The 112608-nt window shown below is 72.7% G+C and carries 109 protein-coding genes, 2 tRNA genes and 3 pseudogenes (2 of these 114 running past the window's edge); 66 read left to right on the plus strand and 48 right to left on the minus strand.

Going from position 1 to position 112608, the window contains the following annotated elements:
• The 9 genes from ACTWM8_RS03570 to ACTWM8_RS03610 form a co-directional block, all read left to right on the plus strand.
• Window positions 1-353, plus strand: partial view of a TrmH family RNA methyltransferase gene (locus ACTWM8_RS03570; RefSeq protein ID WP_280839222.1) — the 3' portion only. It extends 271 nt beyond the left edge of the window; the window shows 353 of its 624 coding nt (coding positions 272-624); its start codon lies off the left edge, out of view; its stop codon occupies window positions 351-353.
• A gap of 86 nt (window positions 354-439) precedes the next feature.
• Window positions 440-1129 carry a DUF6758 family protein gene (locus ACTWM8_RS03575; protein ID WP_446212542.1) on the plus strand — a complete coding sequence of 230 codons (690 nt, stop codon included), beginning with the start codon at window positions 440-442 and terminating at the stop codon, window positions 1127-1129.
• Between the two features lie 117 nt (window positions 1130-1246).
• Window positions 1247-1405 (plus strand): hypothetical protein, encoded by a 159-nt coding sequence (locus ACTWM8_RS03580; RefSeq protein WP_170285364.1) that lies wholly within the window; start codon window positions 1247-1249, stop codon window positions 1403-1405.
• A 6-nt stretch (window positions 1406-1411) separates the two neighbouring features.
• Window positions 1412-2293 carry a PH domain-containing protein gene (locus ACTWM8_RS03585; RefSeq protein ID WP_446212543.1) on the plus strand — a complete coding sequence of 294 codons (882 nt, stop codon included), beginning with the start codon at window positions 1412-1414 and terminating at the stop codon, window positions 2291-2293.
• Window positions 2294-2396: 103 nt separating this feature from the next.
• Window positions 2397-3170 carry a SigE family RNA polymerase sigma factor gene (locus ACTWM8_RS03590; RefSeq protein WP_446212544.1) on the plus strand — a complete coding sequence of 258 codons (774 nt, stop codon included), beginning with the start codon at window positions 2397-2399 and terminating at the stop codon, window positions 3168-3170.
• A gap of 50 nt (window positions 3171-3220) precedes the next feature.
• Entirely contained in the window at window positions 3221-4423 is a 1203-nt protein-coding gene (locus ACTWM8_RS03595; protein WP_446212545.1) for a hypothetical protein, read from the plus strand.
• Between the two features lie 26 nt (window positions 4424-4449).
• Window positions 4450-5313 carry a PHP domain-containing protein gene (locus tag ACTWM8_RS03600; RefSeq protein WP_377605107.1) on the plus strand — a complete coding sequence of 288 codons (864 nt, stop codon included), beginning with the start codon at window positions 4450-4452 and terminating at the stop codon, window positions 5311-5313.
• A gap of 40 nt (window positions 5314-5353) precedes the next feature.
• Window positions 5354-5968 carry a MarC family protein gene (locus tag ACTWM8_RS03605; RefSeq protein WP_154939817.1) on the plus strand — a complete coding sequence of 205 codons (615 nt, stop codon included), beginning with the start codon at window positions 5354-5356 and terminating at the stop codon, window positions 5966-5968.
• Window positions 5969-6117: 149 nt separating this feature from the next.
• Window positions 6118-6981: a RecB family exonuclease gene (locus tag ACTWM8_RS03610; RefSeq protein ID WP_446214454.1), complete on the plus strand. Its 864-nt coding sequence runs from the start codon at window positions 6118-6120 to the stop codon at window positions 6979-6981.
• A 376-nt stretch (window positions 6982-7357) separates the two neighbouring features.
• Here the strand turns inward: ACTWM8_RS03610 and ACTWM8_RS03615 are convergent, their stop codons facing one another.
• Both ACTWM8_RS03615 and ACTWM8_RS03620 read right to left on the minus strand, forming a co-directional pair.
• Window positions 7358-8215 carry an oxygenase MpaB family protein gene (locus tag ACTWM8_RS03615; protein WP_446212546.1) on the minus strand — a complete coding sequence of 286 codons (858 nt, stop codon included), beginning with the start codon at window positions 8213-8215 and terminating at the stop codon, window positions 7358-7360.
• Window positions 8216-8315: 100 nt separating this feature from the next.
• Window positions 8316-8744 carry a Fur family transcriptional regulator gene (locus tag ACTWM8_RS03620; RefSeq protein ID WP_357616145.1) on the minus strand — a complete coding sequence of 143 codons (429 nt, stop codon included), beginning with the start codon at window positions 8742-8744 and terminating at the stop codon, window positions 8316-8318.
• Window positions 8745-8939: 195 nt separating this feature from the next.
• Between ACTWM8_RS03620 and ACTWM8_RS03625 the strand changes: the two genes are divergently transcribed.
• Window positions 8940-9422 (plus strand): DUF2231 domain-containing protein, encoded by a 483-nt coding sequence (locus tag ACTWM8_RS03625; RefSeq protein ID WP_446212547.1) that lies wholly within the window; start codon window positions 8940-8942, stop codon window positions 9420-9422.
• A gap of 13 nt (window positions 9423-9435) precedes the next feature.
• On the opposite strand, the gene ACTWM8_RS03630 is transcribed toward ACTWM8_RS03625, so the two are convergent.
• A complete protein-coding gene (locus ACTWM8_RS03630; protein ID WP_446212548.1) occupies window positions 9436-9963 on the minus strand; it encodes a hypothetical protein in 528 nt (175 codons plus the stop codon).
• Window positions 9964-10202: 239 nt separating this feature from the next.
• On the opposite strand from ACTWM8_RS03630, the gene ACTWM8_RS03635 reads away from it, so the two are divergent.
• Window positions 10203-10373, plus strand: a complete 171-nt coding sequence (locus tag ACTWM8_RS03635; protein ID WP_446212549.1) for a hypothetical protein — start codon at window positions 10203-10205, stop codon at window positions 10371-10373.
• 299 nt (window positions 10374-10672) lie between these two features.
• On the opposite strand, the gene ACTWM8_RS03640 is transcribed toward ACTWM8_RS03635, so the two are convergent.
• The 3 genes from ACTWM8_RS03640 to ACTWM8_RS03650 all read right to left on the minus strand — a co-directional run bounded on the left by ACTWM8_RS03640 (window position 10673) and on the right by ACTWM8_RS03650 (window position 13134).
• Entirely contained in the window at window positions 10673-10936 is a 264-nt protein-coding gene (locus ACTWM8_RS03640; RefSeq protein WP_357996271.1) for a hypothetical protein, read from the minus strand.
• A gap of 1105 nt (window positions 10937-12041) precedes the next feature.
• Entirely contained in the window at window positions 12042-12470 is a 429-nt protein-coding gene (locus ACTWM8_RS03645; protein WP_446212550.1) for an FmdB family zinc ribbon protein, read from the minus strand.
• A 7-nt stretch (window positions 12471-12477) separates the two neighbouring features.
• Window positions 12478-13134, minus strand: a complete 657-nt coding sequence (locus ACTWM8_RS03650; protein WP_446212551.1) for a 5-formyltetrahydrofolate cyclo-ligase — start codon at window positions 13132-13134, stop codon at window positions 12478-12480.
• A gap of 84 nt (window positions 13135-13218) precedes the next feature.
• Between ACTWM8_RS03650 and ACTWM8_RS03655 the strand changes: the two genes are divergently transcribed.
• From ACTWM8_RS03655 to ACTWM8_RS03680, 6 genes are all read left to right on the plus strand, one after another.
• Window positions 13219-15408: a diguanylate cyclase gene (locus ACTWM8_RS03655; protein WP_446212552.1), complete on the plus strand. Its 2190-nt coding sequence runs from the start codon at window positions 13219-13221 to the stop codon at window positions 15406-15408.
• A gap of 9 nt (window positions 15409-15417) precedes the next feature.
• On the plus strand, window positions 15418-16371 hold the full coding sequence (locus tag ACTWM8_RS03660) for a UTP--glucose-1-phosphate uridylyltransferase (protein ID WP_179802988.1): 954 nt from the start codon (window positions 15418-15420) through the stop codon (window positions 16369-16371).
• Window positions 16368-17663: a molybdopterin molybdotransferase MoeA gene (locus ACTWM8_RS03665; protein ID WP_446212553.1), complete on the plus strand. Its 1296-nt coding sequence runs from the start codon at window positions 16368-16370 to the stop codon at window positions 17661-17663. Before ACTWM8_RS03660 ends, ACTWM8_RS03665 begins: the two co-directional genes overlap by 4 nt.
• Window positions 17660-18310 carry a GNAT family N-acetyltransferase gene (locus ACTWM8_RS03670; protein WP_446212554.1) on the plus strand — a complete coding sequence of 217 codons (651 nt, stop codon included), beginning with the start codon at window positions 17660-17662 and terminating at the stop codon, window positions 18308-18310. The genes ACTWM8_RS03665 and ACTWM8_RS03670 overlap by 4 nt, the downstream gene beginning before the upstream one ends.
• 177 nt (window positions 18311-18487) lie before the next feature.
• Window positions 18488-19288 carry a divisome protein SepX/GlpR gene (gene sepX, locus ACTWM8_RS03675; RefSeq protein WP_446212555.1) on the plus strand — a complete coding sequence of 267 codons (801 nt, stop codon included), beginning with the start codon at window positions 18488-18490 and terminating at the stop codon, window positions 19286-19288.
• 221 nt (window positions 19289-19509) lie between these two features.
• Window positions 19510-19583 (plus strand) — tRNA-Ala (locus tag ACTWM8_RS03680).
• Window positions 19584-19689: 106 nt separating this feature from the next.
• On the opposite strand, the gene ACTWM8_RS03685 is transcribed toward ACTWM8_RS03680, so the two are convergent.
• From ACTWM8_RS03685 to ACTWM8_RS03710, 6 genes and pseudogenes are all read right to left on the minus strand, one after another.
• The gene (locus ACTWM8_RS03685; protein WP_446212556.1) at window positions 19690-20133 is read right to left on the minus strand and encodes a hypothetical protein; all 444 of its coding nucleotides are present in this window, start codon (window positions 20131-20133) and stop codon (window positions 19690-19692) included.
• 45 nt (window positions 20134-20178) lie between these two features.
• Window positions 20179-21395, minus strand: a pseudogene (locus ACTWM8_RS03690) (tyrosine-type recombinase/integrase).
• 193 nt (window positions 21396-21588) lie between these two features.
• Window positions 21589-22715: pseudogene (locus ACTWM8_RS03695) on the minus strand (replication initiator); the annotation flags it as partial.
• A gap of 193 nt (window positions 22716-22908) precedes the next feature.
• Complete coding sequence (locus ACTWM8_RS03700; protein WP_446214733.1) at window positions 22909-25284, minus strand: hypothetical protein; 2376 nt, start codon at window positions 25282-25284, stop codon at window positions 22909-22911.
• A 360-nt stretch (window positions 25285-25644) separates the two neighbouring features.
• A pseudogene (locus ACTWM8_RS03705) lies at window positions 25645-26136 on the minus strand (MauE/DoxX family redox-associated membrane protein); the annotation flags it as partial.
• A 538-nt stretch (window positions 26137-26674) separates the two neighbouring features.
• Entirely contained in the window at window positions 26675-27268 is a 594-nt protein-coding gene (locus tag ACTWM8_RS03710; protein WP_446212557.1) for a hypothetical protein, read from the minus strand.
• A 234-nt stretch (window positions 27269-27502) separates the two neighbouring features.
• Between ACTWM8_RS03710 and ACTWM8_RS03715 the strand changes: the two genes are divergently transcribed.
• The gene (locus tag ACTWM8_RS03715) at window positions 27503-27883 is read left to right on the plus strand and encodes a hypothetical protein (protein ID WP_446212558.1); all 381 of its coding nucleotides are present in this window, start codon (window positions 27503-27505) and stop codon (window positions 27881-27883) included.
• A 124-nt stretch (window positions 27884-28007) separates the two neighbouring features.
• The gene (locus ACTWM8_RS03720; RefSeq protein ID WP_446212559.1) at window positions 28008-28799 is read left to right on the plus strand and encodes a hypothetical protein; all 792 of its coding nucleotides are present in this window, start codon (window positions 28008-28010) and stop codon (window positions 28797-28799) included.
• Window positions 28800-28803: 4 nt separating this feature from the next.
• On the opposite strand, the gene ACTWM8_RS03725 is transcribed toward ACTWM8_RS03720, so the two are convergent.
• Window positions 28804-29412: a hypothetical protein gene (locus ACTWM8_RS03725; RefSeq protein WP_446212560.1), complete on the minus strand. Its 609-nt coding sequence runs from the start codon at window positions 29410-29412 to the stop codon at window positions 28804-28806.
• A 130-nt stretch (window positions 29413-29542) separates the two neighbouring features.
• Here ACTWM8_RS03725 and ACTWM8_RS03730 point away from each other — a divergent pair, with 130 nt between their 5' ends.
• Window positions 29543-29887, plus strand: coding sequence for a VOC family protein (locus ACTWM8_RS03730; RefSeq protein WP_446212561.1), 345 nt, complete (start codon window positions 29543-29545; stop codon window positions 29885-29887).
• Between the two features lie 328 nt (window positions 29888-30215).
• Window positions 30216-30836 (plus strand): VOC family protein, encoded by a 621-nt coding sequence (locus ACTWM8_RS03735; RefSeq protein WP_446212562.1) that lies wholly within the window; start codon window positions 30216-30218, stop codon window positions 30834-30836.
• Between the two features lie 51 nt (window positions 30837-30887).
• Here the strand turns inward: ACTWM8_RS03735 and ACTWM8_RS03740 are convergent, their stop codons facing one another.
• The 5 genes from ACTWM8_RS03740 to ACTWM8_RS03760 all read right to left on the minus strand — a co-directional run bounded on the left by ACTWM8_RS03740 (window position 30888) and on the right by ACTWM8_RS03760 (window position 34168).
• Window positions 30888-31769 carry a redoxin gene (locus ACTWM8_RS03740; protein ID WP_446212563.1) on the minus strand — a complete coding sequence of 294 codons (882 nt, stop codon included), beginning with the start codon at window positions 31767-31769 and terminating at the stop codon, window positions 30888-30890.
• A gap of 25 nt (window positions 31770-31794) precedes the next feature.
• The gene (locus ACTWM8_RS03745) at window positions 31795-31989 is read right to left on the minus strand and encodes a general stress protein CsbD (RefSeq protein ID WP_446212564.1); all 195 of its coding nucleotides are present in this window, start codon (window positions 31987-31989) and stop codon (window positions 31795-31797) included.
• 185 nt (window positions 31990-32174) lie between these two features.
• Window positions 32175-33200, minus strand: a complete 1026-nt coding sequence (locus ACTWM8_RS03750; RefSeq protein WP_446212565.1) for a hypothetical protein — start codon at window positions 33198-33200, stop codon at window positions 32175-32177.
• 115 nt (window positions 33201-33315) lie between these two features.
• Entirely contained in the window at window positions 33316-33969 is a 654-nt protein-coding gene (locus ACTWM8_RS03755) for a 4'-phosphopantetheinyl transferase family protein (protein ID WP_446212566.1), read from the minus strand.
• Window positions 33962-34168, minus strand: coding sequence for a hypothetical protein (locus ACTWM8_RS03760; protein WP_446212567.1), 207 nt, complete (start codon window positions 34166-34168; stop codon window positions 33962-33964). Before ACTWM8_RS03760 ends, ACTWM8_RS03755 begins: the two co-directional genes overlap by 8 nt.
• A gap of 275 nt (window positions 34169-34443) precedes the next feature.
• Between ACTWM8_RS03760 and ACTWM8_RS03765 the strand changes: the two genes are divergently transcribed.
• Window positions 34444-34578, plus strand: coding sequence for a hypothetical protein (locus ACTWM8_RS03765; protein WP_446212568.1), 135 nt, complete (start codon window positions 34444-34446; stop codon window positions 34576-34578).
• A gap of 40 nt (window positions 34579-34618) precedes the next feature.
• Here ACTWM8_RS03765 and ACTWM8_RS03770 read toward each other — a convergent pair whose 3' ends face one another.
• From ACTWM8_RS03770 to ACTWM8_RS03780, 3 genes are all read right to left on the minus strand, one after another.
• Window positions 34619-35389, minus strand: coding sequence for a peptidase (locus tag ACTWM8_RS03770; protein ID WP_446212569.1), 771 nt, complete (start codon window positions 35387-35389; stop codon window positions 34619-34621).
• Window position 35390: 1 nt separating this feature from the next.
• Window positions 35391-36662 carry a VWA domain-containing protein gene (locus tag ACTWM8_RS03775; protein ID WP_446212570.1) on the minus strand — a complete coding sequence of 424 codons (1272 nt, stop codon included), beginning with the start codon at window positions 36660-36662 and terminating at the stop codon, window positions 35391-35393.
• Between the two features lie 496 nt (window positions 36663-37158).
• Window positions 37159-38829, minus strand: a complete 1671-nt coding sequence (locus tag ACTWM8_RS03780) for a dolichyl-phosphate-mannose--protein mannosyltransferase (RefSeq protein WP_446212571.1) — start codon at window positions 38827-38829, stop codon at window positions 37159-37161.
• 92 nt (window positions 38830-38921) lie between these two features.
• Between ACTWM8_RS03780 and rsmI the strand changes: the two genes are divergently transcribed.
• The gene (gene rsmI, locus ACTWM8_RS03785; RefSeq protein WP_446214455.1) at window positions 38922-39761 is read left to right on the plus strand and encodes a 16S rRNA (cytidine(1402)-2'-O)-methyltransferase; all 840 of its coding nucleotides are present in this window, start codon (window positions 38922-38924) and stop codon (window positions 39759-39761) included.
• A gap of 12 nt (window positions 39762-39773) precedes the next feature.
• Here the strand turns inward: rsmI and ACTWM8_RS03790 are convergent, their stop codons facing one another.
• Window positions 39774-40649 (minus strand): hypothetical protein, encoded by an 876-nt coding sequence (locus ACTWM8_RS03790; protein ID WP_446212572.1) that lies wholly within the window; start codon window positions 40647-40649, stop codon window positions 39774-39776.
• A 161-nt stretch (window positions 40650-40810) separates the two neighbouring features.
• Between ACTWM8_RS03790 and metG the strand changes: the two genes are divergently transcribed.
• Entirely contained in the window at window positions 40811-42613 is a 1803-nt protein-coding gene (metG, locus tag ACTWM8_RS03795; protein WP_446212573.1) for a methionine--tRNA ligase, read from the plus strand.
• A gap of 66 nt (window positions 42614-42679) precedes the next feature.
• On the opposite strand, the gene ACTWM8_RS03800 is transcribed toward metG, so the two are convergent.
• On the minus strand, window positions 42680-43531 hold the full coding sequence (locus ACTWM8_RS03800; RefSeq protein WP_446212574.1) for an alpha/beta fold hydrolase: 852 nt from the start codon (window positions 43529-43531) through the stop codon (window positions 42680-42682).
• A gap of 72 nt (window positions 43532-43603) precedes the next feature.
• Complete coding sequence (locus ACTWM8_RS03805; RefSeq protein WP_446212575.1) at window positions 43604-44830, minus strand: hypothetical protein; 1227 nt, start codon at window positions 44828-44830, stop codon at window positions 43604-43606.
• 82 nt (window positions 44831-44912) lie between these two features.
• On the opposite strand from ACTWM8_RS03805, the gene ACTWM8_RS03810 reads away from it, so the two are divergent.
• From ACTWM8_RS03810 to ACTWM8_RS03840, 7 genes are all read left to right on the plus strand, one after another.
• On the plus strand, window positions 44913-45812 hold the full coding sequence (locus ACTWM8_RS03810; protein ID WP_446212576.1) for a TatD family hydrolase: 900 nt from the start codon (window positions 44913-44915) through the stop codon (window positions 45810-45812).
• 32 nt (window positions 45813-45844) lie between these two features.
• Entirely contained in the window at window positions 45845-46714 is an 870-nt protein-coding gene (gene rsmA, locus ACTWM8_RS03815) for a 16S rRNA (adenine(1518)-N(6)/adenine(1519)-N(6))-dimethyltransferase RsmA (RefSeq protein WP_357608273.1), read from the plus strand.
• 9 nt (window positions 46715-46723) lie between these two features.
• On the plus strand, window positions 46724-46864 hold the full coding sequence (locus ACTWM8_RS03820; RefSeq protein ID WP_179803006.1) for a hypothetical protein: 141 nt from the start codon (window positions 46724-46726) through the stop codon (window positions 46862-46864).
• A complete protein-coding gene (locus ACTWM8_RS03825) occupies window positions 46861-47817 on the plus strand; it encodes a 4-(cytidine 5'-diphospho)-2-C-methyl-D-erythritol kinase (RefSeq protein ID WP_446212577.1) in 957 nt (318 codons plus the stop codon). The genes ACTWM8_RS03820 and ACTWM8_RS03825 overlap by 4 nt, the downstream gene beginning before the upstream one ends.
• A 260-nt stretch (window positions 47818-48077) precedes the next feature.
• Window positions 48078-49880 carry an ABC-F family ATP-binding cassette domain-containing protein gene (locus ACTWM8_RS03830; RefSeq protein ID WP_446212578.1) on the plus strand — a complete coding sequence of 601 codons (1803 nt, stop codon included), beginning with the start codon at window positions 48078-48080 and terminating at the stop codon, window positions 49878-49880.
• Between the two features lie 115 nt (window positions 49881-49995).
• Window positions 49996-50451 (plus strand): DUF4383 domain-containing protein, encoded by a 456-nt coding sequence (locus tag ACTWM8_RS03835; protein ID WP_446212579.1) that lies wholly within the window; start codon window positions 49996-49998, stop codon window positions 50449-50451.
• Window positions 50452-50691: 240 nt separating this feature from the next.
• Window positions 50692-51168 (plus strand): DUF4383 domain-containing protein, encoded by a 477-nt coding sequence (locus ACTWM8_RS03840; RefSeq protein ID WP_446212580.1) that lies wholly within the window; start codon window positions 50692-50694, stop codon window positions 51166-51168.
• 12 nt (window positions 51169-51180) lie between these two features.
• On the opposite strand, the gene ACTWM8_RS03845 is transcribed toward ACTWM8_RS03840, so the two are convergent.
• Both ACTWM8_RS03845 and ACTWM8_RS03850 read right to left on the minus strand, forming a co-directional pair.
• Window positions 51181-51861: a TetR family transcriptional regulator gene (locus ACTWM8_RS03845; protein ID WP_446214456.1), complete on the minus strand. Its 681-nt coding sequence runs from the start codon at window positions 51859-51861 to the stop codon at window positions 51181-51183.
• A gap of 117 nt (window positions 51862-51978) precedes the next feature.
• Window positions 51979-52935, minus strand: a complete 957-nt coding sequence (locus ACTWM8_RS03850; protein WP_446212581.1) for an acyl-CoA desaturase — start codon at window positions 52933-52935, stop codon at window positions 51979-51981.
• A gap of 208 nt (window positions 52936-53143) precedes the next feature.
• Between ACTWM8_RS03850 and ACTWM8_RS03855 the strand changes: the two genes are divergently transcribed.
• The 8 genes from ACTWM8_RS03855 (at window position 53144) to cysN (ending at window position 60783) form a co-directional block, all read left to right on the plus strand.
• A tRNA-Gln gene (locus tag ACTWM8_RS03855) sits at window positions 53144-53215 on the plus strand.
• Window positions 53216-53373: 158 nt separating this feature from the next.
• Window positions 53374-54846 carry a bifunctional UDP-N-acetylglucosamine diphosphorylase/glucosamine-1-phosphate N-acetyltransferase GlmU gene (gene glmU, locus ACTWM8_RS03860; RefSeq protein ID WP_446214457.1) on the plus strand — a complete coding sequence of 491 codons (1473 nt, stop codon included), beginning with the start codon at window positions 53374-53376 and terminating at the stop codon, window positions 54844-54846.
• A gap of 51 nt (window positions 54847-54897) precedes the next feature.
• The gene (locus ACTWM8_RS03865; protein ID WP_377604665.1) at window positions 54898-55878 is read left to right on the plus strand and encodes a ribose-phosphate diphosphokinase; all 981 of its coding nucleotides are present in this window, start codon (window positions 54898-54900) and stop codon (window positions 55876-55878) included.
• A 287-nt stretch (window positions 55879-56165) separates the two neighbouring features.
• Window positions 56166-56873 (plus strand): 50S ribosomal protein L25/general stress protein Ctc, encoded by a 708-nt coding sequence (locus ACTWM8_RS03870; RefSeq protein ID WP_446212582.1) that lies wholly within the window; start codon window positions 56166-56168, stop codon window positions 56871-56873.
• Window positions 56874-56967: 94 nt separating this feature from the next.
• Window positions 56968-57558, plus strand: coding sequence for an aminoacyl-tRNA hydrolase (gene pth / locus ACTWM8_RS03875; RefSeq protein WP_446212583.1), 591 nt, complete (start codon window positions 56968-56970; stop codon window positions 57556-57558).
• Between the two features lie 117 nt (window positions 57559-57675).
• A complete protein-coding gene (locus ACTWM8_RS03880) occupies window positions 57676-58494 on the plus strand; it encodes an inositol monophosphatase family protein (RefSeq protein WP_179806159.1) in 819 nt (272 codons plus the stop codon).
• 79 nt (window positions 58495-58573) lie between these two features.
• Window positions 58574-59488 (plus strand): sulfate adenylyltransferase subunit CysD, encoded by a 915-nt coding sequence (gene cysD, locus ACTWM8_RS03885; protein WP_154939732.1) that lies wholly within the window; start codon window positions 58574-58576, stop codon window positions 59486-59488.
• A complete protein-coding gene (cysN, locus tag ACTWM8_RS03890) occupies window positions 59488-60783 on the plus strand; it encodes a sulfate adenylyltransferase subunit CysN (RefSeq protein WP_446212584.1) in 1296 nt (431 codons plus the stop codon). Before cysD ends, cysN begins: the two co-directional genes overlap by 1 nt.
• Window positions 60784-60897: 114 nt before the next feature.
• On the opposite strand, the gene galK is transcribed toward cysN, so the two are convergent.
• Both galK and galE read right to left on the minus strand, forming a co-directional pair.
• Window positions 60898-62097, minus strand: coding sequence for a galactokinase (gene galK / locus ACTWM8_RS03895; RefSeq protein WP_446212585.1), 1200 nt, complete (start codon window positions 62095-62097; stop codon window positions 60898-60900).
• A complete protein-coding gene (galE, locus tag ACTWM8_RS03900) occupies window positions 62094-63023 on the minus strand; it encodes a UDP-glucose 4-epimerase GalE (protein ID WP_446214458.1) in 930 nt (309 codons plus the stop codon). The genes galK and galE overlap by 4 nt, the downstream gene beginning before the upstream one ends.
• Before the next feature lie 229 nt (window positions 63024-63252).
• Between galE and ACTWM8_RS03905 the strand changes: the two genes are divergently transcribed.
• The 6 genes from ACTWM8_RS03905 to ACTWM8_RS03930 all read left to right on the plus strand — a co-directional run bounded on the left by ACTWM8_RS03905 (window position 63253) and on the right by ACTWM8_RS03930 (window position 67820).
• Window positions 63253-64266, plus strand: coding sequence for a hemolysin family protein (locus ACTWM8_RS03905; RefSeq protein ID WP_446212586.1), 1014 nt, complete (start codon window positions 63253-63255; stop codon window positions 64264-64266).
• 33 nt (window positions 64267-64299) lie between these two features.
• Window positions 64300-65325 (plus strand): tryptophan--tRNA ligase, encoded by a 1026-nt coding sequence (gene trpS / locus ACTWM8_RS03910; RefSeq protein ID WP_446212587.1) that lies wholly within the window; start codon window positions 64300-64302, stop codon window positions 65323-65325.
• 43 nt (window positions 65326-65368) lie between these two features.
• Window positions 65369-65914 carry a 2'-5' RNA ligase family protein gene (locus tag ACTWM8_RS03915; protein ID WP_446212588.1) on the plus strand — a complete coding sequence of 182 codons (546 nt, stop codon included), beginning with the start codon at window positions 65369-65371 and terminating at the stop codon, window positions 65912-65914.
• Between the two features lie 55 nt (window positions 65915-65969).
• Window positions 65970-66905 carry a YihY/virulence factor BrkB family protein gene (locus tag ACTWM8_RS03920; RefSeq protein WP_446214459.1) on the plus strand — a complete coding sequence of 312 codons (936 nt, stop codon included), beginning with the start codon at window positions 65970-65972 and terminating at the stop codon, window positions 66903-66905.
• Window position 66906: 1 nt separating this feature from the next.
• On the plus strand, window positions 66907-67275 hold the full coding sequence (locus ACTWM8_RS03925) for a GntR family transcriptional regulator (protein WP_154939716.1): 369 nt from the start codon (window positions 66907-66909) through the stop codon (window positions 67273-67275).
• A gap of 98 nt (window positions 67276-67373) precedes the next feature.
• Window positions 67374-67820 carry a hypothetical protein gene (locus ACTWM8_RS03930; protein ID WP_346536610.1) on the plus strand — a complete coding sequence of 149 codons (447 nt, stop codon included), beginning with the start codon at window positions 67374-67376 and terminating at the stop codon, window positions 67818-67820.
• Between the two features lie 4 nt (window positions 67821-67824).
• Here the strand turns inward: ACTWM8_RS03930 and ACTWM8_RS03935 are convergent, their stop codons facing one another.
• From ACTWM8_RS03935 to ACTWM8_RS03950, 4 genes are all read right to left on the minus strand, one after another.
• Complete coding sequence (locus tag ACTWM8_RS03935; RefSeq protein WP_446214460.1) at window positions 67825-67941, minus strand: VOC family protein; 117 nt, start codon at window positions 67939-67941, stop codon at window positions 67825-67827.
• Window positions 67895-68194, minus strand: coding sequence for a VOC family protein (locus tag ACTWM8_RS03940; RefSeq protein WP_446212589.1), 300 nt, complete (start codon window positions 68192-68194; stop codon window positions 67895-67897). The genes ACTWM8_RS03935 and ACTWM8_RS03940 overlap by 47 nt, the downstream gene beginning before the upstream one ends.
• A 156-nt stretch (window positions 68195-68350) precedes the next feature.
• Window positions 68351-69988, minus strand: coding sequence for a glycoside hydrolase family 13 protein (locus ACTWM8_RS03945; RefSeq protein ID WP_446212590.1), 1638 nt, complete (start codon window positions 69986-69988; stop codon window positions 68351-68353).
• Between the two features lie 223 nt (window positions 69989-70211).
• The gene (locus tag ACTWM8_RS03950; RefSeq protein WP_446212591.1) at window positions 70212-71297 is read right to left on the minus strand and encodes a LacI family DNA-binding transcriptional regulator; all 1086 of its coding nucleotides are present in this window, start codon (window positions 71295-71297) and stop codon (window positions 70212-70214) included.
• A gap of 197 nt (window positions 71298-71494) precedes the next feature.
• Here ACTWM8_RS03950 and ACTWM8_RS03955 point away from each other — a divergent pair, with 197 nt between their 5' ends.
• The 4 genes from ACTWM8_RS03955 (at window position 71495) to ACTWM8_RS03970 (ending at window position 77331) form a co-directional block, all read left to right on the plus strand.
• A complete protein-coding gene (locus ACTWM8_RS03955; protein WP_446212592.1) occupies window positions 71495-72745 on the plus strand; it encodes a sugar ABC transporter substrate-binding protein in 1251 nt (416 codons plus the stop codon).
• Window positions 72745-74385: an ABC transporter permease subunit gene (locus tag ACTWM8_RS03960; RefSeq protein ID WP_446212593.1), complete on the plus strand. Its 1641-nt coding sequence runs from the start codon at window positions 72745-72747 to the stop codon at window positions 74383-74385. The genes ACTWM8_RS03955 and ACTWM8_RS03960 overlap by 1 nt, the downstream gene beginning before the upstream one ends.
• Window positions 74382-75284, plus strand: a complete 903-nt coding sequence (locus ACTWM8_RS03965; RefSeq protein ID WP_446212594.1) for a sugar ABC transporter permease — start codon at window positions 74382-74384, stop codon at window positions 75282-75284. Before ACTWM8_RS03960 ends, ACTWM8_RS03965 begins: the two co-directional genes overlap by 4 nt.
• 235 nt (window positions 75285-75519) lie before the next feature.
• Window positions 75520-77331: a glycoside hydrolase family 13 protein gene (locus ACTWM8_RS03970; protein ID WP_446212595.1), complete on the plus strand. Its 1812-nt coding sequence runs from the start codon at window positions 75520-75522 to the stop codon at window positions 77329-77331.
• A gap of 22 nt (window positions 77332-77353) precedes the next feature.
• On the opposite strand, the gene ACTWM8_RS03975 is transcribed toward ACTWM8_RS03970, so the two are convergent.
• The gene (locus tag ACTWM8_RS03975) at window positions 77354-77821 is read right to left on the minus strand and encodes a TetR/AcrR family transcriptional regulator (RefSeq protein ID WP_446212596.1); all 468 of its coding nucleotides are present in this window, start codon (window positions 77819-77821) and stop codon (window positions 77354-77356) included.
• Window positions 77822-77852: 31 nt separating this feature from the next.
• Between ACTWM8_RS03975 and ACTWM8_RS03980 the strand changes: the two genes are divergently transcribed.
• The 9 genes from ACTWM8_RS03980 (at window position 77853) to ACTWM8_RS04020 (ending at window position 88018) form a co-directional block, all read left to right on the plus strand.
• The gene (locus ACTWM8_RS03980; protein ID WP_446212597.1) at window positions 77853-78827 is read left to right on the plus strand and encodes a hypothetical protein; all 975 of its coding nucleotides are present in this window, start codon (window positions 77853-77855) and stop codon (window positions 78825-78827) included.
• 57 nt (window positions 78828-78884) lie between these two features.
• A complete protein-coding gene (locus ACTWM8_RS03985) occupies window positions 78885-79226 on the plus strand; it encodes a hypothetical protein (RefSeq protein WP_446212598.1) in 342 nt (113 codons plus the stop codon).
• A 276-nt stretch (window positions 79227-79502) separates the two neighbouring features.
• Window positions 79503-80570: a BMP family lipoprotein gene (locus ACTWM8_RS03990; RefSeq protein WP_446214461.1), complete on the plus strand. Its 1068-nt coding sequence runs from the start codon at window positions 79503-79505 to the stop codon at window positions 80568-80570.
• 268 nt (window positions 80571-80838) lie between these two features.
• Window positions 80839-82392 carry an ABC transporter ATP-binding protein gene (locus tag ACTWM8_RS03995; protein WP_446212599.1) on the plus strand — a complete coding sequence of 518 codons (1554 nt, stop codon included), beginning with the start codon at window positions 80839-80841 and terminating at the stop codon, window positions 82390-82392.
• Window positions 82389-83720, plus strand: coding sequence for an ABC transporter permease (locus ACTWM8_RS04000; protein WP_446212600.1), 1332 nt, complete (start codon window positions 82389-82391; stop codon window positions 83718-83720). Before ACTWM8_RS03995 ends, ACTWM8_RS04000 begins: the two co-directional genes overlap by 4 nt.
• 3 nt (window positions 83721-83723) lie before the next feature.
• Window positions 83724-85004: an ABC transporter permease gene (locus ACTWM8_RS04005; RefSeq protein ID WP_446212601.1), complete on the plus strand. Its 1281-nt coding sequence runs from the start codon at window positions 83724-83726 to the stop codon at window positions 85002-85004.
• A 150-nt stretch (window positions 85005-85154) separates the two neighbouring features.
• Complete coding sequence (locus ACTWM8_RS04010) at window positions 85155-85865, plus strand: cytidine deaminase (protein ID WP_088964039.1); 711 nt, start codon at window positions 85155-85157, stop codon at window positions 85863-85865.
• A 57-nt stretch (window positions 85866-85922) separates the two neighbouring features.
• On the plus strand, window positions 85923-87203 hold the full coding sequence (locus ACTWM8_RS04015) for a thymidine phosphorylase (protein ID WP_446212602.1): 1281 nt from the start codon (window positions 85923-85925) through the stop codon (window positions 87201-87203).
• Between the two features lie 134 nt (window positions 87204-87337).
• Entirely contained in the window at window positions 87338-88018 is a 681-nt protein-coding gene (locus ACTWM8_RS04020; RefSeq protein WP_446212603.1) for a DUF4272 domain-containing protein, read from the plus strand.
• A 7-nt stretch (window positions 88019-88025) separates the two neighbouring features.
• On the opposite strand, the gene ACTWM8_RS04025 is transcribed toward ACTWM8_RS04020, so the two are convergent.
• Both ACTWM8_RS04025 and ACTWM8_RS04030 read right to left on the minus strand, forming a co-directional pair.
• The gene (locus ACTWM8_RS04025; protein WP_446214462.1) at window positions 88026-88898 is read right to left on the minus strand and encodes a putative RNA methyltransferase; all 873 of its coding nucleotides are present in this window, start codon (window positions 88896-88898) and stop codon (window positions 88026-88028) included.
• 48 nt (window positions 88899-88946) lie between these two features.
• Window positions 88947-89450, minus strand: coding sequence for a MarR family winged helix-turn-helix transcriptional regulator (locus tag ACTWM8_RS04030; RefSeq protein WP_446212604.1), 504 nt, complete (start codon window positions 89448-89450; stop codon window positions 88947-88949).
• Between the two features lie 58 nt (window positions 89451-89508).
• Between ACTWM8_RS04030 and ACTWM8_RS04035 the strand changes: the two genes are divergently transcribed.
• The gene (locus ACTWM8_RS04035; protein ID WP_446212605.1) at window positions 89509-89922 is read left to right on the plus strand and encodes a PPOX class F420-dependent oxidoreductase; all 414 of its coding nucleotides are present in this window, start codon (window positions 89509-89511) and stop codon (window positions 89920-89922) included.
• Between the two features lie 55 nt (window positions 89923-89977).
• Here the strand turns inward: ACTWM8_RS04035 and ACTWM8_RS04040 are convergent, their stop codons facing one another.
• Window positions 89978-90631 (minus strand): hypothetical protein, encoded by a 654-nt coding sequence (locus ACTWM8_RS04040; RefSeq protein ID WP_446212606.1) that lies wholly within the window; start codon window positions 90629-90631, stop codon window positions 89978-89980.
• Complete coding sequence (locus ACTWM8_RS04045; protein WP_446212607.1) at window positions 90564-91196, minus strand: RNA polymerase sigma factor; 633 nt, start codon at window positions 91194-91196, stop codon at window positions 90564-90566. The genes ACTWM8_RS04040 and ACTWM8_RS04045 overlap by 68 nt, the downstream gene beginning before the upstream one ends.
• A 111-nt stretch (window positions 91197-91307) precedes the next feature.
• Between ACTWM8_RS04045 and ACTWM8_RS04050 the strand changes: the two genes are divergently transcribed.
• On the plus strand, window positions 91308-92384 hold the full coding sequence (locus ACTWM8_RS04050; protein ID WP_446212608.1) for an adenosine deaminase: 1077 nt from the start codon (window positions 91308-91310) through the stop codon (window positions 92382-92384).
• On the opposite strand, the gene ACTWM8_RS04055 is transcribed toward ACTWM8_RS04050, so the two are convergent.
• Window positions 92385-92903, minus strand: coding sequence for an ATP-binding protein (locus tag ACTWM8_RS04055; RefSeq protein WP_446212609.1), 519 nt, complete (start codon window positions 92901-92903; stop codon window positions 92385-92387). It abuts the gene before it with no gap.
• A 276-nt stretch (window positions 92904-93179) separates the two neighbouring features.
• Between ACTWM8_RS04055 and ACTWM8_RS04060 the strand changes: the two genes are divergently transcribed.
• The 4 genes from ACTWM8_RS04060 (at window position 93180) to ACTWM8_RS04075 (ending at window position 98300) form a co-directional block, all read left to right on the plus strand.
• The gene (locus ACTWM8_RS04060) at window positions 93180-96824 is read left to right on the plus strand and encodes a nitrate- and nitrite sensing domain-containing protein (protein WP_446212610.1); all 3645 of its coding nucleotides are present in this window, start codon (window positions 93180-93182) and stop codon (window positions 96822-96824) included.
• Window positions 96821-97225 (plus strand): roadblock/LC7 domain-containing protein, encoded by a 405-nt coding sequence (locus ACTWM8_RS04065; protein ID WP_132186590.1) that lies wholly within the window; start codon window positions 96821-96823, stop codon window positions 97223-97225. Before ACTWM8_RS04060 ends, ACTWM8_RS04065 begins: the two co-directional genes overlap by 4 nt.
• A 102-nt stretch (window positions 97226-97327) precedes the next feature.
• Window positions 97328-97705, plus strand: a complete 378-nt coding sequence (locus ACTWM8_RS04070) for a DUF742 domain-containing protein (protein WP_088964879.1) — start codon at window positions 97328-97330, stop codon at window positions 97703-97705.
• A gap of 1 nt (window position 97706) precedes the next feature.
• The gene (locus tag ACTWM8_RS04075) at window positions 97707-98300 is read left to right on the plus strand and encodes a GTP-binding protein (RefSeq protein ID WP_088964027.1); all 594 of its coding nucleotides are present in this window, start codon (window positions 97707-97709) and stop codon (window positions 98298-98300) included.
• Window positions 98301-98533: 233 nt separating this feature from the next.
• Here ACTWM8_RS04075 and ACTWM8_RS04080 read toward each other — a convergent pair whose 3' ends face one another.
• From ACTWM8_RS04080 to ACTWM8_RS04090, 3 genes are all read right to left on the minus strand, one after another.
• Complete coding sequence (locus tag ACTWM8_RS04080) at window positions 98534-99760, minus strand: ABC transporter substrate-binding protein (protein ID WP_446212611.1); 1227 nt, start codon at window positions 99758-99760, stop codon at window positions 98534-98536.
• A 132-nt stretch (window positions 99761-99892) separates the two neighbouring features.
• Entirely contained in the window at window positions 99893-102511 is a 2619-nt protein-coding gene (locus tag ACTWM8_RS04085) for a transposase (protein WP_446212612.1), read from the minus strand.
• A 41-nt stretch (window positions 102512-102552) separates the two neighbouring features.
• Window positions 102553-103503 (minus strand): DNA primase, encoded by a 951-nt coding sequence (locus ACTWM8_RS04090; RefSeq protein WP_446212613.1) that lies wholly within the window; start codon window positions 103501-103503, stop codon window positions 102553-102555.
• Between the two features lie 118 nt (window positions 103504-103621).
• Between ACTWM8_RS04090 and ACTWM8_RS04095 the strand changes: the two genes are divergently transcribed.
• Window positions 103622-103963, plus strand: coding sequence for a PadR family transcriptional regulator (locus tag ACTWM8_RS04095; RefSeq protein WP_154939662.1), 342 nt, complete (start codon window positions 103622-103624; stop codon window positions 103961-103963).
• 28 nt (window positions 103964-103991) lie between these two features.
• On the opposite strand, the gene ACTWM8_RS04100 is transcribed toward ACTWM8_RS04095, so the two are convergent.
• From ACTWM8_RS04100 to ACTWM8_RS04130, 7 genes are all read right to left on the minus strand, one after another.
• Window positions 103992-104663, minus strand: coding sequence for a permease prefix domain 1-containing protein (locus ACTWM8_RS04100; protein ID WP_446212614.1), 672 nt, complete (start codon window positions 104661-104663; stop codon window positions 103992-103994).
• A 58-nt stretch (window positions 104664-104721) separates the two neighbouring features.
• Window positions 104722-106557, minus strand: coding sequence for a thiol reductant ABC exporter subunit CydC (cydC, locus tag ACTWM8_RS04105; protein ID WP_446212615.1), 1836 nt, complete (start codon window positions 106555-106557; stop codon window positions 104722-104724).
• A complete protein-coding gene (cydD, locus tag ACTWM8_RS04110) occupies window positions 106554-108230 on the minus strand; it encodes a thiol reductant ABC exporter subunit CydD (RefSeq protein WP_446212616.1) in 1677 nt (558 codons plus the stop codon). Before cydD ends, cydC begins: the two co-directional genes overlap by 4 nt.
• The gene (locus tag ACTWM8_RS04115) at window positions 108227-109234 is read right to left on the minus strand and encodes a cytochrome d ubiquinol oxidase subunit II (RefSeq protein ID WP_446212617.1); all 1008 of its coding nucleotides are present in this window, start codon (window positions 109232-109234) and stop codon (window positions 108227-108229) included. The genes cydD and ACTWM8_RS04115 overlap by 4 nt, the downstream gene beginning before the upstream one ends.
• A 9-nt stretch (window positions 109235-109243) precedes the next feature.
• Entirely contained in the window at window positions 109244-110494 is a 1251-nt protein-coding gene (locus ACTWM8_RS04120) for a cytochrome ubiquinol oxidase subunit I (protein ID WP_446212618.1), read from the minus strand.
• 437 nt (window positions 110495-110931) lie between these two features.
• Window positions 110932-111837, minus strand: coding sequence for a M56 family metallopeptidase (locus ACTWM8_RS04125; protein WP_446212619.1), 906 nt, complete (start codon window positions 111835-111837; stop codon window positions 110932-110934).
• Between the two features lie 11 nt (window positions 111838-111848).
• Window positions 111849-112280 (minus strand): BlaI/MecI/CopY family transcriptional regulator, encoded by a 432-nt coding sequence (locus tag ACTWM8_RS04130; protein ID WP_446212620.1) that lies wholly within the window; start codon window positions 112278-112280, stop codon window positions 111849-111851.
• A gap of 272 nt (window positions 112281-112552) precedes the next feature.
• On the opposite strand from ACTWM8_RS04130, the gene ACTWM8_RS04135 reads away from it, so the two are divergent.
• Window positions 112553-112608, plus strand: the 5' end (the start) of a protein-coding gene (locus ACTWM8_RS04135) for a fibronectin type III domain-containing protein (protein ID WP_446212621.1). The gene runs 3376 nt beyond the window's last position; the window shows 56 of its 3432 coding nt (coding positions 1-56); the start codon lies at window positions 112553-112555; its stop codon lies off the right edge, out of view.

The following is a 112608-nucleotide window of genomic DNA, read 5'->3' on the forward strand; positions in this document are numbered from 1 at the left end:
GGCTGCGCCGGTGGAACCGACGCGGCGCCATGGTGACCGACCGCTATCAGCACGTCCGGCACCACCCGACGATCGAGGAGTTCGTCGCCTGGGCCGCCGGGCGGGACCTGCCGGTGGTGGGCATCGACAACCTGCCCGGCTCCCGGCCGCTGGAGACCACCACCCTGCCCCGCCGTTGCGTGCTCCTCTTCGGCCAGGAGGGACCGGGCCTGTCCGACCCGGCCCGCGCCGCCTGTGACCAGCTCTTCTCCATCGCCCAGTACGGCTCGACCCGGTCCATCAACGCCGGCGTGGCCAGCGGCATCGCCATGCACGCCTGGATCCGCGCCCACGCCGGCCCCCCGCCCGGCTGAGGCCGCCCGAGGCTCGCCGAAGGGAAACGGCCGCTCCGCTTGACGGGCCGCTGGCAGGGGGTCACGGTGGTGATGTGAGTGTCGTGGTGAGTTGTCCGAGGTGCGCCGGCCAGGTCCGGCTCCCCGACCTGATGCACCCCGAGTCGCGGTGCGCGCGGTGCGGCCCGGTCGCGCCGCTGCACGTACCGGAGCACATCGGAGCCGAGATCATGGCGAGCGTGGTCGACCGCGTCGTCGCCAACGAGAAGGCCGAGCGGCCCCGGGTGCCGCTCTGGTGTCCGTGGCCGCTGCCGCAGGGTTGGACGGTCACCGGGGTCGGCTGGGCCGGGGACGACCCCTCCGGCGTACGGGCCACGGCGGTGGCCTGCGCCGGGCCGGCGCCGCTGGGCGGGGGACCGGCCGAACTCCTGCTGGTGGCCGAGGAGCCGGGCGTCGGGCTGGGCGCCCGCTTCGCCGGGGTGTCCGGACCGGACCCGGGGCCCGAACTCGCGGAGGCGCTCACCGGCCCCGGCCCCGGGCTGGGCCACCCGGAGCACGTCGAGCCGGCCCGGATCAAGGTCGGTGGCCACCCCACTCCACTGTGGCTGGTGGATTCGGCGGCGGATCGAAGCGCGTACGCGGGCGAGGCTCGGGGAATGTGGCTGCATGCGATAGCCTGGCCGGCGAGCGCGGGTCACCTCCTCGCGGAAGACGTCGTCCTGCACGACCTTTCCGAGTGGACACCGCCCGAGCTCGTGTACGGCGCGCCGTCACCTCACCTGCACGGCAGGGCCTGACCGCCCTGACGGACTTGTGAGGGTACGGTCGCAGATATTCACTGTACGACACCATACTGATACTCTGGGTGCCGCTGCGGTAAACGGACCCGGCCCCGCGCGAGAGGATGGCCCGCTATGGTCAAGAAGGTCCTCACCTGGGCCGGCGTCGCATTCTTGATCTTCTTCGTCGCCTACCGGCCGAACTCCGCCGCGGACGTCTTCAAGTCGCTCGGCGGCGGCATCATGGACATCGCCCAGGGCTTCGGCGACTTCTTCACCAGCCTCGTCGCCTGACCGCCCATGGGCAGCCCCTCCGGACCCCCCTTCGATCCCGACGACCCCGACCGGGAGCGCCGGGAGCGGGACACCGAGCCGATCCCGCGGTTCCGTCCCGACGACGGTCCGGGTTACGGCTCCGGCCCGAACCTCTCCGACGGTCCGTCCCTTTCGGACGACATCGGCTACGGCGAGGGGCCCGGATACGCCGGTGAGGGCCGCTCCGGGCGGACCTGGGCGCGCGACCCGGAGGCCGGCTATCAGCAGGCCACCATCTCCGAGGAGGAGCTGGCCGGGCTGCGGGTGGACGCCTCCGGCATGCCGATGGGCCCCCGGCGGGTGCTGCCCCTGGAGGACGAGCCCAGCTCGCTGGTCGCCCGCTACCTCTTCCCCACCGAGCGCTACCGGGGCGAGTGGAAGCGGCACTGGATCCACCTCGCCACCCCGATCGTCGTCGGCATCGCCGCGACCTTCATCCTCGGCTACCTCTCCGGCTTCCTCGCCGGGCAGGACGTCGGCGCCCTCACCACCGTCGCGGTGCTGCTCTGGTTCGCGGTGATGGGCTGGGTCGCCTGGCGGGTCGCCGACTGGTGGTACGACCGCTTCATCCTCACCAACAAACGGGTCATGGTGGTCAACGGCATCATCACCCGCCGGGTCGCCATGATGCCGCTGGTCCGGGTCACCGACATGAAGTACGAGCAGACCCCGACCGGTCGCGCGCTCAACTACGGCACCTTCGTGCTGGAGTCGGCGGGCCAGGAGCAGGCGCTGCGGGAGATCAAGAACCTGCCCAACCCGAACGAGCTCTACCTGCGTGTGGTCGAGGAGATGTACGAGCCGCAGGCGGTCGAGGCGCGGTTGGGCAAGGAGGCCGACGAGGCCAAGGCCGACGACGGCGCCTGAAGCTTTTCGTCCGTTCATCGGAGGAACTGCGAACCTTTCGCCGTGGACCCCGCCGCCTCGGCCATGGCACCCTGCCTGCAGGGACGGGGTGCGGAGGTGACGCGTGGCCGAGCGGGATCCGCTCGAGGAGGAGTTCCGCGACTTCGTCGCGGCGCGCTCCAGTGCCCTGCTGCGCACCGCGTACCTGTTGGCGGGGGACTGGGCCACCGCCGAGGACCTGCTCCAGACCGCGCTGACCAAGACGTACCTGGCCTGCAAGCGGCTCGGCGGGATCGAGGCGATCGAGCCGTACGCGCGGCGGGTCATGGTCAACACCTCCACCAGCTGGTGGCGGCGGCGCTGGCACGGTGAACGCCCCACCGAGGTGCTGCCCGAGCGGGCCGGGGTCGACGAGATCGAGCAGCAGCTCGACCGGGACGTGCTCTGGCGGCACCTGACCGCGCTCCCTGCCCGGCAGCGGGCCGTGCTGGTCCTGCGCTTCTACGAGGACATGTCGGAGGCGCAGACCGCCGCGCTGCTGGAGATCTCGCCCGGCACGGTGAAGAGCCAGACCTCCCGCGCGCTGGCCACCCTGCGCCGTCGACTCGGCGAGGAGGCGGCCCGGGAACTGCCGGAGACGGTGATCCCGACCGGAGGGCGGCCCGTGCCGTCCGGGCCGGCTGCGGTCGTACCCCCGGAACCGGCCGGCCCACGGCGTGCCCCGCAGGCCGGGCGACCGGGACGGACGGCCGGAAGCGGCGCGACCACCCCGTCGCCACGCCCGGCCGAGGCCCGCGGTGCCGGCCGGGACGTGCCCGCCGGAGCGGGTCGGCGGCCCGAACTGCCCGTGCCCGGTGCCGTCCGCCCCCGGGCGGCCGTCCCGGCGGAGACCCGGTGAAGCCGACCCCGGCCGCACGGGACAACCGGACCGGCGGCCCGGAGCGTCCAATGGCTGTGACGCAGGACGACCTGGAGCGGGCGCTGCGGGAGACCTTCTCCCGCCGGGTCGCCGTGCCTCCGCCGTTGGCCGCCGATCCGGCGGGGCTGGCCATCGGCCGGGCCCGGCGGGTCCGTCACCGGCGGACGCTGACCGGGCTGTCGCTGGCCGCGGTCGCCACGGCGGCGGTGACCGCCGGGATGGCGCAGCTCGGCGGCCACCCCAGCCGCTCCACCACGCCCACCGTGGTGCTCGGCGACCCGCGCGGCGGGGCCACCGCGGCCGCCTGGCCGGTCGCCCCCGACCCACCGGCCCCGCGCGCCGAGGGAGAGGTCGAACTGATCGTCGGCGGTGCGCTGGTCACCGCCGAGGGAAAGCGGTACGACCTGGGCATCGGCCCGGTCGAACAGGCCCAGCGGCTGCCCGAGCACGGCGGCTGGCTGGTGGTGGGAGCACCCACCCCGGCCGGGCGCACCCTCTGGGTCGTGCCGTCCGGCGACGCCCCGCAGGTGCTGCTGGCCGGTGCCGAGGCGGTCGTGCTGAGCCCGGACGGCCGGCAGGTCGCCTGGCGGGACGGCGACGGGCTCTTCGCGGCCGGCCTGGTCGCCAACCGGCTCCTCGCCACCGCCGGTACGACCGCCGCGCACGGTGCCACGCCGGTCCGCTTCGTCGGCGACCGCGTCCTGGTCCGCTCCCACACCGGCGGCCACCTGCTGTGGCGGCCCGCCGCGGGCCCGCTGCCCGACGGCGACCGCAATGTCCTCGACGTTTACGGCGCGCTGCCCGACGGGAGGCCCGTCGGGCGGGTTCCCGCCGACGGGAACCCCGGCCGGTCCTGTCTGGCGGTGCTCGACCCGGTCGATCTCGCGCCGACCGCCACCGGCTGCGCCGCTCCGCTGGCCGGGGACGGCCTCGGGGCCGTCTCCCCCGACGGCCGGTGGCTGCTGGTCAACGGCCGTACCGGCGGGACCGACGGTGCGCTCCTGGTCGACCTCGCCGGCCCCGAACCGGGCCACGCCGCCCGGGCCGCCGGCCCGACGATCAGCGGCGAGGTGGCGTGGAACGGCGCCACGATGGCCGCCTACGTCGACCGGGGCGGGGCGCTGGCGCGGGTTGACCCCGACAAGGTGCTGGCCGGGGGACGGGCCTCCACGACGATGCTGAGCGGGGTCACCTCCGGCGAGCGCCCGGTCGTGGTGGCCGGCGCCTCCTGACGGCCGGGCGGTAGCGTCGGAGCGTGATCTCGCGTCCGGCGATCGACCTGCACACCCACTCCACCGCCAGCGACGGCACGTTGAGCCCGGCCGAGCTGGTCCGCGCCGCCGCCGACGCCGGGCTGGACGTCGTCGCCATCACCGACCACGACACCACCGCCGGCTGGGACGCCGCCGTGCGGGCGCTGCCGCCCGGCCTGACCCTGATCCGGGGCGCGGAGATCTCCTGCCGGTGGCACGGGGTGGAGCCGGCGGTCCCGCTGCATCTGCTCGCGTACCTCTTCGACCCGGACCACCCGGAACTCGTCGCCGAGCTGGCCCGGGTGCGGCTCGCCCGCGAGGTGCGCGGCGAGCGGATCGTCGAGCTGCTGCGCGCCGACGGGATCGACATCAGCTGGCCGGAGATCATGGCCGCGGCCGGCGGCGGGACGGTCGGCCGGCCGCACATCGCCGCAGCGCTCATCCGGGCCGGCCTGGTCGCCACCACCACCGAGGCGTTCGGGACGGACTGGCTGGGCGAGCGCTACCGGCTGCCGAAGGAGGACGTGGACGTGTTCCGGGCGGTCGAGCTGATCCGGGCCGCCGGGGGCGTACCTGTCTTCGCCCACCCGCGGGCGACCCGGCGGGGCCGGATCGTGCCGGACGAGCTGATCGTCGAGCTGGCCGCGGCCGGGCTGGCCGGCCTGGAGGCCGACCACGAGGACCACTCCCCGGCCGAGGCCGCGCACGTGCGCGCGCTCGCTGCCGAGCTGGGCCTGCTGGTGACCGGCTCGTCGGACTTCCACGGCACGCACAAGACCGTCCGGCTGGGCGCGCACACCACCGCGCCGGAGGCGTACGAACGGATCGTCGCGGCGGCCTCCGGGGTGACCGGCGTCGCTTCCGGCTGATCCGCGTTGCCGTCCACAGCGGCCCGACTACGGTTAGCCGGTGGATCTCAAGCTCTTCGGTGAGGTCTTCGTGACCCTGCTGGTAATCGTCGACCCGCCGGGCATGATGCCCATCTTCCTCGCTTTGACCGGGCCGCTGACCGCACGCGACCGCAACCGGGCCGCCTGGCAGGCGGTCGCGCTGGCGCTCGGCGTGATCGTGATCTTCGCGGTGGCCGGTCAGACGCTCCTCGACTACCTGCACGTGGACCTGCCGGCGTTGCAGGCGGCCGGCGGTCTGCTGCTGGTGCTGGTCGCGCTGGAGCTGCTGACCGGCAAGGCCGACGACCCCAGTCAGCAGGTCACGTCGAACATCGCGTTGGTGCCGCTGGGCACGCCGCTGCTGGCCGGTCCGGGTGCCATCGTGGCGACCATGCTCTTCGTGCAGCAGGCCGACGGTCTCGACGACCACTCCGCGATCGCCGCCGCGATCGTCGCCGTGATGATCGCGGTCTGGATCGTGCTGCGCTTCTCCGGCGGCATCGTCAAGATCCTGCGCCCCGGTGGCATCGAGGTGCTGACCCGGATCGCCGGCCTGCTGCTGGCCGCCATCGCCGTGCAGCTCATCGCCGACGCGGTCGCCGCGTTCGTCACCCAGTACGTGAACATGACCTGACCCGGCCCGGCTCCGGCGGCGGTGCCGGCGTGGCGGTGTCGGACCCGGGTGGCAGGATCGGACCCGTGCGACGAGCCTCCTCCGCCGGACGATCCGCGGGCGCCCCCCGACCCCGTGCCGAGCAGGCCGAGCAGTTGGGGTTCGAGGGCATGCCGGAGCGGCTCTTCGTCTGTACCCCCAGCAAACTCGGCGCGTACGAGGACTGCCCCCGCCGCTACCGCTACTCCTACGTCGACCGGCCCGCCCCGCCCAAGGGGCCGCCGTGGGCGCACAACTCGCTCGGCGCCAGCGTGCACACGGCCCTGAAGAACTGGTACGCGCTCACCCCGGAGCGACGCCGGCCGGAGGCACTGGCCGGGCTGCTCAAGGGCACCTGGGTGCGCGAGGGCTACCGCGACGACGAGCAGGAGCGGCAGGCCTACCGGCGGGCGCTCGGCTGGCTGGAGGCGTACGTCGAGACGCTGGAGCCGGGCGCCGACCCGCTCGGCGTGGAGCGGGTGGTCGCGGTCCGGACGGCGGTGCTGGCCTTCAACGGTCGCGCCGACCGGATCGACTCCCGACCCGGGCCGGACGGGCCCGAGCTGGTCATCGTCGACTACAAGACCGGCCGCACCGGGCTGGACACCGACGACGCGCGGGGCTCGCAGGCGCTGGCGCTGTACGCGTACGCCGCCGAGCGGACGTTCCGCCGGCCGTGCCGGCGGGTGGAGCTGCACCACCTGCCCACCGGGACGGTCGCCGCGCACGACCACACCACCGAGTCGCTGGCCCGGCAACTCACCCGCGCCGAGGACACCGCGCGCGACATCATGGCCGCCGAGCGGGCCGTCGCCGACGGGGCCGACCCCGACGAGGCGTTTCCGCCGGTGGCCGGGCCGCGCTGCGGCTGGTGCGACTACCGTCGCAGCTGCCCGGTGGGGTCGCAGGTGCCCGGCCGCGAGCCGTGGGCGGCGATGGACCGCCCGCCCGCACCCGGCGCCGACTCCGCCGCGGTCGCGGGCGGCGGTAGTTGAGGCGGGAAGCCCTGGCCACCAGCGGCACGGTGCCCTGAGCGATGGCCTGCAGCGCGGATCGAGGTGGTCACGGCTGAACGCCAGCACCCGCCGCTGACCCCGCCCGCCCTGCGAGATGTCCGGCTTCACCCAGAGTCACGCCCGTGCCGCAGGACTTGAGAATGAGCGGTATGCCTGTCAGGCATAAATATTCCGCTCAGGCATATCGCTCATCAGGGTGTGCCGGCTGGGCCGCCGGCGCGCTTGGGTCAGCGCCCTTTGTCACACCAGCCATGGCTGGTGGATGCCGAGCCGACCGCTCCGGACGGCGGGCGGGAAGGTGTCAGCGTCGGGCCGCACACTCCGGGGTGACCGGCCGAACCGTCACCGTCGCAGGTCAGGCGGCCGTGGCGGCGAGCCGGGCGGCCCGTTCCTTGGCCGCCTGCTGCATCGGGCCCTCCCGCCAGTCACGGGGCAGTGCGGCCAGGGCGAGGCGCAGCGCGCGGACGCCCAGGTCGGCCGAGAGCGCGGTGGTGGGCAGCCCCAGGCCGCCGTACAGCCGCAGCGCCCAGGGCGGCAGCAGGCCGAGCGCGGTGCCGGCGATCCCCAGGTACGCCCAGCGGGGCGGCCCGAGGCTCAGGCCCAGCCGGGCCGGCAGGCTCAGCTTCCACGGGATCGGCGGCGCGGTCAGGAACAGGCCGGTCTCGGCCGCCTCCCTGGTCATCCGCAGCTCGGGCCGTACCGCCCGGTAGTAGTCGGCGACCTCGGCGGCGCTGCCGGGCACCTCGGTCGGGTCGAGCCCGACCAGCGCGGCGGCGCGCCGCTGCTCGGCGTAGTAGCCGTCCACCTCGGCATCGGTCAGCGACAGCCCGGCCCGGCGGGCGGTGCTGACGAACGACTCGACCTCGGTGACGTGCACCCAGCGCAGCAGCGCCGGGTCGTCGATCCGGAACTCCTCGCCGGTCAGCGGGTCGGTCGCGCGCATCCGGGCGTGCAGGCCGCGCAGCCGGCGACCGGCCGCCTCCGCCTCGGCGGTGGTGCCGTAGATGACGGTGCCGACGTACGTGGCGGTCCGGATCAGCCGACCCCACGCGTCGGTGCGGTAGTTGCTGTTCTGCGCCACGCCGGCCATCGCCCGCGGATGCAGCGCCTGGAGGTAGAGGGAGCGCAGGCCGGCGACGATCAGGACCGGCTCGTCGTGCACCTTCCAGGTGACCGATCCCGGACCGAAGAGGCCGATGTCGTCGGAGTCCACCGCCCAAGAGTGCCACGGGACGCTCGGGTGGGACCCGCTCGTCGGGTCACCCGGTCACGGCGGTGATCGTCGACGGCGAGCGGGGGTGCTGCGGCTCGGGTCAGACGTCGGCGGAGCGGCGGGCCTGGCAGGTGGGGCAGAGCCCCCAGAAGGTCACTTCCGCCTCGTCGACCTGGAAGCCGTGGGCGGTGCTCGCGTCGAGGCAGGGGGCGTCACCGACGGCACAGTCGATGTCGGCGATCTCGCCGCAGCCCCGGCACACCACGTGGTGGTGGTTGTCGCCAACCCGGGCCTCGTAGCGGGCGGGACTGCCCGCCGGCTCGATCCGGCGGGACAGGCCGGCGCGGGAGAGCGCGCCGAGGACGTCGTACACCGCCTGGGTGGAGACCGAGTCGAGGCGTTCGCGTACCCGGCGGGTGATCTCGTCGACCTCCAGGTGGCCGCCGGCGGCCAGCACGTCCAGGACGGCGAGGCGCGGCCGGGTGACCCGCAGGCCCCTCGACCGGAGCAACTCCTCACCACTGGACATGAGGCAATGACAGCACGGGGTCACCGGGTCGACAAGTGAACCCGGCGGCACGTGGCCCCGGCCACAGCTCAACTGCGTTGTCGTAGTTGGTGAACCGCATCGGCTGACATCGCGTGTGTCCGATCGGGGGCGTGCTGCGACGGATGGATCGTCGTACGCTTTCGCGGCCAACCGCAGCCATCGTCGGAGGTGTCGGTGTTCAAGGAGATCAACGGCCTGCCGGGCCACATCCTGGTGATCCACGCGGCGGTGGTGTTCGTCCCGCTGCTGGCACTGCTCGCCTCCGCGTACGGGCTGGTGCCCCGCTGGCGCCCCCGGCTCGCCTGGGCGGTGGTGATCCTCTCCGTGGTGACGCCGGTGATCACCTGGGTCGCCACCGAGTCCGGCGAGGCGTTCGAGGAGTTCCTGAAGGGCAAGAACTACCCGCCCCAGTTGCTGGCCAAGATCCAGGAGCATTCCGAGTACGGCGAGACGACGCTCTGGCTCACCGTGGGGCTCGCCGTGGCGGCCCTGGTGCTGCTGGCGCTGACCAGCGACCGGGTGCCTACCCCGCGCCTGCCGTCCTGGGTCAGCTGGCTGCTCACCGGCATCATCGTGGTGCTCGCGGTGTTCGCGCTGATCTACGTCGTGCTGACCGGCGACACGGGCGCGCAGTCGGTCTGGGGCAACACCCTCTGACCGGTCGTCCCCCTCAGAAGAGCGCCCGGGAGCAGAGCAGACAGAGCAGCACCAGCAACACCGCCCCGGCCACCCCGCCGACGGCGTAGGTGACCCGCTGCGCGCGCTGCTCCGCCGCGTCCATGGCCTCCATGTCCTGCGGCGGCAGCGCCCGCGGTGGCGTGGCCTGGAGGTGCACCGGTGGTCGCCAACCGGGCGGCGGCGGGGTGGTCGGCGGCGGACCGGCGTAGCCGGGCCGCGCGGCCGCCTGCCCCGGGACCGGTGCCGGGGGTACGTCCGTCGGGGCGGCCCACGGTGACGGCGAGGTCGGCGCGCCGGGGGTGCCGGCACTCGCCACGCCGTTGGTCGTCGTCGTGGTGCCGGTCGCCGGCCCGGCGGGCTGAGGCCCCGCTGCCGGGGTGAGGCCGAAGGTGGGCTCGCCGAGCGTTGCACCGTCGGTGCCGGGAGTCGTCCGGTCGGTGTCGGGTGCCGTCGGCTGGGCCTGCTCGGGCGGCCGTCGCCAGAACTCGTCCTCGGAGCTGGCACCGCTGGGCGTCGTCACGCCGTCCGACGCTACCAACGCGGGAAGCGCGCGGCCGCCCGACGCGGCGACGGACTGGGTGCCGGTGACAGCGGTGAGGTGGCGGCGACCGGGACTGGTGTGGCTCGCAGCCGAGCTGCGGGAGGGCGCAGTCCCGGGTCAGGCTCGTCTGGTCGATGAGGCCGGGCAGCTGCACGCTCGCGGTCCGGGTCCACGTGTGGCCGCCAGGATCGGGCTGGGCTGGGATAGTGTTGCCGCTCGTGAGCATCGAGGAGCCGGACGTGCGCGACGACGACCGCGCCGTCGATCTCAGCGAGGATTTCGTGGTGCTGCCCGAGCAGACGGTGGACGACACCGACCATGGTTGGGGTGAGCGCGTCGGCGGCAACGACGACTGGCTGCTCGCCGAGCGCCCGCCGCACTGGGGCTGACCCACCCTTCTTCCGTCAGCGGGCCGTCGGGTCGGACATGTGACCGCCGCCGAAGCCGCCGTCGCCGAGCGGCGCCGTCCGTCCGGCGGGCCCTCCGAGGGCGTCCCCATGATCGGGTAGCAATTTCCGAGGCTCGCGTCGGCGTGTCGCGTCGGAAATTGCTACTCGATCACCCCTGCTGCTGGCGTTGATGGCGTCCGAAGAGACGCGATCGAGGCAGCCGCTAATGGAGATCGCGGCAGCAGGCTGTGCGACAGCGCTCGTCCCGTCAGGCCCGTGCGCGGGGCGGGCGGGCTGGGTCAGCCGCGTACCACGACGGCGAAGCGACTTCCCTCCGGCTGGCCGACGGCGCGTTGTGCCTGGTCCGGGCGGAGCGCCAGGTAGAGGGCGGAGGATCCGTCGGCGGCGTCGCCGCCCACCACGTCGAGCACCAGCGCTCCGGAGGCCACCAGTCCGGCCTCCACCGGCGTCCGGCCGGCCGGTACGACCAGCAGGTCGACCCGGGCTCCCGGCCGCAGCACCGCGAGCGCGGCGGGTTCGGCCAGCCGCACCGGTACGCCCACCGACCCGCTCGGTAGCGGCAGCGCGCCCCGCCGACCACCTCCGGTCGACGGCCCCGCCCCCGACCGATCACCTCCGGTCGACGGCCCCGACCCCGGCACGCCTGACTCCGACGACTCCCCGCCCGACAGGTCCCCGGCTGATCCGGTCCCGCCCGCTGATGCGGCCGGTGTGCCTGCGGCGATCGCGCCGTCAGCGGCGGAGCCCGGTGAGGGTAAAGACGGAGTGGGACAGCCGCCGGACGAGTCGAGGACGACCACCGCGAGGCCGAGCAGGGCGGCGACCAGCCCGAGGCGCAGCAGCGTGCCGCCGCCGGGCCGGCGGAGCCAGCGCACCGGGCGCAGGGAGTCCCTCCCGTCCGGGCCACCACCCACCATGCCGCCCACCTTCCACCTCGCCGTCGAGCCCCCCGGAACCCAGCGCGTGCCTCGCCGTCGGGGCCGCCCCGCATCCCGAGGGCCGCCAGCCGGCCTCGCTGTCCGGCCGCCGTCGCGGTGCTCGGGCAGCACGCTAGGGGGCAGGAGCGGACGCAGCAGTGCCGTGTGCACCGGCCTGTGGACAACCGGCAGGGCTGTGGACAACGCCCGAAGTGGCGCTCGACCTGCTACCGAGGGCCGGTGTGGTCGGACGACCGGACCGACCGAGCGAAACGCCCGTCGGCTGGGTCGTCGACGTCATCGTTTCCCCAGCGCCACAGCCCCCGCCCGACGATCACGGTCAGCTCGGCCAGCGACATCGGACACCCTTCGACTGAGCCAGATCACCAGGGACCGTCAACAGCAGCGGATCATCGGAACCCTTGCCCACGCCTTCTCACCGGTGGCCGCAGGGCCGATCGAGACCGCGTCCCGATCGCCAGGCCGACGGTCCCGAGGCTGAGTCGTTCGCATCATCAGATCCACAGCGCCGTACACCGGTCGGTAAGCCGGCCAGATCCCCGCGCCCCGGGGACCACGCCACCTCAGAAGAGCCAACCCTGGCCCTTCGCCTCGGCCACCGGCCGGCGCCTGATCAAGTGAGGACCGCACACCAAACCGGGCGAGGGGAGCGCATACGCCGAAAGCCCCCGCGGCCCAGACAGGGCGGCGGGGGCGGTGGCGTTCGAGATCAGGAGGAGGCGGAGGTGCTGGCCGCGGCCTTGGCCGACCCGCCGTTGGACGAGCCCGACGAGCCCGTCGAGCCCGTCGAACCGGACGTGCTGCCGCCGTTGGACGAGGTGCCGGACGACCCGCTACCCGACGAGGAGCCACTGTCCGACTTCGCCGGCTTCGGGGTGGTGCTGCCGGTCTTGCTCTCCGAGCCGGAGGAGCGGGAGTCGGTGCGGTAGAAGCCGGAGCCCTTGAACACGACACCAACCGAGTTGAAGACCTTGCGCAGCCGCCCCTCGCACGTGGGGCACTCGGTCAGCGGCTCGTCAGAGAAGGACTGCACCGCCTCGAGCTGGTGGCCGCACGCGGTGCAGGCGTACTGGTACGTGGGCACGTTCTCCTCCGGATCGGGTACGGCCGGTTGGCACTCGACGGTTTCGAGTGCCAATGGTGCGTCATCGGGCCCGGGTTCGTCCAGCGGACGTGGGGGGATCGACACCGGGCGCGTCGGTCAGCGTACGCAGACCGCCCGACGGGGTGATTACGGCGTGCACCGGGCGGTCGTGCGGCTGGGCGGGCAGTGCCTCGACCAGCTCACCGTCGTGCAACAGCGCCACGATCAGGACTCTTCCCGGTACCCGGGCCAGCGCCCGGTCGTACGAGCCGCCGCCGCGCCCCAGACGCAGGCCGCGGTGGTCCACCGCCAGCGCCGGCACCACCACCAGCTCCGCCTCGCCGATCGCGGCGCGGCCCAGCCGGGGGCCGGCCGGCTCCCGCATGCCGCGCCCGGCCGCCACCAGCGAGTCGGGCCCGTCGTACGCCGCCCAGTCGAGGTCCAGGTCGTCGCGGAGCACCGGCAGCAGCAGCTCGGCCTGGCCGGGCAGCGCCGCGCGCAGGGCCTCCGGCAGCTCCGGGCCGCCCGGCTCGGAACCCACCGGCACGTACCCGGTCATCCGGCGCGGGCGCAGCCGGCGTACCAGATCCACCAGCTCGGCCCGGACGCGCGCGGCGGCTTCGGCCCGCTGCGGCGCGGTCAGCGCCCGGCGGTGGGCGAGCAGCGCGACCCGCGTCTCGCGTTTGACCTGGTGCGCTCCATCAGGAAATTCGGGCACGCAACACTCCCTTGCGCAAACCGCGTCTTCCGGTAGCTCTGTGTCAGCATCGCAGGAACGGGCGCGGAACTTCCGGGGGGAAGCTTGACGCTACGCGGGCGGTTGACGGCGGCCTTCCTCGCGGTGGTGCTCGGCCCGGTGCTGCTCGGAGCGGTCTTCGTCGGCACCACCCTCGCGGCCGTCGACCGCAGCCGCTCCACCGAACGCCTCGGGCTCGCCGCCTCGACCGTGCGCACCTCGGTGGACGCCCTCTGCCAGCAACTCCGGGCCGCCGCCGACGCGGTCGCGCTGCGGACCGACCCCGCCGCCCGCGCCGGCGCCGCCACCCAGGTGGTCAGCCGGGGCCTGGCCGGCGCGATCCTGGTCACCGACGTGGCCGGCGCCACGACGTACGCCACCCCCGGCGCGCCCCCGACGCCCTGGCAGGACTGCTCCGGCGACCGGACGGTTGCCGGGCCGGTCCGGGCGCTCAGCGCCCGGGTGGACCTGCGCGACCCGGCCGGCGTCGCGCTCGGCACCGTCGCCGCCGCCCAGGTGGTCGACCCGGCGTTCGTCGCCCGGCTGGCCGCCGCCACCGGCGTCGCGGTCACCCTGCTCGACGGCCCCGCCGCCCCCGACCGGGTCACCCACACCACCGAGTCCAACCGGGTACGCGAGGCGGTGCTCGCCGCCGCGAGCACCGTCGACGGCGACCGGGTCACCGAGACCCCCGACGGCAGGTACGTGCGCCGCCTCGGCCCGAGCCCGGGGCAGCCGCTGCCGCTGGTCCTCTCCGTCCCGGGCGAGCAGCCGGCCGGGCTGCCCGCCGTGCTGGTCGGCGCGGTGCTCCTCGCCGCCGTGCTGGCGGTGCTGGCCGCCTGGCGGCTGGCCCGGGTGACCACCCGGCCGCTGGTCGAGCTGGCCGGCGCGGTGGACCGGGTGGCCCGCGGCGACCTGACCGCGCGGGTGCCGGTGCGCAGCCGGGACGAGATCGGCCGGCTGGCCGGCGCGTTCAACCGGATGACCCGGGAGACGGCCAGCTACGTGGCAGCGCTGACCAGCAGTCGGGACCAGCTGCGGGGGCACCTGGCGGTGCTCGGCGACACGCTGGCCAGCACCCACGACCTGCAACGCATCCTGCGGGTGATCCTGCACAGCGCGCTCGGGGCGACCGGGGCGCGGGCCGGGGCGGTGCTGCTGCTCGACCCGGACGGCGTGCTGGTGGGGCAGTGCGCCGAGGGGCTGGACGACCGGGTCCCGGACGCCGAGCCGCTGCGGGTGCCGGTCGGCACCGGGGTGATCGGCGCGGTCGCCGCCACCGGGGAGCCGCAGCGCGGCCGGTTCGAGCCGGCCGAGGCGCCGGCGGGGGAGCCGTGCTGCGAGACGTACGTGGCGGTGCCCTTCACCGCGCCCGGCGGCGCCGAACCGGCGGGCCGGGAGCCGGCGGTCGGGGTGCTGGCCCTCTACGACCGCCTGGGCGGCGCGGAGTTCGACGACGACGACCTGGCCACCCTGCGCACCTTCGCCGGCCACGCGGCGGTCGCGGTGGAGAACGTCCGGGTGCACGAGGAGGCGCAACGGCTCTCGCTGACCGACCCGCTGACCGGGCTGTGGAACTACCGCTACCTGCGCGAGTCGCTGCGCCGGGAGGTGGAGCGGGCCAGCCGGTTCGGGCGGATGCTCAGCATCCTCGCCCTGGACGTGGACCGGTTCAAGCGGGTCAACGACACGTACGGGCACACCGCCGGCGACGTCGTGCTGGCCGAGTTCGCCCGCCGGGTACGCGGCGAGATCCGCGAGGTCGACCTGGCGTTCCGGCAGGGCGGCGAGGAGTTCGTGGTGCTGCTGCCGGAGACCGACGCCCGGGGGGCGGCGATCGTCGCCGAGCGGTTGGGCGCGGCCGTGCGGGACACCCCGATCGTGGTCGACGAGCACGTGGCGATCACGGTGACCGTCTCCATCGGCATCGCCGTCTACCCCGACCACGCCAGCACCGGCCAGCAGGTGCTCGACGCCGCCGACGAGGCGTTGTACGCGGCCAAGGCCACCGGGCGGGACGGTTACCGGGTGACCGGGCTGCGCCCCGACGCGGTGACCGAGGAGATCCCGGTGCCGGCCGGCGCGGTCAGCCCGGACGACGAGCTGCCGCGCGCCGGGCCGGCGGCCACCAGGGCGGCGGAGGGTTCGAGCCGGCAGGTCGCCGGAGTCCCGGCACCCGCTCCGGGTGTGACACAGCCGGCTACGGGCGGCGCGTCTTCCGGTCCTCACCCGCCGCGGCAGAGCCGTGGCCGATAGTCTCGCGACATGTCGGAGCACTCAGCGAACCCCTCGACGGCCGCCGCGACCGGCCGTCCCCGTGCGGTCAAGGCCGTCATCCCGGCCGCCGGCCTGGCCACCCGGTTCCTGCCGGCGACGAAGGCGGTGCCCAAGGAACTGCTGCCGGTGGTCGACCGTCCGGTCCTGCAGTACATCGTCGAGGAGGCCGCCCAGGCGGGGCTCACCGACGTACTGCTGATCACCGGGCGCAACAAGACGGCCATGGTGGACCACTTCGACCGCCGGCCCGACCTGGAGGAACGGCTCGCGAAGAAGCCGGAGCTGCTGGCCGCCGTGCAGCGCACCACCGAGCTGGCCGAGATCCACACCCGCCGCCAGCCGGAGCAGCTCGGCCTCGGCCACGCCGTCGGGTACGCCGCGTCGCACGTCGGCGACGAGCCCTTCGCGGTGCTGCTCGGCGACGAGTTCGTCAAGCTCGACCAGCCGCTGCTGCCGGCCATGCTGGAACTCCAGGCGCGCACCGGCGGCGTGGTGCTGGCCTTCTTCGAGGTGGACCCGGCCGAGACCAGCCGGTACGGCATCGCCTCGGTCGAGCCGGCCGAGTCGGAGCTGACCGACATCGGCGAGGTCGTCAAGGTGACCGGCATGGTGGAGAAGCCGAAGCCGGAGGACGCGCCGAGCAACCTCGCCGTCCTCGGCCGGTACGTGCTGCCGGGCCGGATCTTCGACGCGATCCGGCGTACCGAGCCGGGCAGCGGCGGCGAGATCCAGCTGACCGACGCGATGGAACTGCTGCGCAACGAGGGCGTGCCCGTGCACGCCATCGTTTACCGGGGCACCCGCTACGACACCGGCATGCCGCTGGGCTACCTCCAGACGGTGGTGCAGATCGCCGTCGAACGCGACGACATCGGCGGTGAGTTCCGCAAGTGGCTGGCCGAGTTCGTCAACTCCGACGCGTCGGGCGGACCTAATACATGACAGCGACGGCCGACGCCGAGGCGGCCGCGAACGAGTTGACGCCGCTCGCCGACTACCTGGGCAGTGTGCTGCGCAGGTTGCGCGCGCTGCCTCCGCTCGACCTCGACCTCACCCAGGCGTACGGCAACGTCCTCGCCGAGGACGTCGTCGCGCCGCACTCGTTTCCCGCCTTCGACCAGGCGGCGGTGGACGGGTACGCGGCCCGCTGGGAGGACCTCGTCGGCTACGGCCCGGCCCCCTCCGGGGGGTCGGGCGGCCGTACCGTGCGGTTGAACGTGGTCGGGGACCTGGGCGCGGCGAGCTGGCGACCGGTCCGGCTCACCCCGGGCTCGTGCTTCTCGGTCGCCGCCGGGGCGCCGCTGCCGGTGGCCGCGGACGTGGTCGTCCCGGTCGAGTGGACCGACCAGGGCATGGCCGCGGTGGAGATCTTCCGGACCCCCAAGCGCGGGTACGGCGTCCGCCGCGCCGGTGAGGAAGTACCCGCCGGCACCCTGCTCGCCCGCGCCGGCACGTACGTCTCGCCGGCGCTGGTCGCCGTCCTCGCCGCCACCGGGATCGGGCACGTGGTGGTCCGGCCCAGCCCCCGGGTGGTCATCGTGGCCACCGGCGACGAACTCGTCGACGTCGGCCGGGGCAGCCAGCCCGGCCAGGTGGTGGACGCCAACTCGCACGCGCTGACCGCCGCCGCGGCCGAGGTGGGCGCGCTGGCGTACCGGGTCGGCATCTGCGACGACGACCCGGAAGGGCTGCGCGGCCTGCTGGAGGACCAGACCCTGCGGGCCGACCTGATCATCACCACCGGCGGCACCGGCACCGGCCCCGGTGACATGGTCCGGCGCATCCTGTCCAGGAGGGAGGGTGGCCGGGCCGGCCCGGTCACCTTCACCGAGGTGGCGCTCTATCCCGGCACCGCGCTCGGATTCGGTACCGTCGGCGCCGAGGAGGTGCCGGTGGTGTGTCTTCCCGGTGAGCCCGGCTCGGCGCTGATCGGCTTCGAGGTGCTGGCCCGCCCGGCCATCAACCTGCTCGCCGGGGCGGAGCCGGTGTTCCGGCCGAGCGTCCGCGCGCACCTGCTGGAGACCATCACCTCTCCGGGCGGGCTGCGCGAGTTCCGCCCCGCGCACGTCGCCGAGCGGCGCGGCGGGGGATACACGGTCCAGCCGCTGCCGGGTGGGCCGTTCACCCTGTCCGGGCTGGCCGAGGCGAACGGGCTGATGGTGCTCGGCGAGCGGGTGACCACCGCCGCCGCCGGCTCCACCGTGGACGTGCTCCTGCTGGATCGGCGCCGGTGAGTCTGTTCGGCTTCGGGCGGGCGCCGGGCTGGCCGGTGGTGTTGACCGACGGGCCGGTGGTGCTGCGGCCGTACCGGCGCTCGGACGCGGCCGCCTGGTCGCAGGTGCGCCGCGCCAACCAGGCCTGGCTGGCGCCATGGGAGTCGCACCTGCCGGGCACCTGGGACGAGACCAACTCGCCGACGGCGTTCCGCTACGTCCACAAGGACCAGCGACGCTCGGCGCGCACCGGTGAGGGCATGCCGTTCGCGGTCTGCCTCCGCCAGGACGGCCGGGACCGGCTGGTCGGGCACCTCAACGTGGGCAGCATCGTCCGGCGGGCGTTCTGCTCCGGGTACGTCGGGTACTGGGTGGACTCCGCAGTGGCCGGTCGCGGCGTGATCCCGACCGCGATGGCGCTCGCCGTGGACCACGCCTTCGGGCCGGGGGGGCTGCACCGGGTCGAAGTGAACATCCGGCCGGAGAACCGGCCGTCCCGGCGGGTGGTGGAGAAGCTGGGCTTCCGCGAGGAGGCGTACCACGTACGCTACATGCACATCGACGGGGCGTGGCGGGACCACATCGGATACGCGATGACCAGCGAGGAGGTGGCCGCCGAAGGCGGTCTGCTGGCCCGTTGGCACCGGATCCGTGGCCGCGAGGGGTGAGCCGTCCCACGGACGGGATCGGCGCGGCGCGCCGGCATCAGGGTCGAACGCCCGTAACCTCAAGTAACTGCAAGCTGTGGCAAGCGCTGCCCGCCCGTACGATCTGCGCCGTGGACGACCATCCGGGGAAGATCCTGCGGTGGCCCGGCGATTGCCCCGAATTCGGTGACGGGAGGGGTGAGGGTGCCGACCTCGGTGCTCCTCGCCGTCCTCGCCGCCGCCGGCCTGCTCGCCCTCGCGCCGGCGCTGGTCCGCCGGTACGACGCCACCGAGCGGCTGGTGGCGGAGCGGGCGCAGTCGACGGCGCGGGTGCTCCAGCGCCGTCGGCGACGCCGTACTGTCCCGGGACGGCGGCCCGTCAATCCGTCCCGCGCCCTCGTCGTCACGCTCAGTGAAGATGTGACCACGGGCGGTCTGAGCGCCCCGGTTTCCGCGCCCCCGGCGGCGGGCCGCCGCTCGGGCCGGCTGCGCGCCGTGCCGCCCGCCCCACGCAAGGCCCGCCGTCGACCGCCGCCCCGGCGCCGCCACACCCCGGCCGTCTACCGGCGTCGCCGGGTGCTCGCCGCGCTGCTGCTGCTCAACTTCGTCGAACTGGTCGGCGTGATCGTGGTCAGCCCCGGCTTCTGGATCAGTATCTCGGTCACCGGGACGCTGCTGGTGGCGTACGTCGTACACCTGCGCAAGCGGGCGGTGGCCGAGCGTCGGCGGCGGCGGATCCAGGCCCGGGAGGCGGCGTGGCTGGCCGCCCGGCAGGCCGAGGTACGGCGGGAGCAGGCCCGCCGGGCGGCGGCCCGCCGGGAGGCGCAGCGCCGCCTGGCGGCCCAGCGCGAGGCGGTACGCCGCACCGCGATGGGCCTGGACCGGTCCCGCGACCTGCCGGCCGCGGCCAGCGGGGGCGGCTCCGTCTCCTACCGCCGGGCCGGTGGACTGCGGGGACGGCCGTACCAGTCCGGCCGCGGCTCCTCCCACCCCGCCTGACCGGCGTCGTTCCGCGCGCCGGTTGCTCCTTGCGCCGTTTGTGGCGTGTCGCGGTGTTCGGTGGCTCGGACACCGCGACATGCCGCGTCCCGAGTCGATCTTCGAGTGGCGCCCGTCGGCGCGCCGGGGGTGGATTCGCGGCGGGGAGGGTGGACCTGTTAGCCTTGTCGCCGGCCCGCCTGATGAAAGCCAGGTGGGACCGAAGCCGGTTCGCCGGCGGAGGGGTTGTGGCGCAGTCCGGTAGCGCACCTCGTTCGCATCGAGGGGGTCAGGGGTTCGAATCCCCTCAACTCCACCCACTTCAAAGGCCGTTTCCCGTTCTGGGAGACGGCCTTTTTCGATCTTGTACAGCAGCGAACTACAGCAGTCGTCGACCGCACAGGCGATGGGCTGGCCGTGAGCTAATCCGGCAGCGGTGTGGGGTGCATCGTGAGGTAGGTCAGCCCCTGCTCCTCGTGAACCGTGCAGCTCAGTTCGTAGGGCTCGGCAGCGTCGATGCGGAAGACGAGGGTGACTCGATCCTGCATGAATCTCTCTGTGCCGGTGGGCTCGCCGAGGACGCCGGTGATCTCTTGCTGGTCCAGCCCTGCCCGTAGGGGGAGCCGGAGCGCGTCGATCATGCTCTGAGCCGTTGACTCCGGCAGGGCGACGAGGTCGATCGCTACCGAACGCGTTACCTCGGGAGCCGACTCAAGACGAAGCCACTCGGTGAAGCTCGACGCCTCGCCGACCCAGCAACGCTCCAGGTACTCCCAGCCGCGAAGCTGCTCAAGGTGCTCCGCCGCTACGAAATGGGCGAGGCGAAGCCGACCGAAGGCGTCATGCGAAATCCCCAACGGCTCCAACCCGACACTCCTTGAGTCGATCGAGACTCGCGACAGTACAGCAGCTCACAGGAACTGCTCGCCGAGCCGGGTGAGAGCCGCCTCGGTCGCCTCCGAAGCGACCTGGGCATAGATGTTCATGGTCACGGCGATCTGGCTGTGCCGCAGGATCCGCATCATGACCCGGGGGTGGACGTCGAGGGCCACCAGCAGGGTGGCACAGGTGCGCCGGGTGGTGTGCACGGAGATCTCCCGGATGCCAGCCCTGCGGCAGCGGGTCTTGAACTCCCGGTGGAAGTTCCTCGGCTCGACCGGCGTCCCGAGCCGGGTGGTGAAGACCAGGCCGTTGTCCTGCCAGGCCCGGCCGGCGTGCTCCCGGTGTCGCTTCTGTTCTCCCCGGCGAGACCGCAGGGCAGTGGTGCAGATGGCCGGCAGGGGCAGGGTCGCTTCCGACGCTTCGGTCTTGCTCTCCCGGTGCAGGAGCTGCCGGCGGACGCGCTGGAGCTGGTAGGCCACCGACAGCTCGTTGGCGGCCAGGTCGACGTCCTCCCACCGCAGGCCCAGCACTTCACCCCGGCGCAGCCCGAGGACCAGGATCAGCACGTACGCGGCGTAGAGCGGGTCACCGTCGGCGCGGGCCGATTCCAGGAACTGGCGGACCTCGTCGATGGACCACGGCTTGTCCTTGCGCGCGCGGGGCTTGGCCACCCGGAGCAGTGCCGCCGGGTTGCGGGTCAGCAGCTCGTCCCGGATGGCGTTGTTCAGGGCGGCGCGGAGCGTCGTCCAGGCGTCGCGGGCGGTCCGCTCGGAGACGGTCCGTCGGCAGCAGCAGCCAGCGGCGCAGCACTTTGCTTGCCCTCCGGTCGGGCGGCGTCCTTGCCCTGTAGGCAGCACTGGCAGGCGGACCGGAGTTGGTTGAGCCAGGTCTGCACGTCGCGCACGCTCAGCTGGTCGAGGCGGCGGGAGCCCAGCTCCGGCGTGATGTAGAGGCGGACGAACATGTCGTAGTTGGCCGCCGTTGCGGGGGCCAGGTTCGGCTCGACGACATCGCGGAGCCACGAGTCGAGGTAGCCGGCGAGGGTGGGCAGACGGGTGACAACCGGCCCGGCCTTGGCCTGCTGGTGCAGCCTGATCCACTTGTCGTGGACGGCTTCACGGGTCTGTCCGTATACGTACTTGCGGGTGCGCTTGCCATCGGGCTTGGTGACCCAGACGTAGGCGGCATAGCCGTTCCGGTAGGGGAAGATCGGGCCTTCGCCGTTGGCTCGGGCGCGTGCGGGCATCAGGCGGCCTCCTGGCGTTCGACCTGCTCGCGGATGTAGTCGTCGACCCATTCGGGGAGGATGCGGCGGTACTTGCCGTCCTTGATGGAGCGCAGCTCGCCGGTGGCGATCTTCATCTTGACCTTGGAGATGCCGAAGCCGAGCAGGATGGCGACCTAGGCGGGGGAGTACCAGCGCGGGGTGAGATCTCGGCTCATGCGGCGGCCCCGACGAGCCAGGCTTCGTAGGCGAGTTCTTCCCGGCCGACGCGTCTGCTCTCACGTCGCTGCCGGGCGGCGGTGTTGGCGAGCAGGGCGTCACCTTCGGAGAGCCGGCCGGATCCGATGTAGGTCAAGGTGCCGACGGTGACGGTGTCGGCGGGTTCGTCGTCTTCGGTGCGGCGGTAGGTGGCGCGGGTGTCGCGGAGCAGGCGGAAGGTGACGGAGTAGCGGCGGGCTTTGGTGAGGAAGTGGCCGCCGAAGCCGAGCATGTGAGCCCAGCGGCGCAACCCGGCGTAGGGGCGCGGTTTGGTGTCAGGGCTTTCTTGACGGTCGCCGGCGGTTGCGGCGCCACTGGCGTGTCGGTGTGCGTGGGCCGTCCGAGGTGCCAGCAGGCGTCGATGAGGCGGGCGAGGTGGTCGCCTTCCGGGTCGGCGTAGTCGTCGATGATGGCGGGGGTGAGCCGAGTGGAGCAGTGGCCGGTGGCTTCGGTGGCCTTGGTGGCGTACTTCGCCAGGTAGGCGGCCACCTTGTCGTCGGTCAGCTCACCGCTGGCGGTGTTGATGCGTCGAACGTCGACCTGCTCGCCCCAGGCAACCACCCAGCCTTCGGGCCGGTCCGGGTGCGCGGGCGTGGTGACGGTGATCCGCGAGGCTGCGACGCGGATCGCGTCTTCCAGGTCGTCGACGGTGATGCCGGCCGGTGGCGGCAGGAGCGCGTCCGGGTCGTCGGAGTCGATGCCGTCGAGGCGCAGCAGGACGTGGAAGTGCACGGCTGCCCGGCGCTGCATCTCGGCGGCCTTGCCGTGAGAGACCCGCACGGGCGGCACCCAGCGTTCCTTGCCGGAGGCGGTGACGACCCGGACGAGGGAGATGCCGCGCTTGCGGCAGAGGGCGGCGAGGTGGCGTTCGATGGCCTGTTTGGTGCGCCGCCACAGCTCTCCGGAGAAGTAGTTCCAGACGACTTGGTGGTTGTGGTCGTAGCAGTCCAGGCACAACGGCTGCCCGAGCCGCGCATCGTCGGCGTCGTGGCGGGCGAAGCACGCCGCGGGCTGCCCGTGCGGGCAGGTGCCGGCGCTGCTGCGGGCGCGGCAAGGGGACGGGCGGCAGTCGCAGGTACGACGGCTGTATGACATGGGCCGGGGAGCAGGGCTGAGACCTAGCTGGCCCCGTGCCCGTCAACCACGCCCCGGTACGCCCCCGGACGCTCAGCGATGGTGGGTAACGCTCGGACTCAGCTCACCTTGACCACCGCCGTCCGATTGGCGCGCCCAGCAAGCTCCGCAAGGACAGGTCCAATCACCACTAGATCATTTCTTAGATGTCGCGGCCGTCGAGTTCAAGGAGAATTCGTCCTTCTATAAAGGTGGGGGGAGGACCGACCACAAACGGGCCAGGTATCGGTCCACTTGGGCCCTGAGGGACGTGGCCGGAACCACCCGGCGCAGCAGGCCCGCACCCGCAGTGGCCGTTCATGAAGGTCGGCGTCCCCTCCGCGCAATCGACATTGCCGCAGTTCCCGCGTACCGAATTGCTCGGCCCGCCTAGTGCCGGTCCGCCGCAAGCGCATTCGCTGTGTCCAGTCGCAGCATTCATCGTCACCATACCGCCGCAGTCGACGGCCCAACAGCGCTTATCGACCAGGTTTAGACCCGTGTCGAGTAGCTTTAAGCAGCGGGTCCATCGAGGATCTGACGGGTCATCGAGCGGTGAGGGGTCGATCACCCCCGGTTTGTGGCCGTAGCCCTTCCATTTGGGATCACGGGGATCTTCGGTCGCGGCGAAACATCGCATTGTCTCCTTCATGGCTCGGGCCATGCCCGTACAGTCATCGCCGCCACAATCAGGCGTGTCAGGTGGGCACCGGTGGGCACCGCCCTTCTTCTTCATTGCTTCGTCGGCTTTTGCTTCTCGCTTCTTCTGCTCGTCGATCAGCTTATCTAGTTGCCTTATCGCTGCTTCCAGGCCCGGCCGAGCGGCCAGAGCACCTGCGACCACCGCAGCTTCTTGCGGGCTCTTCACGCCCTCCTTCTTGGATCGATCAATCGTCTTGTTTGCGGCGTCTAGGGCATCTTTCAATGCCCGACGGCTCTGCTCCAAGAGTTCTCGCTTTAACTGAGCGTCTCTCTTTTCTTCGGCTGGGTCGGGTTTCGGATCAGGCTTCGGCTTTTGCTCCTTTCCGGGATCTTTTGCGAGTTGACAGAACTTACCAAGCGGGACTCCAACGAACAGCGCCGACTCAATCCGCTTTTGCGCCTTCTCAAGTGGGCCTGCGCAAAGTCCCGTAGCTTCCGAGAGACACCTCGCCCGCCGACGATCCTCTGATTGCCCGATAGCCTGCTCCGCGATACATGCGACCGACGCGGCTTCCCGAGTTCGTTGGCCTGCCGCAGAACTCTCCCGACAACGATCCGAGCCGGATCCGCGTGGAGAAGCAGCATCACAGATTGTCTCCTTCAATGGGTCTCCACCGAGCAGACTACGTGCGCTTGCAAATGGGAGCCAAGTAAACATCGATGCCCTCGACGTGCTTGTGCCTAATGGGCCCCGCGATGGGGGCTCACTGCAGACTGCCCCGGAGCAGAGATATCCGTACACGGACGGACCGCGCTCTACCATCTCGGCGAAGGAACAGTCCAACCTTCCCAGATTCTCTCGTTTGATGATGGAGGAAAAGAAGGTGGTCAGCTCTACATAATTCTCATCTTTCACCAGGCCCTCGTTGGTACCTCTGTAACCCACGAGGTGTCCCGTGCGCCGATCGAAAAGCCACAGCCCGTGCCATAGCGCAGGAAGTCTCTGCGATTCGATACCTCGAACCAGAAGATCATAGTTCTGCATGAACCATTTGGCGAAAGGGCTTTCGAGCCCTTGGTACTTCTCTACGTCGTAGAAAAGGAGGAAGACATTACTGCAGGCCTGTGCAACTGGTGGCATAAGTCTCTCAAGGCCATTCTGTCTGAGGAAAGCCTCAAGTTCAGAATATGCTCGGGTTGCGCCTGCAGCGAACCATGCGGACTGACGGGAGCTAAGGCAGGCACTCTGGCGTGCCAGTGCCGTTAATGCCCGGACTGCCTCGACCTTTCCGTCTTGCTCTTCGAATAGACAGTCGAAGTACCGCAGTACGAGACGGTCGCCGATGATGTCTCCCGAGCACGACGTGTCATGCTGAAGGCCCTCGACGGACGTGTGCATCGAAGACAAAAGCTTCCTGCGCAAGAGGACGCACCATTGCAAGAGGGCCGTTCGTACAAGAACTTTGTCCGAGTTTATATTCGGGTCGGCGACTGCTGCCGCATATGTCTGCTGAAGAGCTCGATTAGTCGATAAGTCTAATTGAAGAAGCTCCTCGTCTAGTTCTCCTATTCCCGGGTGCGACGACCGGATTCGTTCAGGAATACTTGCTAGATCCAAGCTGTCCCGTGTCTGAAGACTTCTCAGTTGATGTTCGGCCGCAAGGCTTGAAAGATCATTGATGAGGGTGCGGAAGTTGTCATCGATGAACTCGGGCGAGATGCTTGCCTCATCGAGTCGCGGCCCCGTCGATCGTGAGTCCTCACGCCTTGAAGCTGATGACTCGACCTGCCCAACCACTGTCTTTCTGATTGTCTCTTGGATCTGTCGAGAAAGAATCGGGCCGCCTGGCTCATCGACGAACCCTAGGGCCACCGCCGGGGAAAGACCGTCGCTCAATCGGCATAATAGGGCGGTCGTGTCCCGATCAGCTTGGGCTGCGGCATCGTACAGGCGAACGAGAGCGGAGCCGGGAGAAGTAGAGCCTGGTATCGGTTGATGTCCAGTATTGACCCAAGGGCTCTGTAGCGTCGGAGTGCGTCGACGACTGAAGATACTCCAAGCCAGGCGAAACGAGCCCTCTGCCCTACGAACAGTGCTATGAGCAACTGGAATAGTGAAGGCGATCATTGATCCTAAGTAGGGGACCAACGAATCTTGCCCAGCGAGAAGGCTGTCGAGGTGGTCTGTGGACAGGGCCGCTCCAGCGATTGCCGCAAGCATCAGGAGGCAATTCCGAAAAATTGTTCCGCCTCCCAACGCCTTGCTGGTGGACCCGAAACAACCGCATGACAGCTGAACGCCTCGCGCGAGGAGCAGCGTAACGCCAGCGGTCAACATTAGAAGGAGTATTGCCGCCGAGACTGCGAATGCCTGGTGGAGGTATCCTACGGCGACCATGGTCCCTAGAAGTATCTCAGCCCATGCTAGGACCTTAACTGCGATCCTGGCTCTCTTACCTTCAGACAAGCCGGGCAGTCGGCGAAATACGGCGATGGACTGGCTCGGTGAGTACACCTTCCCTACACCCGCGATTGCCAGGAAGGTTCCAGTGGCGATCCGTAATGTCGTACCGACGGATTCGGCCGTAGTGGCGCCCATCAACATTAGGAAGGGAAACAAGATCGTGAGGCTTGCGGCCACCAGGAGTCGCTCGGAGTGTGGCATCCAAGATTGCTTCGCCCCGCGATGCCAACGTGATCTGGATGGGGGGTAGAAGTCCAGGGGTGGATTACTCGCGACATCCGGCATGGTTCCCCCTTCTTTGCGTCTAGGGAGAGCACACCCTCGGGTCGTTTATTCTGTCAATCGGGATCGTCCGCTTACTCCCGATTTTGCCGCTTTGCCTTTTGATACATTACGGCTCTCGCCGAAAGCGCCTTGTACGCGTGGAGTCACCGATCCGTGGCTAGGGCGTAGGGCGGAGTGCCCAGTCTCCGGACTGCACTAGAGCCTCCCTGAGCGTCCCCTGCTGCCGTAGAGGAGAACAGCTACCACGGAACGTGTCCTTCGGTCCTTTCGGCTGAAGCCGACCACCTGCCGGTCAGTTCGTTGCCGGTCCTGGACAGGAGGAGCTGGACCGCACCGTGGTAGGTCCTGCGGCTTGGCGTCTTCCCCTGCCGGGTACCTGTCAACGCCGGGGAAGCGGTCAGAAAACCAGGTGTAGTCCGAGGCGGTCGCGCTCATATCCGGATCTTCGCAGGCGTCACCGACACCGCTGGCGGGCCTCCATCTGGGGCAGGTGCAGATTGGCCGCCGAGGCGCTGGAGCGCTGTCTCGGCTGATTGGCTCATTCGCCCAGCGGAGCACCCTGCCAGCGCCATTCCTTCAGTTGCGGACGTCCCGGCAGCTCGATCCGGCCGGTGGACCACCGCAGCGCCGCCCACGGGTCGACGGTGGCCAGTTCCTGCGCCGCTTCCGGGAACAGTCGAGCAAGTACCCGGGTGCACACGTCACGCGGGGGATCGATGGCAAGACCGAGGCCCTGGGCGATGTCGTCCCCGTGCAGCAACGTCTCTGCGCACCCCATCGCGGCGAAGCCCTCCGGATCGGCTTGGCCCGTGGGGTGGTAGGCCCGAACGTCCGGTCCGGACGTGCGTACCGTGGCTGCCAAAATGCGGCCCCCCGTCTCGGCGAACTCCAGTACCTGTTCCGGGGAAGCGTCCTTGTCGGCGTTCGCCATGAAGCGGACATACCGGTTCTCCGGCCGGGCCACGAGTTGAGCCGCGAACGACATCAGGCAATCACCGATGTGCTCGGCGGTGTGCCAGCAGTCCCACTCCAGACTGCCCGCTTGCGCGAACCAATCCAGGCCGGTCGCTGGCCGTAGGCTGGCAACAACGCTGGACAATGCTGCGTCGAGATCATCGGCGGTGACCGCCACGGGTTCCCTCCAGGTTCGCGAGGCCGCTGCACTGACGTTGATCGGTAGCGGCCAGCTTGCCTGGTGGGTGTGACGAGGTGAGTGACAACGGGTGTGGACGCCAGCGGACCTGGGCGGACACGGCGGTTGATCCGTGGGCGGCGAATAGGCCGTAAGCCCGCATTATGGGCGGGCCTACCGGCCGCCCGAGCGGTTAGGGTGCGACGGGCGAAGCTACGACGTGAAGGCCGAGCGATGCGAAAACTGGTCAGTGCTGCGGCGTTCGTGCTGTCCATGCTGCTCTTTCCGCTCGGGCTGGTAGTGCTGCTCGTTTCCGAGGCCGCGTACCGGGCGTGGGGTGTCCCGGTGATGCTGGCCGCGCTCGGCTTGGCCGTTGTGTGGTGGCTCCTCAGCGGCCGGCACGACCAGGCCCAGGGAAAGGTCCGGCCCGGCCGGCACCTGTTGCTGACCCTCGCCGGCTTCTTCGGTGTCCAGTTCGTCCTCGTCGGACTCGGCTGGATCGCCGCCGTCCCGGGTGCGGCACGGTCACTTGCCGTCGCGTGGGTCGCGGTCGGCGTGGCCCTCTTCACCGCCTTCTGGCGGGGGATCGTCTCCCACTACGGAGACGGGGCCTGAGACCGGGCCAGAATCGCCGCCGCAGCATGGTCTGACATCTACGACCGAAATCAAATGCGCAGATCAGGGCAATGCCCCGGACTCAGAGCAACGGCACCCCACAACCGGGAGGGAGGTGGTTGCGGTGTCCAGGCGAACGAAGGCACCTCCTCGCGGCTGGCAGTTCTGGCGCCGAGCGTTCTGGACGCGGCCGGCGCTCCTCGTGCTTTACGGCTTGCTGGCGGGCGTGCTCGGATCGTTGGCGCTGGTCGACGTCCCAGACGGCATCCGCGACGCGGTCGCGATGCGGCGCGCCGTGGAGTGCCCCGTGGGGACCATGCGGGTAGAGCCGGAGGTCGATCCGCCGAAGGGCTGTCTCGAGCGGATTCCGGTCACCTTGTCCGGCCCCTGGCACAGTCGTGGCCCCGGCAGTGACTGGCACCTGATGGTGGAGCAGGACGCTGAGTACGTGCTGTTTGCCGAGACCGACGTTCCCACCTCGGGCAGCCGCAGGCTCAGGGATGAGGCAGAGGCAGAGGCGTTGCTGTGGGAGGGCACCCCCGTGGCGATCGAACTGTCGGCCGGCGATCGGGTGGAAACCGAGGCCTGGGGCCACCGCGGCTGGTTGCAGACCCTGTTCCTGGGGATGTTTGCCGCCTCCGGTCTGCCCATGCTGATCGAGGCTGCGCGGCTCAAGCGCCGTACTGCAGACGGTTGGTGGTCAGTCCGCGGCGAAAAGGTGGGACTGATGGTGTTGAGTCCGCTGATGGGGATCGCGTGCCTGCTGGCGATCCCGTCGATGCTTGGGCTCGTGCCGCTGATGCTGGGTCTGCGCCTGCAATGGGTGGCCGTCGCCGCCCTTCTCGGTCTCGGTCTCGTCGTATTCGCCGTGGTCAAAGGAGGGGCAGTCCGTGCTCGTCCGGGCGTCGAGGGTTGATCCGCTACCCGGGCTGGGAGATCGACTCGCGGTTGATGTAGGCGAACTGGGCCGCGAAGGCCAGCAGAGCCAGCACCGTGCCGATGCCGATCGCGAACCCGGGCGACAGCCCCGCGAGCCCGGCCAGCAGCGTGACCGCGAGCCCCACCAGCAGCGCGTTCACCGCGCCCACCATCGCCGCGGTGGTCAGCAACAGCTGCGCCCGCCGGGGCGCGTTACCGACCGCCGCCCAGGTCGCCCGCATGATGCCCTCGTCCTGCACCGCGTCGGCGAAGAAGTCGTGCTCGCCGGCCAGCCGGCGATGGTAGTACGCCCGGATGCGCTGGATCCGGGCGAGATCCAGCTCGTTCTCCACCATGTTCTGCACCAGCCGCAGGAATGTGAGCAGTCCGGTGATGACCAGCGTCGGCAGCACCGCCCCGAGGTACGGCCGGACGAGCGCGGCGTTGCTGGCGACGAAACCGAGCCCGATCAGCGCGGCAGAGAGCATGGACAGGAAGACGGTCGCCCGACCCACCGACTCGGTGACGGTCGCGCTGCGCGAGGTCTGAAGCACGAAATGTTCGGTGGTCAGGGCGGTGAGCAGCGCCTGCTCGCGTTCTCCGTCGTCCATGCACCTCACCGTCCGTGGGTCGACCAGGGGTCATCCGTGGCTCAACTCGGCAGCCGCCCGCTCGGTCACGCGGTGGGTTTTCTGGCGAGATTGGCGTTGCCACGTCGGACCTCAGCACTATGGTCGGTGAATGATCAATGGTGCTCATGTGATCATCTACAGCCGCGACGCAGAGGCCGACCGTGCCTTCTTTCGGGACACGCTCGGCTACCACCACGTCGACGCCGGCCATGGCTGGCTCATCTTCAAGCTCCCGCCGGCCGAGCTCGCCATGCACCCGACCGAGGGCGAGCCGGCCCACGAACTCTTCCTCATGTGCGACGACGTCGCGGCGACCATGGCCGACCTGACCGCGAAGGGCGTCGAGTTCACGATCCCGGTCACCGAGGAGCGGTGGGGGCTGCGCACCGCGCTGCGGCTGCCCGGCGGCGGCGAACTCGGTCTCTACGAACCGCGCCACCCGGTCGCAATCTGACGCGCCGGCTTGGCGGCTGGCCGAGGCCGACGGAGGGGCAGCCCAGAGGCCGTTCCCGCTACTCGGAGACGGCCTTTTTGGATCTTGAACCGCAGCTCAAACGAACTGCTCGGCCGGCAGGGGACGCGATGCCGCGAACCAGACACCCCGCAACTGCCGAAGCAGTAGCGTCGTAACCGAGACCCTGCCCCACCGGCGGCCTCCGCACATGCGACAGCCCGGCTGACGGTCCGCCCGGCAGCACGCATGCCAATAGACCGACCCCGGGAAGTCGCACGACGCCGCCGGGAAGACGCATGACGTCCTGACTCAGCCCAGGGAGGCCGCGATGAGCCCGAAAACCGACGCCAGCGGGACAACGAGCATCAGGAACGTCGACATGAAGCTCGAGGTCGTCGTCATCCCGGTCTCGGATGTCGACCGCGCGAAGGAGTTCTACGGGCGCCTCGGGTGGCGGCTCGACAAGACACCGCCTGGCATCGTCCAGTTCACGCCGCCGGGCTCCGACTGCTCGATGCAATTCGGCTCGAACCTCACGTCGGCCGCACCCGGTTCGGCCAAGTCGTACCTTATCGTCTCCGACGTCGAGGCGGCGCGGAACGCGCTGGTCGCCGCTGGTGTCGAGGCGAGCGAGGTCTTCCACCTCGGCCCGGAGGGGCCGGTGAACGGTCCGGATCCGGAGCGTCGCAGCTACTTCTCGCGCACCTCGTTCAGCGATCCCGACGGCAACAACTGGCAGGTTCAGGAGATCACGACCCGGCTGCCCGGGCGCATCCAGGCTGCCGCGACGTCGTTCACCTCCGTCAGCGACCTGGCGAACGCGATGCGGCGCGCGGCGGCCGCCCACGGCGAGCACGAGAAGCGCACCGGCCAGGAGGACCCGAACTGGCCCGACTGGTACGCGGAGTACATGGTGAGCGAGCAGTCGGGCGCGGAACCGCCCAAGTAGGCGGAGCCGCCCAGGTAAGCGCGAACCGCCCCAGGTGAGCAGCAGCAACGCTCACGGGCCGAAGGTGAACACGAACGCGCGCAGACCGGGTTGGCTGGTGCCGAGCGTCAGCAGGTGATCGTCCCGCGACGCCCCGGCGACGAGTCGGATCATCCCCGCCCGGTCGACGCGCGCCACCGCGTCCGGGTCGACGTCGTCGCCGCGCTCGTCGCCGATCGGGTTCCCGTCGAGCAACACGTCGATCGCCGCCTGTCCGGACGGACCGGGGTCCACGACGAGGTTCACCTCGCCGGCGTTGAAGGGCAGGGCGATTTCCCCGGTGCCGCTGGTGAGTTCGACGTACTCGCCGCTGGTCTCCCAGTCACCGGTCAGGGTGAAGGTGCCCGGCTCGGCGCGGTGCGCGCCGACGTACGTCTCGGGCGTGACGCCGAGGTAGGAGGGCTCGCCGGTCGTCGCGAACGCCATCGCCTCGGGGCTGACCGGCGGCAGCTTGGTGCCGGGCGCCCTGACCTCGATCAGCCGCCGGATCTCCGACTCCGCGCGCTCGTAGCTGCCCTCGCCGACCCATTGGTCGACCAGCAGTCCGTCCACGTCGAAGAGGTACTTCGCCGGCCAGGCGTTGTTGCCGAGGGCCCGCCAGATCTTGAAGTCGTTGTCGATCGCGATCGGATAGGTGAGCCCGTGGTCGCGGATCCCCTGGTCGATGTTCTCGGCGTGCTTGCCGAACTCGAACTCCGGCGCGTGTACGCCGATGACGACCAGGCCCAGGTCGGCGTAGTCGCGGTGCCACGCCTTGACGTAGGGCGACGTACGGATCCAGTTGATGCAGGTGTACTCCCAGATGTCAAGCAGGACCACCCGACCGTGCAGGGCGTCGGGAGCCAGCGGCGGCGAGTTCACCCACCGCTCGGCCATCAGGTGAGGGATTCGCATGGTGAGATCTCCTCAACCGGAGTCGTCAGCTGGTGAAATCGCCCCTGACGTCCCGGGCGTCCTCCTGGACGTGTTCCCCGGCTTCCCTGCCCCGGATCTTGTCGCGCTTGGCCACCCGTTCCGCCTGCGACCGCTCGTCCTGGTTCATGTCGCCCAGCTGGGCCCTGGCAGGGCCGGCCACCTGCTCGACGCTGTCCTTCGCCCGTTCGGTGGAACTCATGCCGCCCCCCTTGTCGGTTCGTGCACCAGTCGCGCTGTCCGCGCCTCCCGCCCCGCGTCCCCGCCCGCCGTGGCGGGAAACCCCCGGCGACCGCCGAGAAGGCTGCCGACGACCTGGCACAGCCAGGAAAGGCGGCGGGCCGGCCCCCACGATGGGGAGCCGGCCCGCCACGGGAACCGGGGAGGTCACGGCTTCCAGGAGCCGGCGGCCTCGAACTTGTGCTGGTACTCGACGACGCCGTTCTTGTCCTTGACGTCGAAGACCACCGCGCCGGAGCGCTTGCTACCGGCGCGGATGCCGCTGCCGGAGTCGAGCATGTCGCCGCCGCAGCCGGAGAGCGCGCCGGCCAGCCCGTTGACGGTGGTGCCGTCCTCGGCCACCCACTGGAAGTAGAACGGGTTGATCGACGCCTTGCCCTTGGTGACCGTCGCGGTCACGTCGGCGATCAGGTAGAGGCCCTTGTCGGGGGCGGGGGCGTAGGAGCGGCAGCCCTTGGTCGAGGTGGAGAACTTCCGGATGGTGATCTCGATGGTGCCCTCGTCGTCCTCGATCACCAGGGTGTCGCCGGGCTCCATGTTGAAGGTCTCGCCGTCGGCGGCCGAGGCGGACGCGGAGGGCTTCGTGCCGGGGAGGGCCGGCGCGGCGGTGGTGCGCGGGGTGGGCAGCGAGCGCTCGATCTCCTCCGCCTTGTCGGCGGCCTTCTTGCCGCCGGCGACCAGGGCGGCGATGCCTCCGCCGCAGCAGAGCAGGAGCAGCACGGCGACGATGATGCCGATGATGACCCACGGCTTCTTCTTCGCGCCGGACTGCACCGGCGGGCCGAGCGGCTGGCCGGGCGCCGGCGGGTAGCCGGGACCGGACACCGGCGGGTAGCCGCCGCCGGAGACCGGCGGGTACGGCGCGCCGGAGACCGGCGGCATCGACGCGTTCGGGTCGTACGGCGGGTACGGGCTGCCGGAGACCGGCGGCTGCGGGGCGCCCGACACCGGCGGGTACGGCGCGCCGGAGGTGGGGGGCTGCACGGCGGTCGGGTCCATCGGCGCGTACGGGGGCTGGGGGGCGGTCGGGTACTGCGGCGCGCCGGAAACCGGCGGCAGCGGCGCGGTCGGGTCCGCGGGGTACTGCTGATGCGGCACCGGCGCCGTGGGGAACGGGTCGACGGGCGGCTGGTTGGGGTCCTGCGGCCCGTAAGGGGGCTGGGGCTGGCTCACCGTACTCCTCGGCACTTCGGCTGCATCGGGAACTCTTCGACGCTAGTCGGTGCGGGCAACGCGGAATTGTCTCGGGTCCGACCCGCCGTTCGTCGATCCGGACCGGGCCGAACGGTCAATGCGTCAGCACGGCCGCGGTGCGCACGAGGTCGCCCTCGACGACGAATCGTCCGATGACGACCGACGGCGGGTCGGCCACGGTCGCCGCCGCCACCCGCACCGGGTCGATCCGCGCGGTGAACGTCCCGGCGTCCGGGTCCAGCTCGACCGTGGCGTCCTGGAAGTCCAGCCAGGAGCCGACCACCGGGTGCCAGACCTTGTAGACGGTCTCCTTCGCGCTGAACAGCACCAGCGGCCAGGACGTGCCGGCCGGTAGCCGGGCGCAGCGCTCCTCCTCCTCGGGGCGGCAGATCAGCCGGCGTACCCCCTCGCTGAGCTCGCGATGCCGCTCGGCGTCCATCCCGATGGACCGGACGTCGATCGCCCGGGCGACCGCGGCGGCGCAGTAGCCGCGGGTGTGGGTAATGGTGCCGACCAGCCCGGCCGGCCAGGCGGGGGAGCGGTCGGCCGCCGCCCGGACCGCCAGCTCGGGCAGCCCCAGCTCGGCCATCGCCCGCCGGGCGCAGACCCGGCCGGCGGTGTAGTCGCGCCGCCGGCTCTCCACCGCGCGCGCCCCGAGACCGCTCTGCTCGGCGGGGAGCAGCTCGCCCGCCCAGTCCGTCGGCCCGGCCACCACGACCGAGACGGTCGGCGGCAGCAGGTCACGCATCACCCACCCCCTTCAGGTACGACGACAATCTGGCCCGTTCGGCGTCGAGCCGGTCGGCCGGCACGGGCGGCGACTCGGGCCAGAGCGTCACCTCGGGCTCGCCGCCGCGCGCCTCCCAGGTGCCGACCACCCGACCCCGGTGCACCACCACCGGCGCGATCCAGCCGGCGGCCCGGCTCGAAACGTTCGCGGCGGCCATCGACGGTGAACGTACCGCAACCGCGTAACGCCGGAGCGTCCCGTAGCGCTGTAAGGGCGTCGCGGGGGGATCTTCCGGCGTCCGCGCGTCGTCGACGCGGCGGGCCGGTGCCAGGTACGACCATCCGAAAGGAAGTGACGATGACCGGTGCCCCGGCACCCTCGGGTCCCCACCCCGACGAGCACGTTCCGGTGACACCGGCGTGGACCTGTGACTCCTGTGGCGAGGAGTGGCCGTGTCCGACCAAACGCGCCCGGCTGCTCAGCGAGTATCAGGTGGACCGCGCTTCGCTCAGCGTCTACCTGGGCTCCTGTCTGGCGGCCGCCAGCGCCGACCTGCACGCCGCGCCGATGACGTCCCTTCAGGACCGGTTCATCGGCTGGGTCCCCCGGGGGCCGCTCACGACCTGAGCGGCGGTGGCCGCCCCGGTCGGGCGGCCACCGCCTCCGGTCAGGGCCGGCGGGGACGGCGGGTCAGCGCGAAGCCGACCACGCCGGCCACCGCGGCCAGGACCCCGCCGACCGTGCTCCAGATCCACCGGGAGCCGAGGTCGGGCAGCCGGTCGCCGAACCCGCCGTCCGCCTGTTCGGCCGGGGCCGCCGTCGGCTCCGCGGTCAGCACGGTGCCCGCCTTGGTGTTCGGCACCAGCGGCGCCTTCAGCTCGCCGTCGTCGCGCGAGCCGTCGCCGTCCGCGCTGACCAGCAGGTCGACGTCGACCGGGAGCCCGAGGTCGGCCTCGGGCAGCTCGGTCACCGACAGCCGGACGTAGTAGGTGCCGGGCAGCGGATCCGCCGACCAGGGCTCGGCCCAGGAGCGCACCTCGCGGAGGGTGCAGCCGAGCGACACGCTGCCGGCCGCCGCGTCGACCGTCGGGGTCTGCGCCCCGGCGGTGCAGGACTGCCGGCGGCGCAGCCCGTCGAAGACCTCGACCGTCCAGGTGGAGGCCCCGGTGCGGGCCTTCGGCAGCGACACCGTCGCGGTGATCTCGTGCCGCTGCCCGGCCGAGGCTGGGAACGACCAGTAGAGGTGGTCGCCGGTGGACGCGCCCACCCGTACCGGCTGGCCGGCGGCGATGCCGGTGGCGGTGAGGAAGGACGTGCCGGCCCGGGTGACCGGGGTGGCGCCGGGCGAGGGGGTGGGGGCGGCCGCGGCGGCGGGAACGGCCGGCAGGGCCAGCCCGGCGGCGAGCGCCGCCCCTGCCAGCATCATCGGGGTACGCATCTCAGTTCTCCCTCCAGGTGGCGACCCACCAGCGGGTGAGCAGCCCGGCGACCAGGCCGGTGAGCAGGCCGGCCAGGGTGAGCAGGGCGAGCAGCACCCAGCCCCGGCCCAGGTCGGGCGCGGCCGGGGCGGGGGACGAGGCGACCACGTCGACGGTCAGCTCGACCGGCATCCCCGGCGTGGCCCGGGTGCCCGGCCTGGGCGCGAAGGAGTTGCTCACCACCAGGCACACCGTCGTGGCGGGGACGGGCGTGGCACCGGGCGTCGGCGTGGCGCCCTCCTCCGTCGCCGACCAGCGCAGGCCCGCCGAGACCAGGTCGGTACGCCCACTGCCGGCGTCCACCCCGCGTACCAGTTCCCGGCCGTCGGCGGCGGTGGCCCGCAGCAGCACCCCGTGGTCCGGGTTCACCGGTCGGTCCAGCGCCACGCTGACCGAGGCGCGCAGCTCCTGCCCCGGCCGCACCGGCACCCGGTACCAGCGGTGCTCGGAGAACGCCTCCCGGTCGCTGTAGACGCCTGGGGCGAGCAGCGGCGCGTTCGCGCACTCCGCCGTGCCGCCGACCACGGTGGGCGCGGCGGTGTACGTCTCGTTCGCCCGGTCCACCAACTGCTTGATCCGGCCGGTCAGCTCGTCGGCGCTCTGCGCCGCCGTGTACGTGCCACCGGTCGCGCCGGCGATGCAGAGCAACTGCCGGCGTACCTTCTCGTCCGGGGCCAGGCCGAGGGTGTCGACCACCAGCTTCGTGCCCTGGGCGGCCAGCTCACGGGCCACCTCGCAGGGGTCCGGCGGGGCGCAGGTGTCCTCGCCGTCGGTGATCAGCACGATCCGCCGGGCGGTGGCGCCGGTGCCCAGGTCCTGGGCGGCGGAGCGCAGGGCCAGCCCGACCGGGGTGAAGCCGGTCGGGCGGAGGGTGGCCACCGCCGCCTTCGCCTGCACCCGATCGACCGGACCGACCGGCACGATCTGCTGGGTGTCCAGGCAGCCCTGCTTCTTGTCCTTGCCCCGGTAGGTCGCGCCGAGCACCCGGATGCCGAGCTGGGTCTCCTCGGGCAGCGCGTCGACCACCTCGTTGAACGCCTGCTGGGCGACGGAGATCCGGCTGCGGCCGTCGATGTCCCGGGCCCGCATCGAGCCGCTGACGTCGAGCACCAGCTCGACCTTCGGTGGCTCGGCGGGCGTCTCCTCGTCCGCCAGGGCCGGCGCCGGACCGGTCAGCACGGTGGCCGCCAGCAGTCCGATCAGGACGGCCGTCGGTCGTCTCTTGTTGATCATCGGGCGGAGTGTAGTGCCGTCCACTCTGGATGATCATTTGGGGGCGGGTGGCGCCCCTCGGATCGCCTCCGGCCCCCGGGGCCGGCGCGCGACTTCGGTGGGGCGTCCCGTCACGTCCGGGTGGATCGGGTGAGGCGTCCGTGTGCTTCCCGTGCGCCGTCCGGTGTCGGATCCTCCACCGTCCGTCCGGCGGCGATCCTCGTGATCGGGCAGGAAACGGTACGGACCTACACGTGCTTTAAGGCAGACCGTCGACAGAGTGGTGACCATCCGTCAATTGCCGGAGGTAAACCTCTCGCCCGGCTTGGCATCGGTCGGGAATCTGACCCAAGTCGCCCCGTTGTGCCGGTGCCGAAGGGTGGTTAAGCTTTGTCTTGCGCGCCCCAATCGCCCGCTTCCCCCGTGGCAGGCGATCGGGGCGCGCTTCATTGTGTGCGCGCCACCCCGCGCCACCGGCGACTCCCGCCCAGCCCGCCGCGCGCCGCCCCCTGCGGGGTCAGATCCAGCGGCCGTCCAGCCACATCCGCGCCGACCAGTCGTCGTACGGCAGCAGGTTGCCCACGAAGATCGGGTAGAAGTACGCGAAGCAGAGCGCGACCAGCAGCACGTACGCGCCGACGATCACGCCGCCGATCAGCCGGCGGTCGTCGCCGCGCGCCAGGTCGGCGTCGGTCGCCGCGCCGCCCTCGGGACCGGTCGGGGTGACGATCGCGCCCAGCACGTAGACCACGGCGAGGACCAGGAACGGCAGCGCCGGGGCGGCGTAGAAGGAGAACATCGTCCGGCCGTCGAGGGCGAACCAGAACCAGGGCAGCAGGCCGGCGGCGAGGCTGAGCAGGATCGCCCCGGCCCGCCAGTCCCGCCGGGCCAGGCCCAGCCAGGCGGTCGCGGCCAGCGCCGGCAGGAACGACCACCAGAGCAGCGGCGTGCCCAGCAGCAGGATCTCCGAGGCGCAGCTCGGCGCCCCGCACGCCCCGTCACCCGACCAGTAGAAGGCCACCGGCCGGCCGAGCAGCAGCCACTGCCACGGCCACGACTGGTACTTGTGCGGGGTCTCCAGGCCGGTGTGGAACTCGAACGCCGCCCGGTGGTACTGGTACAGGTTGTTCAGCGCGCCGAGGATCGGGGTGTCGCTCAGCCCCGGGGTGTTGGGGTAGCGGGCGGCCAGCCGGTAGTAGCCGTCGTCGCTGAGCAGCCAGCCCGACCAGGTGGCCACGTACGTCACGACCAGCAGCAGCCCGGCGAGCACCAGCCAGGGCAGCTCGTCGAGGAGCGCGTCGCGCCACGGGCGGCGTACCCCGGCGGAGCGCCGGACGCCGACCTCCCACAGCAGCGCCAGCAGCGCGAACGCCGGCACGAAGTACAGCGCGCTCCACTTCACCGCGCAGGCGCAGCCGAGCAGCACCCCGGCGGCCAGCCGCCACCACGGCCAGGTCCGCCAGCCGCCGGCCGGTCGCCCGGCCCGCCCCGGCGCGGCCGGGTCGAGCCCGTCGTCCAACGCCCGGGCCCAGCGCCGCCGCCGGGCGTCCCGGTCCAGCACCAGGGCGCCGAACGCGGCCAGCACGAACAGCAGCAGGAAGATGTCGAGCAGTGCGGTGCGGGAGAGCACCAGGTGGAAGCCGTCCAGTGCGAGCAGCAGGCCGGCCGCGCAGCCCAGCGTGGTGGAGCGGAACATCCGGCGGGCGATCCGGGTCAGCATCAGCACCGACAGGATGCCGGCCAGTGCCGCCGAGAACCGCCAGCCGAACTCCGGGGCGGTGGTGAACAGGTGCCCCGGCACCGAGATGTTGTGCTCCTGGTCGGCGTAGCCGAAGGCCCACTCGCCGAACCCGATCAGCCACTTGCCCAGCGGCGGGTGCACCACGTACGACGGGCCGTTGTCCTTGTAGTTCCACTCGACGCCCTTGTCGATCAGGCCGTAGCCGTCCCGGGCGTAGTAGATCTCGTCGAAGATCTTGCCCTTGGGGCTGCTCAGGCCGAGCAGGCGCAGGATCGCGGCGATCACCACCACCGCGGTGGTGGCGATCCAGGAGTTCACGTCCAGCCGGGCTTCGACGGTGGCGAGCCGGCGACGCACGACGGCCGGGACGCCGCCACCATCGGTGGGCGGAATGCCCTGGTCGGGTCCGGTCGCGTTCGCGCTCTGCGCTGTCGACGCACTCGTCACCCGGCGATCGTAGGCTCTGGAGGTGCCCGGTGGCGCCCATCGTCTCCGACATCGGCACGCCGATCGATGAAGGAGCGCTTCTCGTGGGTGAAATGTCCGAGCCCGGGCGCCTGGTCCTGCTCGGCGCGCCGCTGGGCAACCCGGCCGACGCCTCCGCGCGGTTCCGCGAGGTGCTCGCCACCGCCGACGTGGTGGCCGCCGAGGACACCCGCCGGCTCACCCGGCTGGCCCGGGACCTCGACGTCACCGTGGGCGGCCGGATCGTCTCCTACTTCGAGGGCAACGAGGAGCGGCGTACCCCGGAACTGGTCGAGGTGCTGACCGCCGGATACCTGGTCGCGCTGGTCACCGACGGCGGCATGCCGAGCGTCTCGGACCCGGGCTACCGGCTGGTCCGGGGCGCGCTGGACGCCGGCGTGCCGGTCACCGCCGCCCCCGGCCCGAGCGCGGTGACCACCGCCCTGGCGCTCTCCGGCCTGCCCTGCGACCGGTTCTGCTTCGAGGGCTTCCTGCCCCGTTCGCCCGGCGGCCGACGGTCCCGGCTGCGCGCGCTGGCGGCCGAGGAACGGACCCTGGTCTTCTTCGAGGCCCCGCACCGGATCGCCGGCGCGCTGGCCGACCTGGCCGCCACCTTCGGCGCCGACCGCCCGGCCGCGCTCTGCCGCGAGTTGACCAAGACGTACGAGGAGATCGTCCGCCGGCCGCTCGGCGAGCTGGCGGACTGGGCGGCCGAGGGCGAGCCGCGCGGGGAGATCACCCTGGTGGTCGCCGGGGCTCCGGAGCGGCCGGCGGAACGCCCCGACGACGACGCGCTGCGCGCCGCGGTGGCCGAACGGGAGGCCGCCGGGCTGTCCCGGCGCGACGCGATCAGCGAGGTCGCCGCCGGGTACGGGCTGCGCCGCCGCGACGTCTACACCGTGGTGCACGCCTGACGCGCGTCGGCCTCACCAGGCGGCGATCAGCATGCCCAGGGTGATCAGCACCGGCCCGCCGTACGCGCCGGCCTTGGCCCAGCGGCGCTGCCGCGCGTCGGCCAGCCGGGTCGCCCCGGTCCCGCGGGCGATGCCGGCCCCGCAGCCGGCGACCACCAGCAGCCCGAGCAGCCAGCTCAGGTGCCGGCCGAAACCGGTGCCGGCGTACGCGGTGTCGTCGCCCGCCCCGGTCATCCGCGCCGGCAGCGCCGTACCGGTGGCCCGGCGCTCGCCCGGCACCCCGCTGACCCGGACCCCGTGGGCCAGGAACCGGCCCCGGTCGGCGAAGAAGACGCCCCGGCAGCGCTGGGTCAGCCCGTGCCCGGTGCAGTCCGTGATCACCACCGTGCCGGTGCTGGCGTGCCCGACCGCGAGCCAGAACGGCCCGGCGCTCACCCAGGCGAAGAAGGCGGCGACCAGGCTCAGCGTCACCAGCACCGCCAGCCCCCGCACCGGGTCCGGCGGGTGCGCGGCGCGCGACGGGCGGGGGCGGGCGGGCCCGGCGGGCGGGCGCTCGCCGCGCTTCGGCTCCTCGCGCAGCGGCGTGCCGTCCCAGTGCACCTCCTCGATCGGCGCCCAGAAGGTGGCGTCTCCCTCCGCCGTACCCGCGTCGCTGTCGGCGCGCGGGCCGCGCGCCGGCTGACGGACCGGGACCCGGCGCGGCACCGCGTCGACCGGCGCGCCGGTGGTCGGCTCGACCTCGACCGGCGTCTCGTCCGGTCCCGGCACCACCCGCGGCTGGGGCGCGACCGCGCCGCCCCGCGCTGGCGCGGCCGGCGGATCCGTCCTGGTGCCCGGGGACTTCTCGCCGCGCCCGGATGCCGCTCGTCTGCCAGTCACGGCGTTCATTGGACACCGCGTCGGCTGAGGGTCCGGGCAGCTCAGGCCGCGTGTCGGGGACAAATCGGACGAACGGCCGGAGGTGGATCGACCGTCGGCGGTGTCGACCCCGACACGGGGAGGCCTATTGGTTCGCGGCCACCGGGGGGCGGTCACTAGGCTTGCTGGTCATGAGTCACGTTCTCGCGGCGGTCGCCTGGCCGTACGCCAACGGCCCGCGCCACATCGGCCACGTCTCCGGTTTCGGCGTTCCCTCCGACGTCTTCTCCCGGTACATGCGGATGGCCGGCCACGACGTGCTCATGGTCTCCGGCACCGACGAGCACGGCACCCCGATCCAGGTGCAGGCCGACGCCGAGGGGGTCACCCCCCGCGAGCTGGCCGACCGGTACAACCGGGTGATCGCCGAGGACCTGCGGGCGCTGGGGCTCTCCTACGACCTGTTCACCCGCACCACCACCCGCAACCACTACGCGGTGGTGCAGGAGCTGTTCCAGGGGCTGCACCGCAACGGCTACATCGTGCCCAAGGTCACCACCGGCGCGATCTCCCCGTCCACCGGCCGGACCCTGCCGGACCGCTACATCGAGGGCACCTGCCCGATCTGCGGCTACGACAGCGCCCGCGGCGACCAGTGCGACAACTGCGGCAACCAGCTCGACCCGGTAGACCTGATCGACCCCAAGTCGAAGATCAACGGCGAGACGCCCAAGTTCGTCGAGACCGAGCACTTCTTCCTGGACCTGCCCGCGCTGGCCGACGTGCTGCGGCAGTGGCTGGACACCCGGGAGGGCTGGCGGCCCAACGTGCTGCGCTTCTCGAAGAACCTGCTCGACGACCTCCAGCCCCGGGCCATCACCCGGGACCTGGAGTGGGGCGTGCCGATCCCGCTCGACGGCTGGCGCGACCGCGGCGACAAGCGGATCTACGTCTGGTTCGACGCGGTGATCGGCTACCTGTCGGCCTCCATCGAGTGGGCCCGCCGCACGGGCGACCCGGAGGCCTGGCGGAAGTGGTGGTCGGCCGACGGCGAGGGCAAGGACGCCCGCGGCTACTACTTCATGGGCAAGGACAACATCGTCTTCCACTCGGTGATCTGGCCGGCGCTGCTCTCCGGCTACTCCGGCGAGGGCACCAACGACGGCGAGCCGGGCGAGCTGGGCCGGCTGAACCTCCCCACCGAGGTGGTCTCCAGCGAGTACCTGACCATGGAGGGGCGCAAGTTCTCCTCGTCCCGCAAGGTGGTCATCTACGTCCGGGACTTCCTGGAGCGCTACGACGCCGACGCGTTGCGCTACTTCATCGCCGTCGCCGGCCCGGAGAGCAACGACACCGACTTCACCTGGGCGGAGTTCCTCCGCCGCAACAACGACGAGCTGGTCGCCGGCTGGGGCAACCTGGTCAACCGGTCGGTCTCGATGGCGGCGAAGAACTTCGGCGCGATCCCGCCGGTCGACCCGGCCGGGCTCACCGAGGCCGACGAGGCGCTGCTCGCCACCGCCCGAGCCGGCTTCGCCGTCGTAGGTGACCTGATCGCCAAGCACCGGCAGAAGCAGGCCATCGGCGAGGCGATGAAGGTGGTCGCCGAGGCCAACAAGTACCTCTCCGAGCAGGCCCCGTGGAAGCTCAAGGACGAGGCGGACAAGCCGCGGATGGGCACCATCCTGCACGTCGCCCTCCAGGTGGTCAGCGACGCCAACACGCTGCTCACCCCGTTCCTGCCGCACTCCGCGCAGAAGATCCACGAGCTGCTCGGCGGCACCGGCGTGCACGCGCCGATGCCGGTCATCGAGGAGGTCGACGATCTCGACGGCGGCCCGGCGTACCCGGTGCTGACCGGCGACTACACGGTCGGGGCGCGCTGGGAGTCCGTACCGGTGCAGGCGGGCCGTCCGCTCGCGGCGCCGAAGCCGGTCTTCCGCAAGCTCGACCCCTCCATCGTCGAGGAGGAGCTGGCCCGCCTGGCCGGCTGAGCCGCACGCGGCGGCGCGGCCCACGGGCTCCCCGGGGCCGCGCCGCCGATCTTTCCGCCTTAGCCGTCAGGCGCGGGCCATGCTGGGCTGGCTGAAGAAGTTCAGCATCGCCTTGGTGACCTCGTCGGCGTGCGTCCAGGGTGTGCCGTGCGGGGCACCCTTCAACGTGATCAGCTGGCTGCCCGGCAGCATCGGCTGGAGCCGTTGCCCGGTCGCCGGGTACGGCAGCACGTTGTCCTTGTCCCCCTGCACGATCAGCACCGGCACGTCGATCCTGGGCAGGTCGCCCCGGAAGTCGGTCTGCCAGGCCGAAACGCTGTCGTGGGTACCCTTCGCCGAGGCCATCGTGCCGATGTTCCAGTGCGCCCGGTACGCCTCCTCGCTGACCCACCTGCCCTTGTTCTCCGAGTAGTTGAAGAAGGCGTCGCAGAAGGACGTCAGGTAGGCGAACCGGTCGGCCAGAATGGCCTGCTGGAAGCCGTCGAAGAGCTTCTTGTCGACGCCCTCCGGGTTGTCGGCCGTCTTCAGCAGGAACGGCGCCAGCGGCGCCAGCAGCACCGCCTTGCTCACCCGGCTCGACCCGTACGTGCCCAGGTAGCGGGTCACCTCACCGGTGCCCATCGAGTGCCCCACGAGCATCACGTCCCGCAGGTCCAGCTCGGTCATCAGCACGTCGAGGTCCGCGCTGAAGGTGTCGTAGTCGTACCCCGTCGTCGGCTGGCCGGACGCGCCGAAGCCCCGCCGGTCGTACGTGATCACGCGGTAGCCGGCGTTCAGCAGCGGGATGGAGACCTTCTCCCAGGTCGCGCCGTTGAACGGGAACCCGTGGATCAGCACCACCGGCTGGCCGGAGCCGTGATCCTCGTAGTACAGGTCGATGGGCGCGGAGTTCTCCGCTCCGACGGTGATGAAAGGCATGCGGGTCTCCATGATCCGTGGAAGTCGGACGCCCGCGCTTTCCCGAACCGCTGCCCGTTATGCACACCCGCGCTACAGCGCGTACGGCTGGTCCACCACCTGGTCGTCGGTGACCTCGGCCCCCGGCGCCCACGTCTCGTAGACGCCCCGTTCGTGGCACTGCGACCCCGTGCCGACCACCGAATCCGGGTCCGGTCGGCACAGCCGCAACCGCAGCCACCCCGCCTCCTCCCGCAACACCAGGCACGGCACGTCCCGCCAGCGCGCGTACCGCAGCCGCCGGGCCACCCACTCGACCGGGTAGCGGGCGGCCCGGGTCATCGCCAGCACCCGGAAGCCGCCGGGCAGGTCGGCCAGCGCCTCGTACTCGGTGCCGCCGTGGCCGCCCACCAGTTGGGTGGAGCGGGGCGCGTCGCCGGTGGGCAGGTACTCCTGGTCGGGGGAGAGCTCCGGCACCGCGGCGAGCAGGTGCCGCCACTGCGGACCGGCCATCCGCAGCCAGCCGCGCTGTTCCGCCTGGTAGCTGTAGAGCACCACCTCCACCCCCTCGGCGGTGTACGCGAGCAGGGTGGCGTTCGCCGGCAGCGGCAGGTCGGCGCAGTCGCGGGTGACGAACTCCGGGATCAGCTGCGCGTTGCTCGGCACGAAGCCGGTGCCCAGCACCGGCGGGCCGAGCCGGTCCCGGGGCGGCAGCGCCAGCAGGCCCCGGTGCGCCGGACCGGCCGGCACCTCGTAGTCGACCGGGTCGGCCGCCCGCCAGCGCAGCACGTACGCCACGTCGTCGCCGCCCCCCGCGCCGTCGCCGCGCAGCACCGCCAGCGCCGCCGGCGTACGCAGGTGCGCCACGTCGTGCTCCCGGTAGCAGAAGCCGTGCGGCAGCCAACCCCGCACGTAGCCGGCGAGCTGCTGGGCGGAGAGCACCTTGACCATCCGGGTGCCGCGCCGCACCACCGCCGAGGCGCGCACGGTGCTGAGCGTCGGGTCCCCGGCGGCCGTCGGCCGCTGGCTGAGCTGGTGCACGTACGCCCAGCCGTGCTCACGGTGCAGCGGCACCAGCAGCGGCGCCTCCGGCTCCTCGGCCGGCTCCGTCGCCCCCTGCACCGCACCGACCTCGGTCACGTGGACGAACCTGCGCCACGGCAGCGCCGTGCCGGGCCGGGGCGCCCACTCGAAACCGGGTGCCTCGTCGGCGCGGAACAACTCGTACGCCGCGCCCCGGGCGATCTCCTCCGCCGGGTATGTCGTGCCCTCGTGGACGACGCGCAGCCCGGTGTCGCTGGCGTGAGGGGTGACGGTCATTCCGGAAACACTAAGCGTGACCGATGCCAGGCCGGTGAACAGTCGATGGCGTCTGAGCAACGTGGCCCGTCGGTGGTGTGTGATGCTGGCCGTGATGAGTGAGCCGACCGAAACCCGCAAGCAGCGGGCCGCCCGCCGGGCCGGGGAGTTCCCGCCCGCGCCGGAGGCGTTGCCCCGCCCCGTGCTCGACAGCCACACCCACCTGGACATCACGGTCAGCGAGGCGGGGGTGCCCGGCGGCGGTCCCGCCGACGACCCGGTCGCCGCCGCGATCGAGGTGGCCGCCGCCGTCGGCGTGGACCGGCTGGTCCAGGTCGGCGTCGACGTGCACTCCTCCCGCTGGGGCGCCGACGTCGCCGAGAAGTACCCGGCGGTGCTCGCCACCGTCGCGCTGCACCCGAACGAGGCGCCCCGGCTGGCCGACCTCGACGAGGCGCTGCGCGAGATCGAGGCGCTCGCCGCCCGGGACCGGGTCCGGGGCGTCGGCGAGACCGGGCTGGACTTCTTCCGTACCGGCGACGAGGGGCGGGCCGCGCAGGAGGAGAGCTTCCGGGCGCACATCGCCATCGCCAAGCGGTACGGCAAGGCCCTGGTGATCCACGACCGGGACGCGCACGCCGACGTGCTGCGCGTCCTCGACGACGAGGGCGCGCCGGACACCGTGGTGCTGCACTGCTTCTCCGGCGCCGCCGAGTTCGCCGCCGAGTGCGTCCGCCGGGGCTACCTGCTCAGCTTCGCCGGCACCGTCACCTTCGGCAGCGCCGGTGCGCTGCGGGAGGCCGCCGCGCTCACCCCGCTCGACCAGCTCCTGGTGGAGACCGACGCGCCGTACCTGACCCCGATGCCGCACCGGGGACGGCCGAACGCGTCGTACCTGATCCCGCTGACGGTCCGGTTCCTGGCCGATACCACCGGCGCGGACCTCGACGAACTCTGCGCCGCCATCTCCGCCACCGGCGACCGGGTCTTCGGCCCGTGGTGAGCGGGCCCGGTCCCGCCGATACGCTACGGGGCGTGACCGGACTCCTCGGCCCGGCGGAGATCCGGGAACTGGCCGCCCGGCTGGGCGTCGCCCCCACCAAGAAGCTCGGCCAGAACTTCGTGCACGACCCGAACACGGTCCGCCGGATCGTCACCGCCGCCGGGCTCGCCCCGGACGACGTGGCGCTGGAGGTCGGGCCGGGGCTCGGCTCGCTCACCCTGGCCCTGCTGCCGGTCGCCGCCCACGTGCACGCCGTGGAGATCGACCGGACGCTGGCCGGCGCGCTGCCGGAGACCGCCGCCCGGCACGCCGGCCCGGACGCCGCCCGGCTCACCGTGCACCACGCCGACGCGCTGCGGGTCCGCGCCGCCGACCTGGCCGACCCGGCCCCGACCGCGCTGGTGGCGAACCTGCCCTACAACGTCGCGGTGCCGGTGGTCCTGCACCTGCTGGCCGAGCTGCCCACCCTGCGGCAGGGCCTGGTGATGGTGCAGAAGGAGGTCGCCGACCGGCTCGTCGCCGGCCCCGGCTCCAAGGTGTACGGCATCCCGTCGGTGAAGCTGGCCTGGTACTCCCGGGCCCGCGCCGCCGGCAAGGTGCCACCGAACGTGTTCTGGCCGGTGCCCAACGTCGACTCCGGCCTGGTCGCCTTCACCCGCCGCGAACCGCCCCGCGCCGACGTCCCCCGGGAACGCGTCTTCGCCGTCGTGGACGCCGCGTTCGCGCAGCGCCGCAAGACCCTGCGCGCCGCGCTGGCCGGCTGGGCCGGCGGCGCCGACCGGGCCGCCGCGGCGCTCACGGCGGCCGGCGTCGACCCCGGTGCGCGCGGGGAGTCACTCACCGTGGAGCAGTTCGCCGCCATCGCCGCGTCGGCTCCGGCCGCCGCGCCCGCCGCGCAGTAGGCTGGCGCCGTGTCCGCCGGGGACACGCCGCACGTGTACGCGTACGACCTGGTTGACGGCCGCTGCGAGCCGGCCGCCGACTCCGCCGAGGAGCTGATCGTGGAGAAGCCGTTCGACATCCGCCCGCGCCGGCGGGACCTCGCCCCGTGACCGAGGCCTGGCGACCGGACGAAGACGACGAGCAGCAGCGGCGCGGCGCCAGCGGCCCGGTCCGGGTCCGGGTGCCGGCGAAGGTCAACCTGCACCTCGGGGTCGGGCCGTTGCGCCGCGACGGCTACCACGAGCTGAACACCGTCTACCACGCCATCTCCATCCACGACGAGCTCACCGCCCGCCGGGGCGACACGCTCACCCTGACCATGGAGGGCGAGGGCGCCGGCGAGCTGGCCCTGGACGACACCAACCTGGTGATCCGGGCCGCCCACGCCCTCGCCGGGTACGCCGGGGTGATGCCGCACGCCCGGCTGCACCTGCGCAAGCAGATCCCGCTCGCCGGTGGCCTGGCCGGCGGCAGCGCCGACGCGGCCGCGGCGCTGGTCGCCTGCGACGCGCTCTGGGGCACCGGGCTGTCCCGCGACGAGCTGGCCGGCATCGCCGCCGACCTCGGTTCGGACGTGCCCTTCCTGATCCACGGCGGCACCGCGCTGGGCACCGGCCGGGGCGAGGCGGTCAGCCCGGTGCTGGCCCGCCCCACCTCCTGGCACTGGGTGGTCGCCGTCGCCGACGGCGGCCTGTCCACCCCGGCGGCCTACCGGGAGCTGGACCGGCTCCGCGACGCCGGCAGCGCCGGCGAGCCGCTGGGCAGCACCGACGCCCTGCTCGCCGCGCTGCGCCAGCGCGACCCCCGGGTGCTCGCCGCCACCCTCGGCAACGACCTGCAGGACGCCGCGCTGGCGATGCGCCCGTCGCTGGTCGACACCCTCAAGGCCGGTGAGGCGGCCGGCGCGCTGGCCGGCATCGTCTCCGGCTCCGGCCCCACCTGTGTCTTCCTCGCCACCGACGCCGCCCACGCCGAGCGGATCGCCGGCGAGCTGGAGGCGGCCGAGGTGTGCCGGGAGGCCCGGGTCGCCCACGGGCCGGTCGCCGGAGCCCGCATCACCTGACCGGCGCGCCCCACGCTCCCGCAAGATCGACTCCAGGTCGGCGACATGGGGGTGTTCAGGTGGCGGGGACACCCCCGTTCCGGCGACGCGGAGTTGATCGTGCGCGCCGGGCCGGGGCGGCCGGGGGGACCCCTGTGCAGGGCAGCGTGCCGGCCGGAGCCGCGCGGCGTGGGCGGCCGGGCGGCCCGCGTACCCTTGGAGGTCAGGCGTCCCCAGGTGCCAGCCGGCACCGGGACGCCTTGATCATGGGAGGTGAGGTCGTGGCCAACATCGTCAACCTGGACCGGGTGTCCAAGGGGTACGGCGCTGCCGGGCCGCTGCTCACCGACGTCTCGCTCGGCCTCGACGACGCCGACCGGATCGGCGTGGTCGGCCTCAACGGCGCCGGCAAATCGACCCTGCTGCGGCTGCTCACCAAGCAGGAGGAACCGGACGACGGCCGAATTACTCACCGCCGCGACCTGCGGGTCCTCTGGCTGCCGCAGAGCCTCACCCTCGCCCCCGAGGCCACCGTCCGGGACGTGGTGCTCGGCACCGCCTGGCTGGGCCAGAGCATGGGCGCCGAGCACGAGTGGGCCGGCGACGCCGGCGTCCGCGCCATCCTCGACGGCCTCGGCATGCCGCACCTCGGCCTCGACCAGCCCGTCGGCCCGATGTCCGGCGGCGAGCGGCGCCGGGTCGCGCTGGCCGCGCTGCTGGTCCGCGAGTCGGACCTGCTGATCCTCGACGAGCCCACCAACCACCTCGACGTCGGCGGGGTCGACTGGCTGGCGAAGTACCTGGTCGGCCGCAAGGGCGCGCTGGTCGTGGTCACCCACGACCGGTGGTTCCTCGACGCGGTCTGCACCAGCACCATGGAGGTCGCCGACCAGACCGTCCGCGCCTACGAGGGCGGCTTCGCCGCCTGGACCCTGGCCCGCGCCGAGCGCGAGCGGGTCGCCGCGGCCACCGAGGCCCGCCGGCAGAACCTGCTCCGCAAGGAGATCGCCTGGCTGCGCCGAGGGCCGCCCGCCCGGACCTCCAAGCCGCAGTTCCGGATCGACGCCGCCAACGCGCTCATCGCCGACGTCCCGCCGCCGCGCGACACCATGTCGCTGCAACGGCTCGCCACCGCCCGGCTCGGCAAGCAGGTGTACGACCTGGAGCACGTCCGCCTGCACGCCGGCCCGAAGGAGATCCTGCACGACACCACCTGGCAGGTCGGCCCCGGCGACCGGATCGCCATCCTCGGCCGCAACGGCGCCGGCAAGACCACCCTGCTGCGGATGCTCGCCGGCGTCACCCGGCCCGACGGCGGCCGGTTCCACACCGGCTCCACCGTCCGGCCCGCGTTCCTGTCGCAGGAACTGGCCGAACTCCCGGGTCACCTGCGGGTCCTGGAAGCCGTCGAGGAGATCGCCCGCCGGGTGCAGCTCGGCGACCGGGAGATCTCGGCCGCCCAGCTCGCCGAGATCTTCGGCTTCGACGACCGGCGGCTCTGGACGCCGGTCAGCGACCTCTCCGGTGGGGAGCGCCGCCGGTTGCAGATGCTCCGGCTGCTCGCCGGCGAGCCCAACGTGCTCCTGTTCGACGAGCCGACCAACGACCTGGACACCGACACCCTGGCCGCGCTGGAGGACCTGCTCGACTCCTGGCCCGGGACGATCATCGTGGCCAGCCACGACCGCTACCTGATCGAGCGGGTCACCGACGTCGCGTACGGGATGTTCGGCGACGGCCGGCTGGTGCACCTGCCCGGCGGGGTCGACGAGTACCTGTCGCGGGCCGGCGGCGCGGAGCCGGCGCGGCTCCCGGCGGCTCCCACGGCCGCCCCGGGCGCCGCGGCTCCGACCGGCATGTCCGCCGCCGAGGCCCGGCAGGCCCGCAAGGAGCTGAGCCGGCTGGAACGGCAGATCGCCAAGCTGGAACAGAAGGAGACCGGGCTGCTCGACCAGCTCGCCGCGCACGCCACCGACTACGCCAAGGTCGCCGACCTCGATGCGCAGCTCAAGGAGGTACGCGCCGAGCGCGAGCGGACCGAGGAGACCTGGCTCACCCTGGCCGACGAGATCCCGCCGGTCTGACCGCCGCGGCGAGCCCGTCCCGCCGCGAGACGGGGGCCGTGTGCGGCGCCACATCCCGGCGTGCGGGACAATCGTCGTCGACCTCTCTCATCCCCACGGCGTTGGAGACTCAGACATGGCCCATACCCCCGTCAACCACCCCGCGCGGCCGATCTACCGGGCATTCGGCGGGCTCGTTGGTCTGTACCTGGTGATCTTCGGTGTGCTCGGCATCATCGCGAGCGCCGGCAACGACCTCCTCGCCCAGGATGACACCAAGGTCCTGGGTCAGGGGACGAACCTCGGATTCTCGCTGCTGAGCATCCTGCTCGGCATCGTCGTGCTGGCCGGCACCGTCATCGGCCGCAACCTCGACGTGGCGATCAACCAGTTCCTGGCCTACGGCCTGATGGTGCTCGGCCTGGCCGAGCTGGCGTTCCTGCAGACCGACGCCAACATCGGCAACTTCAGCATTCTCACCGTGATCGTGGTGCTGACGCTCAGCTTGGTCCTGCTGATGGCCGGCATGTACGGCAAGGTCGGCACCGACGAGGAGAAGGAAGCCTTCGAGAAGGCCCGGCTCGTCCTCTGATCCCTTTCTTCGGTTGCGCTTCGGGTTTCGCCGGAGCCCGACCTGCTCCAGGTGGTCAGGTTTGATCCCTGCGCGGGTCGGGCTCCGGCGAAAACCGTCCGTGGTCCCGCTTCGTCCGTGGCTTGCTCCCGGGCGGGGCGGGATCTTTCGTTGGTGTCTCCTGCCGGCCGGTTCGGCGGACAGGGGCGGCGGGCTGGGGGACAATTCTCCGGAAGTGGTCGTACTTGGACGGAGGGGTCAATGGCGCACATTCCGGTGAACCATCCGGCGCGCCCGCTGTACCGGGTCTTCGCCGGGCTGGTCGGGCTCTACATCCTCGTTTTCGGCGTCTGGGGCGTCTTCGAGACCTGGGGGCAGCCGCTCTTCGACCGAGGCCCCAACTGGGCGCTCGGACTCCGCACCAACCTGGCGTTCTCGCTGGTCTCCGTGGTCTTCGGGATCGTGCTGATGATCGGGGCGTCCCGGCGCGGCAACCTCGGCCACTACATGAACCTCACCGCCGGAGCGGTCTTCATGGTCACCAGCATCGCCATGATGTCCGTCCTGCAGACCACCGCGAACTTCCTGAACTTCTCCATGTCCACGGTGATCGTGTCGATGCTCTTCGGCCTGCTGCTGCTCGCCACCGGCCTCTACGACAAGGTCGGCACGGACGAGCACGCCGAAGAGGAACGCCGCCGCCGGCAACACCCGATCTCCGAGGCCGGCGCCCGCTGAACCGGCCGCCGGTCAGGCCCGCTTGCGGGTGATCAGACCCGGCTTCGCCTCCAGGTGGGACAGCCCGTTCCAGGACAGGTTCACCAGGTGCGCCGCCACGGTCTCCTTGCGCGGCTTGCGCACCTCCAGCCACCAGCGGCCCGTCAACGCCACCATCCCGACCAGGGCCTGCGAGTAGAGCTCGGCCAGCTTCGGGTCGTATCCCCGGGTGGAGAACTCGGCCGCCAGGATGTGCTCCACCTGGTGCCCGACGTCGTTCATCACGCTGCTGAAGTTGCCCGTCGCCGACATCAGCGGCGACTCCCGGACCAGCACCCGGAACCCGCTGGTCTCCTCCTCGATGTAGGTGAGCAGCGCCAGCGCCGCCTGCTCCAGCAGCTCGCGCGGGTGCCCGGCGGTCAACGCCGTGGTGATCCGGTCCAGCAGGGCGCGCACCTCGCGGTCGACCACCACCGCGTAGAGGCCCTCCTTGCCCCCGAAGTGCTCGTAGATCACCGGCTTGGACACCTTGGCCCGCGACGCCACCTCCTCGATGGAGGTGGCGTCGAAACCGCGCTCGGCGAAGATCTGCCGGCCGATCGAGATCAGTTGCTCCCGCCGCTGGGCCGCGGACATGCGTACCCGGGAGGGGGGCTTCGCGGCCGCCGCCGCGCTCGCCGCCCGCCGTCGTCCGTCGGTGGCCTCGTCCGCCATCTCGTCACCTCGCCGGCGCTCGGTGACGCCCTGTCGTGGGATGTTCCTGCCGCCGTGCCCGTCTGCCTCGGTCACCCGGCCATACTGCCAGGTAACCTCCGCGGGCATCGCCCGGTTTCAGCGCCGTGCGGCCGGCTTCACCAGCTTGGCGGCGATCCGCTCCGGTTTCGGCCAGCGGACGTCCCGCGCCGCGCCGGCCTTCTCCAGCAGCCAGATCACCCGGGCCGAGATGTCCACCTGACCGCGCAGCACGCCGTGCCGGGCGCTCGTCGGGTCGGCGTGGTGCAGGTTGTGCCAGCTCTCGCCGAAGGACAGGAGCGCCAGCGGCCAGAAGTTCGACGCCCGGTCGCCCTGCCGCACCGCGAACGGCCGCTCGCCGTAGACGTGGCAGACCGAATTGATCGACCAGGTCACGTGGTGCAGCAACGCGATGCGGACCAGACCGCCCCAGAAGAGCGCCGTCCACGCCCCGGACCAGGACCAGGTCGCCAGGCCGCCCATCACCGCCGGCCCCAGCACCGAGACCACCACCAGCAGCGGGAAGAGTCGGTCCACCCGCCGGGTGTCCCGGTCGGCCAGCAGATCCGGGGCGAAGCGGGCCCGGTTGGACAACTCCCGGCCGAACAGCCAGCCCACGTGGGCGTGGAACAGGCCCCGGGCCAGCCCGCGGACGCTCTCGCCGTAGCGCCACGGCGAGTGCGGGTCACCCTCGGCGTCGGAGAACGCGTGGTGCCGCCGGTGGTCGGCGACCCACTGGATGATCTCGCCCTGCACGGCGAACGAGCCGGCCACCGCCAACAACACCCGCACCGGGCGCGGGGCCTTGAACGAGCCGTGGGTGAAGTACCGGTGGTAGCCGATGGTGATGCCCAGCCCGGAGAGCAGGTACCAGAAGGCCGCGATGGCCAGGTCCGTGCCGCTCAGCCAGCCGCCCCAGGCGACCGGGACGGCGGCGAGCAGGGCCAGGAAGGGTACGACCACGAAGGCCCACAGCGCGATCAGGATGCCCGTGGACTGCGGGCCCTGGGTCAGTGGCTTCGGCCCGGTGGCACTCTCGTCCGTCACGGTCGACATGGCACCTCCCAGCGCAGATATACGCCTACGTCACCGTAACTTAGGGCTCCGCCCCGGTGGAGTGAACAGTTGCGGACATGAATGAAGGACGTGTCGCGGAGCCGAGAGCTGTACTGGAGGATCGAGGGTCTCGTCGCAGGGCTCGGTGCAGCGATCACGTAGGGGTGGGGCCGCTGAGAGGGAGGCGCTAAGCTGTCTTGCGTCACAATCGGCCGTGGTGTAATTGGCAACACCCGGGTCTTTGGTACCCGTGTTTCAGGTTCGAACCCTGGCGGCCGAGCCTTCTCTGATATCGCCCGGCACCTGGGGTATGGGACGAACTGCCCCGCAGTCTGGTTAGCATGACCGCGAGACTGTCGCCTTCCCGACGGGAGCCACGTCGTGCCCCAGCCCCACCTCCGTACCGTCGTCGTGCTCGCCGCCGGTGAGGGCAAGCGGATGAAGTCGGCGCTGCCCAAGGTGCTGCACCCGCTGCTCGGTCGTACGCTGCTCGGTCACGTGCTGACCGCGGCCGCGCCGCTGGCCGCCGACCGCACCGTGGTGGTGGTCGGTCACGGCGCCGAGCAGGTCCGGGCGCACCTGACCGAGATCGCCCCGGACGCCACCCCGGTCCTCCAGGCGCAGCAGCTCGGCACCGGGCACGCCGTGCGGATCGCGCTGGAGGCGGTGCCGGAGGCCTCCGGCACGGTGGTCGTGATCAACGGGGACGTCCCGCTGCTGCGCGCCGAGACGGTGGCCGCGCTGGTGGCGGCGCACGAGGGTGAGGGCGCGGCGGCGACCGTGCTCGCGGCCGAGGTGCCCGACCCGACCGGCCTGGGCCGGATCGTGCGCGACGCCGAGGGGCGGCTGGAGCAGATCGTCGAGGAGCGGGACGCGACCCCGGCGCAGCGCGCGCTGCGGGAGATCAACGCCGGCATCTACGCGTTCGACGCGGTGCGGCTGCGGGACGCGCTGGGCAAGCTCTCCACCGACAACGACCAGGGCGAGGAGTACCTCACCGATGTCTTCGGCCTGCTCGTCTCGGCCGGGGAGCCGGTGGGCGTGCACGTCGCCGCGGACCACGTCGAGACGCTGGGCTGCAACGACCGGGTGGAGCTGGCGGGGCTGCGCCGACTGCTGCGCGACCGGGTCAACGAGGCGTGGATGCGGACCGGGGTGAGCATCCTCGACCCGGAGACCACCTGGATCGACGTCACCGCCACCGTGGAGCGGGACGCGGTGATCGACCAGAACACCCAGCTGCGGGGCGCGACGGTGGTCGGCGAGCAGGCCGTCGTCGGGCCGGACGTGACGCTGATCGACACCGTGGTTGGCGCGGCGGCGACCGTGCTGCGCAGCCACGCGGTGGGCGCCGAGGTGGGTCCGGGGGCCAGCGTGGGGCCGTACGCGTACCTGCGCCCGGCCGCCCGGCTGGCCGAGAAGTCGAAGGTCGGCACGTTCGTCGAGGTGAAGAACTCCGAGGTCGGCCCGGGCGCCAAGGTGCCGCATCTGTCGTACGTGGGTGACGCGACGATCGGGGCGAAGGCCAACATCGGCGCGGCGACGATCTTCGTGAACTACGACGGGGTGAACAAGCACCGCACCGTGGTGGGCGAGGCGGCCTTCATCGGCTGCGACACCAGCCTGATCGCGCCGGTCGAGGTGGGCGCGGGGGCGTACGTGGCGGCGGGCAGCGCCATTTCGCAGGACGTGCCGCCGGGCGCGCTCGGGGTGACCCGGGCCCCGCAGCGCAGCATCGAGGGCTGGGTGGCCCGCAAGCGGGCCGGCACGGTGTCGGCTGCGGCGGCGGAGCGGGCGCTGGCGGAGGGTGCGTCGGCCGACACGCCGGTCGCAAGGGAAGGTGAGGCAATCCACGGGGACGCCGAGACCGTGGGACGGCCGTCGGCCGCGGGGGATACTGCAACCGAATAGTCCCCGGCTTCCGCCGCCGGGAACCACCGACCAACGGGAGCAGACGGGCCCATGGGCAGCATCGTCGCCGAAAACCGCAAGAGCCTGATGCTCTTCTCCGGACGTGGCTTTCCGGAGCTGGCCAAGGAGATCGGCGAGGTGCTCGGCGTCGCGCCGACGCCTTCCGACTCGTACGAGTTCGCCAACGGCGAGATCTTCGTACGCTTCAAGGACTCGGTGCGCGGTTCGGACGCCTTCGTGGTGCAGTCCGTCACGCACGGGGTGAACACCTGGGTCATGGAGACCCTGATCATGATCGACGCGCTGAAGCGCGGTTCGGCCAAGCGGATCACCGTGGTGCTGCCGTTCTACCCGTACGCCCGGCAGGACAAGAAGCACCGGGGTCGGGAGCCGATCTCGGCCCGGCTGGTGGCCGACCTGCTGAAGACCGCCGGCGCCAACCGGATCCTCACGGTCGACCTGCACACCGCGCAGATTCAGGGCTTCTTCGACGGCCCGGTGGACCACCTCTTCGCGATGGACGTGCTGGCCGAGTACGTGGAGCACAAGTACGCCGGCCGGCCGATGACGGTGGTCGCGCCGGACTCGGGCCGGGTGCGGGTGGCCGAGCGGTGGACCGACCGACTGGGCGGCTGCCCGCTGGCGTTCATCCACAAGACCCGGGACCCGCTGAAGCCGAACCAGGTGGTGGCGAACCGGGTGGTCGGTGAGGTCGAGGGTCGGGTCTGCCTGATCGTCGACGACATGATCGACACGGGTGGCACGATCAGCAAGGCCGCCGACATCCTCAAGGAGTCGGGTGCGGCGGAGATCGTCGTCGCCTCCACCCACGCCCTGTTGTCGGACCCGGCGACCGAGCGGCTGAAGAACAGCCCGATCAGTGAGATCGTGGTAACCAACACGCTGCCGCTCCCGCCGGAGAAGCAGCTCGACAAGCTCACCGTGCTGTCGATCGCGCCGCTGCTGGCCCGGGCGATCCGCGAGGTCTTCGACGACGGGTCGGTGACCACCCTCTTCGGCGGCCTGAGCTGAGCGCGACGCCGCGGCGGTGACCGCGGCGCCGCACCGTTCCCGCCAGCCGACGCGCCGGCGGGGACGGTGATGAGGGGACTGCCGGAAACCTCGGAATCAGCTCGGGTAGACTGGTGCGGTTGCCACGGCGAGGGTGCCCGGCGGGCCGCTGAAAAGCACCGCACGGAGGCACCGTCATCGACGCGGTGCTCCGGGCAGTCGTTCATGACGCATGAGCCCCAGCGAGCCCCTCGCCCCAGCACCGCAAGACGACAAGCCGCCGTAGCGAAAGCATCAGGAGTTTCCCCGTGTCCGAGGTAAAGATCAGCGCCGAGCCCCGTACCGAGTTCGGCAAGGGTGGTGCCCGTCGTACCCGCCGGGCCGGCAAGGTGCCCGCCGTGCTGTACGGCCACGGCGAGAAGCCCAAGCACATCGCGCTCCCGGCCCGCGAGTTCGCGGCCGCGATCCGCAAGGGCGGCGCCAACCAGCTCTTCGCGATCGAGGTCAGCGACGGCACTCAGGTGCTGGCGCTGCCGAAGGCGATCCAGCGTGACCCGATCAAGGACACCTTCGAGCACGTCGACCTGCTGCTGGTCCGCCGGGGCGAGAAGGTCACCGTCGAGGTCCCGGTCCAGCTGACCGGCGAGGCCGCCAAGGACACCCTGATCGTGCACGACCACGACACCCTGTCGGTGACCGCCGACGCCACCAAGGTGCCGGACCACCTGGAGGCCTCGATCGAGGGCATGGAGGCCGGCACCCAGGTGACCGCCGCCGACGTCGAGCTGCCGGCCGGCGTCGAGCTGGTGGCCGACCCGGAGATGGCCGTCGCCTCGGTGACCGCCGCCCCGACCGCCGAGCAGCTCGAGGCGACCCTGCCCGAGGTCGAGGTGGCCGACGAGGAGGTCGAGGCCGGGGTCGGCGAGGAGACCGCCGAGTCGTCCGAGGGCGCCGAGGCCGGCGAGCCCGCCGCCGCCGGTGGCGAGGAGAGCGCCGAGGCCAAGACCGAGGCCTGATCGGTTCGCAACGTTTACGGCAGGCGCTCCCGGCGGACAGCGGGGGCGCCTGTCGGCGTATCGGGACACGTGCGCCGAGCGGGAGGGACGGGACGTGACGGACGAGGCGGGGCCGTGGCTGGTGGTCGGCCTGGGCAACCCCGGTCGGGAGTACGCCGGTAACCGGCACAACGTCGGTTTCATGGTCGTCGATCTGCTGGCGGGCCGGGTGGGCGCGAAGTTCGGCCGGCACAAGCGGGCGGTGGCGGAGGTCGCCGAGGGGCGGCTGGGGTTCGGTGGGCCGAAGCTGGTGCTGGTCAAGCCGCTGACGTACATGAACCTCTCGGGCGGTCCCGTGGTGGCGCTGGCCCAGTTCCACAAGATCCCCGCCGAGCGGGTGATCGCGGTGCACGACGAGCTGGACATCCCGTACGGCCAGCTGCGCATCAAGATCGGCGGCGGCGAGGGCGGGCACAACGGCCTGCGCTCGATGTCGAAGTCGCTGGGGACGAAGGAGTACGTCCGGGTGCGGTTCGGCATCGGCCGGCCGCCGGGGCGGCAGGACCCGGCGGACTACGTACTGTCGGATTTCGGCGCTGCGGAGCGCAAGGAGTTGGAGTTCCTGGTGGACCGGGCGGCGGACGTGGTGGAGTCGGTGGTCACCAAGGGCGTGGAGCCGACGCAGAACGCGTACCACGGGGCCTGAGGGCGGGGCGTACCGGGAACGGGCCGCCCCGGCCGGTAGTCTGCGCCTTCTGGCGTGCCGCGACCCGCGTCCCGGATCGCGGCGAGGCGACGGGAGTGGTACGTGGGCAGTCCTCCGATGATCGACGGCGCGTTCGCCCGGTGGCTGGCGGCGCGGGCCGGGCAGGCGTTGCTGGGGTTGCGGGCCGAGATGGGATTCGCCGACGCGGGCGCGCTGAAGTCGGCCGGAGACAAGGTCTCGCACGACCTCATCCGTACCGAGCTGGCCCGGTGGCGGCCCGGTGACGCGGTCCTGTCCGAGGAGGACGAGGGCTCGCGGCTGGCCTGGGCGGCGGAGGTGAACCCCGGGGCGGTGTCCCGGCTGACCGCCGACCGGGTGTGGATCATCGACCCGCTGGACGGTACCCGGGAGTTCTCCGAGGAGGGGCGCTCGGACTGGGCGGTGCACGTGGCGCTCTGGGCGCGCAACGCGCCGACGCCGCACGGGCTGGTGGCCGGGGCGGTGGGGCTGCCGGCGCAGCACCGGGTGCTCGGCACGGACTACCCGCCGGCGTACCCGCCGATGACGTTGGAGGCGGCGACCTCGGGTGGCGGGCGGACGCTGCGCCTGGCGGCGAGCCGGAGCCGGCCGCCGGTGTTCCTGAGCGACCTGGCGGAGGACGTGGGCGCGCACCTGGTGCCGATGGGTTCGGCCGGTGCGAAGATCGCCGCGGTGGTGACCGGTGAGGTGGACGCCTACATCCACGCCGGTGGCCAGTACGAGTGGGACTCGGCCGCCCCGGTCGCTGTGGCGACGGCCACCGGCCTGCACGCTTCCCGGATCGACGGTTCTGCGCTGAAATACAACGAGGCGGATCCGCGGCTGCCGGACCTGCTGGTCTGCCGCAAGGATCTCGCCACTCGGTTGCTTGCAGCGCTGCAGAGACATTCCGGGTAGCCTGAGCGCTTGTTCTTGATGTATCCGACCGGAAAGGTCTGGAATCCATGAGCGGATCCGCGCCGATCGAGACCGTGTTATGACCGCCCCCGCCCGCTTCTACCAGGTCTCCCACCTCGACGCGCTCGAGGCGGAGAGCATCTTCGTGATGCGCGAGGTGGTCGCGGAGATGGAGCGCCCGGTGCTGCTCTTCTCCGGCGGCAAGGACTCGATCGTGATGCTCCGGTTGGCCCAGAAGGCGTTCGCCCCGGCCAACATCCCCTTCCCGGTCATGCACGTGGACACCGGGCACAACTTCCCCGAGGTCCTCGAGTACCGCGACCAGCGGGTGGCCGAGCTGGGCCTGCACCTGATCGTGGCCAGCGTGCCGGAGGCCCTGGCCAGCGGCATGGTCCGCGAGTCCGGCGACGGCATGCGCAACCGGATCCAGACCCCGGTGCTGCTGGACGCGGTGGAGAAGCACCGCTTCGACGCGCTCTTCGGCGGCGCCCGGCGGGACGAGGAGAAGGCCCGCGCCAAGGAGCGGGTGTTCAGCTTCCGCGACGAGTTCGGCCAGTGGGATCCGAAGAACCAGCGCCCCGAGCTGTGGTCGCTCTACAACGGCCGGCACCACCCGGGCGAGTCGATCCGGGTCTTCCCGCTCTCCAACTGGACCGAGCTGGACGTCTGGCACTACATCGCCCGCGAGCGCATCCCGCTGCCGTCGATCTACTACGCGCACGAGCGCGAGGTGGTCGAGCGCGACGGCATGCTCTACGCGGTGAACGAGTTCTTCCGCCCCCGCGCGGGGGAGGAGCGGTTCAAGGCCCGGGTGCGCTACCGCACCGTGGGCGACGCCTCCTGCACCGCGGCCGTCCGCTCGGACGCCGACACGGTGGAGAAGGTGATCGAGGAGGTGGCCGCCACCCGGATCACCGAGCGCGGCGCGACCCGCGGCGACGACCGGGTCAGCGAGGCCGCCATGGAGGACCGCAAGCGGGAGGGCTACTTCTGATGAGCACCGAGACCGTCGCGCCCGAGGTGGCCAGCCGCCCGATGGACCTGCTGCGCTTCGCGACCGCCGGCAGCGTGGACGACGGCAAGTCGACCCTGATCGGCCGCCTGCTGTACGACACCAAGTCGCTCTTCACCGACCAGCTCGCCGCCGTCGAGGCGGTCAGCGCGGCCCGGGGTGACGAGTACACCAACCTGGCGCTGCTCACCGACGGCCTGCGCGCCGAGCGGGAACAGGGCATCACCATCGACGTGGCGTACCGCTACTTCGCCACCCCCCGGCGGAAGTTCATCATCGCCGATACCCCGGGGCACATCCAGTACACCCGGAACATGGTCACCGGCGCCTCCACCGCCGACCTGGCGCTGATCCTGGTGGACGCCCGCAAGGGCCTGGTCGAGCAGTCCCGCCGGCACGCCTTCCTCTGCTCGCTGCTGCGGGTGCCGCACCTGGTCCTCTGCGTCAACAAGATGGACCTGGTCGACTACTCGCAGGAGGTCTTCGAGCGGATCGCCGACGAGTTCACCGCGTTCGCCGCGAAGCTCGACGTGCCGGACCTGACCGTGGTGCCGATCTCCGCGCTCAAGGGCGACAACATCGTCACCCGCTCGGAGAACATGCCCTGGTACGAGGGCCCGTCGCTGCTGCACCACCTGGAGCGGGTGCACATCGCCTCCGACCGCAACCTGGTCGACGTGCGGTTCCCGGTGCAGTACGTGATCCGTCCGCAGTCCACCACCGTCACCGACTACCGCGGCTACGCCGGTCAGGTGGCCTCGGGCGTGCTCAAGCCGGGGGACGAGGTGATGGTGCTGCCCTCCGGCTTCACCAGCCGGATCTCCTCGGTGGAGACGGCGGACGGCCCGGTGGCCGAGGCGTTCCCGCCGATGTCGGTGACCGTCCGCCTGGAAGACGAGATCGACATCTCGCGGGGCGACTTGATCTGCCGGCCGAACAACTCGCCGGCGGTGTCGCAGGACATCGAGGCGATGGTCTGCTGGATGGACGAGACCCGCCCGCTCCAGGTCGGCGGCAAGTACGCGATCAAGCACACCACCCGGTCCGCCCGGGCGATCGTGCGCGGCCTGCACTACCGGCTGGACATCAACACCCTGCACCGGGACGAGGCGGCCGGCGAGCTGAAGCTCAACGAGATCGGCCGGGTGCGGCTGCGCACCACCGTGCCGCTGCTCGCCGACGAGTACCGCCGCAACCGCACCACCGGCGGCTTCGTCATCATCGACGAGACCACCAACCGCACCGTCGCCGCCGGCATGATCGTCGACACCGCCTGACCCACCCCGGGTTTGCGGACGCACTTTCAGAGAAAGAGTGGCTATTCCAGCGTGGATAGCCACTCTTTCTCTGTAAGTGGCGACCCATCGCCGACGGGGCGAGGCGGGGTGGGGTCAGTCGAGGCGGGTGGCGCCGGGGGCGGGGAGGACCGTGACGGGGGCGGGGGCGGGGAAGCCGCGGTCGGCGTAGGCGTCCGTCACGGCGCGGGCCACGGCGTCGGACCGGTCGGCGTCGACCAGGGCGAGGACGCAGCCGCCGAAGCCGCCGCCGGTCATCCGGGCGCCGAGCGCGCCGGCCGCCAGGGCCGCCTCGACCGCGGTGTCGATCTCCGGGACGGTGATCTCGAAGTCGTCCCGCATGGAGGCGTGCGAGGCGGTGAGCAGCGGGCCGATCTCGCGTACCCGGCCGGCGCGGAGCAGGTCGACGGTGTCCAGCACCCGCTGGTCCTCGGTCACCACGTGCCGGACCCGGCGGCGGATCTCGTCGTCGTCGAGTCGGGCCAGCGCGGCGTCCAGGTCGGCGACCGGCACGTCCCGCAGCGCCGGCACCCCGAGCAGCGAGGCGGCCCGTTCGCAGGCGGCGCGGCGGGAGGCGTACTCGCCGTCGGCGTGCCGGTGCGGGGCGCGGCTGTCGATGACGAGCACGGCCAGCCCGGCGGCGTCGAGGTCGAACGGGATGTGTTCGACGGCCTCGGTGCGGCAGTCCAGGAAGAGGGCGTGCCCCTCGCGGCAGCGGATCACCGCGGACTGGTCCATGATCCCGGTCGGCGCGCCGACGTAGGCGTTCTCGGCCCGCTGGGCCAGCCGCGGCTGCTTCTCGGCGGGTAGGTCCAGCCCGCCCAAATCGACCAGAGCGGCGAGCACCGCCGCCTCGATGGCCGCCGAGGAGGAGAGGCCGGAGCCCACCGGTACGTCGGAGGCGATCGCCAGCCGCGCACCGGGCACGGCGTATCCGGCCTCGCGCAGCGCCCAGAGGACCCCGGCCACGTACGCCGCCCAGCCGGTGACCCGGCCCGGCTCGTCGACCTCGTCGGCGCCGAACTCCACGGCCTCGTCGGAGAGCTCCGAGCGGACCGTCCACCGCTGACCGGGCTGCGGGGCGGCGGCGACCACGGTCCGCAGGGTCAGCGCGAAGGGGAGCACGAAGCCGTCGTTGTAGTCGGTGTGCTCGCCGATCAGGTTGGCCCGGCCGGGAGCCGCCCAGCGGCCGGCGGGCAGCTCGCCGTACGCGGCGTGGAAGCCGGCGGCGGCGCGGGCCGCGACGTCGCCCGACGCGGCCCCGGGTGGCGCGGTCTGCGCGGCCGGCCCGCTCATCGCTGCCCCAGCACGTGCGCGCGGTAGAAGGCCCAGGCGTCGCCGACCATGTCCTGCAGGGTCGGCTTCTCCGGCGTCCAGCCCAGTTCCTCGCGGGCCAGCGCGGCGGAGGCGACCAGCTCGGCCGGGTCGCCCTCGCGGCGCGGCGCGATCTCCACCGGCAGCGGGTGGCCGGTGACCTCGCGGACCACGTCGACCACCTGGCGGTTGGTGAAGCCGTTGCCGTTGCCGAGGTTGTAGATCCGGTGCCGGCCGGGCACGGCGGCGCTGAGCGCCAGCAGGTGGGCCCGGGCCAGGTCCGCCACGTGGATGTAGTCGCGCACGCAGGTGCCGTCGACGGTGGGGTAGTCGTCGCCGAAGAGCTGGAGCTTCTCCCGCCGGCCGGCGGCGACGTCCAGCGCGATCGGGATCAGGTGGGTCTCCGGGTCGTGCCGTTCGCCGATCGCCAGGTCGTCGCGCAGGTACGCCCCGGCGACGTTGAAGTAGCGCAGCGATACGGCGGCCAGGTCATGGGCGATCGCCTCGGAGGTGAGCGCCATGTCGACGGCGAGCTTGGTGGCCCCGTACGTGTTGGTGGGGGCCTTGACCGCGGTCTCCGGGATCGGCAGCTCGGTCGGGTTGCCGTAGACGGCGGCGGTGGAGGAGAAGACCAGCCGGGGCACCCGGGCGGCGCGGACCGCGTCGATCAGGGCGATCGAGCTGACCGTGTTGGCGTGCCAGTACAGCTCCGGGCGGACCATCGACTCGCCGGCGGCGATCAGCGCGGCGAAGTGCAGCACCCCGTCGAAGCCGGCCTCCGGGGTGAGCACCCGGGCGGCCTCGTGGACGGGCAGCTCGACGTGGGTGGCGTCCGGCGCGAGCGCGGCCCGGTGGCCGGTGCGCAGGTCGTCGAGGACCGTCACGTCGTGGCCGTTGTCGAGCAGCATCCGGGTCACCACGCTGCCGATGAAGCCGGCGCCGCCGGTGACGAGCAGTTTCACGTCGGGTCCTCCTGCCTGGCCGCGTCCCGTCGCGGCCGTTCGTGATCACCCTACGGCCGCACGCTGTGCCCGCGCTCAGCGTCGCGGCCCCGCCTTATTCCATCATAAACCTTCATGACTGAACAGATCCGAACATCGCCGGTCGGCGGTGACGCGCAGCCTTACCATCTTTTCCATGCGGGAAGCGGGCGGTCCCGGGCTGCGTCGACGCGCGTCGGGGCGGCCCCGACGCCGGCCCGGGCCGATCGCCCGGACGGTGGCCCGGCTCGTCGTCCGGGCCGCCGACGGCGCCACCCGCCTCGTCACCGACCTGCTCGGGGCCAGCCCGGCGGCCGGTCGGGAGCGGATCAGCGAGGACGAGCTGCGCGACCTCGTCGCCGCCAACACCCGGCTCCACCCGGACGAGCGGCGGATCATCGACGAGGTGCTGGTGGCCGGCGCGAGCCTGGTCCGCGAGGTGATGATGCCCCGCACCGAGGTCGTCTTCCTCTCCGCCGGGCTGACCATCGCCGAGGCCGAGCGGGTGGTCCGGGCCGAGACGCACAGCCGCTACCCGGTGGTCGACGGCACCCAGGATGACGTGGTCGGCTTCGTGCACCTGCGGGACGTGCTGCTCCGCCCCGACCTCGACCCGTGCACCACCGTGGGCGAGCTGACCCGCGAGGTCAAGCAGCTGCCCGGCAGCAAGCGGGTGCTCGCCGCGCTGACCGAGATGCGCAAGGAGGGACACCACCTGGCGGTGGTGGTCGACGAGTACGGCGGCACCGCCGGCATCGTCACGTGTGAGGACCTGATCGAGGAGCTGGTCGGGGAGATCCACGACGAGTACGACGGCGACCCCGAGCCCGCGCACGCGGGCCTGCCCGCCGTGGTGGACGGCCGGCTCAACCTCGCCGACTTCGCCGAGCGCACCGGGGTGCCGCTGCCCGTCGGGCCGTACGAGACGGTCGGCGGCTACCTGATGGCGGCGCTCGGCCGGCTGCCGGTGGCCGGCGACGAGGTGCCGGTGTCCCCGGTCGACGCCGAGGCGCCGGACGAGCCGGTCGACGGCTGGCTGCTGCGGGTGCTGGCCCTGGAGGGGCGCCGGGTGTCCCGGGTCGCGGTCTCCGCGGCGCGCCTGCCGGAGCAGCGGCGCGAGGTCACCACCCCCGCCGGGCCGGCGGCGAGCCGACCCGCCGGCCCGTCATGACGTACGCCGGGCGTTGCTGACAGAATTGCCGTCATGTCCGACGTTCCCGCCCGCCCGCGCGTCTTCTCCGGCATCCAGCCGACGGCCGACTCGTTCCACCTCGGCAACTATCTCGGCGCGGTGCGGCACTGGGTGGCGCTGCAGGAGACCCACGACGCGTTCTACTGCGTGGTCGACCTGCACGCGATCACCGCGGGGCACGACCCGGCCGTGCTGAAGCAGCGCTCCCGGGTGGCCGCCGCGCAGCTCTTCGCGGTCGGGATCGACCCGGAGCGCAGCACCCTGTTCGTCCAGTCGCAGGTGCCCGAGCACTCGCAGCTGGCCTGGGTGCTCGGCTGCATCACCGGTTTCGGCGAGGCCAGCCGGATGACGCAGTTCAAGGACAAGTCGCAGAAGCAGGGCAGCGAGCGGGCCAGCGTCGGCCTCTTCACGTACCCGATCCTGCAGGCCGCGGACATCCTGCTCTACCAGGCGAACGCGGTGCCCGTCGGCGAGGACCAGCGCCAGCACCTGGAGCTCTCCCGCGACCTGGCGCAGCGGTTCAACTCGCTGTTCGGCCCGACCTTCACGGTGCCCGCCCCGCACATCGTCAAGGACACCGCGAAGATCACCGACCTGCAGGACCCGACGGCGAAGATGTCCAAGTCGTCGTCCTCGCCGGCCGGCATCATCGACCTGCTGGAGGAGCCGGCCCGCTCGGCCAAGAAGATTCGCTCCGCGGTCACCGACACCGGCCGCGAGATCGTCTTCGACACCGAGACCAAGCCGGGCATCTCCAACCTGCTGACCATCTACTCGGCGCTCTCCGGCCGGAGCATCGACGACCTGGTCGCGGCGTACGCCGGCAAGGGCTACGGCGACCTCAAGAAGGACCTCGGCGAGGTGGTCCGGGAGTTCGTCACCCCGATCCAGGAGCGCAGCCGCGCCTACCTCGACGACCCGGCGCAGCTGGACAAGCTGCTCGCCGCCGGCGCCGAGAAGGCCCGCGCGTTCGCCGCGCCGACGCTGCGCGCCGCGTACGACCGGATCGGGTTCTTCCCCCCGGTCCGCTTCGAGTAGCGGCTCCGGGCCGACGGGTACGGGTGGAGGGGTGGCGCGGAGCGTGGATCGCAGGGACGGGGCGTCGGTGGACGGCGACACCATCCAGATCGGGATCGCGGTGGACGTCCCGGAGCCGTGGGGCGGCATGCTCACCCGGCGCCGGGCCGAGTCCGGCGACCCGCAGGTGGTCCCGGCGCACGTGACGCTGCTCGGGCCCACCGAGATCCCGGTGGCGGCGCTGCCGGCGGTCGAGGAGCACCTGAGCCGGGTGGCCGCCCGGCACCTGCCGTTCACCCTGCACCTGCGGGGCACGGGCACGTTCCGGCCGGTGACCCAGGTGGTGTTCGTGACGGTGGCCGCCGGGATCAGCGAGTGCGAGCTGCTCGCCGCCGCCATCAACGCCGCACCCGAGCTGCACCGGGAGGCCCGCTTCCCGTACCACCCGCACGTCACCGTCGCGCAGGACGTCGCCCCCGAGGCGCTGGACCGGGCGTACGAGGACCTGGCCGACTTCTCGGCCATGTTCGAGGTGGACTCGTTCACGCTCTTCTCGCACAGCGGTGCGACCCGGTGGCAACCCCGCCGGGACTTCCGACTCGGCGGCTGACCGGGCCGGTGGCCACAGGCCCGCCCCGCGGCGGGAGATCGGCGAGGATGACGTGGTGGACGCGTGGGGCCGGCTGACGGGCGGGATCGACCGCCGGTTCACCACGGCCCGGCACCGGTGGCCCCGCTTCGACCACCTCTGGCGGGCCATCGACCTCTACGGGAACGTGCTGGGCGGGCGGCTGGCCGCGGCGATCGCCTACTACGGCTTCTTCGCCGTCTTCGCGCTCGCCCTGGTGGCGTACTCGATCTTCGGGGCGATCCTGGAGGACAACGACGAGGTCAGCGACGCCGCAGCCGGCTTCCTGCGGGAGAACCTGCCGTTCCTCGACCCCGGGCAGATCGCCGAGAGCAGCAACACCGTCGGCGTGATCGGCCTGGTCATCCTGGTCTTCACCGGGATCGGCTGGGTGGAGGCGATCCGCTCCTCGCAGCGGCTGATGTACGGCTTCAACCAGCAGCCCGGCAACCTGGTGGTGCGCCGCCTGGTCGACCTGGGCGTGCTGCTGCTGGTCTTCGTGATGCTCGGCATCTCGGTGGCGGCCGTCGACGCCCTGGAGTCCCTGCTGCGCTTCCTGCTGCGGGCCACCGGCTCGGTCGGCCTGACCATGGTCAGCGCGGCGCTCAGCGTGGTGGTCAACGCGGTGCTGGCGACGGCGCTGCTGGTGGCGGTGCCCCGGCTGCGGATGAGTCGCCGGCGGCTGCGGCCGGTGGTGCTGATCGTGGCGGTGGGCATCACGCTGCTCAACACCGTCGGGCGCTACTACGTGGTGCGCACCGAGCGGAACCCGGCGTACACGGTGGTGGCCGGCGCGGTCGGGCTGCTGCTCTACCTGTACCTGCTCAACCAGCTGGTGCTCTTCGGCGCGGCGCTCGCCGCGACCAGCCGGCACGGGCGGGTGGTCGACCTCTCCGACGGGCCCGCCCCGGCGGACCTCGACGTCGAGACGGATCCGGACACCGATCCGGGGACCCCGGGAGGGGCGGGCTGACGTGCTGATCGAGATTGACCCGGGCTCGGCGGTGCCCCCGTACGAGCAGGTGCGCGGGCAGTTGGCCGCGATGGTCGGCGACGGGCGGCTGCCGGTGGGCACCCGGCTGCCGCCGGTGCGCCAGTTCGCCGCCGAGCTGGGGCTGGCGGCGAACACCGTGGCGCGGGCGTACCGGGAGCTGGAGGCGGCCGGGCTGTTGGAGACCCGGGGGCGGCACGGGACGTACGTCGCGCCGGGCCGCGACGACGCGACCGACCGGTTGCAGCGGGCGGCGGCCCGGTACGCCGACGAGGCGGTGCGGCTGGGCGTGCCGCCGGATCGGGCACTCGCCCTGGTCCGCGCCGCTCTCGACGCCGCCCGCCCAGGCTGAGTCGACGGACGAACAGGTCAGGAAACCGACCGATGCGCGAACCGGCAGTTGCCGCAAATGCCACTCACCTTTCCGCCGTGACCGGCCATGATGAGCGCGTGGGCGCACTCGTGACGTTGGACCTGCCGGACGACTCGCCGATGCTCGGCCTGCCGTGGATCATCACGTTCGGCCCGCTCGGCGACCCCGCCGAGTGGGAGCCGGTGGTCTGCGGCCCGTACGAGCGCCCGCACGCCCTGGCCCTGGCCGAGGCGGTGGTGGCCGAGGAGCAGCTGATGGCGGTGGTCGAGCCGCTGGTGCCGGCGTTGTCGGCCGAGGAGGTGCGCGGCGAGATCGCCGCCGCGCAGATCGCCGCCGAGGACGAGGCGGCCCGGATCGACGAGTCCGACCTCTACGGGGACTTCGAGGACGTGCTCGACGAGGAGCTGGAGCAGGCGGCCGCGCGGGCCGAGCACCCGGTCGCGCCGCAGCCGGCACCCAGCGAGGACGAGCTGCGGGCCGGCTTCGAGCGGATCTCGGAGCTGCTGCGGCGCAAGGGCCGCTGACCCGTCAGCGCGGCGGGCCGTCCAGCACGCAGAACTCGTTGCCCTCCGGGTCGGCCAGCACGACGAAGCCCTCGTCACCGGACTGGCCGACGTCGGCGCGCCGGGCGCCCAGCGCGAGCAGCCGCCGTACCTCCGCCCCCGGGGTCCCCGTCGGCGACCAGGTCCAGGTGCAGCCGGTTCTTGCCCCGCTTGGGGGTGTCGGAGGCCTGGAGCCAGACCGTCGGGGTGCCGGCCGGCCGCTCGGGGGTGGGGTGGAGCTTGGCGTTGCCGTCGTCACCGCGCTCCACCCGGTAGTCGAGCCCCGCCGACCAGAAGCCGGCCATCAGGTCGAGGTCGGTGACGTCGAGGGTGTACTGCGCGACGTGCAGCGCCATCGGACACCTGGGGCCGGGCCGAACGGACACCGGCGCCCCGGGGAACTCCCCGAGGCGCCGGTGCCACCTCACCCCCCACCACAAGGGGTCGGCAGGCCCAGTCGCCCGTCGGCGCGGGGCACAACGGACGACCAGGTCAGTGGCGGGTTACCCGGCTCAGCGCCGTTCGAACCACGCAGCTGCGTCCACCGGCAGGAGATGCCCCGATCCCTGCTCGGTGAGGTCCTCGCTCGCGACGAGCGGCCGGCCGTACCCCTCGACGAGGGCCGGCGCGCCGCTGATGTTGACCACGCAGGTCAGCGTGGTCCCGCCGCCGGTGCGGCTGAAGGCGAGCATGCCGGGCCCGCCTTCCAGCCAGGTCACCCCGCCGGTCGTGCCGGCCAGCGCCGGGTGTTCGTGCCGGATCCGCAGCGCGGCGCGGTACAGCTCCAGGGTGGAGCCGGCGACGCCGGTCTGGGCGGCCACCGAGAGGGCACGCCAGGTCGCCGGGGCCGGCAGCCAGCTCAGCTCGCTGCCCTCCGGGCCGAAGCCGTACGGGGCCAGCTCGCCGCTCCACGGGATCGGCACCCGGCAACCGTCGCGGCTCTCCCCGGTACGCAGGAACGCCGGATCCTGGCGCAGCCCGTCGGGGAGGTCCAGCACCTCCGGCAGGCCCAGCTCCTCGCCCTGGTAGACGTAGGCGCAGCCGGGCAGGGCCAGCATCAGCAGGGCGGCGGCCCGGGCCCGGCGCAGGCCGACCTCGCCGTCGCCGTACCGGGTGACGTGCCGCTGCCGGTCGTGGTTGGACAGCACCCAGGTGGTCGGGGCGCCGACGATGGTGGACTCGGCCAGCGCGGTGTCGATGACCTTGCGGAACGAGTCGGCCGACCAGGTGGCGTCGAGGAAGTCGAAGCTGAACGCCTGGTGCAGCTCGTCCGGGCCGATGTAGCGGGCCAGTCGCTGCGGGGTCTCCGCCCACGCCTCGGCCACCGCCATCCGGCCGCCCGGGTAGCTGTCCAGGATCGGCCGCCAGGCGCGGTAGATCTCGTGCACCTCGTCCTGGTCGAAGTAGGGCAGGCGGCCCTTGCCGAGCAGTTCGGACTGGCGCTGGCCGGTGGTCAACGAGCTGAAGCCGACGTCCGGCAGCCCCTCGGCCTTGATCATCCCGTGCGCCACGTCGATCCGGAACCCGTCGACGCCGCGGTCCAGCCAGAAGCGGAGCACGTCCTCGAACTCGGCGCGCACCCGCGGGTGCCGCCAGTTCAGGTCGGGCTGGGCCGGGTCGAACAGGTGCAGGTACCACTGGCCGTCCGGCACCCGGGTCCAGGCCGGGCCGCCGAAGATGCTCTCCCAGTCGTTCGGGGGCAGCTCGCCGTGCTCGCCCTGGCCGTCGGCGAAGAGGTAGCGCTCCCGCTCCGGCGAGCCCGGGGCGGCGGCCAGCGCGGCCTGGAACCAGGGGTGCGCGCTGGAGGTGTGGTTGGGCACCAGGTCGACGATGATCCGCAGCCCGAGGGCGTGCGCGTCGGTGATCATCGCGTCGAAGTCGGTGAGCGTGCCGAACAGCGGGTCGACGTCGCGGTAGTCGGCGACGTCGTAGCCGGCGTCGACCTGCGGCGAGGTGTAGAAGGGGGTCAGCCAGAGCGCGTCGACCCCGAGGTCGCGCAGGTACGGCAGCCGCTCCCGGATGCCCCGGAGGTCACCGACGCCGTCGCCGTCGGCGTCGGCGAAGCTGCGGACGTAGACCTGGTAGACGACCGCGGACCGCCACCAGTCGGCGTCGGCGGCCGGCGGTGCCGGGTTGGTGGCGTCGGTCATCGGTGACGATCCCCGTTCTGTGGAGCACCCGGAGTGGGCCCGGGAGAGCGGATGTCAGTGCAGGATGCCGCCCGGTTGCTGCAAGAGTCAAGCATTCCTTGCGCAAGAAATGATGGCTCGCACCTTCCGGCCGGCCTGGCGACCCCCGTGCGGCTGTCCCGGCAGGCGGGACGGTGCCGGGACGGCCGCCGTCGTGGCGGCCGGCCGGGGCGCTCGGGTCGGGTCAGGCCGAAACGGCGAGGGCGGGCGGCGCCGGCCGGTGCCGGGTGCCGCCCGGGACCGGGTTGGCGCCGGCCGGGCGGACGACCGCGGTGGAGCCGCGCACCACCAGCTCCGGGCGGAACACGTACTCCGAGTGCGGCGCGGCGTGGCCGTTGATCTCGTCGACCAGGGCCCGCACCGCGGCGACCGCCATCGCGGCGACCGGCTGGCGCATCGTGGTCAGCGGCGGATCGGTGAAGGCCATCAGCGGGGAGTCGTCGTAGCCGACCACGGAAAGGTCCTGCGGGACCGACATGCCGCGCTGCCGGGCCGCCCGGATCGCGCCGAGCGCCATCAGGTCGGAGCCGCAGACGACGCCGGTGACCCCGCGTTCGATGAGCCGGCCGGCGGCCGCCTCGCCGCCCTCCACGCCGAAGAGCGAGAGCTCGGCCAGTTCGGCCAGGTCCTGCTCGGCAGCGCCGGCGAGCCGGGTCATCGCGGTCCGCCAGCCGGCCACCTTGCGCTGCACCGGCACGAACCGGTCGGGGCCGGTGATCAGGCCGATCCGGCGGTGGCCGAGCGCGACCAGGTGCGCGACGGCCAGCTCGGCGGCCTCACCGTCGTCGCACGAGACGAAGGGGGCGGCGACGTTCGGGACGTACCCGTTGATCATCACGACGGGCAGCGGGCGGGCGATCAGCGCGCGGTACCGGTCGTGGTTGGCGGCGGTGTCGGCGTGCAGGCCGGAGACGAAGACGATCCCGGAGACCTGCCGGTCCAGCAGCATCTCGACGTACTCGTCCTCGGTGACCCCGCCGGGGGTCTGGGTGCACAGCACCGGGGTGAACCCGCTCTGGGCCAGGGTCGACTCGATGACCTGGGCGAACATCGGGAAGATGGGGTTGTCCAGCTCCGGAACGACCAGCCCGACGAGCCCGGCGCTGCGCTTGCGCAGCCGGGCGGGGCGCTCGTAACCGAGCACGTCGAGGGCGGTCAGGACGGCCTGCCGGGTCTCGGGGGCCACGCCGGGGCGGTCGTTGAGCACCCGCGACACCGTGGCCTCGCTGACTTCGGCCTGCTGGGCGATGTCGGACAGTCGAGCGCGCATGGCGGAACTTTAGCTCACGGGCAAGTTCTTGCGTACGCTCCTGCAAGCCCTTCCATTCCCTGCAACCTCTTGCTAACGTCCCCGCAACATGCGAGAGCAGCGGCGCGGCATCGCAGCGCCGGTTGGCAAGAACTTACAGAGGTTCCCACTGGCGGGCCGCCCTTCCCCCGGCGGCCGCCACAACGACAGGAGTACCGATGCGCATCCGTACCGCGGGTGTGGTCGCCGTTCTCGGTCTGGCGCTCGCGGCGTCCGGCTGCGGCGACAACAGCAAGGACGAGCCGGCCGCCAAGGATTCCCCCAAGGCCGCGAGCGGCAAGCTCGTCATCTGGGCCGACGACAAGCGGGCGGCGGCCCTCAAGCCGTTCGGTGAGAAGTTCGGCCAGGAGAACGGCGTCACCGTCGAGGTGCAGGCCGTCTCCAAGGACCTGCAGACCAACTTCGTCACCGCCTCCCAGCAGGGCAGCGGCCCGGACGTCGTGGTCGGCGCGCACGACTGGATCGGCAACCTGGTCCAGAACGGCGCCATCGACCCGGTGCAGCTCGCCGCCGAGCAGAAGAGCGCCTTCAACGAGACCGCCGTCAAGGCCGTGACCTTCAACGGTCAGGTCTACGGCGTGCCGTACGCGACCGAGAACATCGCGCTGATCCGCAACACCGAGCTGGCCCCCGAGGCGCCGAAGACGATCGAGGACCTGGTCACCTCCGGCAAGAAGCTCAAGGCCGAGAAGAAGGCCAGCGAGATCCTCTGCCTCCAGTCCGGACAGAACGGCGACGCGTACCACATCTACCCGCTGTACACCTCGGCCGGCGGCTACCTCTTCGGCACCGCCGCCAACGGCGACTACGACCCGAAGGACCTGGGCGTGGGCAAGCCGGAGTCGATCGCGGCGTTCCAGAAGATCGCCAAGCTCGGTGAGAAGGGTGAGGGTGCGTTGAAGCGCTCCATCACCGGCGAGAACTCGATCGCCACCTTCACCGGCAAGAAGTGCGCCTACCTGGTCTCCGGCCCGTGGGCGATCGCCGACGCCAAGAAGGCCGGCATCAAGTACGACATCTCCCCGGTCCCCGGCTTCGCCGGTGGCAAGGAGGCCCAGCCGTTCGTGGGCGTCCAGTCGTTCTACGTCGCTGCCAAGGGCAAGAACAAGGCCCTGGCCCAGGAGTTCGTCACCAACTACGTGACCAAGCCCGAGCTGGCCGTGGCGCTGTACAACGCCGAGCCGCGTCCGCCGGCGCTGACCGCCGCCTTCGACCAGGTCAAGGGCACCGACCCGGACCTGGCCAAGTTCTCCGAGGCCGGCAAGAACGGCCAGGTGCTCCCGGCGATCCCGGCCATGGCCGCGATCTGGGACCCGTTCGGCAAGGCCGAGGCCGCCGTCATCGGTGGCGCCGACCCGACCAAGACCGTCACCGCCGCCGGCAAGACGATCTCCGGTCAGATCAAGTAATGAGCGCGTCGCTGTCCGGCCCGGGGTCTGCCACGCAGACCCCGGGCCGGGAGCCCGCCCGCTCCGGGCTCCCGCGCAAGTCCCGTGACGCGCGGCACCACGCGCCGATCACCCTGACCGGCCTCGTTGTCAAGGTGGTCCTGCTCGGCCTGGTGGCCGGGATCGCGATCTGGGCGGCATTCCCGCTCATCGAGGCCGAGAAGTGGGTCGGGCTGGCCATCCTGTCGGCCACCACCGCCGGCCTGTTCTACCTGTACCTCACCCGCCGACACATCCCGGCGAAGTACCTGGTTCCCGGCACGATCTTCCTGATCGCCTTCCAGATCTTCCCGGTGCTCTACACCGCGAGCACTGCCTTCACGAACTTCGGCGACGGTCACCGCGGCGAGAAGTCCGACGCGATCGTCGCCATCCAGAGCTCGTCGGTGAAGCAGGTCCCCGGCTCCACCCAGTACCTCCTCTCCGTCGCCACCAAGGGCGACCCGGCCACCGGGCCGCTGGTCTTCCTGGTGACCGACCCGAAGAGCGGCACCGTCTCCGCCGGCGACGCCGGCGGCCTGACCCCGCTCGACGCCGCCGAGGTCACCGTGGCGCCGGGCGGCAAGGTAACCGCCGCCGAGGGCTACCAGGTGCTCAACTTCGGCCAGGCCAGCGCCCGCAGCAAGGAGATCACCGACCTGGTGGTCCCGACCTCCGGCGGCGCGCTGCGCTCCTCCGGTCTCTCCCGCGCGTACGAGGGCAGGGCGATCCGGGCCTACGACGCCGGGTGCGACTGCGTCAAGGACAGCGAGACCGGCAAGACCTGGATGGCCGACGAGGAGATCGGCGCGTTCGTCGCCGCCGACGGCGAGCAGTTGGCCCAGGGTTGGAAGGTCAACGTCGGGCTGAAGAACTTCGATCGGGTGCTCACCGACCCGGCCATCTCCGGTCCGTTCTTCGGCACCCTGGTCTGGAACTTCGTCTTCGCGCTCGGCTCGACCGGCTTCACCTTTCTGCTCGGCCTGGCCATCGCGCTGGCATTGCACTCGCCGCGCATGCGCGGCACCAACCTCTACCGGATCCTGCTGATCCTGCCGTACGCGATGCCGTCGTTCGCGATGCTGCTGGTCTGGCGGGACATGTTCAACACCGACTTCGGTCTGATCAACAACCTGTTCGGGCTCGGCGTCGACTGGTTCGGGCAGGACTGGTCCGCCCGAATCGCGGTGATCCTGGTGCAGCTCTGGCTGGGCTACCCGTACATGTTCCTGGTCGCCACCGGTGCGCTCCAGGCGATCCCGCGCGAGCTCACCGAGGCCACCTCGGTCGACGGCGCGTCGCCCTGGCAGTCGTTCCGCGCGGTCACCCTGCCGCTGCTGCTGGTGGCGCTCTCCCCGCTGCTGATCTCGTCGTTCGCATACAACTTCAACAACTTCAACGCGATCTACCTGACCACCGAGGGTGGACCGTTCCCGGCGGACAACCCGACCTCCGGCGCGACGGACCTGCTGATCACGTACACCTACCGGCTCGCCTTCGGTGCCCAGGGCGCCCAGTTCGGCCTGGCGGCGGCGGTCTCGATCTTCATCTTCACGATCGTCGCGGTGGTCTCCGCGGTCAGCTTCTCGCGGACCCGCAAGCAGGAGGAGGTGTACTCGTGAGCACCCACGCGAACGCCCCGGTCGCCCGGAGCACCGCGGCCGGCAGGCGGAAGAACCGCTGGTTCGCCCAGGTCGGCTGGCGGCACGTGGTCGGGGTGGCGGCGGTGGCGTTCAGCCTCTTCCCGATCCTGTTCGTGCTCTCCGCGGCGCTCAACCCGCTCGGCACCCTCTCCTCCACGGACCTGGTGCCGACCAGTGGCGTGTCGTTCGAGAACTTCACCAACCTCTTCGACCGGACCCCGTTCGGGTGGTGGTTCCTCAACTCGCTGGTCGTCGCCGGGGTGGCGAGCTTCGCCTCGATCTTCCTCTCGGCGCTGGCGGCGTACTCCTTCTCCCGGATGCGCTTCGCCGGCCGTCGGGTCGGGCTGCTCTCGCTGCTGCTGATCCAGATGTTCCCGCAGTTCCTGGCCATCGTGGCGATCTTCCTGATCTTCACCACGGTCACCGACCTGTGGCCGGCGATCGGCTTCAACACGCCGTGGGGCCTGCTGCTGCTCTACCTCGGTGGGGCCTTGGGCGTGAACACCTGGCTGATGAAGGGCTTCTTCGACACGCTGCCGCGGGAGCTGGACGAGTCGGCGACCATGGACGGCGCGACGCACGCCCAGGTCTTCTTCCGGATCATGCTGCCGCTGGTGGCGCCGATCCTGGCGGTGACCGGGCTGCTCGCCTTCATCGGCACGATCAACGAGTTCCTGATCGCCAACGTGTTCCTCACCAACCCCGAGTCCAAGACCCTCGCGGTCGGCATGTTCGGTCTGGTGGCGGGCGAGCGCAACAACAACTTCGGGATCTTCGCGGCGGGCACCCTGCTCACCGCCGTCCCGACGGTGCTGGTGTTCCAGTTCCTTCAGCGGTACATCGTCTCCGGTCTCACCGCCGGAGCCGTCAAGGGGTGAATCGGAGGGGTGGCCGCTCCTCGCGCAGCGCGAGCTGAGTGGTCCGGGCCCGTACCTGGGCCGGGCCGAGTGGCCCGGGGCAGCGGCGGCCGGCCCTCCGATCAATCGCAGGCTGCGGCAAGGGCGTCGGGACGACGTGCACCGGAGCAGTCACGGGCCGACCGCCGCGGCCGGGAGACCGGCCGCGGCGGGGGCTCTCTCTCCCGGCCATCGACGCACGAAAGGCTCCACCGCCATGTCCGCGCAGCCGCACCACGACGGATCCGCCCTGTACGTACCCGAGCAGGAGCCGGCCCTCGGTCAGACCGTGCCGGTCTTCGTCCGGGTCCCGGCGGGCGCCGACGTGCGCACCGTGCACGTGCGGACCACCGGCGACGGCGAGCCCCGGTTCGCCGAGGCGGTGGTCGACCGCACCGAGGGCGGCGAGGTCTGGTGGCGGGCCGACGTCGAGGTCCGCAACCCGGTCAGCAACTACCGCTTCATGCTCTCCGGGACCACCGGCTACCGCTGGCTCAACGCCGCCGGCGTGATCTCCCACGATGTTCCGGACAACGGCGACTTCAAGCTGGTCAGCTACGCCCCGCCGCCGGCCTGGGCGCGGGACGCGGTGATCTACCAGATCTTCCCGGACCGGTTCGCCCGCTCCGCGGCCGCCGCCGGCCGTACGCCGCCGGACTGGGCGATCCCGTGCGACTGGGACACCCCGGTCATCGGTCGCGGCCCGGAGACGCCGTACCAGTTCTACGGTGGCGACCTGGACGGTGTCACCGAGCGCCTGGACCACCTGGCCCGACTCGGCGTGAACACCCTCTACCTCACCCCGATCTTCCCGGCCCGCTCCAACCACCGGTACGACGCGGCCAGCTTCGACACCGTCGACCCGCTGCTCGGCGGGGACGCCGCGCTGGCCCGGCTCGCCGATGCCGTCCGGGCCCGGGGCTGGCGGCTGCTCGGCGACATCACCAGCAACCACACCGGCGACGCGCACGAGTGGTTCACCACCGCCGCCTCGGACCTGCGGGCCGCCGAGCGGGCGCTGTACTACTTCGACGAGGCCACCGGCGACTACGAGTCGTGGAACGGGGTCACGTCGCTGCCGAAGTTGAACTGGGGCAGCGCGGAGCTGCGCCGGCGCTTCGCCACCGCCGACGACTCGCTGCTGCGGCGCTGGCTGCGTCCGCCGTACGGGCTGGACGGCTGGCGGGTCGACGTGGCCAACATGACCGGCCGGCGTGGCGCGGACGCGTACACCCACGAGGTGGCGCGGCTGCTGCGCGAGGTGGTCGCCGAGACCCGCCCCGACGGCCTGCTGCTCGCCGAGCACGGCCACGACCACACCGGCGACCTGGATCGGGACGGCTGGCACGGGACGATGAACTACGTCGGCTTCACCGACCCGGTCTGGTCCTGGCTGCGGCACGGCGACGAGCCGGTGCCGAACTTCCTCGGCACCCCGGGCGGGGTGCGGCGGCGCGACGCCGAGGCCGTGCTGGCGACCATGGACACCTACCGGTCGCTGATCTCCTGGCGCTCGTACACCCACTCGTGGCAACTGCTCGGCTCGCACGACTCGGCCCGGATCCGCACCGTGGTCGGTGACGCCGCCCGGCAGGAGGTGGCCGCCGGCCTGCTCGCCACCATGCCGGGCACCCCGGTGGTCTTCGCCGGGGACGAGCTGGGGCTGACCGGCACCAACGGCGAGGGTTCGCGGACCCCGATGCCGTGGCACCGGCCGGAGAGCTGGGACCGGGCCACCTTCGCCGCGTACCGGGGGCTGCTGGCGCTGCGCCGCGACGAGCCCGCGTTGCGCCACGGCGGCCTGCGTCGGGTGCACGCCGACGCCGACACCCTGGTCTTCCTGCGCGAGGCCCCGACCGGGGCGGTGCTGGTGCTCGCCCGCCGGGCCGCGGGCCGGCCCGTCCGGCTGACCGGCCTCGGGGCGGGGGAGAACGCGTACGGCGGCGCCCCGGCGCTGCGCCCGGACGCCGACGGCGTGGTCACCCTCCCCGCCGACGGCCCCACGTTCCAGGTCTGGCGGCTGTCCTGACCCGGGCCCGCCCGGCGCGGGGTCACGCCGCTGGCTGGCCGAGCAGGGTGCGGACGCCGGCGAGGTAGCTGCGGCGGTCCGGCCGGCCGGTGAGCACCTTCTGCATCAGGTAGCCCGGGACCAGGCCGAACAGCGCGGTGCCGACGGCCTCGGGGTCGGCGTCCGGGGGCAGCTCGCCCGTCTCCCGGGCCCGCCGGGCCAGCAGCGTGAAGCGGTCCCGGAAGCCGCTGTACGTCGCGTTCACGAACGTCGCCAGCGCCGGGTCGCGCAGCGACTCGCTCCACACCTGGATCGCCAGCGGCAGGATGCCGTCCTCGCCGGACTGCGCGTCGACGTAGGTCAGTGCCCGGTCCAGCGCCTCGACCAGGGGCAGCGGCGGCTCGGCGGCGGCCAGCTCGGCGAAGACCGCGTCCGCCCCGCCGATCACCGACTGGGCGATCGAGGTGATCAGGTCGTTCTTGCTCGGGAAGTAGCGGTAGACCGCGCCCACCGACAGCCCCGCTTCGTTTTAAGGAGTGGGCATGTCCCGGTCACCCCGGTCCCCGATGCTGCTCGCCGTGCTGGCCGCCGTCCTCGCGGTGGCGGCGCAGGCGTTGCTCGTACCCCTCTTCGCGGGGCCTGCCGCGAGCCTGGCACCGCGCGACCTGCCGGTCGCCGTCGCCGGGCCGGCGCCGGCCAGCGCGGAACTGGCCGGCCGGCTGGCGGCGGCCCGTCCCGGCGCCTTCACCGTCACCGAACTGCCGGACGCCGCCGCGGCCGACCGGGCGCTGCGCGACCGCGAGGTGTACGCCGCCTTCGTCGTCGGCCCCGACGGCGTCGGGCTGCACACCGCCCCGGGCGCGAGCCCCACCGTGGCGGCCCTGCTCACCGAGGCCGCGGCCGGGCTCTCCGGCGGACGGCCGGTGTCGGTCACGGCGGTGGTGCCGGCCGACCCGGACGACCCGCGCGGGGCCGGCTTCGCCGCCGGTTTCCTGCCGCTGGCGCTGACCAGCATGCTCGTCGGCGTCCTGCTCACCGTCCTGGTCACCGGCCGGCGCGCCCGGCTGGTCGGGCTGCTCGGCTACGCCCTGCTCGCCGCGCTGGTCGGCACCGCCGTGCTGCACGGCTGGCTCGGGGTGATCGGGGGCGAGCCGGCGGTCGAGGCCGCGGCGATCGGGCTCTTCGCGCTCGCCGCCGCCGGTGCCGTCGCCGGGCTGGGCGCGCTGCTCGGCGGCCCCGGGCTCTGCCTCGGCGCGCTGCTGGTCTTCCTGGTCGGCAACCCGCTCTCCGCGGTCAGCGCCGCGCCGGAGCTGCTGCCGCAGCCGTGGGGCGCCGTCGGGCAGTTCCTGCCGGTCGGGGCCGGCGGTACGCTGCTGCGCTCGGCCGCCTTCTTCGACGGTGCGGGCGCGGGCCGCGCCGTCGCCGTGCTGGCCGGCTACGCGGTGCTCGGGATCGGTCTGGTGCTGCTCGGCCGGCGCAGCTCGCCCCGGCCGGCCGCCGCCGAGATCACGGTATGAGCTCAGCCCGGCGGGGCGGCTACTACAAACTGTCGTTGATGGGGGAGGATGGCCGGCGTGGAAGCTCTTCGGCTGGTACTTCTCTACGTCCATCTGATCGGGTTCGCGCTGCTGCTCGGCGGCGCGGTCGCCCAGTACGTCAGCGGCCGGCTGCGGATCAACGCGGCCATGCTCTGGGGCTCGGTGATCGGTCTGCTCACCGGCATCGGGCTCTCCGCCCCGCTGCGCGACGGCGACGAGCCGGCCCCGGCGAAGCTTGTTACCAAGTTGGTGCTGGCTCTGCTGATCTTCGTAATGGTCTTCTTCTCCCGGAAGCGGGATCAGGTCGCCCGCGGGCACTTTCTCGCTATCGTCGGGTTGACGCTGCTCAACGCCGCTGTCGCGGTGTTCTGGCGGTAGCCGCCCGGACCCGCTCGCGGGCCCGGGGAAAGGGACTTTCGGGACAGCGGACGGGTCACATATCAGCACTCTGAGTGATCTGCCCCACGCCCGGGTTACGCCCGGATAACAGGCGTTCAACAGTCGTGCACGATTGGCGGCCGGTGGGTGGGCGCGGGCGTACGCTCCCGTCCGTAACGTGGGATGCCGGCAGCACAGCGCTGGTCGGTTCAAGGGCTGCCACCGCACGAGGCGCGGTGTGCAATGGAAGGAGACGTCTTGCGCTCTGTGCGTGGGATGCGGATCGCCTCCGCGATCGCGGCGGGTGGGCTCGTGCTGGGCGCCGCCGCGTGTGGTGAGGCCCCCAAGGACGACAACAACGCCGGCAACGGCGCCAAGAAGTACAGCGCCTGCATGGTGACCGACGTCGGCGGCATCGACGACAAGTCGTTCAACACCTCCGCCTGGAAGGGTCTCCAGGAGGCCAAGAAGGCGAACGACAACATCGACATCAAGAACGTCCAGTCGAAGGCCGAGGCCGACTACGAGGTCAACCTCAACGGCTTCGTCAACCAGAAGTGCGACTTCATCCTGGCCGTCGGTGGCCTGATGTCCGACGCCACCAAGAAGGCCGCCGCGGCGCACCCGGACCAGCAGTTCGGCATCGTCGACGCGAACCCGGGCGTGGACAACGTCTACCCGATGCAGTTCGACACCGCGCAGGCCGCCTTCCAGGCCGGCTACCTGGCCGCCGGGATGAGCAAGTCCGGCAAGGTCGGCACCTACGGTGGCCTGCCGATCCCGCCGGTCACCATCTTCATGGACGGTTTCGCCGACGGCGTGGCCCACTACAACAAGGCCAAGGGCAAGAACGTCCAGGTGCTGGGCTGGGACAAGGCGACCCAGAAGGGTTCCTTCACCAACGACTTCGTCAAGCAGGACGAGGGCAAGAAGGTCTCCGACACCCTGGTCGCTCAGGGCGCGGACATCATCATGCCGGTCGCCGGTGGCGCGGGCCTCGGCACCACCGCAGCGGCCCAGGCCTCGGGCGGCAAGTTCTCGGTGGTCTGGGTCGACGTCGACGGCTGCGAGAGCACCCCGAACTGCGGCGCGCTGCTGACCACGGTCGTCAAGAACATCCCGGACGCCGTCAAGGAGGCCGTGCTCAAGGCCGCCGGTGGCGAGAAGCTGCAGTCCAAGCCGGGCTTCGTCGGCAACCTGGCCAACAACGGCGTCTCGATCGCCCCGTACCACGACTTCGAGAGCAAGGTCCCGGCCGAGCTCAAGGCCGAGGTCGACAAGATCAAGGCGGACATCGCCGCCGGCACCATCACGGTCACCTCGAAGGCCCAGCCGACCAAGTGACCGCCTCCCCGGCCACCGCGATGGGATCATCGGCAGCGGAGGCCGGCGGGCACCAGGCATGACGATCGGCCGCCTCGGCGTACGTGGGACAACCCGCGTGCGCCGGGGCGGCCGATCCGCTCCACCCGCGGCCGGCCCCGTCGGCCGGCCGACCGGCAGCTAGGCTGCACCATCGCTCGCACTCCAGGAGGTTGCGCTGAGACTCGAACTGCGCGGCATCACCAAGCGGTTCGGTGATCTGGTCGCCAACGACCACATCGACCTGACGGTGGAGCCTGGAGAGATCCACGCCCTGCTCGGCGAGAACGGCGCCGGCAAGTCGACCCTGATGAACGTGCTCTACGGGCTCTACCAGCCCGACGAGGGCGAGATCCTGGTCGACGGCCAGCCGCTGAAGCTGAAGGGCCCCTCCGACGCGATCGCGGCCGGGATCGGCATGGTGCACCAGCACTTCATGCTGGTGCCGGTCTTCACGGTCGCCGAGAACATCATGCTCGGCGCCGAGCAGGTCAGGGGCGGCATTGCCGGTTTCCTCGACCGCCGGCGGGCCCGCCGCGAGGTCGCCGAGGTCTCCGAGCGGTACAACCTGCGGGTCGACCCGGACGCGGTGATCGAGGACCTGCCGGTCGGCATCCAGCAGCGGGTGGAGATCGTCAAGGCACTCACCCGCGACGTCGACCTGCTCATCCTGGACGAGCCGACCGCGGTGCTCACCCCGCAGGAGACCGAGGAACTGCTCACGGTCATGCGGTCGCTCAAGGCCGCCGGGAAGTCGATCGTCTTCATCACCCACAAGCTCGGCGAGGTCAAGGCCATCGCCGACCGGATCACCGTGATCCGGCGCGGGAAGACCGTCGGCACGGCCTCCCCGGAGGCGAGCCGGGACGAGCTGGCCGCGCTGATGGTGGGGCGCAGCGTCCGGCTCACCGTGGACAAGAAGGCGGCCACCCCCGGCAAGCCGATGCTCCAGGTCGCCGGCCTGGTGGTCGACGACGACCGGCAGATCCGCGCGGTGGACGGCGTCGACCTGACCGTGCACGCGGGCGAGGTGCTCGGTGTCGCGGGTGTGCAGGGCAACGGCCAGACCGAGCTGATCGAGGCGATCATGGGGCTGCGCCCCACCCTCGCCGGCACGGTCACCCTCGACGGCCAGGCGGTGCACGGCTGGTCGACCAAGAAGGTGCTCCGCGCCGGGGTCGGCTACGTGCCCGAGGACCGCAGCGTGGACGGCCTGGTCAAGGAGTTCTCCGTGGCGGAGAACCTGGTCCTTGACATCTACGACCGGCCGCCGTTCGGCAAGGGCCTGTCGCTGAAGCCGGACGCCATCGCGAAGTCGGCGAAGGAGCGGATCGAGCAGTTCGACGTCCGTACCTCCTCGGCCGACGCCCCGGTGGGCACCCTCTCCGGCGGCAACCAGCAGAAGGTGATCGTGGCCCGGGAGCTGTCCCGGCCGCTGAAGCTCTTCATCGCCGCCCAGCCCACCCGCGGCGTCGACGTCGGCTCCATCGAGTTCATCCACAGCCGGGTGATCCGGGAGCGGGACATCGGCACCGCCGTCATGGTCGTCTCCAGCGAGCTGGACGAGGTGATCGGGCTGGCCGACCGGATCGCGGTGATGTACCGCGGCCGGATCATCGGCATCGTCGGGCCGGACACCCCCCGCGAGGAGATCGGCCTGCTGATGGCCGGCATCACCCCGGACGCGGCCGCCCCGGGCGGGGCGACCTCCGACGGCGAAGCGACCCCCGGCACCCCGGCCGCGAGCGGCGGCACGACGGCGGCTCCGGCCCCCGAGGGCCCTGGTAGCGAGGACAAGGCATGACCAACCCCAACCCCGGCTCGGGCTCCCCGGACAAGGAGTCGGCGACCGAGGCGAACACGGCGGCGCACGCGGCCGGCGACACCAACCGTGCCGCCGCGATGACCGCCCCGAAGCTCCCGGAGCCGGCGCCCCGGCCCTCGCTGGGCCGGCTGTTCCTGGAAAACCTCTGGGCCGCCAACACCGTCATGGTCACCGTGCTGGCGCTGGTGCTGGCCATGGTGATCGGTGCGATCCTGATCATCGTGTCGGATCCGGAGGTGCTGGCCACCTACAGCTACATCACCGCCCGCCCGGCCGACGCGCTGAACGCCAGCTGGACCGTGGTCAGCGAGGCGTACGCGAACCTGTTCAAGGGTGCCGTCCTCGACCCGGACGCGGTCGGCTTCTCGGCCGCGCTCGGGCCGATCTCGGAGACGCTCACCTACACCGCGCCGCTGGCCTTCACCGGCCTGTCGGTGGCGCTGGCCTTCCGCGGCGGCCTGTTCAACATCGGCGCCCAGGGCCAGGCGACGATGGGCGTCATCCTGGCGGCGGTCGCCGGCTTCGCGCTGCCGCTGCCGCCGGTGGTACACCTGCTCGTCGCGTTGATCGCCGGTGCCGTCGGCGGTGCGATCTGGGGCTTCATCCCCGGCATCCTCAAGGCGCGGACCGGCGCGCACGAGGTGATCAACACGATCATGCTCAACTACGTCGCGGTCTACTTCCTGTCCTGGATCATCGTCCAGAACGGGGTGCAGAACCCGGACCGGTCGGACGCGATCAGCAAGCCGGTCGACTCCTCCGCACAGCTGCCCCGGCTGCTCGGCTCCGACCTGCGAGTGCACGCCGGCATCCTGCTGGCGGTCCTCGTCACCTGGTTCGTGGCCTGGCTGCTCAACCGCTCCACGCTCGGCTTCGAGCTGCGGGCCGTCGGCGCCAACCCGGACGCCGCGCGGACCGCCGGCATCAGCGTCACCCGGACGTACGTGCTGGTGATGGTGATCTCCGGCCTGCTCGCCGGCCTCGGCGGCAGCCAGATGGTGCTGGGTTCGACGGCGAACGCGTTGACCCCGCTGGTGGTCGCGCAGATCGGCTTCGACGGCATCCTGGTGGCGCTGCTCGGCCGGGTGAAGCCGTGGGGTGTGCTGCTCGCGGCGTTGCTCTTCGGCGCGCTCCAGGCCGGCGGCAACCGGATGCAGTCGTACTCGGGGATCTCGCTGGAGCTGGTGACAGTGCTCCAGGCGCTGATCGTCATCTTCATCGCCGCGCCGGCCCTGGTGAAGGCGATCTTCCAGCTCCGGGCCGCCCGCGCCGCCCGGTTGCAGACGAGCCTGGCGAAGGGCTGGTAAGGCATGTCCACCACCGCTGTCCCCGATGTCGCCGTCGCGACGGTCGACGAGGGATTCTGGACCCGCACCCGCAAGGTCGGCGCGGTCCTGCTGGCGCTGGGTGTGCTCGCCGCCGTGCTCTTCGGGGCGCTCGCCACCAGCCAGCAGGCCCGCTTCACCCTCAGCGAGACCGAGGGCGGCGCCGCCCTGGAGATCAACGGCACGGTCGGCGCGATCCTCTTCGGGATCATCGCCGCCGCCGCCGGAGCGGCCCTGCTGGCCGGCATCCCGAAGCGCTGGTTCACCCTGGTGCTCGGCGTCGGGCTGGTCGCCTTCGTGCTGAGCTTCCTGTGCTGGCAGGTCTCCGCCGCCCCCGAGGGGCGCAACTTCATGCCGCTGGTCAACATCGTCCGGGGTACGTTCATCCTGGCCCTGCCGCTGATCTTCGGCGCGCTGGCCGGGGTGCTCTGCGAGCGCTCCGGCGTGGTGAACGTGGCCATCGAGGGGCAGCTGCTGATGGGTGCCTTCAGCGGGGCGCTCTTCGGCAGCATCTCCGGCAACGTCTGGGTCGGCCTGGTCGCCGCCGCGATCGGCGGCGCGCTGATCTCGCTGCTGCTGGCCGTCTTCGCGATCCGATACCTGGTCGACCAGGTGGTCATGGGCATCGTGCTGAACCTGCTGGCGCTCGGCGTCACCGGTTTCCTCTACGAGCGGCTGATGCAGACCCAGGCGGAGAAGTACAACAGCGCGCCGCGCTTCTCCAACTGGGAGATCCCGCTGCTCAAGGACATCCCGCTGCTCGGCCCGGCGCTGTTCCGCGGCAACATCTTCCTCTACCTGGGCCTGCTGCTGGTGCTGGTCATCCACATCGCGCTGTTCCGCACCCGGTGGGGCCTGCGGACCCGCTCGGTGGGTGAACACCCGACCGCGGCGGACACCCTCGGCGTCAAGGTGCTGGGGCTGCGCTACCGCAACGTGCTGATGGCCGGCATGGTCGCCGGGATCGGTGGCGCCTCGTACACGCTGGCGCTCTACTCGTTCACCAAGAACATGATCGGCGGTAAGGGCTTCATCGCCCTGGCCGCGCTGATCTTCGGCCGGTGGAGCCCGACCGGTGCGCTGCTCGCCGCGCTCTTCTTCGGCTTCGCCGACCAGCTCGGCACGTACCTCGGGGCGATCGGCAGCAGCATCCCCAGCCAGTTCCTGGCGATGCTGCCGTACCTCGCGACGATCCTGGCGGTGGCCGGCCTGGTCGGCCGGGTGCGGGCGCCCGCGGCGGACGGGAAGCCGTACATCAAGGGCTGAGCCTTCGGCAGAAGCCAGATCCGTGCCCGGTGGGGAAATCCCCGCCGGGCACGATCGTTCCCGGGCCGGGGCGGGGGCGGGCGGGTGTCGGCGGACACCAGGGGTACCCCTTCCCGCGCCCGACCAGGCTGACTTGGGCAGAATGGTGGGATGACCGAGATCGACTGGGAGCGACTGCGGGCCGCCGCCACCGAGGTGATGCGGCACGCGTACGTGCCGTACTCGAAGTTCCCGGTCGGGGCGGCCGCCCTGGTCGACGACGGCCGGGTGGTGACCGGCTGCAACGTGGAGAACGCCGCGTACGGCGTCACGCTCTGCGCCGAGTGCGGCGTGGTCTCCGCCCTGCACGCCAGCGGGGGTGGCCGGCTCGTCGCGATGTCCTGCGTCGACGCCACCGGCGAGCCGCTGATGCCGTGCGGGCGCTGCCGGCAGCTGCTCTGGGAGAACGGCGGGCCCGAGTGCCTGGTCGAGTCCAAGGGCCGGCCGCTGCGCATGGCGGAGCTGCTGCCGCACGCCTTCGACGTGGCCGACATCGAGGCGGTGACCGGGGAGCAGCCGGTCCCGGTGGTGCCGGAGCGGCTGGCCGCCTGGCGCGGGCGGGGCACCGTCTTCGTGCACCCCGACATGTCCGCCGGGCAGCAGGTCTGGACGGCGTACTGGGAGCGGTCGGCGGGGGACGCCGAGGGCGCCGAGACCGGGGTGCTGGAGGAGGGCCCGAGCTGGGACGAGCCCGCCGAGGCGATCACCTGGGGGCACGCCCGGACGCCCCGGGTGGTGGTGGTCGACGCGAGCGGCACCATCTTCTGGGCCGGCGAGGGGGAACCGCCGATGGAGATCCCCACCCGCTGGCCCGCAGGCTGAACCCCTGCGCGGCGTACCGCCGATCAGCAGAACCAAGACAAGCAGAGGAACTCGACGATGAGTGCGTTCACGGCGGTCGACGTCATCCGTACCAAGCGGGACGGGGGAGTGCTGAGCGACGCCCAGATCGACTGGGTGGTCGACGCGTACACCCGGGGGCTGGTCGCGGACGAGCAGATGTCGGCGCTGGCCATGGCGATCCTGCTGCGCGGGATGACCCCGCCGGAGATCGCCCGGTGGACCGCCGCGATGATCGCCAGCGGCGAGCGGCTGGACCTCTCGCCGGTGTCCCGGCCGACCGTGGACAAGCACTCCACCGGCGGCGTCGGTGACAAGATCACCCTGCCGCTCACCCCGCTGGTCGCGGCCTGCGGTGGCGCGGTGCCGCAGCTGTCCGGGCGCGGCCTGGGGCACACCGGCGGCACGCTGGACAAGCTGGAGTCGATCCCCGGCTGGCGGGCGGCGCTGAGCAACGACGAGTTCATCTCCCAGCTGCGCGAGGTCGGCGCGGTGATCTGCGCGGCCGGCGAAGGGCTGGCCCCGGCCGACCGCAAGCTGTACGCGCTGCGCGACGTCACCGGCACCGTCGAGGCGATCCCGCTGATCGCCAGCTCGATCATGAGCAAGAAGATCGCCGAGGGCACCGGCGCGCTGGTGCTCGACGTCAAGGTCGGTTCCGGCGCGTTCATGAAGTCCGTCGACGACGCGCGGGAACTGGCCCGGACGATGGTGGAGCTGGGTGGAGCGCACGGCGTGCGGACCGTCGCCCTGCTCACCGACATGTCCACCCCGCTCGGCCTGACCGTCGGCAACGCGGTCGAGGTGACCGAGTCGGTGGAGGTGCTGGCCGGGGGCGGCCCGGCCGACGTGGTGGAGCTGACCCTGGCGCTAGCCCGGGAGATGCTGGACGCGGCCGGCCTGCGGGACGCCGACCCGGCCGAAGCGCTGCGCGACGGGCGGGCGATGGACGCCTGGCGCAGGATGATCCTCGCCCAGGGCGGCGACCCGGACGCGCCGATGCCGACCGCCAACGAGGTCGAGGTGGTCCGCGCCCAGGCCGACGGCTTCGTCGAGTCCGTCGACGCGTACGCGATCGGGGTGGCCGCGTGGCGGCTCGGCGCCGGGCGGGCCCGCAAGGAGGACCCGGTCAGCGCCGCCGCGGGCGTGGTGCTGCACAAGCGGCCCGGCGACCCGGTCCGGGCCGGCGACCCGCTCTACGAGCTCCGCGCCGACCAGGCCACCCGGATCCCGGCGGCGCGGGCCGAGGCCGAGCTGGCGGTCCGCCTGGCGCCCACCGCGCCGACCCCGTCGTCGCTGGTCATCGAGCGGATCGGCTGAACGGCCGACCGCCCGCGACCGGTCGGCCGGTGGGGGAACCTCGGCATGGTGCCGACCCGCCACGGGCGCTATTCTCCCAGCCCAGGGGGAGAGGTCGGCGGTGACGCCGGCGCGAGCAGACAGGGACTTCGACCGTGTTGGTACCCGCCCCCGATCCCCGGGAAGTCCGTGAGGCGAGCCTGGACGAGCTGTCCCGGTTGCGCCTGCCGTTGCCGCCTCCCCAGTTTCCGCTGGTGTGGGAGCCGGGCGACGAGATCGAGTTGCGTCCCACCGGGGAGATCGAGGCGCGGATCGCGGTCCTGCACCTGATCCTGGCCCGCTGCTTCGGGATGCCGCCGCAGGCGGCGATGAGCTGGCTGCTCGACTCGCACCTGGTCGAGATGCTCACCCCGCCCGAGTGGCAGTTCGTGATGGGCGGCAAGGGCGACCACCGCTCGTTCGTGCTGCATCACGACGCGCTCTTCTCGCTGGCCTGGGTGCTCGGCCTGAGCAAGCAGCTCGACCCGACCATCCCGGTCGACGAGCGGCTGGTGGAGCGGATGCCGCACCTCGTCGGCGGGGAGACGTTCGGCCAGTGGCGGGTCAGGATCCTGGCCGCGCCGCAGCACCCGGCCGACGCCGCCGCCCTGCTCGATCTGCACTACTGCCTGGACTGGGCGTACCTGGAGGCGGAGAAGCGTGGTCAGCCGCTGCCGGGGCTGGTCGACGCCAACGCGATCGGCCAGCGGCGCTGGGCGCTGGAGTGGGCGGTGATGCTGCGCGGGCCGTACCACGACGAGCCGCCGGGCTGGGAAGAGGTCGACCTCTCCACCTGAGCCAAGGTCAGCGCGGCCGCCAGACGGTGAGCCGGACGGCGGCGGTGACCGCGACCGGCTCCGGCAGCGCGGCGATCCGGGCGGCGAGCCGTTCCGGGTCGGTGTGCCAGGCGCTGGGGCCCATCCCGACCAGGGTCGCCACCTCGGCCCGGCTCAGCCGTAGCCGGGCGGTGTGCGCGGCGCCGCGCTCCTCGGTGAAGTGACCGGCCAGGCTGTCGGCGACCCGGTCCGCCTTGGCCGGGTCCACCCGCAGCAGATCGAGCGCGTCGACCAGCTCGGCGAGGTGCGCGTCGGTCGGGGTGACCACCAGCAGCGCCCCGGCCGGGTCGAGGACCCGGTGGAACTCGGCGCCGTTGCGCGGGGCGAAGACGTTCAGCAGCACGGCGGTCGAGGCGTCGGCGAGCGGCAGCCGCTGCCAGGTGTCGGCCAGCGCCGCCGCGGCCCTCGGGTGGGCCCGGGCCGCGCGGCGCAGCGCCGGCTTGGAGACGTCCAGGGCCAGCCCCACCGCGTCGGGCAGCGCCGCCAGTACCGCGGCGAGGTGCCGGCCGGTCCCCGCCCCGGCGTCCACCACCAGCGGGTACGGCTCGCCGTCCGCCCGCCGGCCGTCGCTCGTCGGGCCGACGACCAGGGTGGCCGCCTCGGCCAGCGCGGCGGAGATGACGTCGTAGTGCCCGGCGGCCAGGAAGTCCGCCCGGGCGGCGACCATGTCGGCGGTGTCCCCGACGTGCGGGGCGCGGCCGGTGAGCAGGTTGACGTACCCCTGCCGGGCGACGTCGAAGCTGTGCCGGCGCGGGCAGCGCAGCGCGCGGGTGTCGGGGGCCGTGGCCAGCGGTTCGGCGCAGACCGGGCAGCGCAGCCGGGCCAGCACGGCCGGGTGCATCCCGGCCCTGGGCTGCTCGGGCGGGTGCGGCGCGGTCACCCGGTGAGCCTACGTGAGCGGCTCGCGGCCCCGGCCGGACGCGCGTTGGACGTCGCCGCTTCCGGCCAGCCGGTCGACGACCCGGTGGGTGAACCGGTCGAGCGCGGCCAGCTCGTCCGGCTCCAGCAGGTCGATCAGGTGCCGGCGGACGGCGGCGACGTGGCCGGGGGCGGCGGCCTCGATCGCCCGTCGGCCTTCGGCGGTGAGCACCACCACCGAGCCACGGCCGTCGGTGGCGCACTCCTCGCGAATGACCAGCCCGCGCTGCTGCATCCGGCTCAGGTGGTGGGAGAGGCGGCTGCGCGACCAGAGCATCCGGTCGGCCAGCTCGCCCAGCCGCAGCCGTCCGTCCGGCGCCTCGGAGAGGTCGGAGAGCACGTCGTAGTCGGGCTCGGAGAGCCCGGCGTCGCGCATCAGGTCGCGGGCCAGCTGGAGGTCGAGCAGCCGGCGCATCCGGCGGTAGCCCCGCCAGGCGCGGTCCTCCCGGTCGTCCAGCCAGCGGGGTGCGTCCATGGCGGCCAGCCTAGCCGGATGGTTGACACGTCATCCACATCGCTCCTAGGTTGGTGACATGTCAACAAGATTGTGGGAGCTCTTCGGTGAGCGGGGTCGCGGCGTGCTGGTGACGCTGCGCCGCGACGGCCGGCCCCAGCTGTCCAACCTCGACTACCTCGCCGAGCCGGGTCTGATCCGCTGCTCGACCGTCGGCGACCGGGCCAAGGCGCGCAACCTGCGGCGCGACCCCCGGGCCAGCTTCCACGTCACCACGGCCGACGGCGGCGCGTACGCCGTCGCCGAAGGGATCGCCACCCTCACTCCGCCCGCCGCGACCGAGGACGACGCCACCGTCGAGGAGCTGGTCGAGGTCTACCGCCGGATCCGGGGCGAGCACCCCGACTGGGCGGAGTACCGGGCGGCGATGGTCGCCGACGGTCGCCTGGTGATCCGACTGGCCGTCGAGCGCGTCTACGGCTGGCGGCCCTGACCGGGTCCGCGGTCGCGCCCCGTGCCGCGACAGTGGACCCGGTCGACGGGTCGGCTCAGCGGGGCGTCCTCGCGCCCGCCGTCGGCTCGTCGAACGACCGGTACGGCCCGGCGACCACGCAGCCCGGCCCAGGCAGCCGGTAGAACTGCCAGCCCGCCAGGTAGCTGCCGTTGATCTCCTGCGGGCGCAGGTGGACGGCGAGCATCAGCCCCTCCGGGATCCGGTCCGGGTGGATGAGCACACCCCCGGGCGCGGGCAGGGTGACGGGCCCCTTCGAACCGAAGCCGACGGAGATGTCGAGGGGTACCGGATCGCCCCGGTCCTGCCGTGGGCAGTCGGCCTCCGAGCGCGTCGTCACCAGCACGGCCCGGGCACCCACCCGGCGCAGTTCGGCGTTGGCCGCGGTCGGGTCGGCCATGTCGTCCTGCCGTACGAGCACCGTGCCGTCCGGACCGGCCGTCGGCCCGCCCGTGGGAGCGGTGCCGGAGACGCCGGGGTCGGGCTGCTCGACGTGGCCGGTGAGGGCCACGGCCCCGCCTGCGGCGGCCAGGGTGGCCAGCCCCACCGCGGCCAGCGCCAGACGTCGACGTGCCGCGGTCACCGATCGCCGGCGCGCCGGGGCGATCTCCCGCAGCAGCGCGTCACGGCGTACGCGGACCCGTTCGGTGGGCAGGTGCGGCAGGTCCGGGCGGAGCGGACTGTGGTCCATCGGATCGGTCCTCCATCGCGAGGTCGGCGAGCACGCCGGTGCGCAGCTGACGGTGCGCCCGGGCCAGGCGGGACTTGACGGTGCCCAGCGGAATGCCGAGCGTGACGGCGGCCTCGGCCTGGGTCTGTCCGAGCCAGACGCAGGCCTCCACCACCTCCCGGTCCCGGCGGGCGAGCCCGGCGAGGTGGCGGTGCACGGCGGCGACCCGTCGCTCGGCGTCCACCCGCTCGACGACCGCGTCGGCGTGGTCGGCGGCGGGCTCGGGCGGCGGCACCCGGTCCAGCGCGGCCCGGTGCCGCCGCAGCGACCGGTGGTGGTTGCGGCTGACGCCCAGCGCGATGCCGTAGAGCCAGGGCAGGACGCTCGCGCCGTACGGCACCATCGCCCGTCTTCGCCGCCAGGCCTCCAGGAACACCACCGAGACCAGGTCCTCCGCGGCCGACCACGCCCCCGTACGCCGCAGGCAGTAGCCGAACACCGCGTCCGCGTGCCGCTCGAAGAGCGTGCCGAAGGCCGTGGTGTCACCGTCGAGGCTCCGGGCCCAGAGCTCTCGGTCGTCAGTCATGTCGCGCCCTCCCTGCCCCTGTCATGTCCGTACGGGGTGGTGCGGTTCACGGCGACGCGCCGCCCGGCGGTCCCGTCCCGGGGCCGGTCGGGGGCTGGCTAGGGTCTGAGCATGGTCGCAATCCGATACGAGGACATCGTCAAGGTCCCCAAGGCGCTGCTGCACGATCATCTCGACGGCGGCCTGCGGCCGGCGACGGTCGTCGAACTCGCCGCCGAGGTCGGTCACGAGCTGCCCACCACCGACCCGGAGGCGCTCGGCCGTTGGTTCGTGGAGGCGGCGAACTCGGGTTCGCTGGAGCGCTACCTGGAGACCTTCGCGCACACCGTCGCCGTCATGCAGACCGCGCCGGCGCTGCGCCGGGTGGCCCGGGAGTGCGCGCTCGACCTGGCCGCCGACGGGGTGGTCTACGCCGAGGTGCGGTTCGCCCCGGAGCAGCACCTGGAGCAGCACCTCACCCTGGACGAGGTGGTCGAGGCGGTGGTGGCCGGCTTCGTCGAGGGCAGCGAGCAGGCCGCCGCGGCCGGCACGCCCATCCGGGTCGGCACCCTGCTGACCGCGATGCGGCACGCCGCGCGCTCGCAGGAGATCGCCGAGCTGGCGGTGCGGCACCGGGACACCGGGGTGGTCGGCTTCGACATCGCCGGCGCCGAGGCGGGCTTCCCGCCCACCCGCCACCTGGACGCCTTCGAGTACCTGCAGCGGGAGAACTTCCACTTCACCATCCACGCCGGCGAGGCGTTCGGGCTGCCCTCGATCTGGCAGGCCATCCAGTGGTGCGGCGCGGACCGGCTCGGGCACGGGGTGCGGATCGTCGACGACATCACCCTCGGGCCGCCGCCGGTGCTCGGCCGGCTGGCCGCGTACGTGCGGGACAAGCGCATCCCGCTGGAGCTCTGCCCGTCGTCGAACGTGCAGACCGGCGCCGCCGCGTCGATCGCCGACCACCCGATCGGGCTGCTGCGCGACCTGCGGTTCCGGGTCACGGTCAACACCGACAACCGGCTGATGAGCGGCACCTCGATGTCCCGGGAGATGGCGCTGCTGGTGAACGCCTTCGGCTACGGCTGGAAGGAGCTCCAGTGGTTCACCATCAACGCCATGAAGAGCGCCTTCATCCCATTCGACGAGCGGCTGCGGATCATCGACGAGGTGATCAAGCCGGCGTACGCGAAGCTGCTGCCCTGATCAGTGGTGCGGGTGGCTGGCGACCAGGCCGGCCACCCGCCGCAGCACGTCGCGCGCGCGGGCGGCCTCGGCGCCCAGCCCGGTCTGCCGGCGCATAACCGCCGGTTCGGCGCGCAGCAGCGCCACCCCGCGCCGCAGCAGGACCTTCGGCGCCTTGCGCTGCTCGGCCAGGTCGCGGGTCAGCCGGCGGACGAAGGTCGCGCCGCGCGGGCGCCGCAGCGCGTACGCCCCGGCCAGCAGCCCTCGGCGGCGGCACTCCTCGACGATCTCGGCGGCGAAGATCCCTTCGGCGACGAAAAGTGGCGATCCGGCCACCTCGAATGGCCGGGTGGCCACCCGTCGGTCGGCACCGATCGCATAAACCGGCACTTCGGCCTTGCCCTCCTCGGCCAGTCGGGCAATTGTTTCCACGGCCGTCCCGGCGTCCCACGAGTCGGGCGAGTCCCAGTCCACCTGTCCGTTCTGGCGCGGCAACGTAGGGTCATCGCCGTCCTTGTAGAAGTCGTCCAGGCAGAGCACCGGAAGTCCGGTTCGTTGGGCTATATACGACTTTCCGGAGCCGGAGGGGCCAGCGAGCAGGACAACGCGGTGACGGTATTCCATTACGTTCGGTAACTCCGGCCAGACGGATTGCTATCAAATTGCATCAACATCTCATCACACCTTCGGCGACCGCCAACCTGGGCTTTCTCTTTCAGGGGCGGCGTGATGGAATCTCGGGGGTCCGACCCGCCGGGTCGGTCGCTGGGCGTTGCCCGTGGCAACGCGGGACGCTGCAATCGCGAGGGCGGTGACGTGAGCAAACGGCCGAAGACGGCGGGCTCCTTCCTGTCGCGGCTACGCCGGCCAGCTGGCCGGCTCCGCGACATGCCGATCTGGTCCAAGCTCGGTCTCATCATGATCGTGCCGACCATCGCCACGGTCGTCGTGGGCACCAGTGGTCTGGTGGACCACCTGCAGACGCTCAACAATGCCAACCGGGCGGGCGACCTGGCCAACCTGGTCGGGTACTCGGGTGACCTGGTCAACAGCCTTCAGGACGAGCGCACCGCCGCCGTCCTGCTGCTGGGCGCGCCGAAGGGCCAGGCCCGGGAGCAGTACCAGGAGGCGTACAACCGGGTCAACCAGCGGGTCGAACAGGCCAAGGCGCCGTACTCGCAGCAACGGCTGGAGATCGATGATCTCCCGGCCAGCCTCGAGACGCTGCTGGACCGGATCGACCAGGAGCTGAGCGACCTGCCCGGCACCCGGAGCCAGGTCTACAACGGCAAGCTCAGCCTCAGCGACGCGGTCGGCTCGTACCAGGGCCTGATCGAAGAGCTGATCAGCGTCCGGGACTCGGCCACCCAGCTCGCCGGCGACAACGACCTGAGCGACCGGATGCGGGCCGCCGCCGCCGTCGCGCGGACCAAGGAGTTCCTGTCGCTGCGCCGCGTCGCGGGGCACCGGGTTCTCCTCCAGAAGGCGTACATCGCCCCGCTGCGCGACGACTTCATCGCCAGCCAGAAGGGCGAGCAGCTGGCGCGGCAGACCTTCCAGTCGGTCGCCAACCAGTCCGAGCGTGAGCTGTACCAGCAGACCGTCGCCGGCTCCGACCTGCGCCAGGCGGAGGCCTACAGCGGCTTCATCAAGTCCCGCGACACCGAGAGCATCGCCGGGGTCGACTTCGGCACGGACCAGTGGGACGCGGCAATGGTCGCCAACGCCGCGCTGATCCGTACCGTCGAGGTCAAGCTCGACGGCAACGTGGTCCGGCAGGCCGACGAACTCCGCTCCGACGTGCAGCGCCAGGTCTTCCTGGAGACCGGCCTGCTGCTGAGCATGCTGCTGCTGGCGATCCTCTTCGCGTACCTGGTCGCCCGGTCGATGGCCCGCTCCCTGCGCGAACTGCGCCAGGGCGCCCTGTCCATCGCCCAGTACGGCCTGCCGCAGGCGGTGGCCCGGCTGCGCGACCCGCAGCTCAGCGGCCAGCTCTCCCCGGCGCAGCTGGCCAACCAGATCGCCGAGCCGCTGCCGGTGCGCAGCAAGGACGAGTTCGGCCAGGTGACCGAGGCGTTCAACGCGGTCCACCTGGAGGCGGTCCGCACCGCCGCCGAGCAGGCCGCACTGCGCTCCTCCGTCGCGACGATGTTCGTCAACCTCGCCCGCCGTTCGCAGATCCTGGTCGACCGGCTGATCGGTCACCTCGACCGGCTGGAGCGCGGCGAGGAGGACCCGGACCGCCTGGCCGAGCTCTTCCAGCTCGACCACCTGGCCACCCGGATGCGCCGCAACGACGAGAACCTGCTGGTCCTCGCCGGCGCCGACTCCACCCGGGTGCAGCGCGAGCCGGCCGCCCTGATCGACGTGCTGCGCGCCGCGCAGTCCGAGGTCGAGCACTACACCCGGATCGAGTTCGGGATCATCGACCGGGACATCGAGGTCGCCGCGCACGCGGTCAACGACATGGTGCACCTCGTCGCCGAGCTGTTCGACAACGCGACCGCGTTCTCGCCGCCGGACTCGCAGGTCATGGTCGAGGCGCGCCGCATCGGCGACCGGGCCACCCTCTACGTCGAGGACCACGGCATCGGCATCAGCCGGGAGCAGCTTGGCGACCTCAACGAGCGGCTCGCCACGCCGCCCCAGGTCGACGTCGCCGTCTCCCGGATGATGGGCCTGGTCGTGGTCGCCCGGCTGGCCTCGCGGCACGGCGTCAAGGTCGAGCTGCGTCCCGGCTCCGACCGGGGCACGGTGGCCGAGGTCACCATGCCCACCTCCGTGCTGGTCCCGCGGGCACTCACCGGTCGCGGCCAGCCCGCCCCGGCGCTGCCCGCGGGCACGCCCGGCCCGCAGCAGTTCGGTGCGGCCCCGACCTTCGGCGCGGCTCCGGCCTTCGGCGCGCTGCCCGCGCTGGGCAACGGCCCGGCGCCGACCCCGCGTACCGGCGAGTCCGGCAACCAGGTCACCCTCGGCGGTCGGGCGTTCGACCCGGCCCCGCACAACGGCTCGCCGGCCAACGCCGGCGGGGGGCGCTCCATGCCGGCCTGGTCGGACCTGACCGGCGCCAGCGCGCCCAACGGCAACGACGGCTTCACGCCCCGCTCCTCCAACGGCCAGCAGATCGACCCGCTGCCGCAGCGACGGTCCGGCGACATCGACCCGGTCACCGGCCAGCAGCCGGTGATCCCGCGGCAGCTGCCGAGCAGCCCGGAGGCTCGCCCCTACAGCGCGCCGCCGGTCCCGCCGGTGTCCGCGCCGCCGCTCCCGCCGGTCTCCGGCGCCCCGGTCTCGGGTTACCCGGTCTCCGGCAACCCGGTCTCCGCCTCGCCGTACTCGGGCCCGCCGGTGTCGGCCTCGCCGTACTCCGGTCCGCCGGTCTCGGCCTCGCCGTACTCCGCTCCGCCGGCCTCGCCGTACTCGGGGCACCCGGTCTCCGCCCAGCCGTACTCGGGTCATCCCGTGTCGGCCGCCCCGGTCTCCGCCCAGCCGGCGTCCGCGCCGCCCCGGCAGAGCCCGCCGAGCCCGGCCGCTCCGCCGGCCTGGCCGCCGGTGCCGAACCAGGAGCAGGCCGCCCCGCCGGTGCCCGAGCGGCTCGCCGCCGCGCTGGACATGACCACGGAGCTGCCCCGGGTGGCGCGCCCCGAGCCGACCCAGCAGACCGCGCCGGCCACCCCGCCGGCCGTGCGGCAGCCGACCGCACACCCCGCCGCGCCGCAGGTCCGCGCGGGGCAGCCGGCCCCGGTGAACCGGCCGCCGACTCCGCAGGAGACGGCGAACCGGCAGCGGTACGCGGACGAGACGATGGAGCTGCCGATCTTCCGGGAGCTCGAGTCGGCCTGGTTCCGTACCTCCCGCAAGCCGGGTCCGGAGGAGGCCGCCGCTGCCGCCGCGGCTGCCAGGCCGGCGGCCAACGGAACCGCGACCCAGCAGATGCCCGCCGTCGACGCCGCCGGTCGCCCCGTCCCGAACACCGCACCACGGACGACAGGTAACGCACCGATGGCAAACACTCCGACGGCCGGAGGGACGCCGCGCGACAACGGCTCGGCGACCAACGGCGGCGGCCGCCCGGGTCAGGCCGAGGCTCTGCCCACCCGGCGGCCCACCGCCCCGCAGTCGGCCGGCTGGCGGACCGCGGCCGACGACGGCTGGCGTGCCGCCGTGGCGGCCTCCGAGGTGCCGGTGGCGGCCACCACCGAGACCGGTCTGCCGAAGCGGACGCCGATGGCCCAGCTCGTCCCGGGCGCGGTGGAGAAGCCGACCACCTCGGTGCAGCGGCGTACACCCGAGGCGGTGCGCGGTCTGCTGTCGGCCTACCACCGCGGCGTGCAGCGCGGGCGCAGCAACCCCTCGGACAGCAACCCCACCAGCTCGGAGGCAACTCCGGGAGGGCAGCAATCCTCGCAGTCTGGCTCCGGCCCGGCGGCCGGTAGCGGGCAGAAGGAGCAAGAAGGATGACAACTACGCAGGATCTCGGTTGGCTCCTCGCCAACTTCGCCGACCGGGTGCCCGGTGTCGCGCACGCGGTCGCCGTCTCCGCCGACGGCCTGCTCCTCGCGTCGTCACGGGACCTGCCGCGCGACCGGGCCGACCAGTTGGCCGCCATCGCCTCCGGTCTGGTCAGCCTCACCCAGGGCGCGGCCCGCTGCTTCGAGGGTGGCGCGGTGTTGCAGACCGTCGTCGAGATGGACAACGGCTTCCTGTTCCTGATGTCCATCTCCGACGGTTCCTCCTTCGCGGTGCTGGCCGCCCGCAGCTCTGACGTGGGCCAGGTCGGCTACGAGATGGCCCTGCTGGTCGACCGGGTGGGCGACGCGCTGACCCCGCAGCCCCGCACGGCCGTCGGGATGATGGGCTGACCGAGCTGACCACCGGGTCGGCACGGCAGCAACGACACGACAACAACGACGGGTTCCACCGGGCGAGAGCCGGTGCCGGGTACGAAGGAGGTGAGCGGCGACATGGCCGATCGTGACGAGCCAACCGGAGCGTTGGTCCGTCCATACGCCGTGACCCGTGGTCGTACCCGTCCCCGGCTCGACATCGCCATGGAGGCGCTCGTCGAGACGACGGTGCGCGGTCGCGCCGCTGCCAGTGGCAACGGCGGCCAGGGCCGCGAACACCAGTACATCGCCGCGCTGTGTGACGGACGCGTGCAATCGTTGGCCGAGATCGCGGCGCGAATGCAGCTTCCGCTGGGTGTGGCCCGGGTGCTCATCGCCGACATGGCGACGGATGGCCTGGTCGCGGTCCACGAGCCGACCATCCTGGACGACTCCGACGACGCGGTGGGCACTGAACTGCTGGAGAGGGTGCTGAGTGGACTTCGCAGGCTCTGACATGTCGCACCGGCCGCCGGCCCCGAGCGGGCGCGTGACGTCGGCGAAGATCGTTATCGCCGGTGGATTCGGCGTCGGCAAGACGACCTTGGTCGGCTCGGTCTCGGAGATCACGCCGCTGACCACCGAGGCCATCATGACCTCCGCGGGCGTGGGCGTCGACGACACCCGGCAGGTGCCGGGCAAGACGACGACCACGGTGGCGATGGACTTCGGCCGGATCTCGATCGACCGGGACCTGATCCTGTACCTGTTCGGTACGCCGGGCCAGACGCGGTTCTGGTTCATGTGGGACGAGCTGGTACGCGGCGCGATCGGCGCCGTCGTCCTGGTCGACACCCGCCGGCTGGCCGACTGCTTCGCGGCGATCGACTTCTTCGAGCACCGGCGGCTGCCGTACCTGGTGGCCATCAACTGCTTCGACGGGATGCAGTACCACGACCCGCAGGACGTCCGGGACGCGCTGGCGATCTCGACGGACGTGCCGGTGGTGGCCTGCGACGCCCGGAACCGGGAGTCGACCAAGCACGTGCTGATCTCGCTGGTCGAGTACGTGCTGACCATGCGTCGCTCGCGCGCGGTCGCCCCGGCCTGACCGGCCTCGACGCGCCCGGTGGCGGCTTCGGCCGACGCCGGGCGCGTCTGCGCGTCCTCGTCCGGTCGGGACTGGAGGTGTCGGCGGGCAGCCGCCTGCTGACCCGGTCCCGAGTGGACGCACCGACAGCCCCGAGCACCGTGGCCCCGCACGCGCCGCAGCCCCGCGCGCCGGCGGTGCCGGTGCCCGGGGCTGCGGGTGGGAAGAGGGTCGGGAGAGGGCTGGGCCGAGGGTCAGGAGACCCGGGCCCAGCTGCCCTGGGTGAGCTGGTAGACGCCCAGCGAGTCGCGCTCCATCCCGCCGTGACGGATCGGCGCGAAGGCGTACCACCCGGCCATGCCCTCGGTCACCTGCGTCTGCAGGTACGCCCGCAGCCGTCCACGGTCGACGCTGCTGGCCAGCCGGGCCGCGTTGGCGATGAGCTGGAGCGCGTCGGAGGCGTACGGGGCGAAGCCGCTGAACCCGCCGTACTCGTGGATGTAGCGGAACACGAGCTCGCGTCGGGCCAGCGCGGCGGTGGTGGTACCCATCAGGGTGGAGTCCGTCAGGCAGGTCGGGTGCACCGCGTACGCCCCCTCCACGGCCGCCGCGTTGCTGCCCTCCACGGTCTCCTCGGCGACCGCGGCCGCGTCGAGGAAGAGCGGACCGCGCCAGCGGGCCCGGCGCAGGGCGCGAGCGGCGCTGCCGCTGTCCGGAGCTGCCGCCCACACCACCACGCCGTCGGGGTCACCGGCCACCGCCTCCCGGGCGGCGCGGGCGAAGTCGGCGCCGGTGCGGGGAAGGCGTACGGTGCGGTCCAGCTCGACCCCGGCGGTCCGGAGCGCGGCCGCCACGGCCCGGACGCCGGAGTCGCCGTGCAGGCCGTCGGCGGCCAGCAGGGCGACCCGCTCCAGCCCCCGTGAGCTGATCAGCCGGGCCAGCTGGCGGGCGACGTCCACCGCGTCCGGCGTGAGCTTGTAGATGAAGGTCCGCTGCGTCAGCGGCAGGACGATGCCGTCCCCGGGCGCGAGCGAGACGAAGGGGGTCTGCAGCCGCTGGGCCACCCCGACGACCGCCATGGCGGTCTCGGTCAGCGTGGTGCCGAGCAGGGCGTGCACCCGGTCCTTGCGGATCAGGTCGGTGGCCTGCTGCGCGGCCAGCCGCGGATCGCTGCGGTTGTCCCGCACCAGCACCCGTACGCTCCGGCGCAGGTTGCCCACCTGCACCCGGTCGACGTTCAGGTCCTCCAGCGTGATCCGCAGGGCACGCTCCTGGAGGACGCCGAGGGCGGCGCCCCGGCCGGTGAGCTCCAGGCTGGCCCCGATCAGCAGCTCCGGGCCGCCCGGCGAGGCACTGCCGTCCGGCTCCGCCTCGTCCTGCGGCTGCGCCTGCCCGCAGGCGCTCAGCAACAGGCTGCTGGCCGTCGCGGTGAGCACTCCCCGTCGGGTGAGCACGGAGGAGCCGATTGCCGGTGTCGCCATTGGAGTCGCCTTCCCACCCCGGCGTCACCTGCCGCCGACGGTTCCGCCGGTATGCTTCCGGCCGCCCCGACCCGGCGTCAAATTATCCGGGTGTGGGCAGGAACACGCAGGTGGGAGGCGCTTTTCCCGGGCTCAGGAACGGTAACCGGCCGACCGGAACTCGTACTCGCGGTCGTCGTCGCGCTCGGCCGGGTCGCGGCTGAAGTCCCAGCCGCCGGCCGACTCACGACCCGGTCGCCCGCCGACCGCGAACCCGCCGATCTCCTGGCCGCGACGCCAGCCGCGGAAGTAGCCGGTGGTGTTCTCGGCGAGGCTCGCCGCGTCGCGGACGATCCGCAGCGGACGCTCCTCGCGCAGCGGCGAACCCGGCACCAGGTTGGCCTGCGGAACCCGCTTGGGCAGGCCGGCGGAGGTCTCCGCGCCGACCGCCGGGCGAGCCGCCTGCTCGGCGGCCTGCCAACCTGTGTCGGCGGTGGTCGCCCAGTCCAGCTCGGACTCCTCCTCGCTGTGGCCGACGAACCAGGCGGACCTGGCCTGCGCGAAGATCAGCAGGTCGCCGTCGCCCTCGTCGGAGATCGGCGGGGGCCGGTGCTCCATCGGCGCGGGGCGGCGCTCCGCCGGCTCGGGCCGGCGCTCCGGGGCCGGTCGGTCCGCCCGGGAGGCACGCCCGGAACGGCTCGCCTCCTCGCGGTCGACCAGTCGCAGCGGGGGCGTCTCCAGGCGCGGGTCGCCGCCCGAGGGCAGACCGTCGCGCAGTGCCCGGTCCGCCAGCGGCGGCGGCTCGACCAGCCGCAGCATCGGCGGCTCCGGCGGCAGGTCGTCGGCGAGCCACGGCGGGGTGACCCGACGCTCCGAACCGGGGTCGGTCGGCGCGTCCACCTGCCGGCCCGCGCGCTCGCCGTACGACGGCACCACCGGGTTGTTGGCGGAGCTGTCGGCCGGGTCCTCGGGGTTGTTGATCAGCGGCCAGTTCGCCCGGGACCCGGGCGGAGCGGACTCCGCCTCGGGGCGCGGGGTCGGCACCGGGATGCTCAGGTCGGTGGCGCTGAAGCCGCCCGTGGGCGCCGACAGCGCGCCGTTGGTCTTCGGGCGGGGCGGGATGACCGTGCGCTGCCGCTCGGCGCGGGCGCTGTTGATCGCCGCCGTGGTCAGGGTCGGCCGGAACGGCTCGCCCGCCTCGGCGGGGGGCACGTTGCCGCGCTGCGTCGGGGCGATCGGCGTGATGCCGGGCGGCGGCGGGGGCGGCGCGGAGACCGGACGGTTGGTCGGGGGGTCCCGGCGCACCACCGGCATGGCGGGATCGGTGCCCCGGCGCACGGCGGGCATGCTCGGGTCGGTGCCCCGGCGTACCAGCGGCATGCCCGGGTCGGTGCCGCGACGTACCGCGGGCATGCTGGGGTCGGTGCCCCGGCGTACCAGCGGCATACCCGGGTCGGTGCCCCGGCGCACGGCGGGCATGCCCGGGTCGGTACCCCGGCGTACCAGCGGCATGCCCGGGTCGCTGGCCCGGCGGACCGCGGGCATGCCCGGGTCGGTACGCGACGGCGGCGCCGAGGTCGGGGTGGCCGCCGCGGCGGCGGGGGTGAGCGGCGCGGGCGCGACCGGTGGCGGCGCGACCGGGGCCGGTGCGACCGGCGGCGGACCGAGCGGCCGGGGCATGGACGGCAGTGACCCGCCGGAGACCGGCTCGGGCCGGCTGCGCCGGCCGGTGGGGGTGGGACGTTCGGGCTCGGCCGGCCGGACGGGACGCAGCCCCGTCGTGCCGCCGCCGAGGGCGGACAGCTCGCCGACCGGCTCGCCCCGCCGGGCGGCGGCGCGACGGCCGGGTGCCGGAACAGGCGTGCTGACCCGGGCGCTGAGCGCGCCCACCAGGGCCTCGCAGCCGGCGTCGCAGGCCCGTACCGCGGCGACCGCCTGACGGACGGTCTCCGCGACGGCGGAGGTGAGCGCCCGGTTGACGGTGGCCCGGCGCGGGGTCTCGGAGATGGCCACCCGCAGGGCGGTGACCGCGGCGTCGATCTCGTCGTCGTCGGCCACGCCGTCGGCGGCCAGGTGCGCGGCCACCGCCTCGGCGGCCACCGAGACGTCGCGGCCCTGGGCGGTCGTGCCGCCGAGCATGCCGGGCTCGGGGAGGGCGTCGAGCACGGCGAGCGACACCGGCTCGGCCGGGTCCGGGTACGCCCGGAGGGCGGCCGGGTAGAGCTCGCGCAGCACCTCGCGTAGCGCCACGGCGGCCGAGTGGCGACCGGTGGACAGGGCGGCGTGCGCCGCCAGGACCTGCTTGAAGCCGGCCAGGTCCCGGGGTGCCGGCAGGGTGACCGCGGAGAGCGCCCCGGCCTGGAGGGCGCGGGCCAGGCCCACCGCCCGCCGCTCGGCCGGCGGCGACTGCATCTCCTCCAGCGAGTCGTCGTCGGCGAAGCGCTCGGCGAAGTCGTCGACCGAGTCGTCGTCGGCGATCGCGAGTGGACGCCCGGCGGCGCTCAGCAGCGAGGTGACCGTGTGGTCGTCACTGTCGGCCGCGATCGCCGCGCCACTCGGTCCGCCCGACCGCTCCACGAGCAGCGCGACCAGCTGGGCGTAGCCCGTCGGGTCGTCACCGATCTCGCAGACATGCAGCAGCCGGCCTGCGTCGTCGACCACAGCGGACGTCAGCGACGATCCGGCCGATGCCGGTCGGTCGGCCGGATCCGCCGAGGCCAGACCGCAGTACACGCGCACGAGCGCCACGGCGTCGTCCTCCTCCCGGGACACAGGGCTTTTCTCTGCCAGAGACTGATGCTCCCCGCTCGGGGTCAGTCGCGCCAGTCCACGACAGCAGAGATCTTGCCGACAATGGTGCGCCAACCCAAGCTTGCGGTTTGTGCCCCGATTTTCTTGAGCCGCCGCCGGCCGAGGAAACCACCGATTCCGCCGTTGACAGTTGCCCTCAGCGCCTCGTCCAGGTCGTCCAGGCTGGAGCCGGCGGAGAGCATGTCGAGCACCGCGGGTAGCCGCAGCGCGTACGACAGGTCACGGGCCACCTCACCGGCCTCGATCAGCAGCGTCGGGTCCCACGTGTCGTGCCCGCCGCGCAGGTTCTCCACTACCAGGTCCAGCTCGTACGTGTCCTCGTCGAGCGGCGCGATGTCGGCCGGTTCCACCCGTTCGGACAGTTCATTCCAGCTGTCCAGTTGGGACATGTCGTTGGGCGCGCCGGAACGGATGAAACTGACCAGTGCCTCGGGGGTCTTGAAGAGCAGCAGCCGCCCCTTGTGGGTGAGGAAGACCGGCACCTCCTCGTCGGCCGCCGCGTCCTGCTCGTCCTCCTCCTCCGCCTCGGACTCCTCATCCTCGGCGTCGGCCTTGCGCTTGCGACCCGCGGGCCGACCGCCCTCCTCGTCCTCCTCGGCGGAGAGCGCGGCGAACTCCTCGTCGAGGATCACCACCTCCTCGTCCTCGGCGTCCTCGGCCTCCACGACCTGGCGGCGGGCGAGGAACGGGTCGTCCTCGTCGCGCTCGGCGACGTCGGTCGGGGTCAGCTCCCGGGCCGGCCGGTACGCGCGCAGCGTGAAACCGGTGCCGGCGGGGAGAGCGATCTCCACCGGGTCGATCCGCAGCTCGTCCCAGAGGGAACGGTCGGCCGAGCCGCGCTCCACCTCGGGCTCGACCGGCCCGTCGGTGGCGTCGAGCTCGGGCTCGTCGGCGTCGGGCCGTTGGGGCGACTGGCGGGCCACACTGACCTCCGGGTGCGTCGGGTTGCCCACTTGCCGACACTTCCGGTCGGCTAGTGACTCTGGGCACATACCCTAGTGGTCAGCTCGGGGGGACCGGACCCCGCACCCCGCTGGCGATCCGCACGGCTGACAAGTAGCGTTACTACGTATGAGGGCTCAGGCGCTGCACGGACACCTCGACGCGCTGCTGCTCGCGGTGCTGGAGCAGGGCGCACTGCACGGCTACGCCATCATCGAGGCGCTGCGGGCCCGCAGCGACGGCAACCTCGATCTGCCCACCGGCACCATCTACCCGGCCCTGCGCCGGCTGGAGCGGGCCGGGCACGTGGCCAGCTCGTGGAGCACCGTCAGCGGCCGGGAGCGGCGCACGTACGAGCTGACCGACTCCGGCCGCCGGGCGCTGGCCGGCGAGCGGGCCGGCTGGCGCGAGTTCAGCGCGACGGTCGGCCGTTTCCTCGGCCCCGACACGCCCCCCACCGCCCCCGCCTGACCGCGACCCTCGCCCTCGGGGGCCCTCGTCAGTGGGCGGCGCGCAGCCAGCAGCGGGCGGCCCGGACGAGGGAGAAGTAGCCGGCGCCGACCACCACCGCACCGATGATCATCGGGGGCCAGGTCAGGGCGGCGTCCCAGAGCTCCACCGACCAGGCGAACAGGGCGACCCCGACGACCGCGCCGAGCACCAGCGCACCGGTCAGGCCCAACCCCAGCAGCCGCCCGGCCGCGGGCACGCCGGCCCGACCGCGTCGCGCCGCGCCCACGCCGAGCACCAGCCCGGCCAGGGCGAAGCCGGCCACCGCCAGCCAGATCCAGTTCACCGAGGCGGAGAGGAGCTGGTAGCCGGCGGGCGGCCGGGGGCCGTCGCTCCAGCTGGAACCCCGCCAGGTGAGGTCGCCGGCGACGAGCAGGGCCAGGGCCACCGCGAAGGCCCGCAGCGACAACCCGCGCAGCGCGGCCGCCGCCAGCTCCGCCTGGTAGGCCGGCACGAGCTGTGCCGGCGCGCCGAACTCGGCCACCGCGCGCCGCTCGGCCTCCGCCGCCGACAGCCCACCCTCCCGGTACGCCTCGGCGGCGTCGTCCAGCGCGTCCCGCAGCTCGACCATCAGCTCCGCCTTGAGCCGGGCCGGCCCGTGCAGCCGGTCGTCCAGCTCGCGCAGCCGGTCCGCCACCCGTACGTCTTCGCAGCCCCGCATGGAGCCACCCTGTCACGCGGACGGGGCGGCCGCGTCGGGGAGATTCCCGGAACCGGGCTCAGGGGGCCAGGGCGAGATACCCGCGCTCGGCCGCCGCCTGGAGCAGCCACTGGTCGCGGTACCAGCCCGGGGTGGCCATCAGCTCGGCGTGCCGGCCGCGCTGGATCACCCGTCCGGCGTCGAGCACCACGATCTCGTCCAGCCCGTCGAGGCCGCTGAGCCGGTGGCTGATCAGCAGCACCGTGTGCCCGGCCGGGGTGGCGGCCAGCGCGGAGGCGAGCACCGCGTCGGCGGCGGCCGGGTCGAGCCCTTCGGTGGGCTCGTCCAGCACCAGCACGCCCGGGGCGGCGAGCAGCGCCCGGGCCAGGGCGAGCCGCTGCCGCTGGCCGCCGGAGAGCTGGCCGCCCTCCTCGCCGACCACCGTGTCCCAGCCGTCCGGTTGTTCGCGTACCCAGTCGAGCAGGCCGGCGGCCCGGGTGGCGGCGGCCAGCTCCTCCTCGCCGGCGGCGGGCCGGCCGAGCAGCAGGTTGTCCCGGACGGAGGCGTGGAAGACGTACGCCTCGGCGAGCAGCCCGCCGATGGCGCGGGGCAGTTCCTCGGCCGGGTACGCCGACAGGTCCACCCCGTCCAGGGTGACCCGGCCGGCGTCGGGGTGCACCGCGCCGGTGAGCACGGCGGCCAGGGTGCTCTTGCCGGCGCCGCTCGGGCCGACCACGGCGACCCGGCGGCCGGCCGGAAGATCCAGGTCGACGCCGTCCAGGGCCGGGGCGGCGCCCTCCCGGTAGCGCACGGTCACCCCGTCGAACCGCACGTCGTGCTCGGCCCGGGAGGCCACCGTCGCCCCGCCGCGGGGAGCGGCCGGGGTCGCGGGGGTGTCGAGCAGCGTGGCGACCCGGTCGAGGCCGGCGCGCAGCTGGGTGCGCTGCCGGGCCGCGCCGACCAGGGCCAGCGCGATCTCCACCGCGGCGAGGGTGCCGACGGCCAGCACGCCGACCAGCACCCCGTCGACTCCGGCGCGCAGCGCGGTGAGCACCACGCCGGCGGCGGTCAGCCCGGCGACCAGCACCCCGGCCGCGTCGACGGCGAACCCGGTCCGGGCGAGCCGGCGTTCCAGCCGGGCCAGGCGGTCGGCGCGGTCGGTGGCGGCCCGCAGCGCGTACCTGGTGGCGCCGAAGGCGGCCAGGTCGGCGGCGCCGTGGGTGAGGTCGACGGCGTCGGTGGCGAGTGCCCCGCGCAGCGGCGCGACCTCGTCGGCGGCCCGCCGGGTCAGCGCGGTGGCCAGTACGGGCAGCGCGACCCCGGCGGCCAGCAGGCCCACCGCGAGCACCGCTGCCGCGGGCGGCGAGATCAGCGCGGCCCCGCCGACGGCCAGCAGGCTCACCAGCGCGGCGGCGGCCCCGGGGACGAGCACCCGCAGCAGCAGGTCCTGGACCGCCTCCACGTCGGAGACGAGCCGGCTCAGCGCGTCCCCGGACCGCTGTCCGGCGGGCCCCCGACGGGCGGCAAGGGTGGCGAAGACCCGGGCCCGCACGTCGGTGATCATGCGCAGCACGGCGTCGTGGCCGGCGAGTCGTTCGGTGTAGCGGAAGACGCCCCGGCTGATGGCGAGTGCCCGGACCGCGACGATGGCCACGGTGAGCCGGTCCAGCGGCGGCCGGCCGGCGGCGCTCATCAGCAGCCAGGTGGCGGTAGCCATCAGCGCCAGTCCGGCGAACTCCGTCGCCGCGGCGAGCAGCCCCGCGCCGGCCAGTCGGCCCAGGTACGGCCGGGCCAGCCGCAGCACGGTCCGCTCCGCGCCGGTGCGCACGGTGCCGGCGCCGGCCGGTGGTGGCAGCTCCGCCGGGGTCGGGCCGCCGGTGTCGCGGCCTTCCGGGCGGACGGGTCCGGTGGTCATCGGGTCGCCTCCCCGGCGGGGATCGGGGTCAGCTCGGTGACCCGGCCGTCCTCGACCCGGAGGATCCGGTCGGCGTCCGCCAGCAGCGCGGGCCGGTGCGCGACCAGCAGCGCGGTACGTCCCGCGACGAGTCGCCGGGTGGCGGCCAGCACCACCGCCTCGCTGGCGCTGTCGAGCCGGGCGGTCGGCTCGTCGAGGAGCACCAGCGGGGCGTCCCGGAGGAAGGCCCGGGCCAGCGCGACCCGCTGCCGCTGCCCGCTGGACAGGCCGTGCCCGCGCTCGCCCAGCGTGGTGGCGAGCCCGTCGGGCAGGTCCGCGACCACGTCCTGGAGCGCGGCGTCGGCGACCGCCGTGGCGAGCGCCGCGTCCGGGGTGTCGGGGGCGCCGAGGCGGATGTTGTCGGCGAGCGAGGCGGCGAAGAGGTGCGCCCGCTGCGGCACCCAGGCGACCTGCCGGCGCCAGGCGTCCCGGTCGACCTCGGCCAAATCGACGCCGTCGACGGTGACCCGGCCGGAGGTGGGGGTGACGAAGCCGAGCAGCAGGCCGAGCAGGGTGCTCTTGCCGGCGCCGCTCGGCCCGATGACCGCGATCCGCTCGCCGGGCCGGATGGTCAGGTTGACCTCCCGCAGCGCGGTGGTCCGCTCGTACGCCACGGTCACGTCGGTGAAGCGGATCTCGCCGTGGCCGTCCGGCGCCGGGACCCGCTCGCCGGCCGGGGCGGCGGCCGGGGCGGCGGAGACGGTCAGCGCCTCGTCCAGCGCGGTGAGGCCCTCCATGCTGGCGTGGAACTTGCTGCCGGCCGCCCGCAGCGGCAGGTACGCCTCCGGGGTGAGCAGCAGCACCAGCAGCGCGGTGGAGAGGGTGATCCCGCCGGAGAGCAGCCGGATGCCGACCGGCACCGCGACCAGCGCCACCGACAGGGTGGCGACCAGCTCCAGCACCAGCGCGGAGAGGAAGGCGATCCGCAGGGTCTTCATCGTGGCGACCCGGTGCCCGTCGGCCATCCGGCGCACCACGTCGGTCTGGGCCCGGGCCCGGCCGAAGGCGCGCAGCGTGGGCAGCCCGGCGACCATGTCGAGGAAGTGCCCGCCGAGCAGCGACAGCCGTCGCCACTGGCGTTCGGTGGCGGCCTGCGCCTGCCAGCCGAGCAGCGCGCCGAAGACCGGGATCAGCGGGATGGTCAGCGCGATGATCAGCGCCGAGCCCCAGTCGGCCAGGACCAGCCGGGCCAGCACGGCCAGCGGCACGGTCACGCTGAGCACGAGCTGCGGGAGGTAGCCGGTGAAGTAGGCGTCCAGCGCGTCCAGGCCCCGACCGGTGAGGGTGGCGAGCTGACCGGCGCGCTGCCCGGCGACCCAGCCCGGCCCGTGCCGGCCGACGGCGGCGAGCAGGTCGGCGCGGAGCGTCGCCTTCACGGTGGCCGCCGCTCGCGCCGCGACGGTGCCCTGCGCCCAGGCGACCAGTGCGCGTGCGCCGACGGCGGCGACGAAACCGGCCAGCGCGACCGTGTCGAGCCGGCCGTCGATCGCGGTCGCCAGCAACGCCGCCAGCGCGGTGGCCTGCGCCACGACCAGCAGCGCGGTGAGCCCACCCAGGACCGCGAGCACGGCGAGGTCGCGCCGGGCCGCGGGGACCCGACGCAGCAGACGCGGGTCGAAGGGACGGCGGTTCACCAGTACACCGGTGCCCTGCCGTCGGTCCGTCCCCGGAAAACCCACCAGCACATCGCCTGGAAGCCTAGTAGGGCCGGCAGGAGCGGCAGCGTCAGCCAGCCCAGCAGCCGCAACGTCGGGCCGCTGGCCGCCGCGTCGGCGACGCCGAGCGAGGCGGCCGGGTCGACGGTGGAGACCAGCACCGAGGGCCACAGGGTCGCCCCGACCAGCGCCACCGGCAGCGCCAGTGCCACGCCGGTGGCGGCGAAGGCCACGCCGGGCCGCCCCCGGCGCAGCGCCGCCCGCGCCACCAGCAGCGCCGCGACCAGCGACAACGGCAGGAGTACGGCGAACAGTGGGCGCGCCGCGGCGGCGCGTACCCGCTCGGAGAGCAGGCCCAGGACGGTGGCCGCGGCGACCGCGGCGAGTGCCACCGGGACCAGCCGGCGGGCCAGCCGGCCGATCGCCGCGGCGTCGGCGGCCGGCAGCCGGAGGGTGAGGAACGTCGCACCGTGCACGGCGACCAGGGCGAGCATCGCGAGCGCGGCGGCGGCGGCGAACGGGGTGGCCAGGTGGGTCACCCCGGCGACGTGGCCGTCGGCGTGTCGGGGTACGCCCTGGAGCAGCCCGCCGAGCAGCGCGCCCCAGCCCAGCGCGGCGAGCGCGCTCCCGGCGACCACCACCCGGTCCCACCGGGCGCGGGTCGCCTCGGCCGTCGGCCGGCTGCGCAGCTGCACCCCGGCGGTCACCAGGATCACCCCGACCAGCGCCCCGACCACGGCCGGGTAGAAGCCGGAGAGCAGCTCGCCCTCCAGCGTGGGGAAGGCGCCGAAGAGGGTGCCGACGGCGGCGACCAGCCACACCTCGTTGCCGAGGAAGAACGGGCCGAGCGCGGTGAGCGCCGCGCGTCGGCGGGCGGGGTCGGTGCCCCTCGCCAGCAGCAGCCCGACGCCGTAGTCGTAGCCGCCGAGGACCAGGTACGTGGCGAAGAAGAGCCCGAGCAGGGCGTACCAGGCGAGTTCCACGGTCGTCTCCTAGGCGAAGGCGGGTTCGGGGCGGGCGTCGTCGTCGGCAGGGCCGGGCGGGCGGCCGAGCGCGGGATCGGCGGCGCCCCGGGCGGCGTGCCGGGCGAGCAGCGTCCAGTTGGTGACGGCGAGGGCGCCGAGCAGCAGGCTGAAGCCGATCAGGGAGGCGAGCATCACCCCGACGTCCACCCCGGAGACGGCCTGCCCGGTGGGGAGCAGCCCGTACGCCACCCAGGGCTGGCGGCCGACCTCGCGGGCGATCCAGCCCAGGACCACCGCGACGAAGGGCAGCGGCAGGGCGAACAGGATCAGCCAGAGCGGGAAGCGCAGCCGGATCACCCAGTCCCGCCAGAGCAGCGGGAGCAGCAACCAGACGCAGCCGAGGGTGAAGCCGATCAGGATCATGAAGCCGAGGCCCACACTGGAGAGCACCGGCGGGCTGTAGTCGCCGGGGCCGAAGCGGGCGGTCCACTCGGCGACCAGCGCGTCGGCCTCCGGCCCGCCGCCGAACTTGGTCGGCTGTGCCTGCCCGACCGGCCCGAACTGAGCGAAGCCGAAGCCCTGCACCAGGGTCACCGCGACGGCGGCGGTGACCAGCCCGATCCGCAGCGAGGTGCGGAACAGCGCGAAGTCCGGCGTCCGGCGGATCAGATGCCAGGCGCTGACGGCGGCCATCAGCACCCCGCCGGTGAGCAGCGCGGCGGCGACCACGTGCCCGAACGCCATGCCGAGGGTCGGGTTGGTCAGCAGCGCGGTGAAGTCGGTGAGGTGGGCGACGCCGTCACGCAGCTCGTAGCCGACCGGGTTCTGCAACCAGGAGTTGGCCACCATGATCCAGAAGGCGGAGGCGTACGCGGTCAGCGCGACGCCCCAGAGCAGCGCGAGGTGCACCCCGCGGCGCAGCCGGTGCCAACCGAAGATCCACATGCCGAGGAACGTGGACTCCAGGAAGAACGCCAGCAGCGTCTCGATCGCTAGCGGCGCCCCGAAGACGTTGCCGACGTAGCGCGACAGGCCGCTCCAGTTCAGCCCGAACTGGAACTCCATCACGATGCCGGTGGCGATGCCGAGCACGTAGTTGATCACGTAGAGCTGGCCCCAGAAGCGGGTCAGGCGCTCCCAGGCCGGGTTGCCGGTGAGGAACCAGGCCGTCTGCAGGCCCACCAGCAGGGTGACCAGGCCGAGGGTGACCACCACGAAGAGGAAGTGGATCGAGGTGGTGGTGGCGAACTGCAGGCGCGCGAGGAGCAGGGTGTCCATGACCGCTCTCCAGGGTTGGCTCGCTTGTCGTAGCGACCCTACACGTAGTTCCACTACGCATATCTACTACACATCGTCGTACAGGATGTTACGACAGTCTGTAGTAGATGTGGTGCCGAGCTGGCCTCGAAGATGTGGCTCGATCGCCATCACGGTCGGGGGGGCCGGTGCCGGCGGGCCAAGGGCACCCCTTCACCCGCTTTGCTCTGCTGCGGTGACGGCAACACTGGGAGCGCTCCGGTGTTGCCGGCGGGGCAGCAGAGCAAAGCGGGTGGGACAGGGGTGTGGCCGGCGCGCGCCCATCCCGTAAGTGGCCGCAAGTCGCCGCCGGCTCCCCTGCCGGGGCAGGTCGGGTGGCGCAACGGCGAACCGGGCGCGCGAGGATCCGGCTCAGCCGGCGGGTGAACGTCCGGCTCGGCCGGGGAGGGAGGCCCGGGTCAGCTGAGGAAGAGGGAGATCGGCAGCGCGACCAGGGTGGTCGCCACCGCCAGCGCGGCGGCCCCGATCAGACGGGGCGGGCGGTCGGCCACCATCAGCCGCTGCACCCGGGCGTCCAGGTCGCGGTCACCCATGCCGAGCGCCCCGGCCGGGGTGATCCGGTCCCCGCAGGCCGCGAAGCGGCGCAGCGCGCCCGCCAGCGGCGCCTCGGCGTGCAGTTCGCGGGCCTTGTCGTCGGCGCGCATCTCGACCAACAGGGCGACCCGCTCATGCGCGTCGCGTACCCAGCGGAACCAGGGCAGCGCCCGGCAGAGCGCGGTGAACGGCAGCAGCACCAGGTCGTGCCGCTCCTGCGCGTGCGTCCGCTCGTGGGTGAGCACCGCCGCCAGCTCGGCCCGGTCGAGCAGGCTCAACGTGCCGGCGCTGACCACCACGCGGGGCTTCACCCCGGGCAGGCAGTACGCCGCCGCGCTCGGGTGGTCCAGCACCAGCGCGCCGGGCACGGTGGGATCCCGGCGGGCGACCAGGGTGAGCAGGTCCCGGTGGCGGCGCTGCGCGCGGACGCTGGCGTGGATGCTGCGGACGGTCGTGGTGAGCAGGACGGCGCCGATGCCGAAGCCGACGCCGACCAGCCCGAGGTGCACGGCGCCCAGCCCGGCCGGGAGCGTGCCGTGGCTCAGGTCGGTGGCCAGGGCGAACAGGGCGCCGCCGGTCGGCCGGTCGTACGGGGCCAGGCCGAGCGCCATCGGCAGGCCCATCGCGGAGAGGCCGAGCGCCAGCCCGACCGCCTGCCAGCAGACGATCGCGACCCGGGGGGCGCGCCACGTCCAGGTGGACCCGGCGAGGACCTGCGCGGTCAGGTAGCAGGCCAGCATCGACGCGGCGAAGTGCACGGCGAAGGCCACGGCTGCCGCCCCTACCTGTCCGTGGCCTCGTCGGCCCGCCTGGCTCGGCCGGCCCGCGGGTCCTCGACCCGGTCGGTCAGCCCGGCCTCGGCGCCCAGCGCCGCGCGGAGCACGTCCGCCTCCGTCCCGGTGACCGAGCGCGCGAAGCGGACCAGCGCCGCGTCCCGGCTGCCGCCGAGGTCCAGCGCGTCGAGCATGAGCTGGGCGATGTGCGCCTCGCGGCTGGCCGCGGCCCGGTACCGCCAGGCCCGCCCCTCCCGCTCGCGCTGCACCATGCCCTTGCCGGCGAGCCGGTCCAGCACGGTCATCACCGTGGTGTACGCCAGCTCACGGCCGTCGAGAGCGTCGGCGACCTCGCGCACGGTCACTCCGTCCGACGTGGCGGGGACCGAGTCCCACAGCACGTCCATCACCGCACGTTCGAGATCACCCAGCCGAGTCACCCCGCAATCCTACCTCGCGTAGTAGGTCACCGGCCGGGCCCGGGGGTGCCCGTCGACGCGACCGCACCCACCAGTTGGTGGCCCATCGACGCGCGGCGGACGGTCAGGCGAGCCGGGGCCGGCCGATGAGGGCGGTGCCGGCGACAGTCGATCGATGCCGGCCGTAGCCGTTCAGCCCGACCTGGGTGGTGGCGCTGTCCTGTGCCGGACCACCACCTTTCCGACACCACTTCCGCCTGATAGACGACCTCTAATCTGCGAAGGAGGCGGCCATGAGGGCTCGCGTTCGCTGCCTGGCCGTGGTGTCGGCCCTGGCGCTGCTGGTACC

Source organism: Micromonospora sp. IBSANI012 (genome assembly GCF_052814045.1).

What these genes read in the sequence shown, in the direction of transcription:
- ACTWM8_RS03580 (WP_170285364.1), top strand. Translation starts at nt 1,247, where the DNA reads ATGGTCAAGAAGGTCCTCACCTGGGCCGGCGTCGCATTCTTGATCTTC.
- ACTWM8_RS03585 (WP_446212543.1), top strand. Translation starts at nt 1,412, where the DNA reads ATGGGCAGCCCCTCCGGACCCCCCTTCGATCCCGACGACCCCGACCGG.
- ACTWM8_RS03595 (WP_446212545.1), top strand. Translation starts at nt 3,221, where the DNA reads ATGGCTGTGACGCAGGACGACCTGGAGCGGGCGCTGCGGGAGACCTTC.
- ACTWM8_RS03610 (WP_446214454.1), top strand. Translation starts at nt 6,118, where the DNA reads ATGCCGGAGCGGCTCTTCGTCTGTACCCCCAGCAAACTCGGCGCGTAC.
- ACTWM8_RS03620 (WP_357616145.1), bottom strand. Translation starts at nt 8,744, where the DNA reads ATGTCCAGTGGTGAGGAGTTGCTCCGGTCGAGGGGCCTGCGGGTCACC.
- ACTWM8_RS03660 (WP_179802988.1), top strand. Translation starts at nt 15,418, where the DNA reads ATGTCGGAGCACTCAGCGAACCCCTCGACGGCCGCCGCGACCGGCCGT.
- ACTWM8_RS03665 (WP_446212553.1), top strand. Translation starts at nt 16,368, where the DNA reads ATGACAGCGACGGCCGACGCCGAGGCGGCCGCGAACGAGTTGACGCCG.
- ACTWM8_RS03715 (WP_446212558.1), top strand. Translation starts at nt 27,503, where the DNA reads ATGCGAAAACTGGTCAGTGCTGCGGCGTTCGTGCTGTCCATGCTGCTC.
- ACTWM8_RS03725 (WP_446212560.1), bottom strand. Translation starts at nt 29,412, where the DNA reads ATGGACGACGGAGAACGCGAGCAGGCGCTGCTCACCGCCCTGACCACC.
- ACTWM8_RS03730 (WP_446212561.1), top strand. Translation starts at nt 29,543, where the DNA reads ATGATCAATGGTGCTCATGTGATCATCTACAGCCGCGACGCAGAGGCC.
- ACTWM8_RS03735 (WP_446212562.1), top strand. Translation starts at nt 30,216, where the DNA reads ATGAGCCCGAAAACCGACGCCAGCGGGACAACGAGCATCAGGAACGTC.
- ACTWM8_RS03740 (WP_446212563.1), bottom strand. Translation starts at nt 31,769, where the DNA reads ATGCGAATCCCTCACCTGATGGCCGAGCGGTGGGTGAACTCGCCGCCG.
- ACTWM8_RS03745 (WP_446212564.1), bottom strand. Translation starts at nt 31,989, where the DNA reads ATGAGTTCCACCGAACGGGCGAAGGACAGCGTCGAGCAGGTGGCCGGC.
- ACTWM8_RS03755 (WP_446212566.1), bottom strand. Translation starts at nt 33,969, where the DNA reads ATGCGTGACCTGCTGCCGCCGACCGTCTCGGTCGTGGTGGCCGGGCCG.
- ACTWM8_RS03760 (WP_446212567.1), bottom strand. Translation starts at nt 34,168, where the DNA reads ATGGCCGCCGCGAACGTTTCGAGCCGGGCCGCCGGCTGGATCGCGCCG.
- ACTWM8_RS03770 (WP_446212569.1), bottom strand. Translation starts at nt 35,389, where the DNA reads ATGCGTACCCCGATGATGCTGGCAGGGGCGGCGCTCGCCGCCGGGCTG.
- ACTWM8_RS03775 (WP_446212570.1), bottom strand. Translation starts at nt 36,662, where the DNA reads ATGATCAACAAGAGACGACCGACGGCCGTCCTGATCGGACTGCTGGCG.
- rsmI (WP_446214455.1), top strand. Translation starts at nt 38,922, where the DNA reads ATGTCCGAGCCCGGGCGCCTGGTCCTGCTCGGCGCGCCGCTGGGCAAC.
- ACTWM8_RS03790 (WP_446212572.1), bottom strand. Translation starts at nt 40,649, where the DNA reads ATGAACGCCGTGACTGGCAGACGAGCGGCATCCGGGCGCGGCGAGAAG.
- metG (WP_446212573.1), top strand. Translation starts at nt 40,811, where the DNA reads ATGAGTCACGTTCTCGCGGCGGTCGCCTGGCCGTACGCCAACGGCCCG.
- ACTWM8_RS03800 (WP_446212574.1), bottom strand. Translation starts at nt 43,531, where the DNA reads ATGCCTTTCATCACCGTCGGAGCGGAGAACTCCGCGCCCATCGACCTG.
- ACTWM8_RS03805 (WP_446212575.1), bottom strand. Translation starts at nt 44,830, where the DNA reads ATGACCGTCACCCCTCACGCCAGCGACACCGGGCTGCGCGTCGTCCAC.
- ACTWM8_RS03810 (WP_446212576.1), top strand. Translation starts at nt 44,913, where the DNA reads ATGCTGGCCGTGATGAGTGAGCCGACCGAAACCCGCAAGCAGCGGGCC.
- ACTWM8_RS03835 (WP_446212579.1), top strand. Translation starts at nt 49,996, where the DNA reads ATGGCCCATACCCCCGTCAACCACCCCGCGCGGCCGATCTACCGGGCA.
- ACTWM8_RS03840 (WP_446212580.1), top strand. Translation starts at nt 50,692, where the DNA reads ATGGCGCACATTCCGGTGAACCATCCGGCGCGCCCGCTGTACCGGGTC.
- ACTWM8_RS03845 (WP_446214456.1), bottom strand. Translation starts at nt 51,861, where the DNA reads ATGGCGGACGAGGCCACCGACGGACGACGGCGGGCGGCGAGCGCGGCG.
- ACTWM8_RS03850 (WP_446212581.1), bottom strand. Translation starts at nt 52,935, where the DNA reads ATGTCGACCGTGACGGACGAGAGTGCCACCGGGCCGAAGCCACTGACC.
- glmU (WP_446214457.1), top strand. Translation starts at nt 53,374, where the DNA reads ATGAAGTCGGCGCTGCCCAAGGTGCTGCACCCGCTGCTCGGTCGTACG.
- ACTWM8_RS03865 (WP_377604665.1), top strand. Translation starts at nt 54,898, where the DNA reads ATGGGCAGCATCGTCGCCGAAAACCGCAAGAGCCTGATGCTCTTCTCC.
- ACTWM8_RS03880 (WP_179806159.1), top strand. Translation starts at nt 57,676, where the DNA reads ATGATCGACGGCGCGTTCGCCCGGTGGCTGGCGGCGCGGGCCGGGCAG.
- cysD (WP_154939732.1), top strand. Translation starts at nt 58,574, where the DNA reads ATGACCGCCCCCGCCCGCTTCTACCAGGTCTCCCACCTCGACGCGCTC.
- cysN (WP_446212584.1), top strand. Translation starts at nt 59,488, where the DNA reads ATGAGCACCGAGACCGTCGCGCCCGAGGTGGCCAGCCGCCCGATGGAC.
- galK (WP_446212585.1), bottom strand. Translation starts at nt 62,097, where the DNA reads ATGAGCGGGCCGGCCGCGCAGACCGCGCCACCCGGGGCCGCGTCGGGC.
- galE (WP_446214458.1), bottom strand. Translation starts at nt 63,023, where the DNA reads ATGCTGCTCGACAACGGCCACGACGTGACGGTCCTCGACGACCTGCGC.
- ACTWM8_RS03905 (WP_446212586.1), top strand. Translation starts at nt 63,253, where the DNA reads ATGCGGGAAGCGGGCGGTCCCGGGCTGCGTCGACGCGCGTCGGGGCGG.
- trpS (WP_446212587.1), top strand. Translation starts at nt 64,300, where the DNA reads ATGTCCGACGTTCCCGCCCGCCCGCGCGTCTTCTCCGGCATCCAGCCG.
- ACTWM8_RS03940 (WP_446212589.1), bottom strand. Translation starts at nt 68,194, where the DNA reads ATGGCGCTGCACGTCGCGCAGTACACCCTCGACGTCACCGACCTCGAC.
- ACTWM8_RS03945 (WP_446212590.1), bottom strand. Translation starts at nt 69,988, where the DNA reads ATGACCGACGCCACCAACCCGGCACCGCCGGCCGCCGACGCCGACTGG.
- ACTWM8_RS03950 (WP_446212591.1), bottom strand. Translation starts at nt 71,297, where the DNA reads ATGCGCGCTCGACTGTCCGACATCGCCCAGCAGGCCGAAGTCAGCGAG.
- ACTWM8_RS03955 (WP_446212592.1), top strand. Translation starts at nt 71,495, where the DNA reads ATGCGCATCCGTACCGCGGGTGTGGTCGCCGTTCTCGGTCTGGCGCTC.
- ACTWM8_RS03960 (WP_446212593.1), top strand. Translation starts at nt 72,745, where the DNA reads ATGAGCGCGTCGCTGTCCGGCCCGGGGTCTGCCACGCAGACCCCGGGC.
- ACTWM8_RS03970 (WP_446212595.1), top strand. Translation starts at nt 75,520, where the DNA reads ATGTCCGCGCAGCCGCACCACGACGGATCCGCCCTGTACGTACCCGAG.
- ACTWM8_RS03980 (WP_446212597.1), top strand. Translation starts at nt 77,853, where the DNA reads ATGTCCCGGTCACCCCGGTCCCCGATGCTGCTCGCCGTGCTGGCCGCC.
- ACTWM8_RS03990 (WP_446214461.1), top strand. Translation starts at nt 79,503, where the DNA reads ATGCGGATCGCCTCCGCGATCGCGGCGGGTGGGCTCGTGCTGGGCGCC.
- ACTWM8_RS04000 (WP_446212600.1), top strand. Translation starts at nt 82,389, where the DNA reads ATGACCAACCCCAACCCCGGCTCGGGCTCCCCGGACAAGGAGTCGGCG.
- ACTWM8_RS04005 (WP_446212601.1), top strand. Translation starts at nt 83,724, where the DNA reads ATGTCCACCACCGCTGTCCCCGATGTCGCCGTCGCGACGGTCGACGAG.
- ACTWM8_RS04010 (WP_088964039.1), top strand. Translation starts at nt 85,155, where the DNA reads ATGACCGAGATCGACTGGGAGCGACTGCGGGCCGCCGCCACCGAGGTG.
- ACTWM8_RS04015 (WP_446212602.1), top strand. Translation starts at nt 85,923, where the DNA reads ATGAGTGCGTTCACGGCGGTCGACGTCATCCGTACCAAGCGGGACGGG.
- ACTWM8_RS04025 (WP_446214462.1), bottom strand. Translation starts at nt 88,898, where the DNA reads ATGCACCCGGCCGTGCTGGCCCGGCTGCGCTGCCCGGTCTGCGCCGAA.
- ACTWM8_RS04030 (WP_446212604.1), bottom strand. Translation starts at nt 89,450, where the DNA reads ATGGACGCACCCCGCTGGCTGGACGACCGGGAGGACCGCGCCTGGCGG.
- ACTWM8_RS04035 (WP_446212605.1), top strand. Translation starts at nt 89,509, where the DNA reads ATGTCAACAAGATTGTGGGAGCTCTTCGGTGAGCGGGGTCGCGGCGTG.
- ACTWM8_RS04040 (WP_446212606.1), bottom strand. Translation starts at nt 90,631, where the DNA reads ATGGACCACAGTCCGCTCCGCCCGGACCTGCCGCACCTGCCCACCGAA.
- ACTWM8_RS04045 (WP_446212607.1), bottom strand. Translation starts at nt 91,196, where the DNA reads ATGACTGACGACCGAGAGCTCTGGGCCCGGAGCCTCGACGGTGACACC.
- ACTWM8_RS04050 (WP_446212608.1), top strand. Translation starts at nt 91,308, where the DNA reads ATGGTCGCAATCCGATACGAGGACATCGTCAAGGTCCCCAAGGCGCTG.
- ACTWM8_RS04065 (WP_132186590.1), top strand. Translation starts at nt 96,821, where the DNA reads ATGACAACTACGCAGGATCTCGGTTGGCTCCTCGCCAACTTCGCCGAC.
- ACTWM8_RS04070 (WP_088964879.1), top strand. Translation starts at nt 97,328, where the DNA reads ATGGCCGATCGTGACGAGCCAACCGGAGCGTTGGTCCGTCCATACGCC.
- ACTWM8_RS04075 (WP_088964027.1), top strand. Translation starts at nt 97,707, where the DNA reads ATGTCGCACCGGCCGCCGGCCCCGAGCGGGCGCGTGACGTCGGCGAAG.
- ACTWM8_RS04080 (WP_446212611.1), bottom strand. Translation starts at nt 99,760, where the DNA reads ATGGCGACACCGGCAATCGGCTCCTCCGTGCTCACCCGACGGGGAGTG.
- ACTWM8_RS04095 (WP_154939662.1), top strand. Translation starts at nt 103,622, where the DNA reads ATGAGGGCTCAGGCGCTGCACGGACACCTCGACGCGCTGCTGCTCGCG.
- ACTWM8_RS04100 (WP_446212614.1), bottom strand. Translation starts at nt 104,663, where the DNA reads ATGCGGGGCTGCGAAGACGTACGGGTGGCGGACCGGCTGCGCGAGCTG.
- cydC (WP_446212615.1), bottom strand. Translation starts at nt 106,557, where the DNA reads ATGACCACCGGACCCGTCCGCCCGGAAGGCCGCGACACCGGCGGCCCG.
- ACTWM8_RS04120 (WP_446212618.1), bottom strand. Translation starts at nt 110,494, where the DNA reads ATGGACACCCTGCTCCTCGCGCGCCTGCAGTTCGCCACCACCACCTCG.